Source organism: Mesorhizobium sp. M0292 (assembly GCF_040321695.1).
GTDB lineage: Bacteria > Pseudomonadota > Alphaproteobacteria > Rhizobiales > Rhizobiaceae > Mesorhizobium.
Window position 1 is genome coordinate 53,198 of record NZ_JAMYSB010000007.1, and the last position, 108,954, is coordinate 162,151.

General features: G+C 63.3%; 117 protein-coding genes, 1 tRNA gene and 1 pseudogene (2 of these 119 only partly in view). 61 read left to right on the top strand and 58 right to left on the bottom strand.

Going from position 1 to position 108,954, the window contains the following annotated elements; translation table 11 throughout:
* From NKI96_RS13300 to NKI96_RS13310, 3 genes are all read right to left on the bottom strand, one after another.
* Positions 1–290, bottom strand: partial view of a hypothetical protein gene (locus NKI96_RS13300; RefSeq protein ID WP_023701920.1) — the 5' portion only. The gene continues 82 nt to the left of window position 1, outside the view; the window shows 290 of its 372 coding nt (coding positions 1–290); it begins with the start codon at positions 288–290; its stop codon lies off the left edge, out of view.
* Between the two features lie 319 nt (positions 291–609).
* On the bottom strand, positions 610–957 hold the full coding sequence (locus tag NKI96_RS13305) for a hypothetical protein (protein WP_352804739.1): 348 nt from the start codon (positions 955–957) through the stop codon (positions 610–612).
* 385 nt (positions 958–1,342) lie between these two features.
* Positions 1,343–1,720 carry a hypothetical protein gene (locus NKI96_RS13310; RefSeq protein WP_352804742.1) on the bottom strand — a complete coding sequence of 126 codons (378 nt, stop codon included), beginning with the start codon at positions 1,718–1,720 and terminating at the stop codon, positions 1,343–1,345.
* A 499-nt stretch (positions 1,721–2,219) separates the two neighbouring features.
* On the opposite strand from NKI96_RS13310, the gene NKI96_RS13315 reads away from it, so the two are divergent.
* On the top strand, positions 2,220–2,429 hold the full coding sequence (locus tag NKI96_RS13315) for a YegP family protein (protein WP_352520685.1): 210 nt from the start codon (positions 2,220–2,222) through the stop codon (positions 2,427–2,429).
* Between the two features lie 855 nt (positions 2,430–3,284).
* Here the strand turns inward: NKI96_RS13315 and lepA are convergent.
* Positions 3,285–5,090 (bottom strand): translation elongation factor 4, encoded by a 1,806-nt coding sequence (lepA, locus tag NKI96_RS13320; protein WP_023824050.1) that lies wholly within the window; start codon positions 5,088–5,090, stop codon positions 3,285–3,287.
* 140 nt (positions 5,091–5,230) lie between these two features.
* Positions 5,231–5,542, bottom strand: coding sequence for an endonuclease domain-containing protein (locus NKI96_RS13325; RefSeq protein ID WP_023673260.1), 312 nt, complete (start codon positions 5,540–5,542; stop codon positions 5,231–5,233).
* A 253-nt stretch (positions 5,543–5,795) separates the two neighbouring features.
* Between NKI96_RS13325 and NKI96_RS13330 the strand changes: the two genes are divergently transcribed.
* The 3 genes from NKI96_RS13330 to msrA all read left to right on the top strand — a co-directional run bounded on the left by NKI96_RS13330 (position 5,796) and on the right by msrA (position 7,698).
* Positions 5,796–6,497: a DUF1223 domain-containing protein gene (locus NKI96_RS13330; RefSeq protein ID WP_488494587.1), complete on the top strand. Its 702-nt coding sequence runs from the start codon at positions 5,796–5,798 to the stop codon at positions 6,495–6,497.
* A gap of 79 nt (positions 6,498–6,576) precedes the next feature.
* Complete coding sequence (locus NKI96_RS13335; RefSeq protein WP_352710528.1) at positions 6,577–6,861, top strand: hypothetical protein; 285 nt, start codon at positions 6,577–6,579, stop codon at positions 6,859–6,861.
* A gap of 111 nt (positions 6,862–6,972) precedes the next feature.
* Entirely contained in the window at positions 6,973–7,698 is a 726-nt protein-coding gene (msrA, locus tag NKI96_RS13340; protein WP_352500157.1) for a peptide-methionine (S)-S-oxide reductase MsrA, read from the top strand.
* A gap of 166 nt (positions 7,699–7,864) precedes the next feature.
* On the opposite strand, the gene NKI96_RS13345 is transcribed toward msrA, so the two are convergent.
* Positions 7,865–8,869, bottom strand: coding sequence for a cytochrome d ubiquinol oxidase subunit II (locus NKI96_RS13345; RefSeq protein ID WP_352766301.1), 1,005 nt, complete (start codon positions 8,867–8,869; stop codon positions 7,865–7,867).
* A gap of 108 nt (positions 8,870–8,977) precedes the next feature.
* Complete coding sequence (locus tag NKI96_RS13350; protein ID WP_023687525.1) at positions 8,978–10,339, bottom strand: cytochrome ubiquinol oxidase subunit I; 1,362 nt, start codon at positions 10,337–10,339, stop codon at positions 8,978–8,980.
* Positions 10,340–10,609: 270 nt separating this feature from the next.
* Here NKI96_RS13350 and NKI96_RS13355 point away from each other — a divergent pair, with 270 nt between their 5' ends.
* Together NKI96_RS13355 and NKI96_RS13360 are read left to right on the top strand one after the other, a co-directional pair.
* A complete protein-coding gene (locus tag NKI96_RS13355) occupies positions 10,610–11,536 on the top strand; it encodes an ABC transporter ATP-binding protein (protein WP_023687524.1) in 927 nt (308 codons plus the stop codon).
* Positions 11,533–12,294 carry an ABC transporter permease gene (locus NKI96_RS13360; protein ID WP_023681263.1) on the top strand — a complete coding sequence of 254 codons (762 nt, stop codon included), beginning with the start codon at positions 11,533–11,535 and terminating at the stop codon, positions 12,292–12,294. The genes NKI96_RS13355 and NKI96_RS13360 overlap by 4 nt, the downstream gene beginning before the upstream one ends.
* 33 nt (positions 12,295–12,327) lie before the next feature.
* Here NKI96_RS13360 and NKI96_RS13365 read toward each other — a convergent pair whose 3' ends face one another.
* Positions 12,328–13,359, bottom strand: coding sequence for a phosphatidylglycerol lysyltransferase domain-containing protein (locus NKI96_RS13365; protein ID WP_023687523.1), 1,032 nt, complete (start codon positions 13,357–13,359; stop codon positions 12,328–12,330).
* A 133-nt stretch (positions 13,360–13,492) separates the two neighbouring features.
* On the opposite strand from NKI96_RS13365, the gene NKI96_RS13370 reads away from it, so the two are divergent.
* The 3 genes from NKI96_RS13370 (at position 13,493) to NKI96_RS13380 (ending at position 16,253) form a co-directional block, all read left to right on the top strand.
* Positions 13,493–14,695: a flavin-containing monooxygenase gene (locus tag NKI96_RS13370; RefSeq protein ID WP_352804748.1), complete on the top strand. Its 1,203-nt coding sequence runs from the start codon at positions 13,493–13,495 to the stop codon at positions 14,693–14,695.
* 395 nt (positions 14,696–15,090) lie between these two features.
* Positions 15,091–15,576 carry a MarR family winged helix-turn-helix transcriptional regulator gene (locus tag NKI96_RS13375; protein ID WP_352460021.1) on the top strand — a complete coding sequence of 162 codons (486 nt, stop codon included), beginning with the start codon at positions 15,091–15,093 and terminating at the stop codon, positions 15,574–15,576.
* Complete coding sequence (locus tag NKI96_RS13380) at positions 15,573–16,253, top strand: GNAT family N-acetyltransferase (protein ID WP_023681267.1); 681 nt, start codon at positions 15,573–15,575, stop codon at positions 16,251–16,253. The genes NKI96_RS13375 and NKI96_RS13380 overlap by 4 nt, the downstream gene beginning before the upstream one ends.
* Positions 16,254–16,371: 118 nt before the next feature.
* Here NKI96_RS13380 and NKI96_RS13385 read toward each other — a convergent pair whose 3' ends face one another.
* Entirely contained in the window at positions 16,372–16,596 is a 225-nt protein-coding gene (locus NKI96_RS13385) for a hypothetical protein (protein ID WP_023673272.1), read from the bottom strand.
* A gap of 230 nt (positions 16,597–16,826) precedes the next feature.
* Here NKI96_RS13385 and NKI96_RS13390 point away from each other — a divergent pair, with 230 nt between their 5' ends.
* Together NKI96_RS13390 and NKI96_RS13395 are read left to right on the top strand one after the other, a co-directional pair.
* Positions 16,827–17,168: a hypothetical protein gene (locus tag NKI96_RS13390; RefSeq protein WP_023681268.1), complete on the top strand. Its 342-nt coding sequence runs from the start codon at positions 16,827–16,829 to the stop codon at positions 17,166–17,168.
* 4 nt (positions 17,169–17,172) lie between these two features.
* Entirely contained in the window at positions 17,173–17,883 is a 711-nt protein-coding gene (locus NKI96_RS13395; RefSeq protein WP_023687516.1) for a phosphatase PAP2 family protein, read from the top strand.
* Between the two features lie 16 nt (positions 17,884–17,899).
* Here NKI96_RS13395 and NKI96_RS13400 read toward each other — a convergent pair whose 3' ends face one another.
* Complete coding sequence (locus tag NKI96_RS13400) at positions 17,900–18,091, bottom strand: hypothetical protein (RefSeq protein WP_023755330.1); 192 nt, start codon at positions 18,089–18,091, stop codon at positions 17,900–17,902.
* Positions 18,092–18,170: 79 nt separating this feature from the next.
* Here NKI96_RS13400 and NKI96_RS13405 point away from each other — a divergent pair, with 79 nt between their 5' ends.
* Together NKI96_RS13405 and NKI96_RS13410 are read left to right on the top strand one after the other, a co-directional pair.
* Positions 18,171–18,440: a helix-turn-helix domain-containing protein gene (locus NKI96_RS13405; protein ID WP_023673276.1), complete on the top strand. Its 270-nt coding sequence runs from the start codon at positions 18,171–18,173 to the stop codon at positions 18,438–18,440.
* A gap of 79 nt (positions 18,441–18,519) precedes the next feature.
* On the top strand, positions 18,520–20,241 hold the full coding sequence (locus tag NKI96_RS13410; protein ID WP_352804751.1) for a SulP family inorganic anion transporter: 1,722 nt from the start codon (positions 18,520–18,522) through the stop codon (positions 20,239–20,241).
* A gap of 18 nt (positions 20,242–20,259) precedes the next feature.
* On the opposite strand, the gene NKI96_RS13415 is transcribed toward NKI96_RS13410, so the two are convergent.
* Entirely contained in the window at positions 20,260–21,117 is an 858-nt protein-coding gene (locus tag NKI96_RS13415; RefSeq protein ID WP_352804753.1) for an SMP-30/gluconolactonase/LRE family protein, read from the bottom strand.
* Positions 21,118–21,232: 115 nt separating this feature from the next.
* Between NKI96_RS13415 and NKI96_RS13420 the strand changes: the two genes are divergently transcribed.
* Together NKI96_RS13420 and NKI96_RS13425 are read left to right on the top strand one after the other, a co-directional pair.
* The gene (locus NKI96_RS13420; RefSeq protein ID WP_352500151.1) at positions 21,233–22,033 is read left to right on the top strand and encodes a helix-turn-helix domain-containing protein; all 801 of its coding nucleotides are present in this window, start codon (positions 21,233–21,235) and stop codon (positions 22,031–22,033) included.
* A 116-nt stretch (positions 22,034–22,149) separates the two neighbouring features.
* A complete protein-coding gene (locus NKI96_RS13425; protein WP_023726772.1) occupies positions 22,150–23,526 on the top strand; it encodes an adenylate/guanylate cyclase domain-containing protein in 1,377 nt (458 codons plus the stop codon).
* A gap of 142 nt (positions 23,527–23,668) precedes the next feature.
* Here NKI96_RS13425 and NKI96_RS13430 read toward each other — a convergent pair whose 3' ends face one another.
* Positions 23,669–23,965, bottom strand: a complete 297-nt coding sequence (locus NKI96_RS13430) for a YciI family protein (RefSeq protein ID WP_352625182.1) — start codon at positions 23,963–23,965, stop codon at positions 23,669–23,671.
* Positions 23,966–24,029: 64 nt separating this feature from the next.
* Positions 24,030–24,857, bottom strand: a complete 828-nt coding sequence (locus tag NKI96_RS13435; protein WP_352804756.1) for an oxidoreductase — start codon at positions 24,855–24,857, stop codon at positions 24,030–24,032.
* Between the two features lie 123 nt (positions 24,858–24,980).
* Here NKI96_RS13435 and NKI96_RS13440 point away from each other — a divergent pair, with 123 nt between their 5' ends.
* Positions 24,981–25,571, top strand: a complete 591-nt coding sequence (locus NKI96_RS13440) for a TetR/AcrR family transcriptional regulator (protein WP_023673283.1) — start codon at positions 24,981–24,983, stop codon at positions 25,569–25,571.
* Between the two features lie 7 nt (positions 25,572–25,578).
* Here NKI96_RS13440 and NKI96_RS13445 read toward each other — a convergent pair whose 3' ends face one another.
* The 3 genes from NKI96_RS13445 to NKI96_RS13455 all read right to left on the bottom strand — a co-directional run bounded on the left by NKI96_RS13445 (position 25,579) and on the right by NKI96_RS13455 (position 27,943).
* The gene (locus tag NKI96_RS13445; protein ID WP_352804758.1) at positions 25,579–26,379 is read right to left on the bottom strand and encodes a C40 family peptidase; all 801 of its coding nucleotides are present in this window, start codon (positions 26,377–26,379) and stop codon (positions 25,579–25,581) included.
* Between the two features lie 41 nt (positions 26,380–26,420).
* On the bottom strand, positions 26,421–27,359 hold the full coding sequence (locus NKI96_RS13450; RefSeq protein WP_352804760.1) for a CHAD domain-containing protein: 939 nt from the start codon (positions 27,357–27,359) through the stop codon (positions 26,421–26,423).
* Positions 27,360–27,445: 86 nt separating this feature from the next.
* Positions 27,446–27,943 carry a CYTH domain-containing protein gene (locus NKI96_RS13455; protein WP_352710550.1) on the bottom strand — a complete coding sequence of 166 codons (498 nt, stop codon included), beginning with the start codon at positions 27,941–27,943 and terminating at the stop codon, positions 27,446–27,448.
* A 92-nt stretch (positions 27,944–28,035) separates the two neighbouring features.
* On the opposite strand from NKI96_RS13455, the gene NKI96_RS13460 reads away from it, so the two are divergent.
* Genes NKI96_RS13460 through NKI96_RS13475 form a run of 4 tightly spaced genes read left to right on the top strand, consistent with a single transcriptional unit; the run spans position 28,036 to position 31,740 of the window.
* A complete protein-coding gene (locus NKI96_RS13460) occupies positions 28,036–28,740 on the top strand; it encodes a CerR family C-terminal domain-containing protein (RefSeq protein WP_352804763.1) in 705 nt (234 codons plus the stop codon).
* Positions 28,737–29,690 carry an HlyD family secretion protein gene (locus NKI96_RS13465; RefSeq protein WP_352519083.1) on the top strand — a complete coding sequence of 318 codons (954 nt, stop codon included), beginning with the start codon at positions 28,737–28,739 and terminating at the stop codon, positions 29,688–29,690. The genes NKI96_RS13460 and NKI96_RS13465 overlap by 4 nt, the downstream gene beginning before the upstream one ends.
* Positions 29,687–30,607, top strand: coding sequence for an ABC transporter ATP-binding protein (locus NKI96_RS13470; RefSeq protein ID WP_023673289.1), 921 nt, complete (start codon positions 29,687–29,689; stop codon positions 30,605–30,607). The genes NKI96_RS13465 and NKI96_RS13470 overlap by 4 nt, the downstream gene beginning before the upstream one ends.
* Positions 30,604–31,740 carry an ABC transporter permease gene (locus NKI96_RS13475; protein WP_023681282.1) on the top strand — a complete coding sequence of 379 codons (1,137 nt, stop codon included), beginning with the start codon at positions 30,604–30,606 and terminating at the stop codon, positions 31,738–31,740. The genes NKI96_RS13470 and NKI96_RS13475 overlap by 4 nt, the downstream gene beginning before the upstream one ends.
* A 4-nt stretch (positions 31,741–31,744) precedes the next feature.
* Here the strand turns inward: NKI96_RS13475 and NKI96_RS13480 are convergent, their stop codons facing one another.
* From NKI96_RS13480 to NKI96_RS13490, 3 genes are read right to left on the bottom strand one after another with little or no spacing between them, the layout of a single operon-like run.
* Complete coding sequence (locus NKI96_RS13480) at positions 31,745–32,344, bottom strand: DNA-3-methyladenine glycosylase (protein WP_023726779.1); 600 nt, start codon at positions 32,342–32,344, stop codon at positions 31,745–31,747.
* A gap of 17 nt (positions 32,345–32,361) precedes the next feature.
* Positions 32,362–32,742: a nuclear transport factor 2 family protein gene (locus NKI96_RS13485; RefSeq protein ID WP_023741341.1), complete on the bottom strand. Its 381-nt coding sequence runs from the start codon at positions 32,740–32,742 to the stop codon at positions 32,362–32,364.
* A gap of 8 nt (positions 32,743–32,750) precedes the next feature.
* On the bottom strand, positions 32,751–33,728 hold the full coding sequence (locus NKI96_RS13490; protein ID WP_023673293.1) for a threonine ammonia-lyase: 978 nt from the start codon (positions 33,726–33,728) through the stop codon (positions 32,751–32,753).
* Positions 33,729–33,921: 193 nt separating this feature from the next.
* On the opposite strand from NKI96_RS13490, the gene NKI96_RS13495 reads away from it, so the two are divergent.
* Together NKI96_RS13495 and NKI96_RS13500 are read left to right on the top strand one after the other, a co-directional pair.
* Positions 33,922–35,943 carry a hydantoinase/oxoprolinase N-terminal domain-containing protein gene (locus NKI96_RS13495; protein ID WP_352804767.1) on the top strand — a complete coding sequence of 674 codons (2,022 nt, stop codon included), beginning with the start codon at positions 33,922–33,924 and terminating at the stop codon, positions 35,941–35,943.
* A 124-nt stretch (positions 35,944–36,067) separates the two neighbouring features.
* The gene (locus tag NKI96_RS13500) at positions 36,068–38,239 is read left to right on the top strand and encodes a malate synthase G (protein ID WP_023744874.1); all 2,172 of its coding nucleotides are present in this window, start codon (positions 36,068–36,070) and stop codon (positions 38,237–38,239) included.
* Positions 38,240–38,444: 205 nt separating this feature from the next.
* Here the strand turns inward: NKI96_RS13500 and NKI96_RS13505 are convergent, their stop codons facing one another.
* Together NKI96_RS13505 and NKI96_RS13510 are read right to left on the bottom strand one after the other, a co-directional pair.
* Entirely contained in the window at positions 38,445–39,977 is a 1,533-nt protein-coding gene (locus NKI96_RS13505) for a YifB family Mg chelatase-like AAA ATPase (RefSeq protein WP_352595211.1), read from the bottom strand.
* A gap of 250 nt (positions 39,978–40,227) precedes the next feature.
* Positions 40,228–41,292 (bottom strand): glycosyltransferase, encoded by a 1,065-nt coding sequence (locus NKI96_RS13510; protein WP_155921611.1) that lies wholly within the window; start codon positions 41,290–41,292, stop codon positions 40,228–40,230.
* A 184-nt stretch (positions 41,293–41,476) separates the two neighbouring features.
* Between NKI96_RS13510 and NKI96_RS13515 the strand changes: the two genes are divergently transcribed.
* The gene (locus NKI96_RS13515) at positions 41,477–42,550 is read left to right on the top strand and encodes a glycosyltransferase family 2 protein (RefSeq protein WP_023714454.1); all 1,074 of its coding nucleotides are present in this window, start codon (positions 41,477–41,479) and stop codon (positions 42,548–42,550) included.
* A 92-nt stretch (positions 42,551–42,642) separates the two neighbouring features.
* Here NKI96_RS13515 and gshB read toward each other — a convergent pair whose 3' ends face one another.
* The 3 genes from gshB to NKI96_RS13530 all read right to left on the bottom strand — a co-directional run bounded on the left by gshB (position 42,643) and on the right by NKI96_RS13530 (position 45,060).
* Positions 42,643–43,596, bottom strand: coding sequence for a glutathione synthase (gene gshB / locus NKI96_RS13520; RefSeq protein ID WP_352804770.1), 954 nt, complete (start codon positions 43,594–43,596; stop codon positions 42,643–42,645).
* 80 nt (positions 43,597–43,676) lie between these two features.
* On the bottom strand, positions 43,677–44,051 hold the full coding sequence (locus NKI96_RS13525; protein ID WP_023681308.1) for a GtrA family protein: 375 nt from the start codon (positions 44,049–44,051) through the stop codon (positions 43,677–43,679).
* Positions 44,052–44,055: 4 nt separating this feature from the next.
* On the bottom strand, positions 44,056–45,060 hold the full coding sequence (locus tag NKI96_RS13530) for a glycosyltransferase (RefSeq protein WP_023673183.1): 1,005 nt from the start codon (positions 45,058–45,060) through the stop codon (positions 44,056–44,058).
* A 124-nt stretch (positions 45,061–45,184) separates the two neighbouring features.
* Here NKI96_RS13530 and NKI96_RS13535 point away from each other — a divergent pair, with 124 nt between their 5' ends.
* From NKI96_RS13535 to NKI96_RS13570, 8 genes are all read left to right on the top strand, one after another.
* Complete coding sequence (locus NKI96_RS13535) at positions 45,185–46,984, top strand: GtrA family protein (RefSeq protein ID WP_352804772.1); 1,800 nt, start codon at positions 45,185–45,187, stop codon at positions 46,982–46,984.
* Positions 46,985–47,084: 100 nt separating this feature from the next.
* Positions 47,085–48,434, top strand: coding sequence for a putative bifunctional diguanylate cyclase/phosphodiesterase (locus NKI96_RS13540; RefSeq protein WP_023681311.1), 1,350 nt, complete (start codon positions 47,085–47,087; stop codon positions 48,432–48,434).
* Positions 48,435–48,603: 169 nt separating this feature from the next.
* Complete coding sequence (locus NKI96_RS13545; RefSeq protein WP_023741333.1) at positions 48,604–49,371, top strand: SDR family NAD(P)-dependent oxidoreductase; 768 nt, start codon at positions 48,604–48,606, stop codon at positions 49,369–49,371.
* A 5-nt stretch (positions 49,372–49,376) separates the two neighbouring features.
* Positions 49,377–50,321, top strand: coding sequence for a 2-dehydro-3-deoxygalactonokinase (locus tag NKI96_RS13550; RefSeq protein ID WP_031199008.1), 945 nt, complete (start codon positions 49,377–49,379; stop codon positions 50,319–50,321).
* A gap of 22 nt (positions 50,322–50,343) precedes the next feature.
* Positions 50,344–50,985 carry a 2-dehydro-3-deoxy-6-phosphogalactonate aldolase gene (locus tag NKI96_RS13555; protein WP_352804774.1) on the top strand — a complete coding sequence of 214 codons (642 nt, stop codon included), beginning with the start codon at positions 50,344–50,346 and terminating at the stop codon, positions 50,983–50,985.
* Positions 50,985–51,860, top strand: coding sequence for an SMP-30/gluconolactonase/LRE family protein (locus tag NKI96_RS13560; RefSeq protein WP_032886011.1), 876 nt, complete (start codon positions 50,985–50,987; stop codon positions 51,858–51,860). Before NKI96_RS13555 ends, NKI96_RS13560 begins: the two co-directional genes overlap by 1 nt.
* A 95-nt stretch (positions 51,861–51,955) precedes the next feature.
* Complete coding sequence (locus tag NKI96_RS13565) at positions 51,956–53,017, top strand: D-alanine--D-alanine ligase family protein (protein ID WP_352804776.1); 1,062 nt, start codon at positions 51,956–51,958, stop codon at positions 53,015–53,017.
* Positions 53,018–53,108: 91 nt separating this feature from the next.
* On the top strand, positions 53,109–54,362 hold the full coding sequence (locus NKI96_RS13570; protein ID WP_352804778.1) for a low temperature requirement protein A: 1,254 nt from the start codon (positions 53,109–53,111) through the stop codon (positions 54,360–54,362).
* An 18-nt stretch (positions 54,363–54,380) separates the two neighbouring features.
* Here NKI96_RS13570 and NKI96_RS13575 read toward each other — a convergent pair whose 3' ends face one another.
* The 4 genes from NKI96_RS13575 to NKI96_RS13590 all read right to left on the bottom strand — a co-directional run bounded on the left by NKI96_RS13575 (position 54,381) and on the right by NKI96_RS13590 (position 56,720).
* The gene (locus NKI96_RS13575; protein ID WP_023681317.1) at positions 54,381–54,668 is read right to left on the bottom strand and encodes a DUF1330 domain-containing protein; all 288 of its coding nucleotides are present in this window, start codon (positions 54,666–54,668) and stop codon (positions 54,381–54,383) included.
* 13 nt (positions 54,669–54,681) lie between these two features.
* Positions 54,682–55,395, bottom strand: coding sequence for an orotidine-5'-phosphate decarboxylase (gene pyrF, locus NKI96_RS13580; RefSeq protein ID WP_023696050.1), 714 nt, complete (start codon positions 55,393–55,395; stop codon positions 54,682–54,684).
* The gene (locus NKI96_RS13585) at positions 55,392–55,988 is read right to left on the bottom strand and encodes an NADPH-dependent FMN reductase (protein ID WP_023701964.1); all 597 of its coding nucleotides are present in this window, start codon (positions 55,986–55,988) and stop codon (positions 55,392–55,394) included. Before NKI96_RS13585 ends, pyrF begins: the two co-directional genes overlap by 4 nt.
* A gap of 120 nt (positions 55,989–56,108) precedes the next feature.
* Entirely contained in the window at positions 56,109–56,720 is a 612-nt protein-coding gene (locus NKI96_RS13590; protein WP_352804780.1) for a LysE family translocator, read from the bottom strand.
* A gap of 122 nt (positions 56,721–56,842) precedes the next feature.
* Here NKI96_RS13590 and NKI96_RS13595 point away from each other — a divergent pair, with 122 nt between their 5' ends.
* Positions 56,843–57,751: a LysR family transcriptional regulator gene (locus NKI96_RS13595; protein WP_352804783.1), complete on the top strand. Its 909-nt coding sequence runs from the start codon at positions 56,843–56,845 to the stop codon at positions 57,749–57,751.
* A 95-nt stretch (positions 57,752–57,846) separates the two neighbouring features.
* On the opposite strand, the gene pmtA is transcribed toward NKI96_RS13595, so the two are convergent.
* The 7 genes from pmtA to NKI96_RS13630 all read right to left on the bottom strand — a co-directional run bounded on the left by pmtA (position 57,847) and on the right by NKI96_RS13630 (position 65,856).
* Positions 57,847–58,452 (bottom strand): phospholipid N-methyltransferase PmtA, encoded by a 606-nt coding sequence (gene pmtA, locus NKI96_RS13600; protein ID WP_023725310.1) that lies wholly within the window; start codon positions 58,450–58,452, stop codon positions 57,847–57,849.
* Positions 58,453–58,569: 117 nt separating this feature from the next.
* Positions 58,570–59,700 (bottom strand): molecular chaperone DnaJ, encoded by a 1,131-nt coding sequence (dnaJ, locus tag NKI96_RS13605; protein WP_023681322.1) that lies wholly within the window; start codon positions 59,698–59,700, stop codon positions 58,570–58,572.
* Between the two features lie 219 nt (positions 59,701–59,919).
* Complete coding sequence (dnaK, locus tag NKI96_RS13610; protein WP_023673200.1) at positions 59,920–61,836, bottom strand: molecular chaperone DnaK; 1,917 nt, start codon at positions 61,834–61,836, stop codon at positions 59,920–59,922.
* Between the two features lie 371 nt (positions 61,837–62,207).
* The gene (locus NKI96_RS13615) at positions 62,208–63,206 is read right to left on the bottom strand and encodes an LLM class flavin-dependent oxidoreductase (RefSeq protein WP_023673201.1); all 999 of its coding nucleotides are present in this window, start codon (positions 63,204–63,206) and stop codon (positions 62,208–62,210) included.
* Positions 63,207–63,228: 22 nt separating this feature from the next.
* Positions 63,229–63,432: a hypothetical protein gene (locus NKI96_RS13620; protein WP_352804786.1), complete on the bottom strand. Its 204-nt coding sequence runs from the start codon at positions 63,430–63,432 to the stop codon at positions 63,229–63,231.
* Between the two features lie 82 nt (positions 63,433–63,514).
* Entirely contained in the window at positions 63,515–64,684 is a 1,170-nt protein-coding gene (locus tag NKI96_RS13625) for an AI-2E family transporter (protein ID WP_023673203.1), read from the bottom strand.
* A gap of 110 nt (positions 64,685–64,794) precedes the next feature.
* Positions 64,795–65,856 (bottom strand): LLM class flavin-dependent oxidoreductase, encoded by a 1,062-nt coding sequence (locus tag NKI96_RS13630; RefSeq protein ID WP_023673204.1) that lies wholly within the window; start codon positions 65,854–65,856, stop codon positions 64,795–64,797.
* A gap of 234 nt (positions 65,857–66,090) precedes the next feature.
* Between NKI96_RS13630 and NKI96_RS13635 the strand changes: the two genes are divergently transcribed.
* Entirely contained in the window at positions 66,091–66,519 is a 429-nt protein-coding gene (locus NKI96_RS13635) for a DUF6481 family protein (RefSeq protein WP_023673205.1), read from the top strand.
* 85 nt (positions 66,520–66,604) lie between these two features.
* On the opposite strand, the gene sugE is transcribed toward NKI96_RS13635, so the two are convergent.
* Complete coding sequence (sugE, locus tag NKI96_RS13640; RefSeq protein WP_023681326.1) at positions 66,605–66,919, bottom strand: quaternary ammonium compound efflux SMR transporter SugE; 315 nt, start codon at positions 66,917–66,919, stop codon at positions 66,605–66,607.
* 206 nt (positions 66,920–67,125) lie between these two features.
* Positions 67,126–67,251 (bottom strand): hypothetical protein, encoded by a 126-nt coding sequence (locus NKI96_RS13645; RefSeq protein WP_006200611.1) that lies wholly within the window; start codon positions 67,249–67,251, stop codon positions 67,126–67,128.
* A 213-nt stretch (positions 67,252–67,464) separates the two neighbouring features.
* Between NKI96_RS13645 and NKI96_RS13650 the strand changes: the two genes are divergently transcribed.
* The 4 genes from NKI96_RS13650 to NKI96_RS13665 all read left to right on the top strand — a co-directional run bounded on the left by NKI96_RS13650 (position 67,465) and on the right by NKI96_RS13665 (position 70,708).
* The gene (locus NKI96_RS13650) at positions 67,465–68,274 is read left to right on the top strand and encodes a transglutaminase-like domain-containing protein (RefSeq protein ID WP_023673208.1); all 810 of its coding nucleotides are present in this window, start codon (positions 67,465–67,467) and stop codon (positions 68,272–68,274) included.
* Positions 68,275–68,384: 110 nt separating this feature from the next.
* The gene (locus tag NKI96_RS13655; RefSeq protein ID WP_023703803.1) at positions 68,385–69,338 is read left to right on the top strand and encodes a cation diffusion facilitator family transporter; all 954 of its coding nucleotides are present in this window, start codon (positions 68,385–68,387) and stop codon (positions 69,336–69,338) included.
* Between the two features lie 77 nt (positions 69,339–69,415).
* Complete coding sequence (locus NKI96_RS13660) at positions 69,416–69,820, top strand: GFA family protein (protein WP_023728810.1); 405 nt, start codon at positions 69,416–69,418, stop codon at positions 69,818–69,820.
* An 81-nt stretch (positions 69,821–69,901) separates the two neighbouring features.
* A complete protein-coding gene (locus NKI96_RS13665) occupies positions 69,902–70,708 on the top strand; it encodes a class I SAM-dependent methyltransferase (protein ID WP_023692995.1) in 807 nt (268 codons plus the stop codon).
* 61 nt (positions 70,709–70,769) lie between these two features.
* Here NKI96_RS13665 and NKI96_RS13670 read toward each other — a convergent pair whose 3' ends face one another.
* The gene (locus tag NKI96_RS13670) at positions 70,770–72,023 is read right to left on the bottom strand and encodes a DNA recombination protein RmuC (protein ID WP_023821723.1); all 1,254 of its coding nucleotides are present in this window, start codon (positions 72,021–72,023) and stop codon (positions 70,770–70,772) included.
* A 103-nt stretch (positions 72,024–72,126) separates the two neighbouring features.
* On the opposite strand from NKI96_RS13670, the gene def reads away from it, so the two are divergent.
* The 4 genes from def to truA are packed head-to-tail and all read left to right on the top strand — an operon-like array spanning position 72,127 to position 74,883.
* Positions 72,127–72,657 (top strand): peptide deformylase, encoded by a 531-nt coding sequence (def, locus tag NKI96_RS13675; protein ID WP_352804790.1) that lies wholly within the window; start codon positions 72,127–72,129, stop codon positions 72,655–72,657.
* Positions 72,658–72,662: 5 nt separating this feature from the next.
* Entirely contained in the window at positions 72,663–73,613 is a 951-nt protein-coding gene (gene fmt, locus NKI96_RS13680) for a methionyl-tRNA formyltransferase (RefSeq protein ID WP_023696041.1), read from the top strand.
* Positions 73,610–74,116, top strand: coding sequence for a GNAT family N-acetyltransferase (locus NKI96_RS13685; protein WP_023728813.1), 507 nt, complete (start codon positions 73,610–73,612; stop codon positions 74,114–74,116). The genes fmt and NKI96_RS13685 overlap by 4 nt, the downstream gene beginning before the upstream one ends.
* Positions 74,117–74,127: 11 nt before the next feature.
* Complete coding sequence (truA, locus tag NKI96_RS13690) at positions 74,128–74,883, top strand: tRNA pseudouridine(38-40) synthase TruA (RefSeq protein WP_023696039.1); 756 nt, start codon at positions 74,128–74,130, stop codon at positions 74,881–74,883.
* On the opposite strand, the gene NKI96_RS13695 is transcribed toward truA, so the two are convergent.
* Together NKI96_RS13695 and dapE are read right to left on the bottom strand one after the other, a co-directional pair.
* Positions 74,880–75,485 (bottom strand): transporter, encoded by a 606-nt coding sequence (locus NKI96_RS13695; protein WP_352804793.1) that lies wholly within the window; start codon positions 75,483–75,485, stop codon positions 74,880–74,882. The two genes, truA and NKI96_RS13695, sit on opposite strands and share 4 nt — an antisense overlap.
* Positions 75,486–75,487: 2 nt before the next feature.
* On the bottom strand, positions 75,488–76,678 hold the full coding sequence (dapE, locus tag NKI96_RS13700; protein ID WP_023673218.1) for a succinyl-diaminopimelate desuccinylase: 1,191 nt from the start codon (positions 76,676–76,678) through the stop codon (positions 75,488–75,490).
* A gap of 115 nt (positions 76,679–76,793) precedes the next feature.
* Between dapE and NKI96_RS13705 the strand changes: the two genes are divergently transcribed.
* Positions 76,794–77,807 (top strand): 2-dehydropantoate 2-reductase, encoded by a 1,014-nt coding sequence (locus tag NKI96_RS13705; RefSeq protein WP_023703797.1) that lies wholly within the window; start codon positions 76,794–76,796, stop codon positions 77,805–77,807.
* A gap of 66 nt (positions 77,808–77,873) precedes the next feature.
* Here NKI96_RS13705 and NKI96_RS13710 read toward each other — a convergent pair whose 3' ends face one another.
* Genes NKI96_RS13710 through dapD form a run of 3 tightly spaced genes read right to left on the bottom strand, consistent with a single transcriptional unit; the run spans position 77,874 to position 79,921 of the window.
* Positions 77,874–78,644, bottom strand: coding sequence for a hypothetical protein (locus NKI96_RS13710; protein ID WP_023703796.1), 771 nt, complete (start codon positions 78,642–78,644; stop codon positions 77,874–77,876).
* Positions 78,645–78,665: 21 nt separating this feature from the next.
* On the bottom strand, positions 78,666–79,070 hold the full coding sequence (locus NKI96_RS13715; RefSeq protein WP_084013651.1) for a DUF805 domain-containing protein: 405 nt from the start codon (positions 79,068–79,070) through the stop codon (positions 78,666–78,668).
* Positions 79,067–79,921 carry a 2,3,4,5-tetrahydropyridine-2,6-dicarboxylate N-succinyltransferase gene (dapD, locus tag NKI96_RS13720; protein ID WP_023696035.1) on the bottom strand — a complete coding sequence of 285 codons (855 nt, stop codon included), beginning with the start codon at positions 79,919–79,921 and terminating at the stop codon, positions 79,067–79,069. The genes NKI96_RS13715 and dapD overlap by 4 nt, the downstream gene beginning before the upstream one ends.
* A gap of 148 nt (positions 79,922–80,069) precedes the next feature.
* Here dapD and NKI96_RS13725 point away from each other — a divergent pair, with 148 nt between their 5' ends.
* The gene (locus NKI96_RS13725; protein WP_023681343.1) at positions 80,070–80,915 is read left to right on the top strand and encodes an LOG family protein; all 846 of its coding nucleotides are present in this window, start codon (positions 80,070–80,072) and stop codon (positions 80,913–80,915) included.
* 80 nt (positions 80,916–80,995) lie between these two features.
* Here the strand turns inward: NKI96_RS13725 and NKI96_RS13730 are convergent, their stop codons facing one another.
* Positions 80,996–81,715: a pyrimidine 5'-nucleotidase gene (locus NKI96_RS13730; RefSeq protein ID WP_023687469.1), complete on the bottom strand. Its 720-nt coding sequence runs from the start codon at positions 81,713–81,715 to the stop codon at positions 80,996–80,998.
* A 175-nt stretch (positions 81,716–81,890) separates the two neighbouring features.
* Between NKI96_RS13730 and NKI96_RS13735 the strand changes: the two genes are divergently transcribed.
* The 3 genes from NKI96_RS13735 to NKI96_RS13745 all read left to right on the top strand — a co-directional run bounded on the left by NKI96_RS13735 (position 81,891) and on the right by NKI96_RS13745 (position 84,437).
* Positions 81,891–82,652 carry a GGDEF domain-containing protein gene (locus tag NKI96_RS13735; RefSeq protein ID WP_023681345.1) on the top strand — a complete coding sequence of 254 codons (762 nt, stop codon included), beginning with the start codon at positions 81,891–81,893 and terminating at the stop codon, positions 82,650–82,652.
* Positions 82,653–82,830: 178 nt separating this feature from the next.
* On the top strand, positions 82,831–83,001 hold the full coding sequence (locus NKI96_RS13740) for a hypothetical protein (protein ID WP_023819248.1): 171 nt from the start codon (positions 82,831–82,833) through the stop codon (positions 82,999–83,001).
* Complete coding sequence (locus NKI96_RS13745; protein WP_023819247.1) at positions 82,998–84,437, top strand: GMC oxidoreductase; 1,440 nt, start codon at positions 82,998–83,000, stop codon at positions 84,435–84,437. Before NKI96_RS13740 ends, NKI96_RS13745 begins: the two co-directional genes overlap by 4 nt.
* Positions 84,438–84,630: 193 nt before the next feature.
* On the opposite strand, the gene phhA is transcribed toward NKI96_RS13745, so the two are convergent.
* Entirely contained in the window at positions 84,631–85,467 is an 837-nt protein-coding gene (gene phhA / locus NKI96_RS13750; protein ID WP_023687466.1) for a phenylalanine 4-monooxygenase, read from the bottom strand.
* A 139-nt stretch (positions 85,468–85,606) separates the two neighbouring features.
* Between phhA and NKI96_RS13755 the strand changes: the two genes are divergently transcribed.
* From NKI96_RS13755 to NKI96_RS13765, 3 genes are all read left to right on the top strand, one after another.
* Positions 85,607–86,083 (top strand): Lrp/AsnC family transcriptional regulator, encoded by a 477-nt coding sequence (locus tag NKI96_RS13755; protein WP_023687465.1) that lies wholly within the window; start codon positions 85,607–85,609, stop codon positions 86,081–86,083.
* Between the two features lie 111 nt (positions 86,084–86,194).
* The gene (bchE, locus tag NKI96_RS13760) at positions 86,195–87,742 is read left to right on the top strand and encodes a magnesium-protoporphyrin IX monomethyl ester anaerobic oxidative cyclase (protein WP_023744897.1); all 1,548 of its coding nucleotides are present in this window, start codon (positions 86,195–86,197) and stop codon (positions 87,740–87,742) included.
* Between the two features lie 112 nt (positions 87,743–87,854).
* Positions 87,855–88,253, top strand: coding sequence for a RidA family protein (locus NKI96_RS13765; protein ID WP_023687463.1), 399 nt, complete (start codon positions 87,855–87,857; stop codon positions 88,251–88,253).
* Between the two features lie 41 nt (positions 88,254–88,294).
* Here the strand turns inward: NKI96_RS13765 and argB are convergent, their stop codons facing one another.
* Positions 88,295–89,188, bottom strand: coding sequence for an acetylglutamate kinase (gene argB / locus NKI96_RS13770; RefSeq protein WP_013528489.1), 894 nt, complete (start codon positions 89,186–89,188; stop codon positions 88,295–88,297).
* Positions 89,189–89,288: 100 nt separating this feature from the next.
* Positions 89,289–89,447: a hypothetical protein gene (locus tag NKI96_RS13775; protein WP_352804797.1), complete on the bottom strand. Its 159-nt coding sequence runs from the start codon at positions 89,445–89,447 to the stop codon at positions 89,289–89,291.
* A 411-nt stretch (positions 89,448–89,858) separates the two neighbouring features.
* Here NKI96_RS13775 and NKI96_RS13780 point away from each other — a divergent pair, with 411 nt between their 5' ends.
* From NKI96_RS13780 to NKI96_RS13800, 5 genes are all read left to right on the top strand, one after another.
* On the top strand, positions 89,859–90,398 hold the full coding sequence (locus tag NKI96_RS13780) for a sigma-70 family RNA polymerase sigma factor (RefSeq protein WP_023673234.1): 540 nt from the start codon (positions 89,859–89,861) through the stop codon (positions 90,396–90,398).
* Entirely contained in the window at positions 90,395–91,117 is a 723-nt protein-coding gene (locus tag NKI96_RS13785; protein WP_352595183.1) for an anti-sigma factor, read from the top strand. Before NKI96_RS13780 ends, NKI96_RS13785 begins: the two co-directional genes overlap by 4 nt.
* Positions 91,118–91,340: 223 nt before the next feature.
* Entirely contained in the window at positions 91,341–91,898 is a 558-nt protein-coding gene (locus NKI96_RS13790) for a fasciclin domain-containing protein (RefSeq protein WP_352804800.1), read from the top strand.
* A 211-nt stretch (positions 91,899–92,109) separates the two neighbouring features.
* Positions 92,110–92,604, top strand: a complete 495-nt coding sequence (msrB, locus tag NKI96_RS13795) for a peptide-methionine (R)-S-oxide reductase MsrB (RefSeq protein WP_031215510.1) — start codon at positions 92,110–92,112, stop codon at positions 92,602–92,604.
* Between the two features lie 153 nt (positions 92,605–92,757).
* The gene (locus tag NKI96_RS13800) at positions 92,758–94,305 is read left to right on the top strand and encodes an FAD-dependent monooxygenase (RefSeq protein ID WP_352804803.1); all 1,548 of its coding nucleotides are present in this window, start codon (positions 92,758–92,760) and stop codon (positions 94,303–94,305) included.
* A gap of 117 nt (positions 94,306–94,422) precedes the next feature.
* Here NKI96_RS13800 and NKI96_RS13805 read toward each other — a convergent pair whose 3' ends face one another.
* Positions 94,423–96,024 carry a DHA2 family efflux MFS transporter permease subunit gene (locus NKI96_RS13805; protein WP_023821735.1) on the bottom strand — a complete coding sequence of 534 codons (1,602 nt, stop codon included), beginning with the start codon at positions 96,022–96,024 and terminating at the stop codon, positions 94,423–94,425.
* A gap of 21 nt (positions 96,025–96,045) precedes the next feature.
* On the bottom strand, positions 96,046–97,227 hold the full coding sequence (locus tag NKI96_RS13810) for an HlyD family secretion protein (protein ID WP_352804807.1): 1,182 nt from the start codon (positions 97,225–97,227) through the stop codon (positions 96,046–96,048).
* Between the two features lie 146 nt (positions 97,228–97,373).
* On the opposite strand from NKI96_RS13810, the gene NKI96_RS13815 reads away from it, so the two are divergent.
* Positions 97,374–98,117: a TetR/AcrR family transcriptional regulator gene (locus NKI96_RS13815; protein WP_023673241.1), complete on the top strand. Its 744-nt coding sequence runs from the start codon at positions 97,374–97,376 to the stop codon at positions 98,115–98,117.
* Between the two features lie 66 nt (positions 98,118–98,183).
* Here the strand turns inward: NKI96_RS13815 and yihA are convergent, their stop codons facing one another.
* The 6 genes from yihA to rpmH form a co-directional block, all read right to left on the bottom strand.
* A complete protein-coding gene (gene yihA, locus NKI96_RS13820; RefSeq protein ID WP_023673242.1) occupies positions 98,184–98,843 on the bottom strand; it encodes a ribosome biogenesis GTP-binding protein YihA/YsxC in 660 nt (219 codons plus the stop codon).
* Complete coding sequence (locus NKI96_RS13825) at positions 98,840–99,478, bottom strand: CatB-related O-acetyltransferase (protein ID WP_023701989.1); 639 nt, start codon at positions 99,476–99,478, stop codon at positions 98,840–98,842. Before NKI96_RS13825 ends, yihA begins: the two co-directional genes overlap by 4 nt.
* A gap of 318 nt (positions 99,479–99,796) precedes the next feature.
* Complete coding sequence (locus tag NKI96_RS13830; RefSeq protein WP_023673244.1) at positions 99,797–100,363, bottom strand: fasciclin domain-containing protein; 567 nt, start codon at positions 100,361–100,363, stop codon at positions 99,797–99,799.
* Positions 100,364–100,708: 345 nt separating this feature from the next.
* Entirely contained in the window at positions 100,709–102,523 is a 1,815-nt protein-coding gene (gene yidC / locus NKI96_RS13835; RefSeq protein WP_352804810.1) for a membrane protein insertase YidC, read from the bottom strand.
* A 14-nt stretch (positions 102,524–102,537) separates the two neighbouring features.
* Positions 102,538–102,891: a ribonuclease P protein component gene (rnpA, locus tag NKI96_RS13840; RefSeq protein WP_023672264.1), complete on the bottom strand. Its 354-nt coding sequence runs from the start codon at positions 102,889–102,891 to the stop codon at positions 102,538–102,540.
* Positions 102,892–102,907: 16 nt separating this feature from the next.
* The gene (gene rpmH / locus NKI96_RS13845) at positions 102,908–103,042 is read right to left on the bottom strand and encodes a 50S ribosomal protein L34 (protein WP_008833937.1); all 135 of its coding nucleotides are present in this window, start codon (positions 103,040–103,042) and stop codon (positions 102,908–102,910) included.
* 344 nt (positions 103,043–103,386) lie between these two features.
* On the opposite strand from rpmH, the gene NKI96_RS13850 reads away from it, so the two are divergent.
* The 3 genes and pseudogenes from NKI96_RS13850 to NKI96_RS13860 form a co-directional block, all read left to right on the top strand.
* Positions 103,387–104,919 carry an ATP-binding protein gene (locus tag NKI96_RS13850; RefSeq protein WP_023672265.1) on the top strand — a complete coding sequence of 511 codons (1,533 nt, stop codon included), beginning with the start codon at positions 103,387–103,389 and terminating at the stop codon, positions 104,917–104,919.
* A 195-nt stretch (positions 104,920–105,114) separates the two neighbouring features.
* Positions 105,115–105,191 (top strand) — tRNA-Arg (locus tag NKI96_RS13855).
* 32 nt (positions 105,192–105,223) lie between these two features.
* Positions 105,224–105,376: pseudogene (locus tag NKI96_RS13860) on the top strand (LysR family transcriptional regulator); the annotation flags it as partial.
* A gap of 97 nt (positions 105,377–105,473) precedes the next feature.
* On the opposite strand, the gene NKI96_RS13865 reads toward NKI96_RS13860, so the two are convergent.
* The gene (locus tag NKI96_RS13865; RefSeq protein WP_023693051.1) at positions 105,474–106,016 is read right to left on the bottom strand and encodes an autotransporter; all 543 of its coding nucleotides are present in this window, start codon (positions 106,014–106,016) and stop codon (positions 105,474–105,476) included.
* A gap of 146 nt (positions 106,017–106,162) precedes the next feature.
* Here NKI96_RS13865 and NKI96_RS13870 point away from each other — a divergent pair, with 146 nt between their 5' ends.
* Positions 106,163–106,891 (top strand): GntR family transcriptional regulator, encoded by a 729-nt coding sequence (locus NKI96_RS13870; RefSeq protein WP_031198350.1) that lies wholly within the window; start codon positions 106,163–106,165, stop codon positions 106,889–106,891.
* Between the two features lie 30 nt (positions 106,892–106,921).
* Here NKI96_RS13870 and NKI96_RS13875 read toward each other — a convergent pair whose 3' ends face one another.
* Positions 106,922–107,812: a sigma-70 family RNA polymerase sigma factor gene (locus NKI96_RS13875; RefSeq protein WP_023693053.1), complete on the bottom strand. Its 891-nt coding sequence runs from the start codon at positions 107,810–107,812 to the stop codon at positions 106,922–106,924.
* 33 nt (positions 107,813–107,845) lie between these two features.
* On the bottom strand, positions 107,846–108,154 hold the full coding sequence (locus NKI96_RS13880; RefSeq protein WP_352443601.1) for a hypothetical protein: 309 nt from the start codon (positions 108,152–108,154) through the stop codon (positions 107,846–107,848).
* 147 nt (positions 108,155–108,301) lie between these two features.
* Between NKI96_RS13880 and NKI96_RS13885 the strand changes: the two genes are divergently transcribed.
* The gene (locus tag NKI96_RS13885; RefSeq protein ID WP_023672270.1) at positions 108,302–108,667 is read left to right on the top strand and encodes a VOC family protein; all 366 of its coding nucleotides are present in this window, start codon (positions 108,302–108,304) and stop codon (positions 108,665–108,667) included.
* A 53-nt stretch (positions 108,668–108,720) separates the two neighbouring features.
* Positions 108,721–108,954, top strand: partial view of an alpha/beta hydrolase gene (locus tag NKI96_RS13890; protein ID WP_352789021.1) — the beginning only. The gene runs 615 nt beyond the window's last position; only the first 234 of its 849 coding nucleotides appear in the window; it begins with the start codon at positions 108,721–108,723; the stop codon falls past the right edge of the window.

Here is a 108,954-nt window from a genome sequence, read left to right on the forward strand (position 1 = left end):
CCGACGCCCCAATAGGTCCCTTCGTCGCCGTCGACCCAGGCGCCGTAGCAGATGGACTCGCCTTCGTCGCACGAGACCGGGATCTGTTTGGTCTCGCCATCGTCGAGATAAAAATCCTTGTCGTTGCCCGGCCAGACATAGTCGCGGTCCTGGCTGTAGAGCTCGAGGCGCATGGCGTTGGGATGGCTGTTCTTGACGGCGAAGGTGATGTCGGCGGCGTGAGCCGCCGGCGCAAACAGCGCGGCAAGCGACAGCGCGACGACGATGCGGCGCAGACAAGTGAAGGACATGGTGTTTACCCCGAGGCAAATCGGCCCCCCGGCCGAGGGAATCAGCATCGCATGATGGCGGCGGAGATTGAAGGGCGGGGCGTGACTGATTTTGGGGGGATTGGGAGAGGTTGGCGGAGCTGCTGATCTCCCCCCTCGTGGGGGAGATGCCTGGCAAGGCAGAGGGGGGCGCTGTCCCGCCGACCTCTCATTCCTGCAGCCGTGTCATTTCAATTTTAGGCTTGCTGATCCATACGCTGGCGATCCTTCGCGCTCCCCTCTGTCCTGCCGGACATCTCCCCCACGAGGGGGGAGATCAGCAGCTTCGGCGCCCCGCCCCTCACTCAACCAGATCGATCGTCTCGGTCGTCTTCTCCACGCAGATGAAACAGCACGTATCGCACGGCCGGTCATTGTCCGGCCCGACCCCAGCCGAGATCGCATCATTGCCATTCACCCAGGCGCCGTAGCAGATATTCTCGCCCGGATTACACGAGATCGGCACCGATTTCTGCGAGCTCGGATCGATCAGAAACACCTGGTCGCCGCCCGGCCACGACATCTTGCGGTCACGGCTGAACAGCTCCACCGCCACCGCCTGGCTGCGCAAGTTCTTGACGAAGAACGCCATATCGGCTGCATGCGCCGGGGTGGCGATGAGGAGGACGGCAAGGGTGAGGCGGAGCATGGCGGCGGGTTTCCGAATCGGAGACGCACGCTCGCATGGTCGGGGAAGAAGCGCCATCTTCCCTTCTCCCCCTGTGGGAGAAGGTGGCCTCGCGAAGCGAGGTCGGATGAGGGGTGTTCCAGGGAACGCAAGCGTCTCACTCCGCTGGAACACCCCTCATCCGGCTCGGCGCTATCGCGCCGATCCACCTTCCCCCACAAGGGGGGAAGGAAAAGTCAGCGCCCCACCTTCACATGCGGAGCCAGCCGCCGGATCGCGTCAATCACCTCGGCGACTTCAGCAACGTCCAGATCCAGCCGGCAAACGTCAGCACCAGGAACGGATAGCCGGCGGCGGGCAGCGGCGCCGAGGTGGGCAGCAAGGGCGCGCCCCACCATGCCCACCGTCACGACAAACAGGATGGCGCGCCGGCGAGCCGCATCCACAGCGCAAAGGTGTTCTCCGCGCCGATCAGGACGAGTGCTGCCGCCCACAGCGAGATGCCGCCGACATAGGAGGGCACACTGGCCTCCAACCCCGCCGCATTGCCTGAAATGATCAAGGTCTCGCCGGCGAGGAAGGTGAGGAACCCGGCCGCAACGCAGTCATTGCCCAGCCGCTGGTATTTCATGGTCAGCAGCGCGGTGGCCACCACGAGCGCCACGCCATCGATCGTCCAGAGTGTTTCGCGGAGCGGAGCGCTGGCGACGAAAGTGCCGGCCATGCCGAAGGCACCGCCTATGGCGAGGCCGATGGCGGCGACGGTGTCGGAGGTGGTGCGCATGTGATGTCTCCCTGAGCCGGGCGGGGATACCGCAGGGTAGGGTGATCGCAAAACTTGGCGATGGTCGCCTTACAATAAAGCGTCAGTGATGTGGACCTATGTTGCAGTGCGATAGAATCAGACCTCTTCATGATGTTTGCTTTTTAGAAAACAAGAAGTATTGTTCGTCGGAGCGGGATCGCTTTGCGCTGAGTTATCCCCGCTGGGAGGAGTTGCGTAAGCGCTTGTACTTAGTGGGGAAATCCCGAAACCATTAGCTTCCGTTAATGGTTTATTAGTCATGCCTTGACTCTCGGCATAGCTTAACCGCATCTTGAAGCCGTCCAGAATCAAGAAACCGCCGCAAAGCTGGCGAGCCGCGACGGTTTCAGAGTTCTAATCCGCACAAGATTGGACGTCAGGCGCGGGGTATGGCGTATTTGGTACACTGATGTTGAATCAGAATAATCCGCCATGGTCAAGCCTGACGTTCGCTTACGCCAATCAAGGAGTGACTCCTATGGCGCAGCGTACTTACCCCTCGTACTGGTTGTACAAGGACAATCGTGGTGAATGGCGTTGGACATACGAAGCTGCGAACGGCGAGACTATCTCCGTAAGCAGCGAAGGCTACAAGCGCCGTGTCGATGCCGAGCGCGGTATCGACATCATGAAAGCGTCTACCAACAGCCTGGTCTGGTACCCGGCGAATCTCGAGAACGCCGCATGATGAATATGAAATGGCCCGCTGCCAGCGGGCCATTTCATTATTCGAGGGTCTGAGAAGGGCGCATCCAATGCCATCTTTTGGAATTTCTGCCTTCCTAAGAGTTGTCCATATGAACGATCGGCCGCAGCGAACTGAGCTGCGTCGAAGATCTACGCCAAGAGAGGGAGGCTATGATTTTCATAGTAGCCTTCGCCGGTCCTGCCGGCGCTTGATGGCTGGAGAGCCATTAGAAAGTTTGCTGGCGGCGACACTGGCAATTACAAAAGCGCCGGAGAGGCGATCTGCGCAACTTGGTCTCGAGCGGCTGAATGCCTGGAGAACTTTGAATCCAGGCGCAGTTTTGGAATTCGCTGCGGCTACGGTGCGAAGCCCTGAAGAAACGTTTTCAGTCAACTTCACGCCGAACTTTGGCCTCCGGGTTGGAGACCAGTCTGTCGCAATACATGTTTGGAATACCGCGACGCCACGACTGGAACCAAGATTGGTCCGAGCGATCCTATCTTCAATTCAGCCAGCCTATCAAGCAGCGGACAATGGGCCTGACGATATGGCTGTCTTGTGCCTGAGGACCATGCGCTTCATTCGCCTTGGCGACGCGTCGGACGTTATTGACCTGGGGCGACTGATTTTCACGAACGTAGACGGGATCTTCCGAGAGATCGCTGCCGCTTTGGGCGAACCTCCGCCTCCCCCCGAGGATCACCCCGCGCCGCCGCCCGGAGAATAATGCCACGGCGCAGCTTCAGCGCCGCGCTGGCGTGGAGCCCGCCGCCTCCGGCAGCTCCCCCGCTTTCGAAGCCTGTCATCGATCCACCGGATCGATGACTTGGCGCGCTCTGCGCGCCAACCGGCCTCTCAATCCCCCATCTTCAGCGCCTGGATAAACGCCTCCTGCGGAATATCCACCTTGCCGAACTGCCGCATCCGCTTCTTGCCTTCTTTCTGCTTGTCCAGCAGCTTGCGCTTGCGGGACACGTCGCCGCCGTAGCACTTGGCGGTCACGTCCTTGCGCAGCGCCGAGATGGTTTCGCGGGCGATGACCTTGCCGCCGATCGCGGCCTGGATCGGGATCTTGAACAGGTGGTTCGGGATCAGCTCTTTCAGCTTCTCGCACATCTGGCGGCCGCGCTTTTCCGCCGCGGTGCGGTGGACCAGCATGGACAGCGCGTCGACCGGCTCTTCATTGACCAGGATCGACATCTTCACCAGGTCGCCTTCCTTGTAGTCGGTCAGATGATAGTCGAAGGAGGCGTAGCCCTTGGAGATCGACTTCAGCCGGTCGTAGAAATCGAAGACGACTTCGTTGAGCGGCAAATCGTAGATCAGCATGGCGCGCTTGCCGACATAGGACAGGTCGGCCTGGATGCCGCGCCGGTCCTGGCAGAGTTTTAGAATACCGCCGAGATAGTCGTCGGGGGTGAGGATGGTGGCGCGGATCCATGGCTCCTCGATGGCTGAAATCTTCACCACGTCGGGCATGTCGGCGGGGTTGTGCAGCTCCTTCGTCGAGCCGTCGGTAAGCAGCAGCCGGTAGACGACGGACGGAGCCGTGGCGATCAGGTCGAGGTTGAACTCGCGCTCCAGCCGCTCCTGGATGATTTCGAGATGCAAAAGGCCGAGGAAGCCGCAGCGATAGCCGAAGCCGAGCGCGGCACTGGTTTCCATTTCATAGGAGAAGGAGGCGTCGTTGAGGCGCAGTTTGCCGACGGCGGCGCGCAGATCCTCGAAATCGGCGGCGTCGACGGGGAACAGGCCGCAGAACACCACTGGCTGCGCCGGCTTGAAGCCGGGCAGCGCATGCGCGGTCTGGCGCTTGTCCTCGGTGATGGTGTCGCCGACGCGGGTGTCGGCCACTTCCTTGATCGAGCCGGTGAAGAAGCCGAACTCGCCGGGGCCGAGCTCGTCGACATTGATGCGGGCGGGCGTGAACACGCCGGTGCGCTCGACCAGGTGTTTTGCGCCGGTGCCCATCATGCGGATGGTCGCGCCCTTCTTCAGCACGCCGTCGATGATGCGCACCAGGACGATGACGCCGAGATAGGCGTCGTACCAGGAGTCGACCAGCATGGCTTTGAGCGGTGCTGAGGCATCGCCCTCGCGCGGCGGCGGCAATTGGTGGACGATTGCCTCCAGCACGTCGGGAATGCCGAGGCCGGTCTTGGCCGAGATCAGCACGGCGTTGGAGGCGTCGATGCCGATGACCTCCTCGACCTGCTCGCGGATGCGCTCGGGCTCGGCGGCCGGCAGGTCGACCTTGTTCAGCACCACGACGATCTCGTGGTTGTTGTCGATGGCCTGGTAGACATTGGCCAGCGTCTGCGCCTCGACGCCCTGGGAGGCGTCGACGACCAGCAGCGAGCCCTCGCAGGCGGCCAGCGAGCGCGACACTTCATAGGCGAAGTCGACATGGCCGGGCGTGTCGATGAGGTTGAGGATATAGTCCTCGCCATTGTTGGCGCGGTATTTCAGCCGCACCGTCTGCGCCTTGATGGTGATGCCGCGCTCGCGCTCGATGTCCATCGAGTCCAGCACCTGCTCCTTCATGTCGCGCAGCTCCAGCCCGCCGGTGGACTGGATCAGCCGGTCGGCAAGCGTGGATTTGCCATGGTCGATATGGGCGACGATGGAGAAATTGCGGATGTGGTCGAGAGGCGTGCTCATGATGCGGCGGCTTTAGCAGGGGCGGGTTGCAGGGGCAAGCGGGGGGTGGTGCCCTTGCCTTCTCCCCTTGTGGGAGAAGGTGGATCGGCGCGCAGCGCCGAGACGGATGAGGGGTGTTCCAGCTTGACGCCGACGTTCTTTCACCGCCATGGCTGCAAACTGACATCCCTTACATAAGCGATTATCGTGGTGCAGACGCTGTCCATGTCTTTCAGGACATCGTCGTTCCAAAAGCGCAACACACGAAAGCCTCTCGCCTCCAGTTCCGTTCTACGGGCCTGGTCTGACTCTGAGTCCGCATGCTGACTCCCATCGATCTCGATGATGAGGAGTGATTCAAGACAAGCGAAATCGGCGACGTATTTTCCAACAGGAACTTGGCGCCGAAATTTGATCCGATCGAGCCTGCGGTCACGTAGTTCGTGCCACAGTTTGTCTTCCGCCTCCGTCATTCACGTCGGAGCGAACGGGCAAAGTTTCGTTTGGCAGGAGCGACGGGCTGATGTGGCATGACGTTAGATTAACCAACGTCTCACTCCGCTGGAACACCCCTCATCCGTCTCGGCGCTTCGCGCCGATCCACCTTCTCCCACAAGGGGAGAAGGCAACGACGCGTCGGCCCCCAATCACGAAGCGGTGAACCATGTAACGAAGCCTCGGGCAGCGGCGAAGTGTGGGATGAACCCGCCGCAACGGAGACCCCCGATGACTGGACTTAACCCAAAACGCAGCGCGATGCTGGCTGCCGCAGGCGCGGCGCTGATGATGCTTGGCGGCACCGCCTTTGCCCAGCCGCTCACCGTGGTCGAATTGTTCACGAGCCAGGGCTGTTCGTCCTGTCCGCCGGCCAATGCCAATCTGATCAAGGTCAAGGACCAGCCGGGCGTTCTGGCGCTGTCGTTCAACGTTACCTACTGGGACTATCTCGGCTGGAAGGACATTTTCGGCCGCGAGGAATTCACCCAGCGCCAGGTGCGCTATGAGCCGTCGCTCGGCCGCTCCGGCCCGTTCACGCCGCAGGTGGTGGTCAATGGCGGTGCCGATGCGGTGGGCGCGGCATCAGGCGAGATCGAGCAACTGATTTCCGCGAGCGGTCACACGAAGGGGCCGATGCTGTCGCTCGACGGCGGCAAGATCAGCATCGGCGCCGGTTCCGCGCCGGCCGGCCGCGCCGATGTCTGGCTGGTCCGCTACAACAAGGGCGTCATCGAAGTGCCGGTGGCGCGCGGCGAGAATACCGGGCGCACGCTGCCGCATGCCAATGTCGTGCACTCGCTGGAGAAACTCGGCAGCTGGAGCGGCGGCGCCACCACACTGCCGCTGCCGGCGGCAAGCGGCGGGCTGAGCACCGCGGTGCTGGTGCAGTCGCCGGGTGGTGGGCCGATCCTGGCTGCAGCCGCCGACTGATTCTTTTTCTACGCAACGCCGCTAGCGCGGCATAACCGGGCCCGCATCCGCGCGCCCTCTTCAAGGAGGAAATACCATCATGACCAAGATCCTGACCGCACTCGCCTTTGCGCTTTCGATGACCGCCTTCGCCGCTGGCGCCCGCGCCGAAGACGCGACCAACGCCATGAAGCCGGCGATGGCAACCGATGCGATGAAGCCCGCGACCGATGCCATGGCGCCGGCGACCGATGCCATGAAGCCAGCCGATCCGATGGCGACGAATGCGATGAAACCCGCCACCGACGCCATGAAGCCGGCCGATGCCATGAAGCCCGCAACGGATGCGATGAAGCCGGCGGACGCCATGGCGCCCGCGCAATAAGGCTTGATCCCATGGCCCGGCCGCACAGTGGCCGGGCCGGCGCACGGCAATTTGAGAAACCAGGCGGGACGTTCTGTCGTATAGTCTTCGCCACCATCAAGGAGATCAGACATGACCGGCATTGCAAGGACGAGAACGCCGATCTTCAAGAGCGCGCTTGCCGCGCTCATCGTCGCCGCCGCCGCGGCCGCCTTCTGGCAGAGCCCGGCGCGCTCGGCCGAGGACGCGGTGGTGATCCCGCCGCCGGCAGTGGACGAGAAGGCCGCCAGCGGCAGCGAGAAGGCTATCTTCGCCGGCGGCTGCTTCTGGGGCGTGCAGGGCGTGTTCCAGCACGTCAAGGGCGTGACCAAGGCCGTCTCCGGCTACACCGGCGGCGCCAAGGATGACGCCGTCTACGAAACGGTGGGCAGCGGCCGCACCGGCCACGCCGAATCGGTCGAGATCACCTACGATCCGTCCAAGGTGACCTACGGCCAGCTGCTGCAGGTCTATTTCTCGGTCGCCCACAACCCGACGCAGTTGAACTTCCAGGGCCCGGACTCGGGCACCCAGTACCGCTCGACCATCTTTGCCGAGAATGGCGAGCAGCAGAAGATCGCCCAGAGCTACATCGCCCAGCTCGACCAGGCGAAAGTGTTTGCCAAGCCCATCGTCACCACGCTGGAGACGGGCAAAACCTTCTATCCGGCCGAGGAATATCACCAGGACTTTCTGACGCTGAACCCGACCTACCCCTACATCGTCTACAACGACCTGCCCAAGGTGGCGAATTTGAAGGCGCTGTTCCCGGGGTTGTATAGCGAGAAGCCGGTGCTCGTGCTGGCGGGGAAGAGCTGAGCACCTAATCTCCCCCCTCGAGGGGGAGATGTCGCCGGAGGCGACAGAGGGGGTCGGTCCGACCGGACGCGACCTCCTGCGGCAGAAGAAGGTTAGCGCTCCACGCGCGGCGACCCCCTCTGGCCTGCCGGCCATCTCCCCCTCAAGGGGGGAGATCAGCTCCCCTTCAATCATACGTCAGATCCGTCGCCTTGCCCCCAAACACCCGATACGCATAGAACGAATAGAAGATGATCACCGGCAGCACGACCACCGTGCCGGCGAGGATGATGGCCAGGCTTTCCGTCGCCGACGCCGCCTGCCAGATGGTCAGCCTCTCGGGCACCACGAAGGGGTAGAACGACCAGGCAAGCCCGGCAAAGCCGAGCGCGAAGATGGCGGCGAGCGTCAGGAACGGCCGCAGCGCATGGCGGTCGTCGGGCTTGGGCAGGTGGAAGGTCTGCCGCCACAGCCACAGGAACAGCAGCGCCGACAGGATCGGCAGCGGCGACAGAAAGAGCATTTCGGGCCAGACGAACCATTTGGCGAAGATGCGCGGGCTGGCGAATGGGGTCGCCAGCGACACCGCCGCCATGCCGAGCGCGGTCAGCACCAGGGCTGTCCGCAGCCAGGCCACCGCCTTCCTCTGCAATTCGCCCTCGGTCTTGTAGATGACCCAGGCAGCGCCCATGGCTGCATAGGCCGCCGACAGGCAGAGCGCCACCAGCGCCCCGAAAGCGATGCCGCCAAAGCCGACATCGAGGCCAAGCACATAGACGCCGAGCATATAGCCTTGCGCCAGCGAGGCGATGACGGAACCGAGGAAGAAAATGCGGTTCCAGCGATGCTTCTTGCCGGCGGGCACCTTGGCGCGGAAATCGAAGGCGACGCCGCGCAGGATGAGGCCGACCAAAAGCACGAAGACCGGAATGTAGAGCGCGGTGAGGATGACGCCATGCGCCAGCGGGAAGGCGACCAGGAGCAGGCCGACGGCCAGCACCAGCCAGGTCTCGTTGGCATCCCAGAACGGGCCTATTGCCGCGATCATGGTGTCCTGCTCGGCATCTTCGGCGACCGAGAACAGGATGCCGATGCCGAGATCGAAACCGTCGAGAATGACGTAGATCAGGATGGCGAGGCCCATCAGGCCGGCGAAGATCAGGGGCAGCGCGGTTGGCCAGTCGAAGGTCATCGGTCTGTCATCCCTCTCATCAACGGTTCTGCCCTTCGCTATGGCTCCGGGCGTTCGTCATTCGGAAAGCCAAATCGTTGGCTTTTCGTCCGCTACGCGGACCATTCCTCACTCCGCTGCGGCCGGTTGCGACATCGCCGTCTTCATGACGCCCGGCAGCGGCGAGGTATCGCCGTCCTTGGCGGCCTTCAGCGCCAGGTGCACCAGCACGCCAAGATAGGCGATCAGCAGCAGCACATAGAGGATGAGATAGATGGCGAGCGTCAGCGCGACATGGCTGCCGGCGACCGGGCCGATAGCGTCGGCGGTTTTCAGCACGCCGGTGACCAGCCAGGGCTGGCGGCCGATTTCGGTGGTGTACCAGCCGGCCAGCGTCGCCAGCCAGCCCGACAGCGCCATCGGCACCATCAGCATGGCCAGCGGCCTCGGCAGGCTGTGGCGGCGCTTGAGGAAGAAGGTCGCCGACCACGAGACGATGAGCATCAAAATGCCGGTGCCGACCATGATGCGGAAGCCCCAGAACACCGGGAAGACCGGCGGATGCAGGCCGGGATAGTCGTTGAGCCCCGGCACGATGCCGCTGGTGGAGTGACGCAGCACCAGGCTGGCGCCGTCGGGAATGGCGATCTCGAATTTGTTTTCCTTCGCCGCCTCGTCGGGCAGCGCAAACAGCACCAGCGGCACGTTGGGGCCGGTGTTCCAGTTGGCCTCCATGGCCGCGATCTTCTGCGGCTGGTGCTCCAGCGTATTCAGCCCGTGCTGGTCGCCGGCGAAGATCTGGATCGGGATCAGGATGGCGGCGGTGAAGACGCCGGTGCGCAGCGCCTTCCACATCGATTCCGACCGGTCGCCGGTGAGGTAGCGCAGCGCCGACAGGCCGGCGATCAGGAACGACACCGTCAGGCCGGAGGCAAGCAGCATATGCGTCAGACGGTAGGGCATGGACGGGTTGAAGACGATCGCCCACCAGTCGACGGGATGCGCCTTGCCATCGATCATCTCGAAGCCGGCCGGCGTCTGCATCCAGGAGTTCAGCGCAATGATCCAGAAGGCCGACAGCGTGGTGCCGCCGGCGACCAATACCGTCGCCAGCGTGTGGACGCGGTTGGAGACGCGGCGGAACCCGAACAGCATGATGCCCAGGAAGGCCGCTTCGAGGAAGAAGGCGGTGAGGATCTCGTAGGCAAGCAGCGGCCCGGCGATGTTGCCGACCTTTTCCATATAGCCCGGCCAGTTGGTGCCGAACTGGAAGCTCATGGTGACGCCGGAGACCACGCCCATGGCGAAGGACAGTGCGAACACTTTCACCCAGGTGAAATAGGCGCGCATCCAGGCGGAATCATTGGTGGTGTTGTAGCGGAGCTTGAAGAACAGCAGCACCCAGCCAAGCGCAATCGTGATGGTCGGAAACAGGATGTGGAACGAGATATTCGCCCCGAACTGCATTCGCGACAGGATGAGCGGGTCCATGCGGGCTCCGGCTGCTGTTTGTTGGCGCAGAATAGGCGGCGGATGCGGTCCGGTCAAAGCGGCTTGGCGTCACGCGGGGCGCGTTGTCGCAGCAGATGGGATCAATCCGTCAGTGCCCCGATACCCCCATGACGAAACGGCAAGAGGGGAACGTTTGTCCACAATTGTCAGCAGCGGCATTGACTTCCCGCCGTGCGCACCGACATTCAGCGCAATAATAATCCCCGCCTCTTTCAAACAGTCGTTTTCGGCCTCATGTCTTCCACTAATTTGCCTTCCATCATTTCGATTTCCGGGGTCACCAAGACCTACGCCACCGGCTTCAAGGCGCTGAAGGAAATCAACCTCGACATCGAACGCGGCGAGATTTTCGCGCTGCTGGGGCCGAACGGCGCCGGCAAGACGACGCTCATCTCGATCGTCTGCGGCATCGTCAACCGTTCGTCGGGAACGGTGACCGTCGACGGCCATGATATCAACCGAGACTACCGCGCGGCGCGCAGCCTGATCGGGCTGGTGCCGCAGGAGCTGACCATCGATGCGTTCGAGAGCGTCTGGGCAACCGTCACCTACAGCCGCGGCCTGTTTGGCAAGGCGCCCAATCCGGGCTTCGTCGAAAAGGTGCTGCGCGACCTGTCGTTGTGGGACAAGAAGGACGCCAAGGCGATCACGCTGTCGGGCGGCATGAAGCGGCGGCTGATGATTGCAAAGGCGCTGTCGCATGAGCCGCGCATCCTGTTCCTCGACGAACCGACGGCCGGCGTCGACGTCGAACTGCGCCAGGACATGTGGGCGATGGTGCGACGGTTGCGCGACGATGGCGTCACCATCATCCTCACCACGCACTATATCGAAGAGGCCGAGGCGATGGCCGACCGTGTCGGCGTCATCAACCGCGGCGAGATCATCCTGGTCGAGGGCAAGGCCGAACTGATGCGCAAGCTCGGCCGCAAGCGCCTGATCGTGGAATTGCGCAACCCGCTCCCCGCCATTCCCGATGCATTCTCGCACTACGCGTTGGAGCTGTCGGGCGATGGCACACAGCTGACCTACACCTATGACAATCAGAGCGAACGCCCCGGCGTCGCATCGCTGCTGCGCGAACTCGAGACGGCCGGCATCCAGTTCCGCGACATGGATACGCAAAACAGCTCGCTCGAGGAGATCTTCGTCAATCTGTTGAGGCAAGAGCCATGAATTGGCGAGCAGTATGGGCGATCTACCGGGTCGAGATGGCGCGTGCGTTCCGCACCGTGCTGCAGAGCATCGTCTCGCCGGTGATCTCGACATCGCTTTATTTCGTCGTCTTCGGCTCGGCCATCGGCTCGCGCATCACCGAGATCGACGGCATCAGCTACGGCGCCTTCATCGTGCCCGGCCTGATCATGCTGTCGCTGTTGACGCAGTCGATCTCCAACGCTTCCTTTGCCATCTATTTCCCGAAATTCGTCGGCTCCATCTACGAGCTCTTGTCGGCGCCGGTGTCGTATCTGGAGATCGTCATCGCCTATGTCGGCGGCGCCGCGACCAAGTCGATCATCCTCGGCTTGATCATCCTGGCGACGGCCTCGCTGTTCGTGCCGCTCACCATCCAGCATCCGTTCTGGATGCTGGCCTTCCTTGTCTTGACGGCGGTGACCTTCAGCCTGTTCGGCTTCATCATCGGCATATGGGCGAAAAGCTTCGAGCAATTGCAGCTGGTGCCGCTGTTGATCATCACGCCGCTGACCTTCCTCGGCGGCAGCTTCTATTCGATCAACATGCTGCCCGAGACCTGGCGCACGGTGACGCTGTTCAACCCGGTCGTCTACCTGATCAGCGGTTTCCGCTGGAGCTTTTACGGCAAGTCCGATGTCTCGGTCGCCGTCAGCCTGGGCATGACGATGGTGTTCCTCGCCATCTGCATCGCCATCGTCGCCTGGATCTTCCGCACCGGCTACCGGCTGCGCAACTGACCCTGCCGCTCTAAAGCGCGTCGCGTTTTCTTGCTAGATCGCCTTGATGAGGCGCAGCAACCCCAGCATCTCGATCAGCCTGCCTTGGCGGAAGGCGATGTAGGTGGGTTCCTCGACGCCGTGGAAGCGGCGCTTGAACGCCGCCTGGCCCTTGAGGTTGAACTTGCTGCGGTTGACCCAGGGCGACTCATAGGCCCGCTCGAAGGCGTTGCGCCAGAAGCTCGATTCGGCAAAGCCGTTGGCTCCGACGTCGAGCATCGGCGACAGGCCGAGCGTGACGACAGAAATGCCCTCATTGCGAAACCGGTCGACGGCGAATTTGGTCAGCCCGATTTCGGCATGCGGCGAGGCATCGATGTGCTTGCGCTTGAACGAGGTGGTGTAGCCGATCACCTTGCCGCCACTGAACATCGGATCGAAATCGAGCAGGGCGACGAGCTCGCCTTCCGGGCTGTAGAGCACGAAACGGCGCATATCGATGCCGAGATGATCGGCAAAGGGCCTGTTGAGGAACGCCATCTCCCAGCGCTTGACGATGCGGTCTGCCCGCCAGTTCTGCGACAGGCGCTGGACCTCGTCGAGATAGACCGCTCCTTCGCCAAAGGAAAACCCCTTCTTCAAGAGCCAGCGTTCGGAATAGCGCACGGTTTCGTTGCGCTTGCCGGAAAAATCGTGAGCCGGCAGTTCCAGCCGCGTGTCGACGCCGAGACGGTTGACCTGGTAGCCGAGCCCGGACAGCACGCGCGCCGTCGGTTCGCCGATCTGCACGAACCACGGGCTGTCGGCGGCTTCGACAAAGCGCCTGATATAGTCGGACCGATCGGCCGGATGGGCCACCGGGTCACCTAGCGCGAAATGGTGCTTCATCTTGGTGCCGAAGGCGATGTAGCCGTCGGCGTCGCCGAAATAGGACAGTTTTTGCTGCACGGCGGTCGAATAGGCCAGCGAGAAGTCGCCGTGCTGGCGGACAAGCGCCAGCCGCTCGACATGCGAAAAATCCTGGCGCGGCACCTTGGCTGCGGCGCCCTCCAGCAGTCTGTCGAGAAAGATGCGCAAGGAGGGCATGGTCGAGCTTCCGCGTGCCGATGATAAACAGAGGCTTGCCCCCAAGGCCTCGAATCAGTCGCATTGACGCGACCTCATTATCGATCATATCGCCCCTGTGCCATATGGGACGTGCCATATAGGACGGGTCCCCATGGCGCACCTGAAAGGAAATCTCGACCGAATGGCGGCTACGACAAGCGAAACGATGCCAATCGTCCTGGGGCCGAAAGGACCCGACTATACGGTTATCGTCATCGGCGCCGGAGCGGCGGGGCTGGCGGCCGCTGACGCGCTTGGCCGGCGCGGCGTGCGGGTCGTCGTGCTTGAAAAGGAGCCGCGGATCGCCGAACCGTGGCGAGGGCGGCACGAGAAGCTGACCCTCAACACGCATCGCGCGCTATCGGCCCTGCCCGGCCTTGCCTATCCGCCACGCACCGCCGCCTTTCCGAACAAGGATGCCATCGTCGGCTATCTCCAGGACTTTGCCCGCACCCGCGGCATCGTCATCGAATTCGGCACCGCCGTCGAGCGGATCGAACGCAGAGGCAATGGCTGGCTCGTCCATACGGGCCGGGAAACGCTGAGCGCCCGCAATGTCATCGTCGCCACCGGCCGCGACCGCTTGCCATGGACGCCGGACTGGCAAGGCAAGGCGACTTTCACCGGCAAACTTGTCCACGCCGCCGATTTCGGCACAGCACAGGACTATGTGGGCAAAAGCGTGCTGGTGGTCGGAGCCGGAAATTCCGGCTTCGACGTGCTCAACCACCTCGCCCGCGCCGACACCAAGGCCATCTGCTTGTCAGCCAGGCAGGGTCCGTCGCTGATGCCGAAACGGATCGGCAAGGTCGCCGTGGCGCGCTTCGGCGGTTTCATGGCGATGCTGCCGACGTGGATTGCCGATGCCGCGATTGCCGCGACGCAGCGGCTGGTGTTCGGCGACCTCGCCCGCTTCGGCCTGCCGCCGGCGCCGAAAGGCGGCGCCAGCCGGCTCGGCGTCGAGCAGATCGCTATCGCCGTCGACGACGGCGCCGTCGCAGGAATGAAGGCCGGACGGATTTCGGTGGTGGCGCCGGTGGCGGCTTTCGAAGGCGCCGGCGTGCGGCTGAACGACGGCACGGTGCTCGAGCCGGATGTGGTGATCGCGGCAACCGGCTATCGCACCGGCCTGGAGGCCATGCTGGGCGATCTCGGCGTGCTCGACGCCAAGGGCGTGCCGAAGGCCAATGGCGGCACCCCGAGCGGCCAGCCCGGCCTGTGGTTCATCGGCATGCGGCCAAGCCTGACCAGCTATTTTCACAGCGCCGGCCTGCAGGCCGAAGCGATTGCCCGTCAGATCGCCAAGGGGTTGTAGACGAGCGCTTCTGGACGGAGAACCACCGCACTTCGGGCTGCTGCTGTGGCGCGGACTGGTGGTTCAACGCATCTGCAAGACGGGATCGAATATCCTGGCGATTGGGCGAAAACGCCATCCCGTCGTCATCCACGGGCGAAGCAAGGAGCGTAGCGACGCGGCGCAGACCCGAGGATCCATGCCGTGACTTCTGAGCTACGCTGCGTTGCAGGTTCTGCTCCGCTGCTTCCACGGCCAAGGCATGATCCCTGGGTCTCCGCGACGGAGCTTCGCTCCTGCTTCGCCCAAGGACGACGAAGTCGAGATGCTTGCGGCCAACCTCCAAAGCAGGCGCTTGAACTCGTTCATTGCATCATTATATAACATGTTATACTTATCCAGGAGACGGATCACCCATGGAAGACATCATTCGATCCCTCGGCTACCTCACCCTCGGCAGCAGGCTGAAGCGTATCGGCGAGCAGTTGCAGGCCGATACGCAGCGCATGCTCGATGGGCTGGAGGTGCCGGTGCAGTCCAGCCAGTATCCTCTGCTGGCCGCGCTCGACCGGCTCGGGCCGCTGCCTGTCGGCGAGCTGGCGCAGTCACTGGGGATCACCCAGCCGGGGGTGACGCGCAGCGTGGCGCTGCTGGCCGAGTTGGGGCTGGTCGAGGCCGCGCCATCGAACGACGACCAGCGCCGCAGGATGATCTCGCTGACCGCCAACGGCCAGCGCCTGGTCGACAAGGCGAAGCGGAACGTTTGGCCGCGCATCGAGAACGCCGTTGCCGACCTGTGCAAAGGCCTTGCAGGGCCGCTTCTCGAACAACTCTCGGCAATAGAGGACGGCCTGGCGGCGGCCCCGCTCGACCGTCGTGTGAAACAGGATGTCGCGCCATGAGCCATGTCCTCGATCGTCCGGTCTGGAGCGCGCTCGACACGCGGCATCGGATCTTTGCGTATGGCGACAGGCTCGCCAGGCGCTATCCCTCCTCGATCGTCCCCTTCGCGGCTTCCGGGGCAGACGACGCTGAGAGCCTGCAGGCGCTCGCAAGCCTCATTCCTGCAGGTGAGAGCGTGTTCATGCTCCAGGCGGACCCCATTGCCTTGCCGCCGGAACTGACCGCGACCGTGACCGCCTTCGGCGTTCAGATGGTTGCCGAGGCGCCATTGCCTTCCGTGTCGGACGAGCGTGTACAGCAGCTGACGCAGGACGACGCGGCCGAGATGCTTGCTTTGGCGTCACTGACCAAGCCCGGCCCGTTCACGCTCAAGGCGCTGAGCCTCGGCGAGTTCTGGGGCGTGAAGATCGACGGCCGGCTGGCGGCGATGGCCGGCGAGCGCATGAAGCAGCCCGGCTACAGCGAACTCAGCGGCGTCTGCTCGCATCCCGAATTTCGCGGCAGCGGCCTCGGCCGGCTGCTGTCGGTGTTCGTGGCCAACCGAATTTTTGCGCGCGGCGAAGTTCCCTACCTGCATGCCTATGCCAGCAATGCCAACGCGGTTGGATTGTACGAATCCATCGGCTTCAGGCTGCGGGCAGAGATGAATGTGGCCGTCGTGCAGCGCGCCGGCTAGAGCGTTTCACCGTTTCACGGAAACGGCGAACCGCTCCTAGGCCTTTATTTTTACGCAATTCCGGACGGAAAACCGCTTCACACTTTTCCTGGAATCGCTCCAGGCCGCCTTGCGGGCCTCAGGCTGATTTCGGCTCCAACCGGCGGAAACCCACGGTTTCCATAAGCATATCTTCCTCGACCATGCCGGCATTGTGCAGCGCAAGCAGGTTCAGCGCGATCTCCCGCGCCTCCGCCGAATCGGGATGCACGTCGCGCCTGCGGCAGGCTTCGTCGAACACGCGTTGCAGCCTGGCGATGTCGTCGGGTTTCAGCAGGCCACGGTCATAGACGGACTTTGGCATGGCACTCTCCTCCAGAAGAGGTAGGGCGCCATGTTTAAAAGTCCATTCTTTTCCAATGCTTGAGCGCAGCTGCCTGGGTTTGCACGAATCCGACCGAGCGTGGCAGTCAGACCGCGATCGCGCTGCCATTCATTCAGCACCTCGGCCGTGGCCTGTTCCGCCGCAGTCTGCTTGACGTGCCGCCACGCTTGCGAAACAAGAGCTGCCACAAAGGACAGCGAGGCACAAAAGTGAGTTTCTGGGGACTGGCGCAGCTCGTCATTTCGACGGTGATCTTCCTGCTGGCGGCCATCGCGGCCAAGCAATGGGGGCTGGCGCCAAGCCTTGGCAAGATCGTGCTGACACTGGCGCTCTATACGGCGGGCAATCTGATGATGCTGCGGCTGGTTCGTGAGTTCGGCATGTCGGTGTCGTTCAGTCTGTCGGCGGTGATCCAGCTGGTGGCGGTCAATGTGGTGGCGCTGGTGTTCTTCGGCGAACGCGTCAATGCCTTGCAGGCGACCGGCATCGTGCTGGCCATCGCGGCGGTGGTGCTGATCTCGCTCGGGCCTTACCTGCAGGGGCGACTGTAATCCGATGAAGACCCCGCGTGCGTTCACCAACTGGCTTGAATTTCCGGTGCTGCTGGCCGGGCTGGTGATAGCCGCCGGGCTGTGGGGCTTCGAGGAACTGATGGAGGTGGCGCGGGCCACCACGCCGCACGCTTTCGATACTGAGATCCTGCTCGCTTTCCGAAAAGTGGGTCAGCCGGATGTTCCCGTCGGCCCGGCATGGCTGGAAGGCGCGATGCGCGACATCACCAGCCTCGGCAGCTCCAGCGTGCTGGTGCTGATCGTAACGGCGGTGATCGTCTACCTCCTGCTGATCCGTAGGCCGAGGACGGCGCTGCTGATCTTTGTCGCGGTGGCCGGCGGGCAGCTGCTGTCGACCTTGCTCAAGGCCGGCATCGACCGGCCGCGCCCCGATCTTGTCTCGCACCTGGCCAACGAGACGTCGCTGTCGTTTCCCAGCGGCCACGCGATGCTGTCGGCGGTGACCTATCTCACGCTGGGCTCGCTCGCAGCGCGCTTCCTGCCGGGACGAACGACGAAAATCTATGTCCTCAGCCTGGCGGTGCTGGTAACGCTGCTGGTCGGAGTCAGCCGCGTCTATCTCGGCGTCCACTGGCCTTCCGACGTGCTGGCGGGATGGTGCGCCGGCTTCACCTGGGCGACGCTGTGCTGGCTGGCGGCGCGAATGCTGCAGCGGAACAAGGCGGTGGCCGATGGCAACGAGCCCGAAGACTGACGATCCGGAGCGACATTCAAATCAGCCGGTTGATCAGCCCGTGTCCGCAGCCTGCCAGCAGAAAAACCGCCGACAGCAAGGCTGCCGACGTCGTCAAGGTCCTGAAAATATTCAACTGATATTTCCCCGCCAGTAAGAGCCAAGGCGGTAGCGTAGCATGCTCATCCCGTATCCCGCCATCCGGCTTTGTGGAGAGATCATGTTTCATGCATGCTTTATGATGGTTGAAACATCACTATGATTGTATTACACGTCGTCTCCGCAGACTCAGACGGGGGTTCCGACCGATGATCACTGCCGCCCAGATGCGCGCCGCGAGGGCGCTGGCCGGCATCGATCAGAAGACGCTCGCCGAGCGTGCCGGCGTTTCGCTTCCGACAATCCAGCGCATGGAAGCGAGTGACGGCGTGGTCAGGGGTGTGGTCGATACGCTGATGAAGGTTATCCAGGCTCTCGACGAGGCCGGGGTGGAGCTCATCGGCGAGAACCAGACCAGCGAGCGCGGCGGCCGGGGCGTGCGCCTCAAGCCGGTCGCGCCGCCGAACCCGCAAGGCTGAGCCGGCATATAGTCGCGACGGCGACCGCCGACAGTCCTGCCGACGATCCCGCCGCCTTCACGCAAGCGGAAGGCAGTCCATGGATCAGATCCGGCGGGCAGTGCATCAACCGGCCCAGAAGTCGGCAAAGCCGACATTTTCAGAGCTGTTCACGCCCAAGCTGGTGACGGTCTGGCGCGAAGGTTACCGCCTGCCGCAGTTCAAGGCCGACTTCATGGCCGGGCTGACCGTCGCTATTGTCGCGTTGCCGCTGTCGATGGCGATTGCGATTGCTTCGGGCGTGACGCCGGAGCGCGGCCTGTTCACGGCCATTGTCGGCGGCTTCATCGTCTCGGCGCTCGGCGGCAGCCGCTTCCAGATCGGCGGCCCGGCCGGCGCCTTCATCGTGCTGGTGGCGGCGACGGTGCAGCGCGAAGGCGTCGACGGACTGCTGCTGGCGACGATGATGGCCGGCATCTTCCTGCTCGCCATCGGCTATCTCCGGCTCGGAACCTATATCAAATTCATCCCTTACCCGGTGACGGTCGGCTTCACCGCCGGCATCGCAGTCATCATCTTCTCCGGCCAGATCGTCGAACTGTTCGGGCTGAGGCTTGCCGGGCCGGAGCCCGGGCCGCTGCTGCCGAAGCTGATGGCGATCGGCCACGCGGCCGGCACGCTCAATATCTCGGCAACGCTGGTGGCGGCGCTGACCATCGCCACCATCGTCGGGGTGAAGCGCTGGCGGCCCGGCTGGCCGGGCATGCTGATCGCCGTCGGACTGGCCTCCCTTGTCGTGGCGCTGCTTTCGCTGCCGGCGGAAACGATCGGCACCCGCTATGGCGGCATTCCGGGCAGCCTGCCGTTGCCGGCACTGCCGGCACTCAACCTCGACAAGGCGCTTGCGGTGCTGCCGGATGCGGTGGCTTTTGCGCTGCTCGGCGCCATCGAATCGCTGCTCTCGGCCGTGGTCGCCGATGGCATGACCGGGCGGCGTCACCGTTCCAATTGCGAACTGGTGGCGCAAGGCTTTGCCAACATCGCGTCTGCCCTGTTCGGCGGCATCTGCACCACCGGCACCATCGCCCGCACCGCCACCAATGTGCGGGCCGGCGCGCATGGGCCGGTTTCCGGCATGCTGCATTCGCTTTTTCTGCTGGTCTTCATGCTGGTGGCCGCACCGCTGGCCAGCTACATCCCGCTTGCCGCCCTTGCCGGGGTGCTGGCGGTTGTCTGCTGGAACATGTTCGAGAAGCAGGCCTTCGCCACGTTGCTGCGCGCTTCGCGCGGCGACGCCCTGGTGCTGATGGCAACCTTCCTGATCGTCGTCTTCCGCGATCTCACCGAAGGCATCGTCGTCGGCTTCGCGCTAGGCTCGATCCTGTTCATCGACCGTATGGCCAAGTCGATCGCCGTGGAGGCGGATTTGCCGCTGGTGCAGGACGATGTCGCCGACAGCAGCGGCCGCGCCTACGATGCAAGCGAGGCAAGCGACGCCGACACCGTCGTCTATCGCATCTCCGGCGCCTTCTTCTTCGGCGCCGCCTCTACTGTCGGCACGGTGCTCGACCGCATCGCCGACCAGCGCAAGAACTTCATCCTCGATTGTTCGGCGGTGCCCTTCTTCGATTCCACCGCGGCCAATGTCATCGAGGGCGCGGCGCACAAGGCGAAACGCGCAGGGGTGCGTTTCATCATCGCCGGTGCCTCGCCGCAGACACGGCGCATGCTGATCAACCACGGCGTCAAGCGCCCGCTGGTGACCTTTGCCGCTTCGATCAAGGATGCGCGGGCGCAACTCAAAGCCGCGCCCGTTGGCTGAGCCGGCAAGTGTGCGCCGTCAGTCCAGGCTCAGCACCGCGATCTCGCCCTCGTTCATCAGCGGCACGAAAATCCGCGTGCCGTCTGTGCCGATATCGGCGCTGCCCGGCTTGAACTGCTCTACAGCCTCCGGCGCCTCGCCGACTTTGTACCGATAGAGCGTGCCGGTCATGAAGGCGGTGGCGTAGATGCTGTCGCCGGTGGCGACGACGCCATCGAGGTCGGCAAAGTTTTGTGCGCCAGGCAGCGGCGTCACGGCTTTCGTCGCGAGATCGACCGACAGCAGGCCCCCGGGCGCGGCAGTGCTGAAGTCCGGTTTGATGCCCTTGCCCCAGGACGCCACGATCAGCCGATCGCGATCGGCAAAGATGCCGTTGGGCGCGGCGAGCTTCGCATCCTTCACGAACAGTTCCGGCTTGTCGCCGTCAATGCGGTAGATCGCATCGGCCAGCATGTCGGTGACATAAACCTTGCCCGAACTGTCCGATGTCACGTCGTTGAGGAAAACGGCGCCGGGCACATCGATGGTCGAGATGAGCTTGCCGCTGGCGAGATCGACGATGCGCACCTTGGTGATATCGGCGACGTAGAGCTTGCCGCCGGAGATCGCCGAGCCTTTTGGTGCATCCATGCCGTCGGTCCAGTGCTGGCTAATGATCTTGCCGTCCAGCGACAGCACCGAGAGATAGCCGTTGCCGTCGGCCTCCCCAGGATTGCCGACGATGTTGGAGACGATGATGCGACTGTTGGCGGCGTCGAACAGCGCCGATTCCGGTTGCTCGAAGCCCGAGGCGCGCCAGAGTTCGGCGGCCTCGGCCGCAGGCACGAGCGCGATAGCGAAGGCGGCGAGACAAATAGAGGGGATGAGGGTTTTCATGGCCAGGTCTCCTGTGATGGATGGCGGAGAGCTGGGATTTTCGATACTTTTCCGGAAGGACGATTCGAGCTAGTATCGGAAACCGATACGAAATGGCGCAAAAGAGGTGCATTCCATGAACGGCCTGATCTTCGAGGCGCTGAAGCGGACGCTGAAGGCCAAGGGCGTCACCTATCGTGAGCTTGCCGGGCGGATGGGCGTTTCCGAGCCGACGGTCAAGCGCATCTTCCACGAGCGCAACTGCAAGCTCGACCGTCTCGTCGGGATCTGCGCTGCCGCCGGCGTCGAGCTGGAAAACGTGCTGGGGTCGATGAATCGGGGGCCGGGACCGGTCAACCGCATCGCGCCAGAGGTCGAGCGCAAGCTTGCCGGACGGCCGGCGCTGCTGTTCATCTTCGTCATGCTATCGGAGAAATTCACGCCCGAGGGCGTCATGCGCTCGCAGGGCTTGAGCGAAGCGTCGATGTTCCTCTATCTGCGCGATCTCGAAGCGCTCGGCCTCATTGCGCTGGGCAGCGGGTTGTCGGCACGGCTGCTGGTCGACACACCGATCCAGTGGAATTTCGAAGGGCCGCTCAGGCCGCTGTTCGAGATGACAAACAAGAATTTCATCGGCTGGGCGATCACCCATCTGGAGCGGGAAGCGACCTTCGTCTCATTCTCCAGGCGGATGCGGCCGGAGACGGCGGAGATGGTGAAGCGCGAGGCGGAGGAACTGGCCGAGCGCGCCAAACTGCTCGCCCATCACGACCAGAACACGACGCCGGAAGACGGGCTGACCGGCTACAAATGGACGTTTGCTTTTGGCGCAACCCCGTTTCCGGCGATCATGCCGATCGGCCCGCACCCCAGGGATGCCGGTGCGTCCGACCGGCCCACCGCTCCGGCAAAGGGACGCCGCCCGTTGCCGGCTTGACGCGCCAGCCGCGTTTCAAAAACGAAACCATGATAGAGTTCGCGCGCTGATTTGCCAGACTGTACGGGGCGGGTTTGCCGAATGCGTGACCGTCCCCGCAAAATCGAAGTGATCCTATGCCGACCGCGCCAACACTTGAACTTCGCCGCTATTCGCGCCTGAAAAATTTGCGGGAGCGCGCAGAACGCCAGGGTGCTGCATTGCAGTTCTGGGCGCGCACGGCATCGCTCGCCGTGATCTCCTGCTTCTTTTCATTGATCAGCCGCTGGGATGCCTCGCTGCTCTTCGTGCTGGCGGGCCTCGCGCTGTTCCAACTCGTCGGCCTGATCCAGTTTCGCTTTGCGCGCCGTCGCAACGCGCCATGGTGGATCGGTTACCTCGTCGGTACGCTGGACATCATTCTGTTGACCGTTCTGCTGGTAACGCCCAACCCGTTTTCCCTCGAGGTCGCGCCGGCCGCGATGCAACTGCGCGAGGGCAGCTTCAAATTCCTGCTGATTTTCGTATGCCTTGGCGCGCTGACCCTTTCGACACGATTGGCGCTCTATCTCGGCGCGCTCGCGGCCTTGACGTGGACGATCGGGGTGGGATGGGTGGTTTTTCATGCGGGAACCGTCATTCCGGCAACGAACCTCTATTCGCTGCCGATGACAGAGCGACTGAATCTCTATCTCAACCCCAATTTCGTCGATACGTTCGCGCAGGCGACCAATGTGTTGGTTGTGCTGATTATCGGCGCGATCATGGCGCTGGTCGTCTCCCGTTCCCGGCATCTGTCGGAAGACTATGTCAAGGCAGAGCGCGCCCGCGCCAATCTCGCCCGGCATTTTTCGCCCAATGTCGTCGACCAGCTCGCCTCGGATGACGAGCCCTTCGGTCCGGTCCGCCGGCAGGATATCGCGGTGCTGTTCGCCGACATCGTCGGCTTCACACACTATTCCGAGGATCATCCGGCCGAAGCAGTGTTCGAACTACTGCGTCAGTTCCACCGTCGCATGGAGCAGGTCGTTTTCGACCACCATGGCACCGTCGACAACTATATCGGCGATTGCATCATGGCGACCTTCGGGGTTCCGCAAGCCAGCCATGACGACGCAACCCGGGCCATCCGGTGCGCTGAAGCGATGATCGCCGCTATCGAAGACTGGAATGTCCAGCGGGTGTCCAGAGGATATCCGCCGCTGGACGTTCGGATCGGTGCACAATATGGCGCCGTCGTCCTCGGCGCGGTCGGCAGCGAGCGCAACCTGTCCTTCGCGGTGGTGGGCGACACCGTCAACGTCGCCAGCCGTTTGCAGGCGCTCTGCCGTGAGCTTCAGGCGAATATTTGCTTTGGGTCACGACTGATCGAGGCCGCGAAGGCGGAATCGCCAACGACACGGTTGAATGCGCGCGATCATGGGCCGGTGAGCATCCGCGGCCGGGACGAACCGGTCCATATCTGGGTCGAACACAGAGCCGAAAACCAGGGCGCAATTGCGGTTTCGGCGTGATGCAGGCCGCCATGTGAGACGCCTGCACCTCGGCAGGATGGACGCCAGAAACCTCGACAGGATCGCGCCCGCCAGCGTGCGCAAAGCTGGCCCGTTCGAGAGCGACTTTCGCTGCCGCATCGATGCGGTTTGGTCGAAATGGTTAGCCGTGCGTTTTCAAATGCAGCATCGGATGGTGTTCGTAGTGCCCGGCGCCATTCTTCACGATCGGGTCCTCCGAGGTGATCGCCTCTATGTCCAGATCATCGGCAATCCGATAGAGCGACACCCCATAACCGCCAGCCGGGTCCATCACGGGGCCGTGCGCGACGATAAGCCTCTTTTCAAGCAGGTCATCCAGGAATGCTCCGTGCTGCTTCATCCACTCTTCCTCATCGGTGGTCATCGTTGCCAGAAAGTCGGAACGCGTCGGAATATATTTGCACAAATAGGACTTCATTCGTCGCTCCTCGGCGAAAGGAGGCTCGCCTGCCGGACTGGCCTGGCGATGCCGTGATTTTAGATCAATCGGCCACGCCCATCTGCTTGCGGAAGCTCTTGTCGAACATGTTTTCGGGCACGAAGCGCCGCATGAAGCGAAGACGGCCTGCCGTTTTGCCAGGCGTATAGCGCATGCTCGGCGTCTTTTCGGTGGCTGCCTGTACCACTTTGTCGGCCACGGCTTCCACCGGATCGCCGCTCGCGATTCTGTTGCGCCAGGTCGAATTCATGGCTGAGCGCCCCTGTTCGTAGACGCCGGAAATCCGGTCAGGCTGTTCGGCGTTCTCTTCCAGTCCGGTGCGGGTGAAGGCGGGCTCGACAAGGGAAACCCTGATGCCGAACGTTCGAAGTTCGTGATCGAGCGACTCGGAATATCCTTCGACTGCGTGTTTGGTGGCGGTGTAGAGGGCGGTGAATGGCCCCGGCAGGAAACCGGACACCGAACTGATGTTGATGATCCGGCCCTCGCCCTGTCTGCGCATGATGGGCAGCACTTCATTGGTCATGCGAACGATGCCGAAGACATTTATGTCGAACAGGCTTTGGGCTTGAGCGACCGATGATTCCTCGGCGCCGCCGATCAGGCTGCGGCCCGCATTGTTTACCAGTACGTCGATCCGGCCGGCGAGGGCGACAACTTGCTTGATGGCGTCTCTGGCGGACCCATCATCGGTGACGTCGCAAGGGACCATGTGAATGCCCTGACGCACTTCGTTGGGCGCAGCTCGGCGGCTGGTGCCGAACACGCGATACCCCGCCCGGATGAGCGCAAGTCCGGCCGCATGCCCGATGCCACCCGAAGCGCCGGTGATCAGCGCGATCTTCTCGGCGCGCGACTGAACTTGTGTCATCTCAACTTTCCTGCCTAATGATTATGATCGTAATCATTAGGTGATAATGACCGCCATAATCATTGTCAAGCGCCTCCGCCATGTCTTATATGTCGATCATCATCAATAGGAGAGGATGCGGTCGTGAAGGTGAGCAAGGAGATGGTCGAGTTAAATCGAGAGCGGGTCATCGATACCGCCGCAAAGCTCTTCCGCGAACAAGGGATCGACGGGATCGGCATTGCCGATCTGATGAGCGCGGCCGGGCTTACCCACGGAGGCTTCTACCGACAATTCAAGTCGAAGGACGACCTCATCGTTCAGGCCATGCAGCGGGCCTTCAGTGACATGAGCGCCGATCTATCCGCCCGGCTCGCTTCGACCGATACTCCGTTTGAGACGCTCGTGCGCCACTACATCTCGGACCATCATCGCGACAATCCGGGGCACGGATGCAGCCTCACCGCACTGGCGGCCGATGCCGCCCGGCACGACGATCCAGCGCTTCGATCGTTCTTCGGAAGCATCGTCAGCAATTATGTCGCGTTGATCATTTCACTCCTGCCGGGAAGCGACCCGGCCGCGAAGCGGAGTGCCGCGATCGCATTCCTAGCGGAAATGGTCGGATCGGTGATCCTCTCCCGCGTCGTGCCCGATCCGACGCTTTCCGCTGAGATCATCGACACTGTCTCGAATGATCTCATAGGGCGCCACTCGCCATCGGCGCCGGTTTGAATGGTTGCTATTCGGCGGCCTTCGCCTCAGCGGCCCTATCTTCCCAGGTCACCGCCCGGTAGTCGAAACCATATTCCAGCGTCGGTTTGACGATGCGGAAGAAGGGCGACAGGTCGAAGTCGCGCGGCGTGTAGAGCGAGTGGTGGCGGATGTGCAGGATTTCGCGGCGCGAATAGTTCGACTGCGCCGAGGCGCGGCCGGGCGCGCGGGTGATCTCGGGCAGGATCGGGTAGCGGATCTCGCCATAGGCTTCGGCGATCAGCGTCGAGCAAATGGCGCGCGTCGGATCGCCGGAACCGAAAGCCAGCATGCGGCGGCGCCAGCGCACCGGCACCGGTGGCGTCGGCAGGAAAAAGCGCAGCATGTCGAAGATGTTCTTGAGATCGTATTTCAGGCCGAGCTTGCCGATCATGAAGGCGACGACATGGTCGCGGTCTTCCGGCGCCAGCCCGCTCGCCCGGCAGATACGGGTGTTGTAGGTGCGGTAGCGCGACAGCGGCACGGCGACACAGCCTTCGCCGAGCGTGACTTCGATCAGCCGACGCCGTTCCGATCCGTCCTCCGGTTCGGACAACGCATCGCCGATATAGAAGGCCGCATGCGACCAGGTCGACTGTGTCAGGTATTTAATGGCCGCGGAGATCTTCTGGTTGCCTTCGATGAGCAGGATGTCGCCGGGTTCGAGCGTGCGCCGCAACGTCTCGGCGTCGGACGGCGTGTAGGGCTCATAGCCCGAGGATTCGTCCTGCAGCCGGCCGGCAAGCCAGCGGCCAAGTCGGTCGAGAAGCGTGTCGCGCGGCGCGGTCATGGCAAAGTGTGACTAGCACGAGGTGACGTCCTCGGCCATGATCAACCGACCGGGACCTCTTTCGACAATACCGGGCCGGCGAGGTCGTCGCGCGCATTGCGCGCGAGTTTCTTTGTCGAGCGCTTGGGGCTGTCGCCGAACAGCTCGGCCGCTCCGGCGAGGCAGCTCTTCTTCAGGCTTTTTTCCGAGCGCTTCAAAAGCTTGCCAAGAAGCCTTGTATCCTGCGCATCGCCGAGCGGCTCACCGTCGGCCTCGAGCAACACGCGCATGACGAAGACGTCGTGCAGTTCGCCGAGCCTTTCGCCCAGTTCGTCGACCGCCTTGCGCCGCACCTTGATCGGCGTCGGCCACAGCCGGCCGAGCAGCGACAAATGCATCGAGTGGGTCTTGGCAGCCTTGCGCAGATCGTGGAAATCCTCTGCTTCGCCGCGCGATCCCGCCCGGTCCAGCGCCTTCCTGGCACGGCGCAAGGTCTTGCGAGCGCCTTCCGCAAGCACATCGGCTGCATGCTCAGGCAGATCGGGGAGCAGCAGCCGCTCTATCCTGATGAGGCCTTCCTCGCAGGCGGCGGTGGCCGCGCCTATGGCGGCGTCGAGGCCGGCGCCGGCATGCGTTTCATGCTGGCGGGCAATCAGCCGGTCGCGCACGCTGTCGAGGCCGCCGCCGGCAACCTGCTCGGGAAAGGCGGCTGCCAGCCGGTCGACGGTCTCGACCAGCGCGGTCGCCTCGCGCGGCCCGGCAAGCAGCGCCGCCACCTGACGGTAGCATTGGTTCTCAGTCCGACAGAATGTTTCATTTCCGGAACGGACCAGCCGCAGCAAGGCGCGCGCGCTCTTCAGCCGCTTGCGGCATTTGTGCAATGCCTGCTCCGGCTGGTCGCGCGCGACGGCCAGATGGGCAAGCGCCTTGCCGATCTCCTCGCCAAGGATACGCCTGACCTCGCCGGTCAGCGGCAGGCGCGGATCGATGCGAAAGCTCATGCGGCGATCTCCGGAATCCCCCTAGAGCATGATGCCGAAAAGTGTGAAGCGGTTTTCGGACGACATCATGGTCCATCTCTTTTGATTTAGAGCCGGATTCCGATTTTAGGTCGACCCGACCTAAAATCATCCGGCTCTAGGGCGAGCGACGCGTTGTAAAATCTCTGCTCGCCGGTCACTTCGCGGCCGAGCCAATCAGGCAGCATTTCGTCAGGTACATCCTCCGGCGTCTCCAGTTCGGCCACCACAAGGCCGGCTAGAATCCCGCCGAAAACATCGACTTCGTAGAGATAGCCGCGATGCCTAACATGGTGGCGTGTCTTCTCGATGACATGTCCGACGGCGAAGGCCAGCATCTCCTCTGCGTCCGCCAGTGGAATTTCATATTCGTATTCGTCACGCTCGCGGATCTTGCTGCCGAATTTGAGCGTCAGCTTCGCCGAACTGCCGTCGCTGATGCGCACGCGCACGGTGCGGTCAGGTGCTGCGGCAAGGTAGAACTGGCGAATGCGTATATTCGCCTCGGCCATTTCTAGCCATTCGGCGGTGGAGACCAGGAACTTGCGTTCGACTTCCTTGCCCATGGCCGCGCACTAAAGCGTCTGCGGCCCGACATGGCAAGCGGCCGTAGATAATCAATTTGACTTTAATCAATCGATTGATTAAACACGCCGACATGATCAAATCCGCGCCCGACAAAATGCCCCGCCAGGAGACATCGCCCGCCGAGCAGACGCGCGCCGCACTGGTGCTGGCCGCGCTCAAACTGTTCGGGCGGCAGGGCTTCGACGGCACCTCGACGCGCGAGATCGCGGCGGAGGCGAAGGCCAACATCGGCTCCATCGCCTATCATTTCGGCGGCAAGGAAGGGCTCCGCGGGGCCGCCGCCGACCACATCGTCGAGACTATCCAGGCGGTTGCCGGCCAGGCGCTCGGCGGCATGCAGCTGCAAGGTCAAGCCAGTTCAGAGACGGCGCGGGCGCAGCTCACGACCGCATTGGAGCGGATGGTAGGATTTATCGTCGCCCGGCCGGAGGCGGGCGATATCGTACAATTCGTACTTAGAGAGTTGTCGCATCCGACCGCCGCACTCGACCGCATCTATGACGGGGTGTTCGAACCGACGCATCGCCGCCTCTGCCAGATCTGGGAACAGGCGACGGGCGAGCCGGCCGAAAGCGAGGCCACCAAGCTCGTGGTCTTCACGCTGATCGGCCAGGTCATCTATTTCCGCATCGGTCGCGAAGCAGTGATGCGTCGTATGGGCTGGCGCGAGATCGGCAACACCGAGGCCGCCAAGGTGGTGGCGGCGGTGACAGGCAATCTTGGCGCCATACTGGCGGCCCGCAATCCGGTCGCCCGCAAGGAGGGCAAGCGATGAGTTTTCTCTGTTCCCTGCCGCTCGCGGCCCAGCTGTTCGGCGCCTGCGCGCCGGCAGCGCCGCTTGCCGTCGGCTATGTCGAGGGCGACTATGTCTTGCTGGCGCCGATCGAAGTGGCGCAGGTCGAGACCGTCGCGGTCAAGCGCGGCGACCGTGTTGTATCAGGCACGCAGGTGGTGACGCTGGAAAGCGCCGACGCAAAAATCGCCGTGGCCCAGGCTGAAGCGGCCCTCGCCCAGGCGCAGGCGCAGCTGGCCGACCTGCAGATCGGCAAGCGGCCGGAAGAGATCGCGGTGCTGAAGGCCGAGGTCGACATGGCCAAGGCCCAGGCCACGGATGCCAAGCGCAAATACGACCGCGCCGCCGACCTGTTCAAGCGCGGTGCCGGCACGCAGGCCGACTACGACACCGCCGCCGCGACGCTGGAGACCGCCAATGCGCAGGTCGGCCAGGCGCAGGCCAACCTCGCCGTCGGCGGTCTGCCTGCGCGTCCCGAAACGATCAAGGCGGCAGACAATCAGGTCAAACAGGCACAGTCGGCGTTGGAACAGGCTGAGTGGCGGCTATCGAAGCGCGTGCTGGCGGCACCCTCGCCCGGCCGCATCAATGACGTCATCCGCAATCCCGGCGACACCGCTGGTCCGACCGCGCCTGTCATTTCGATGTTGCCGGACGGTGCGGTGAAGCTCAGCGTCTATGTCCCGGAAAGTGCGTTCTCGTCGATCAAAGTCGGCACGCTGCTTGTCGTCCATTGCGACGGCTGCGGGCCGGAGGTGAAGGCGCGCGTCAGCTATGTCTCGCCCGACCCGGAATTCACCCCGCCGGTGATCTACTCGCTCGAGAACCGGCAGAAGCTGGTCTACCTCGTCGAGGCGCGGCCTGAGGGCAAGGCGCAAGCGCTGCAGCCCGGACAGATCGTCGATGTCGAGCTGGCGGCCTCCGCAAAATGAACGCCATCGACGTTCATGGCCTGGTCAAGCGTTTCGGCGACAAGACTGTCGTCGACCATGTGACGATGACGGTGGCCGAGGGCGAGATCGTCGGCTTTCTCGGGCCCAACGGGTCCGGCAAGACGACGACCATCCGCATCATGTGCGGCCTGCTGACGCCCGACGAGGGCGAAGGTACGGTGCTGGGTTTCAACATCCGCACCGAGTCGCTCCGCATCAAGCGCGAAGTCGGTTACATGACGCAGAAATTCTCGTTCTACGAGGATTTGACGATCGGCGAGAATCTCGAATTCGTGGCGCGGCTCTACCGACTGAAGCCGGTCGAGGAGCATGTGTCGAAAACGCTGGAAGAGCTTGGCCTGACGAGCCGCCGCAACCAGCTCGCCGGCACGCTGTCGGGCGGCTGGAAGCAGCGGCTGGCACTGGCCGCCTGCATCATGCACAAGCCGAAGCTGCTGCTGCTCGACGAGCCGACCGCCGGCGTCGATCCGAAGGCGCGGCGCGAATTCTGGGACGAGATCCACCGGCTGGCGAGCGGCGGTCTGACCGTGCTGGTGTCCACCCACTACATGGACGAGGCCGAGCGCTGCCACCGCATCAGCTACATCTCCTACGGCAAGATGCTGGCCACCGGCACGGTGGACGAGGTGGTGACGAATGCCGGTCTGACCACCTTCGTACTGCAGGGACCGCGCCTCGACCAGGTCGCCGATGCACTCAGGGACCGGCCCGGCGTCGACCAGGTGGCGCCGTTCGGCGCGACGCTGCATGTCGTCGGCTCCGACAAGGCAAAGCTCGAAAAGGCGCTCGCCGATGTCGAGAAGGAGCACAAGGGCGTCAGCGTAAAACCCGGCGAGACCAGCCTCGAGGACGTCTTCATCCAGTTCATGTCCGGCTCGAAGGACAATATGGCATGAACAGCGTCTTCTCCTTCGCCAGGCTCGGTGCGCTGCTGATCAAGGAATTCATCCAGATGCGGCGCGACCGCATCACCTTCGCCATGATGCTGGGCGTGCCGCTTTTGCAGCTGGTGCTGTTCGGCTACGCCATCAACAACGATCCCAAAAGCCTGCCTGCCGCACTGGTGGCGACCAGCAACGACCCCTACACCCGCGCCATTGTCGCGGCCCTGCAGACGACCGGCTACTACCGCTTCGACCATGTTGCGCAAAGTGCCGAGGCTGCCGAATTCCTGATGGCGCGCGGCGATGTCGCCTTCGTCGTCACCATCCCGGCCGATTTCGGCCGCCGGGTGGAGCGCGGCGACAATCCGCAGATACTCATCGAGGCCGACGCCACCGACCCGGCCGCCGCCAGCGGCGCCATCTCGACGCTAAGCAAAGTGGCCAGCCAGGCGCTGCTTCGGGCGCAAGGCATGCAGGAGGCGGCGAGTGAGGCCGCCAGGGGCCAGCTCGATGTGGTGGTGCACCAGCGCTACAATCCGGAAGGCATCTCGCAATACAACATCGTGCCCGGCCTGCTCGGCGTCATCCTGCAGATGACCCTGGTGATGATGACCTCGATCGCGCTGACCCGCGAGACCGAGCGCGGCACGATGGAAAACCTGCTCGCCATGCCGTCCAGCCCGTTCGAGATCATGCTGGGCAAGGTGCTGCCCTATCTTGTGGTCGGTGGCGTCCAGGTGGTGGTGGTGCTGGCGGCGTCCAAGCTTCTGTTCGCCATTCCTTTCACCGGCTCGATGTCGCTGCTGCTTACCGCCGTGCTGGTGTTCGTGCTGGCGCTGGTGCTGCTTGGCTACACCATCTCGACCATCGCCCGCACGCAGATGCAGGCGCTGCAGCTGACCTTCTTCTTCTTCCTGCCGTCGATCCTGCTGTCCGGCTTCATGTTCCCCTATCGCGGCATGCCGGGCTGGGCGCAGACCTTCGGCGAGATTTTTCCGCTGACGCATTTTCTGCGCATCACCCGCGCGGTGATGCTGAAGGGCGCTGAACTGCCGGCGGTTGCGGGCGAGATCGCCTGGCTGGTCGGGTTCGTGGCCCTGTTTGCCGGCGTCGCATTGGTGCGGTTCAGGCGCACGCTCGACTGAGCGTTCAGGAATTGAGCGATCGTGGACCGCTGACGAACGGACTGCCCCTCACATAGAACCGCAGCGGGCGGTCCGCATCCTTCGTGATGCCGATGCGGATGCCTTGGCCGATGTCGCCGGGCTCGTGCTCGTCGGCTGCCAGCCATAGCGGTCCTTGGCGGCAAAGATCGAGGCCGTCCAGCGAACGGTCGATCCGCAATGCCTGTGCGAGCCGTCCCGGCCCGCGCGCCACGTCGCGCAGGCGTTCGACGCCCCGGTTCTGCCGCATGATGGCAATGCCTTCGAGCGGTTCGAGCGCCCGGATCAGCACACCGGTGCCGGTCCCTGGCCCCTCGCTCGAAACATTGAGCATCCAGGAGACGCCATAGGCGAGATAGACATAGGCGTGCCCGGCCTCAAGAAACATCGAACGGTTGCGCGGCGTCATCCCGCGATAGCCGTGACCGGCGGCGTCGCCGGTGACATAGGCCTCGGTCTCGACGATACGGCCGCCGACGATGCCTTCCGGCAATTCCCGCACCACGAGCTTGCCGATGAGATAGCGGGCGAGATCGGCCGTATCATCAGGCAGTTCGGCACGATCGAGCGGATGGTGGCTGGTCATGCTACCGCCGCCGTGTTTCAAGGTATCCGTTCGACCCATTGCGCGCGCGACTGCCCCGGCTCGAACGGATCGCCGAAATACTGGGTCTCGCGAACCACCTTGCCATCGACGAACTCCATGATGCTCACCGTATAGGACGGAATCCCGTCATAGGTCAGGACATACTCGGTGATCCAGAGGTCGCCTGACCCGGTGATCCGCCGCACGGCAAAGCGCTTCCGGTTGGGCTGGGCGGCGCGCGACGGCTGGATGTTGTGCCGTCCGCTGATGCGCTCGCCTGACTGCGGATAGTCAAGCACCGCGTCGTCGCGATAAATCTGATGCTCCGTCTCGAAATCATTGGCATCGGAGGCAGCCCAATGGCGATCGAGAGCCGCCCTTATCTCAGCGTCTGCCATATCGGTTCTCAGGCCGCGGCCATGATCTCGGCGTAGGTGGTGAAATCGACATTGCCGCCTGACAGCACGACGGCGACGCATTTGCCCGACAGTTCGATCTCGCCTGACGAGAGCGCCGCCAGCGCCACGCAGCCGCCGGGTTCGACCACCAGCTTGAGATGGGCCATGGCGTCGCGCACCGCCTGTGCGGCCGCCTTGTCGGAGACGGCGATGGCGCCGGCGAGGTTCTTGCGGTTGATCTCGAAGGTGATCGCGCCGGGCTCTGCGGTGAGGATCGCATCGCAGATCGAACTGTGGCCGGGCTCGTTGGAAACCCTTTTTCCTTCGATCAGCGAGCGGCGGGTGTCGTCGAAATGCTCGGGCTCGACGGCCCAGACTGCCGTGGCCGGCGAGGCATCCTTGACGGCGATCGAAATGCCGCTCGTCAGGCCGCCGCCGCCACAGGGAATGACGACCGCGTCGAGGCTGACGCCGAGCGCTTTTGCCTGGCGCATCAGTTCGAGACCGATCGTGCCCTGGCCGGCGATGATGGCCGGATCGTCGAAAGGAGGCACCAGCACCATGCCCTTGTCCATGTAGGGTCGCACCACCGTCATGCGGTCGTCGCGAAAGCGGTCGAACGGCACCACTTCGGCGCCCATCTTGCGGACATTGGCGATCTTCATCGCCGGCGCGTCGGCCGGCATGGCAATGACCGCCTTGACGCCGAACATGGCAGCCGCCGCGGCGACGCCCTGAGCATGGTTGCCGGAGGAGAAGGCGACGACGCCGCGGCTGCGCTCTTCTTCGCTCAGCGAAGACAGTTTGTTGTAGGCGCCGCGGAACTTGAACGAGCCGGTGCGCTGCAGCGTCTCCGGCTTGAACAGGATGCGGCCGCCGAAGCGCTTGTTGAGTTCCAGCGATTCGATCAAGGTCGTTTCGGCGATCAGGCCGGAGAGCCGCGCGGCGGCGGCATGGATGTCGGCGATGCCGGGAAGCGTGGTCATGGCGAAGTCCTGAAAGCGATGAGTTCGGAGCATGGTGCACGCAAAGGCAGGCCACGCACCAATGAAAAAATGTGACCGTTACAAAGTTTGGCGGGCATGAGCGGCGACGAGGTCAAACTGGCCCACCTCTCCCGCCTTTATCCGCCGGGCCGTATCGGCTAAGGGCGGGGAGCAGAATTCCGGACCGCCAGAAATGACCGCCAAGCCAAAACCCCTGTTCCTCGGTATTGACACCGGTGGCACCTATACCGATGCCGTGCTGTGGTCGGAACAAGGCGGGCCAAAAGGCAATGTGCTGGCCAAGGCCAAGGCGCTGACGACGCGGCACGATCTTGCCGTCGGCATTTCCGGCGCGGTCGATGCGGTGCTGGAAAAATCGGCCACTGATCCGGCCGCCATCAAACTCGTGTCGATGTCGACGACGCTCGCCACCAATGCGCTGGTCGAGGGCCAGGGTGGGCGTGTGGCGCTCATCATGATCGGCTTTACCGGGGCCGACCTTGCGCGCGACGGGCTGAAGACCGCGCTCGGCACCGATCCGGTGGTGTTTTGTCCGGGCGGCCATGACGTGCACGGCAATGCGGCCAAGCTCGATCTGTCGGATCTGGAAGCGGCGATCCCTGAACTCGGCGCCTCGGTGTCGGGCTTTGCCGTCTGCGCCTATTTCGCCACCCGCAACCCGGCGCATGAACTCGCCGCGCGCGACTTCATCCGCGAAAAGACCGGCCTGCCGGTCACCGCCAGCCACGAATTGTCGGCCAAGCTCGGCGGCCCGCGCCGCGCGCTCACCACCTTGCTCAACGCCAGGCTGATCTCGATGATCGACCGGCTGGTGGCGGCAACCGAAGGATTTTTGGAAGCCCGCAACATCGCAGCGCCCCTGATGGTGGTGCGCGGCGATGGCGCGCTGGTTTCGGCGGCGTTTGCCCGCCAGCGGCCGATCGAGACCATCCTCTCCGGCCCGGCCGCCAGCCTGGTCGGCGCCCGCCACATGACGGGCCTGGACAACGCCATGGTGTCCGACATTGGCGGCACCACCACCGATGTCGCCGTGCTCGACGGCGGCCGTCCTCGGCTCGATCCCGAAGGCGCCACTGTCGGCGGCTTCCGCACCATGGTCGAGGCGGTCGCCATGCGCACCTTCGGCCTCGGCGGCGATTCCGAAGTGGCGCTGGAAGATGGCGCGCTCAACCCGAAAATCCTGCTCGGGCCGCGCCGCCTGGTGCCAATGGCGCTGGCCGGCATGATGCATGGTGTTTCCGTGACATCGGAGCTCGAGCGCCAGCTCAGGGCGCCCAACCCCGGCCGCATGGACGGCCGCTTTGCGTTGCGCACCGGCGTGCCGGACAGGCTCGCCGCCGGCCTGACCGCGCCCGAGGCGAAACTGTATGAACTGATTGGTGCCGTGCCGCTCGCCATCGACAGGCTGCTCACCTCGAACGCCCAGAACGCCACGCTGAACCGGCTGGTCTCGCGCGGTCTTGTGCATATCTCGGGCTTCACCCCCTCGGACGCCGCCCATGTGCTCGGCAAGCAGGCCAACTGGGACCCGCTTGCGGCCCGGCTCGCCGCCGAACTGTTTGCCCGCAAGCGTGATGGGCGAGGCCAGTACATCGCGCCGTCTCCGGAGGTGATTTCCGAACGCGTGCTACTGACGCTCACGCGCTGGTCGGCCGAATACATTCTGGAGACAGCCTTTGCCGAGGATGGGCTGGATGGCGCCGCCACCGTCGCGCATGCGCTGGTGCAGCGCGCCGTCGATTCCCATCCCGGCATCGCAAGGCTCAGCGTCGCGCTCGATCGTCCGGTCATTGGCCTCGGCGCCTCGGCGCCGCTGCACTATGCCGGCTTGGCCGAGCTGGTCGGTAATGAGTGCGTGGTGCCGGAGGATACCGATGTCGCCAACGCGCTCGGCGCCGTCGTCGGCCAGGTCCGCGTCTCCGCCGAAGCCCGCGTCAGCCAGCCTAAGGAAGGTTTGTTTCGTTTGGCGTCGGGGCAAACGGTGCGCGACTTCACGGACGAGGCCGAGGCGATCGCGGCAGCGGAGGCTGATGTGCGGGCGATCGTAGCCGCGCGCGCGAAGGATGCCGGCACGGATAATGCCGAGATCGACGTTTCGACCGAGTTCAAGGTGTCTACGGTTGAGGCCCAACGGATGTTTATCGAAGCGCATGTGGTGGCGGTTGCATCGGGTCGGCCGAGGATTGCGGTTTAGGGTAATCTCCCCCACGAGGGGGGAGATCCGCAGCTTCAAAATCCCCGGCTTCACCCTAAGCTGAATTGACCCTTCACCCCTGACATGCCAAAGGCCGCAAAGCCTTTCATCTGGAGAAGCCCTGATGACCGATCGCGTCGAGATCGCCGGATTGCGGATTGCCCGCGAACTGCATGACTTTGTCGGCGAAGCGCTGCCGGGTACCGGTATTGCCGCGGACGTTTTCTGGAACGGCTTTTCGGCCATCGTGCATGATCTGGCGCCGAAGAACCGAGCGCTGTTGGCCAAACGCGACGCCATGCAGGAACAGATCGACGCCTGGCACCGCGCCAATGGCGCGCCCATCGATATGGAGGCCTACAAAAGCTTCTTGCGTGAGATCGGCTATCTCGTGCCCGAAGGGCCGGCCTTCTCCGTGTCGACCGACAATGTCGACCCCGAGATCGCCAGCGTTGCCGGGCCGCAGCTGGTGGTGCCGGTGATGAATGCGCGTTATGCGATCAACGCCGCCAATGCTCGCTGGGGCTCGCTCTACGATGCGCTCTACGGCACCGACGCCATTGCCGAGACCGGTGGCGCCGAGAAGGGCAAAAGCTTCAACCCCGTGCGCGGTGCCAAGGTGGTTGCCTGGGCGAAGAGTTTTCTAGACGAGTCCGTGCCGCTCACCTCGGGCAAATGGGCCGGCGTGAACGGGCTGACGGTTTCGGGTGGCACCTTGCGGCTCGGCGCCGGCGCCGGCGGCACCACGCTGGCCAACCCGAAACAATTTGCCGGCTATCGCGGCGACGGCGCCAACCCGGAAGCCATCCTGCTGGTACAGAACGGCCTGCACATCGAGATCCTCATCGACCGCACCAACCAGATCGGCCGCACCGACCCGGCCGGCATTGCCGACGTGATCCTGGAATCGGCGCTGACCACCATCCAGGACTGCGAGGATTCGGTCGCGGCGGTGGATGCCGAGGACAAGGTCATCGTCTACCGCAACTGGCTCGGCCTGATGAAGGGCGATCTGGCGGAGGAAATCAGCAAGGGCGGCAAAACCTTCACGCGCAAGCTCAATCCGGACCGCGCCTGGACCGCGCCCAGTGGTGGCGCGCTGAGCTTGCCCGGCCGCTCGCTGATGCTGGTGAGAAACGTCGGGCACCTGATGACCAATCCGGCCATCCTCGACCGCGATGGCAACGAGGTGCCGGAAGGCATCATGGATGCGGCGCTGACGGCGCTGATCGCGCTGCACGATGTCGGCGCCAACGGGCGTCGGATGAATTCCCGCGCGGGCTCGATGTATGTGGTGAAGCCGAAGATGCATGGGCCGGAGGAAGTCGCCTTCGCAGTCGAGATTTTCGACCGCGTCGAAGCGCTGCTCGGTATGGCGGCAAACACCATCAAGATGGGCATCATGGACGAGGAGCGGCGCACCACCGTCAACCTCAAGGAGGCGATCCGCGCCGCGAAGGAACGCGTCGTGTTCATCAACACCGGCTTCCTCGACCGCACAGGCGACGAGATCCACACCTCGATGGAAGCCGGGCCGATGATCCGCAAGGACGACATGAAGCAGGCCGCCTGGATTTCCGCCTATGAGGCGTGGAATGTCGACACCGGGCTGGAATGCGGTCTGGCCGGCCACGCCCAGATCGGCAAGGGCATGTGGGCGATGCCGGATCTGATGGCGGCGATGCTGGAACAGAAGATCGCGCATCCCAAGGCCGGCGCCAACACCGCCTGGGTGCCGTCGCCGACGGCGGCGACGTTGCACGCCACGCACTATCACAAGGTCGATGTCCATGCCGTCCAGGCGGCGCTCAAGAGCCGGCCGAAGGCGAAGCTCGATGATATATTGTCGGTGCCGGTGGCGGTGCGGCCGAACTGGACCCCCGACGAGATCCAGCGCGAACTCGACAACAATGCGCAAGGTATTCTTGGCTATGTCGTGCGCTGGATCGACCAGGGCGTCGGCTGCTCGAAAGTGCCCGACATCAACGATGTCGGCCTGATGGAAGACCGCGCCACGCTGCGCATCTCCTCGCAGCACATCGCCAACTGGCTGCACCACAAGGTGTGCTCGCAGATCCAGGTGATGGATTCGCTGCGGCGCATGGCAGCGATCGTCGACCTCCAAAATGTCGGCGACCCGCTCTACCGCCCGATGGCCACCGATTTCGACAATTCCATCGCCTTCCACGCCGCCTGCGACCTGGTGTTTAGAGGCCGCGAACAGCCGAATGGCTATACGGAACCGGTGCTGCACGCACGGCGGCTGGAGCTGAAGGCGAAAGAGCGGGCGAATTAGCGCCTGCATTTCCCTCCCCCTTGAGGGGAGGGTGGCCCGAAGGGCCGGGTGGGGTCCTGCGTGAAGTGCGGCGACTCCCTTCGGACGACACTACAAGCAATGTCATTGCAGAGGCCCTTTCTCGGCTCGGCTCCAAAAAGATCGACCATTCTTCGGCGACCCCCACCCTGCCGCTTCGGGGCCACCTTCCCCTCAAGGAGGAGCGTTACGCCGCCTGCGCCACCCGCTCCGACATCATGCGGTAGGAAATCGCCTCGGCCAGGTGAATGCGGCCGACGGTTTCTCTCGCTTCGAGATCGGCCAGCGTGCGCGCCACTTTCAGCACCCGATGATAGGCGCGCGCGGAAAAGCCGAGCTTTTCGCTGGCGTCCTTCAACAGAGACAGGCCGGCGGCATCCGGCATCGCGATGTCCTCGATAACAGAAGGCGAGCAATGCGCGTTGGTGGTCGCGCTGGTCACGCCGAGCCGCTCGAACCGTTCGCGCTGGATGGTGCGGGCGCGCGCGACGCGCTGCGCAACGGCGGCACTTTTCTCCGCCCGATCCGGCCGGATCAGATCGGCGGCCGAAACCGCAGGCACCTCGATCCTGAGATCGATGCGGTCGAGCAGCGGGCCGGAAATGCGCGCCTGGTAGTCGGTGCGGCAGCGCTCACCGCGCAGGCAGCGATAGCCGGGCTCGCCGGCCATGCCGCAACGGCACGGGTTCATCGCCGCCACCAGCTGGATGCGCGCTGGATAGGTGACGCGGTGGTTGGCGCGCGCGATCATGCAGTCGCCGGTCTCCAGTGGCTGGCGCAGCGCATCCAAGGTCTGCGGCGTGAATTCGGGAAACTCGTCGAGGAACAGCACGCCGTTATGGGCAAGCGATACTTCGCCCGGCCGCGCCCTGATGCCGCCGCCGACCATTGCCGCCATCGAAGCCGAATGGTGCGGGGCGCGGAACGGCCGCCGGTCGGTGAGCTTGCCTTCGCCGAGCTCGCCGGCCACCGAGGCGATCATCGAGACTTCAAGAAGTTCCTTGGGCGCCAGTGGCGGCAGAATTGAAGGCAGCCTCTGCGCCAGCATCGATTTTCCCGAGCCGGGAGGCCCGACCATCAACAGATTGTGGCCGCCGGCCGCCGCCACTTCCAGCGCCCGCTTGGCGCTTTCCTGGCCCTTGATGTCTGAAAGGTCGGGCAGGTCGCGGGCCGAGACATGGATGCCGGGCTCGGGCCGCGACAGCACCTGCGTGCCGCGAAAATGATTGGCGATGGCAATCAGGCTGCGCGGCGCCAATATGTCGAAATCCTTGCCCGCCCAGGCCGCTTCCGGCCCGCAGCCGAACGGGCAGATCAGGCCCTTTCCCTCGGCATTGGCGCCGATCGCCGCCGGCAGCGCGCCGGCGACCGTGGCAATGGTGCCGTCGAGCGACAATTCTCCGAGCACGACATAGGAGGCCAGCATGTCGCCCGGAATGGCGCCGAGTGCAGCCATCAGGCCGAGCGCGATCGGCAGGTCGTAATGGCTCCCTTCCTTAGGAAGATCGGCAGGCGCCAGGTTGACCGTCACCTTCTTCGACGGCATCGACAGCCCCGACGCATGCAGTGCCGCCTGCACGCGCTCGCGGCTTTCGGCCACCGCCTTGTCGGCCAGCCCGACGATCTGCATGCCGACCTTGCCCGGCGCGATCATCACCTGGACATCGACCGGTACGGCCTCGATGCCCTGGAAAGCAACCGTGCGAACCCGCGCCACCATCTTGCTCTGCCCCCGGATATCGGCTCGCCTCGGCCTTGTGGTTCAGACCGCGAGCGACGTCAGGACAAGACAACCATAGATTTCAGGCCAAGGCAAGAACATTACAGGAACATGCATTCGTGGTGGCTGCAGCGCGCTGTGCCGGTTGCAAAAAAGGAAGATGGTCAAGCAAAATGGAACGGCTGCTCCGCCTCCTCGACCGCGTTTAACAAGGGCGACTAGGCCCTTCGGCGATCTGAGGGTGTTGCTTCTAAGCGGTGATGAAGGCATCGACCGAACCTGAAAGCGATCGATCGATCGCGACCTGCGGTGGAAGCCACTCCATGACAGGATATCTGAAAGGCCAAGGCAGGGCGATCCGGCGCGAAGAGCCGCTCTCCAGAAAAATCTCGTTTACAAGGTCTATGAACCGCCCGCGGTCTCGTTCGATTCGTTTCAAAGTTTGCGAACGAATGTAATCCCGGGGAATTCGTCGCTCCTTCAGCGCTAAGACAGCCTCCGCGATGGATCGAGGATCGGGTGGAACTGTGAGCGAATAGTCGTCATCCAGATAAAGGTCTCGGCCGCCATGGTTCGGCGTCGTGACCACTGGAAGGCCCGCGAGAAGATATTCCGTGCTGGCGAACATTGGTCCTTCCAGGTGAGAGAGACAGATTCCCACGGCTGCACGATTTAGATGCGTGTTCACCTGAGCCGGTGCCAATCGGACAGGCTTGCCGGTGCCGTCAAACTCGTTGATAAAGACGTGATGCGGCGCGAGCTCCCTATGCCGATTTATTCGCGCTCTTTCCGACTCCGTCGTGGAGGATCCGCTTGAATCTCGATAGAAGACAAATGCGCAACGCTGGATGCCAAGCGACAAGTCATGGCGCTTCCACGGAGCCAGCTGCGCATTGTAGATTGCATCAAATTCTACAGGGACGTCATCGAGAGGCCTGAATATGTGTTCGGAGGTTGTTGACGTCTTGTTGTGCAGGACGGCGGCCTCGCCGGACTGATTCAACAGATCAGCCTCGGCCTGAGTGTTGGATAGGAAGATTAGCGAGTGACGGGGGTTCTTGAGTCTATGCAGAACGGCATAGGTCCGGATGGTTTTGACGCTAGCACTGTTTTCGATGGACCAGGTTGGCGAGATGAGAAACCAGGCGCGGTGGCCGCGTGGAAGGAAAGGCATATGACTTGCTAATCCGAGCGGCGTACCGGACATTCCCGAATAGGATATGAACGGATCGTCCGACAGCAAACTGGCCTGAAGAGCAGGTTGCGACTTCGCGGAAGGGTGCCCTTTTCTGAGGTTGTGGCCATGACGCAGCATGGCTCTGACAATCTCGAATTTGGTAGGAGGGCGATACCCGTGCTGTAGGGTCAACATGCGGCAATTGCGATCTTGAGTGCGGAGAAAAACTCGCTTCGATAGAGAGAAATTTGGCAAAGAAACACCGCCATTTGATCGACGGAATATCTCAGGCGATCAAATCTGGTGTACGGAGAAGCGCCTCTTGAAAGAAAACATCGTCCCAAGCGGAGCTGGTTCTCACATCGCGCTACCAACCGTATCCGTTTGCGTAGGCTGTTTCAATCAAGAGGCATTCATCGACACTGCGATCCGATCCGTAGCGGCGCAGACATACACTGCGTTCGAATGCGTGGTGGTCGATGATTTTTCGACCGACGGTTCCCGCCGAAGGATTGAAGAGTGTCTGTCCCAGCTTGGCGACAGTCGTTTCCGCTTTCTGCCCCGACTGCAAAATGGCGGGCAGTTGACAGCAATGATGACCGGGCTTGACGCGACAGCCGGGCCCCTGATCTCCTTTCTTGACGGTGACGATGCTTGGCATCCTGACTTCATAGAATGCCATGTGAGAGCGCATCTCAGCCAAACCCGTATCGCGGCAATGTCGAGCTCCGATGAGGTGGTGATAGATACGGCCGGCAACCTGCTTGCGGGCGGTCATCCCGTATTCCACCTGAACGACCCGCGATCGATGCCGAAAATGAGCGGCTACCTGCATGTCGACACCGAAGCTGACCCGACATTATTATTTATTGATCGGGGTACCGTGGGTTGGTTTTGGTCAACCACATCGGGGATGATGTTTCGTCGAGCTCCGCTTGAAATCATGCGTCCATCCGATCCGGACGAAATAAGGATATGTGCCGATGGTTATATGGCTCGTGCCGCCCATATGATCGGCGGAACCGTGAGGATTGGGCGGGCTCTTGGCAGTTATCGGCTTCACGGCGGCAATGGCTGGGCGGACGGGCGCATCCTGGGTACCGGAGTTGGCCTCGGCAGGATGTCGCCTGATACTGAAATAGCGATACGGCGGGCACTGGCCAATCGTTGGTGCGAAGTGGCGCCGGGACTGGCGCATTTAATCTCCCGCCACTCAATGCGCAGGACCTTGGTCGACCTGATCGGACTGTCTGCGGCTTTTGCATTGCTGGAAAAGAACTCCGATGCGGGTTTTCTGCTGAAAGACTGGGCAACACCACAGCGAAAATTGCAGACCAGACTTATCGGTCTCCTTCCTCCGAAACTGAGGCCTCGGCGCTTCCGGGACATAGTTTGATTTGATGAGCCGCTTGCTCGGCAGTCTTACCCGATAAAGAGCATCTTTCGATGCTTCTCTGGACCCACCAAAGTCCTCCGTAGCAACGCACACTACGCGGCCAAATTCCGCCGCTTCGCCTCTACCGCGTCCCAGAACAGGCTGGCGATATCCGCGCCACCAAAGCGTTGCACTTCGCGCACGCCGGTTGGCGAGGTCACGTTGATCTCGGTCATGTAGTCGCCGATCACGTCGATGCCGACCAGGATGAAGCCGCGCTCTTTCAGCGACGGGCCGATGCGGGCGCAAATCTCGCGTTCGCGCTCCGTCAGCTCGGTCTTTTCGGCGCGGCCGCCGACATGCATGTTGGAGCGCGAGTCGTGGTCGGCCGGCACGCGGTTGATGGCGCCGACCGCTTCGCCGTCGATCAGGATGATGCGCTTGTCGCCCTTGCGCACGTCCTTGAGATAACGCTGAACGATATAGGGCTCGCGTGACAGCTGGGCGAACATTTCGAGCAGCGAGGCGAGGTTGCGGTCATCCTCCTTGAGATGGAAGATGCCGGCGCCGCCATTTCCGTAGAGCGGCTTGACGATGATGTCGCCGAACTCCTTGCGGAAGGCGGCGACCTCCTGGGGATCCTTGGTGATCAGCGTTTCCGGCATCAGATCGGGGAATTCGGTGACGAAGATCTTTTCCGGGCTGTTGCGCACCCAGGCCGGGTCGTTGACGACCAATGTCTTCGGGTGAATGCGCTCCAGAATATGCGTGGTGGTGATGTAATTCATGTCGAAGGGCGGATCCTGGCGCAGCAGGATCACATCCATCTCCGACAGGTCGGTGCGCACCTTGTCGCCCAGCGTATAATGATTGCCCTTCTCGTCGCGGAGCTTCATCTCTTCGATGCGGGCAAACACCTTGCCGCCCAGCATCGACAGCCGGTCGGGCGTGTAGTGGAACAATTGGTGGCCGCGCCGCTGCGCCTCCAGCGACAGCGCAAAGGACGTGTCGCCGGCGATCGAGACGGTGGAGACATGGTCCATCTGGACGGCGATCTTCAGGGGCATCTTCTGGTCTCCAGCGGGCTCTGTCGCCGATATACGGAACTTGGCGGCTTCTGCCAATCGCGCTTGCTTGGCCCAGACCTTTACCGGTCGAAGACCAGCCGGGAGTAACCGAGGAAGGACAGCGCCATGGCGACCAGCGAGGCGACGGCAAGTGCCGCCAGCGGCGGCATTGCCGGCAGCGCGAACAGGATGGCGCAGTAGACGAGATAGTTGACAATGCTGGTGGCGATACCGACGCCGCCATAGCGCGCGCCCTCCTGCGCCACGCCGCGGCTCGACGGCGAAAAGGTCAGGTGCCGGTTGATCTGCCAGGTGACGCACAGCGCAAAGCCGATCGACAGGACACGGGCGACGAAGGGACCGAGCGGCGTCACCGCCAAGAGCAGCCAGAGCACCGCGGCATCGGCGACGAAACCAACGCCGCCGGCCAGGACGAAGCGGGCGAGCCGGCTCACGGCCTCAGGCGGCCCGGGGCGTCTTGCCCGGTTCGGCCTTCGCTGTTTCGCTCGTGCGTTCGCGCCGTTCGACCCGGCCCGACGGGACGGAGAGATAGAAAATGCGCTTCTGCTCGGCGCGTCCGCGCGATACCGAATCGAGGATCAGTCCGGTCACCATCGCAAGCATCGACAAGAGCAGCAAGCCGACCGACAGCACCCAGGTCGGCATGCGCGGCACGAGGCCGGTCTGGGCGAATTCGATCAGCACCGGCGTCATCAGGGTAAGGCTCGATGCCAGGAAGAAAATGGCGAAGGCGCCGAAGAAGCGCAGCGGCTGCGTCTCCTTCATCAGCATGGCGAACATCCACAGGATCCTGGCGCCGTCGCGATAGGTCGACAGCTTCGACGACGATCCCTCAGGCCGGCGGCCATAATCGAGCGCGATCTCGCTCACCGGCAGTTTCAGCTGCGAGGCATGCACCGACATTTCGGTCTCGATCTCGAAGCCGCCGGAAACGGCGGGAAAGCTCTTGACGAAGCGCCTCGAGAAGACGCGGTAGCCGGAGAAGATGTCGGTGAAGTCGGCGCCGAACAGCCGCTTGTAGAGGCTATTGAAGATGCGGTTGCCGAAGGCATGGCCGGAACGGCCGGCATCGTCGGTGACGCCGCGCCTGGTGCCTACCACCATGTCGCAGCGCTCGGTCTGCAGGATGTTGATCAGCAGCGAGGCATCTTCCGGCGCATAGGTGCCGTCGCCATCGGCCATCAGATAGATGTCCGCATCGATGTCGGCGAACATGCGCCGCACGACATTGCCCTTGCCCTGGCGCGGCTCGCGGACGACGATGGCGCCCGCTGCGCGGGCCTTTAATGCCGTCAGGTCGCGCGAATTGTTGTCATAGACATAGATGTCGGCCGATGGCAGCGTCTCGCGAAAGCGCCGCACCACCTCGGCGATGGTCAGTTCCTCATTGTAGCAAGGCAGGAGCACGGCAATGGCCGGCTCATGGCGGACTTCGTGCGGCATTTCCGTCTCCCGACGCCCGGCGGAGCCTCCGGCCGCGCTCATATGCGGCCTCGCTCAGGCGACTTTACTATTTATTGAAGCTGTTAAGGCTAGGTTTAAGGCCGCAGTCTTTCCGACGAAGGTCATGATGATGAACGCAGCCAAGGCGGGTGCTTCCTCCTGGAAGTCCGATATGACGCTGGCGCTGCTTGCCATGCTGGTGGTGCTGGCGGTCAATGCCGCCACGGGCTTTCGCGAATTGAGCAATGCCGGCGGCGACAATGACAGCCTGCTGCGGCTGGTCGAGGTTCGCGACATGCTGGCCGGCCAGGGCTGGTTCGACCTGCATCAGTACAGGATGGGGCCGGAAGGCGGTTTCGTCATGCACTGGTCGCGGCTGGTCGACGCACCGCTCGCCGTCATCATCCTCGCCGCCTCGGCGCTGACCGGCAGCATGGCCATGGCCGAAGCGATCGCACAGGTGCTGTGGCCGTCGCTGCTGTTTTGCCTGGCGGTGTTTTTTTTAGCCCGTGCGGCACGCAGCTTCGCCGGCGTCGGCGCCGTGCTGCCCGCTATCGTCATCGGCGCGGCGGCGCTGCATTTCATCGGCATTTTCTTGCCGGGTGCGCTCGATCATCACAATGTCCAGCTGACGCTGACCATGGCCAGCCTCAGCCTGCTGCTCGAGGCGCCGGCGCGTCGCTGGGCGGCGCTGATTTCCGGGCTGTGTGCGGCCCTGACGCTGGCCGTCGGCATGGAAACCGCGCCCTATGTCGCCACCATCGGCGCCTGCATCGCCTTGCTGTTCGTCGTCGATCCCGGCGGCGAACGCCGGATCGCCAGGGATTTCGTTCTCGGCTTTGCCGGCGTTTCAGCCCTCGTCTTCGTCACCACCATCCCGCCATCGGCCATGGGCCAGCCGCAGTGCGATGCCTTCTCGGCTGTGCAGTTCGTGGTGGCGGCAATCGCCGGACTGGGGCTTGCCGCCGTGACGTCGCTCACGGTGTCCAATGGCACGGCCAGCCGCCGCCTGATCTCGCTTAGCCTGCTCGCGCTTGTGCTGGGCGCCGTCGTCGTGGCGCTGTTTCCGCAATGCCTTGCGGCTCCCTACGCAAACCTCGATCCGCGCCTCAAGGAATTGTGGCTCGATCACATTGACGAGGCGCAGTCGCTGTTCAGTATTGCCGCCAGCGAGCCGGCGTCGCTGGCGGCGCGCTATGTCACGCCGCTGGTGGCGATCGCGCTGATGGCGCTTCGCCTGCGCGGACCATGGCGCCGCCAGGACAGCCTCGTCGGCGCCTTGCTGGTCGGCGCCTTCATCGTCAGCGCCTGGCAGGTCCGCGGCTCGACATTCTCGATCGCCTTTGCCGTCATCCCGCTGTCGGCCTGGATCGCAAGCTGGCGCGAACGGGCGAGGATCAGCCCTGCGCGCAGCGTATCGCTGCGCATGGCGGCGGTCTGGGTGGTGTCGGTGAATGCCGTCTGGGCCGGTGCTGCCGCCGCGACGTCGAGCGTATTCGAGGCCAACAAGGTCTCGGTCGAGGCACAGGACACCGACAGCGATCCGTCCTGCGAGCGCAAGGCCTCCTTCGCGGCGTTGGCCCGGCTGCCGCACACCACGGTGCTTGCCATCTCCAATCTCGGTTCGCCCATCCTGGCCTATTCCGGGCACCGCGTCTTTGCCGGCCCCTATCATCGCAACATCGCCGGCGACCTGCTTGCGCTCGATGCCTTCCTCGGATCGGCGGACCAGGCGAGGATGATCGCGGCGGCTCATCACGTCGGCCTGGTGGCGCTCTGCCGCGGCAGCGCCGAAAGCAAGATGCTTGCCGCCAAGGCGCCGCAAGGCTTCCTGGCCGGGCTTATGCAGGGAAGCGTCCCCGATTGGCTCGAACCGGTGGCCGAAACGCGCGGAGACCCGGTCGAACTCTACCGCGTCCGCTAAAGCATCATTCGCCAGCGAAAAATCGATTTCGCGATACGCTTCCTAAACGCTTTGCTGCCAGTCTCAGCCTAAATTTCGGGCGTCACAAACAGGGATACCGATGCAAACGACGTTTGGCACCGGGCAGGCAAGCAGGGAAAACTCGGATCTGGCGTTCACCGATGCGCTGACCGGGCTTGGCAACCATCGCCGCTTCTTCGACAAGGTCGATCGCCTGATCAGCGACCGTGCGGACGATCCCGCGCCGTTCACGGTCGGCATTCTCGACCTCGACGGCTTCAAGCCGATCAACGATCTGTTCGGCCACAAGGCCGGCGACGACATATTGATCCAGGTGGCGATGCGGCTGCGCGCCTCGATGGACAGCCACTCTACGGTCTGCCGCATCGGCGCCGACGAATTCGCCTTCCTCTACCCGATGGTGTTCTCGGAGGAGGCGGCGGCCGAGAAGTCGCGCATGATGATCGAAATCCTGTCGGCGCCCTACGATGTCGGCGAACGCACCGCCAGGCTTTCGGCCTCGGTTGGCTGCTCGCTGTTTTATTCCGGCGACGAAACCACGGAAATCCTCGTCAACAAGGCCGAAACGGCGCTCTACCACGCCAAGCGTTCGGGCCGTGGCCGCGTCGTCGTCTACACCCGCGAAATGGAAGAGGCGGCCAAGCGCGTCACCCGCATCGAACAGGCGCTGCGCCGTGCCGTCTCGGCCGGTGAGGTCGAACCGCATTTCCAGCCCATCGTCGATTTGACCACCCGCCGCACCATCGGCTTCGAGACGCTGGCGCGCTGGACCGATCGCGACCTCGGCGTGGTGCCGCCGACCGTGTTCATCCCGATCGCCGAAGAGCGCGGCATCATCGGCCCGCTATCGCAGCTGGTGCTGCGCAAGGCGACCGAAGCGGCGCGCAGCTGGCCGAAGGACCTGTTCCTGTCCTTCAACCTGTCGCCCTCGCAGCTCGTCGACCAGAACACTGGCCTGCACATATTGTCGATCCTCGACCGCACCGGCTTCGATCCGCGACGGCTGGAGATCGAGATCACCGAAACCGGCCTGATGAACGATCCGGCCTCGGCCGAGAAGATCGTCGAGGACCTGCGTCGCGTCGGCATCCGCGTCTCGCTCGACGATTTCGGCACCGGCCAGTCCTCGCTCGGCCGCTTGCGCGAATTCCATTTCGACAAGCTCAAGATCGACCGCGCCTTCGTCTCCTCGATCCTCGACGACCGACCGTCGGAACACATCATCCGCGCCATTCTGGCCATGTGTGAAGGGCTCGGCATGGATGTCGTCGCCGAAGGCATCGAGGAGGAGGCGCAGGCCGACCGCCTCGTCCAGTTCGGCTGCGCCGGCGGCCAGGGCTATCTCTTCGGCAAACCGGTCGACGCCGACGCCACGCTCGGCTACCTCCGCGATTCCTATCGCGGCGCCCTCTACGCCAAGGCAGTCTGACCGGCGGTCTGGCCTGCGTCGAGCAAGTCAGCGGCGCGAGCCAAGATCGACTGTGGCCGCCATCTTGCGGCCTTTTGTCTGACATAAGCCAATCAAATCGCCGTTTTCGCCCTTGCTCCCCGGACTTGGCTGGATAGGATGCGCGCCGACCGGACCGGGAGATGAAGATATGATGCCATCGGCCGATTTTGCCGACCTCAGGGGAGCCTCGGTGCTGATCACCGGCGGCGGTTCCGGAATTGGTGCGGCACTGACCGAGGGCTTCGTTCGCCAAGGCGCCCATGTCGCCTTCATCGACATCGCCGATGGCCCAAGCACGCTGCTTGCCGACCGCGTCGAAAAAGAACTTGGCCGGCGACCGCTCTACCTCAAGACCGATTTGCGCGACGTCGAGGCGTTGCGCGCTTCGGCCGCCAAAGCGGCTGAGGCGCATGGCGACGTCACCGTGCTGGTCAACAATGCCGCATGGGACGAACGCCACGACGTCGCCGACGTTACCGTCGAGTTCTGGGACAACAATCTCGCCGTCAATCTGCGCCCGCATTTCTTCACCGCACAGGCGGTGGCGCCGGGCATGAAGCGGGCCGGCGGCGGGTCGATCATCAACTTCACCTCGACCTCCTATCTGATCAACCATCCTGATATGCCGGCCTACACCGCCGCCAAGGCCGGCATTCTGGGCCTCACCAAGGGGCTGGCCGGCAAGCTTGGCGTCGACGGCATTCGCGTCAACGCCGTTGCGCCGGGCTGGGTGATCACCGACCGGCAAAGGGAACTCTGGGTCACCGAGGAGAGGCTCGCCGCCCATGTCGCCAAGCAATGCATCAAGCAGGTCATGCAGCCCGACGACATCGTCGGCACGGTGCTGTTCCTGGCCTCCGACGCCTCGCGTATGCTGACGGCGCAGATGTTGATCGTCGACGGGGGTTTCCTGTGAGCCCGGTGAATCAAAATCCGGCAAAAGGCACGCCAGCAGTCGCCGCCGTCGACTGGGGCACGACCCGCATGCGGGTCTGGCTGGTCGACGAGGCGGGCGGGGTGCTTGCCGAGCGTCGCGGCGATGATGGGTTGATCACCGCGCAGCAAAAAGGCTTTTCGACCATCCTCGAGGGCCATCTGGCGGCGCTCGGCGCACCTGACACACTGCCGGTCATCATCTGCGGCATGGCCGGCTCGCGCCAGGGTTGGCTGGAAGCGCCTTACGTCACCGTGCCGGCGCCGCTCAGTGCCATCCTCGCGGGGGCCGCCCGCATTCCCGGCCAGAGCCGCGACATCCGCATCGTGCCTGGCCTGGCGCAGCGCCTGGAAGATGCGCCGGACGTAATGCGCGGCGAGGAAACCCAGCTTGCCGGCGCCGGTTTGCCGGCAAAAGGTCGCCATCTCGTCTGCATGCCCGGCACCCATTCGAAGTGGGTTCTGGTTGAAGACGGCGCGGTCGACGGCTTCTGCACCTGGCCGACCGGCGAGCTGTTTTCGGTGCTGGCCACTCACTCGATCCTGCGCCATTCGCTGGGCGAGAGCCCGAAGCCGGTCATTCCGGACAATCCGTTCTTCCAGGAATGGTGCCGCAAGGCTTTGGCCGAGGGCGGCGATGTCACCTCGCGGCTGTTCTCGATCCGCGCCGCCGGCCTGCTGCAGAACCTCAAGGCCGACGATGCCGCCGCTTGCCTGTCCGGCCTGCTGATCGGCGGCGAGATCGCCTCGGCGGGCCGCCGCTATGGCGAAAGCACCACCGCAATCGTGCTGGTTGCGTCCGGCTCGCTAGCAGCCCTCTACCGCCAGGCGCTAGACCTTGCAGGGCTTGCCGTCAGGACGGTCGACGCCGACGAGGCGGTGCGTGCCGGCCTTATCGAGGCAGCGCGGGAAAATGGCATGATCGCCAAATGACTCACCAGAGTGGAGTGACAGCGTGACCCAGACCGCCCCCTTCCCGAAGCTCAAGCGTGGTCTTGTCGCCATTCTGCGCGGCCTCAAACCCAGCGAGGCGGTTGCCATCGGCCAGGCGCTGTTTGACGCCGGCATCGAAGCCATCGAGGTGCCGCTCAATTCGCCGGAGCCGTTTTCATCGATCGCCAGCATTGTCACCGCTTTGCCCAAGACAACGCTGGTCGGCGCCGGCACGGTGCTGACTTCAGCCGATGTCGACACCTTGGCCAAGGCCGGCGGGCGGCTGCTGGTCAGCCCCAACATCGATGCCGACGTCATGGCCCGCGCCATGCACCATGGCATGGTGACGATGCCAGGCGTGTTCACCCCCACCGAAGCTTTTCAGGCGATTAGGCTTGGGGCTTCGGCGCTCAAATTCTTCCCGGCAAGCGTGCTCGGGCCTAGCGGCATTTCGGCCATGCGGGCCGTGCTGCCGGCCGATACCGTGGTCGGCGCCGTCGGCGGCGTTTTCGACAAAGACTTTGCCGGCTACAAAGCCGCTGGGGTGACTGCTTTTGGTCTTGGCTCCAGCCTGTTCAAACCCGGCATCAGCGTCGACGAGGTGGCCTCGCGCGCGCAGGCGGCGGTGACGGCCTGGGATGCGGCCTTCGGCGGAGCGGCATGATGGACAAGGTTTCGGTTTTTTCGGACCATGTCTGTGAACTCGGCGAGGGGCCGAGCTACGATCCCGCCACCGACACGCTGTTCTGGTTCGACATCGTCAACGGGCTTTTGCTGGAGCAGGGTGTCACGTCCAGCGCGCGGAAGGTCCATGAGCTCGGCCAGATGGCCAGCGCCATCGCCATTATCGACGACAATCGCCAGCTCATCGCCACCGAGACCGGCCTGCATGTCCGCGACGTCTCGACCGGCAAGCTGACGCTGCATACGCCTATCGAGGCCGACAATGCGCTGACCCGCTCCAACGATTCGCGCGTCCATCCGTGCGGCGCCTTCTGGGTCGGCACGATGGGCAAGGGTGAGGAGAAGGGCGCCGGCGCCATCTACTGGTTCTTCAAGGGCGAATTGCGCACGCTTTACACCGGCATCACAGTATCGAATTCGATCTGTTTTTCCGAAGACGGCTCGATTGCCTATTACACCGATACCTCGACCGGCCTCTTGATGCGGGTCGCCTGCGATCCGGCGACTGGCCTGCCGGTCGGCGAGTCCAAAGTGTTCGTCGACCATCGCTCGTCCAAGGGCTTTGTCGACGGCTCGGTCGTTGATCGCGACGGCGTGCTGTGGAACGCCGTCTGGGGCGGCAAGGCGGTCAAGGCCTATTCGCCAGATGGCACATTGTTGCGCGAAATTGCCGTGCCGGCGGGGCAGTCCTCGTGCCCGGCCTTTGTCGGGGCCAAGGCCGGTCGGCTGGCGGTGACCTCGGCCTGGAAAGGCAAGGACGACAAGCAGCGCAAGCTCGACCCACAGGCCGGCATGACCTTCCTGCTCGACATCCCCGTCAACGGCCGCTTCGAGCCGCGCGTGGTCATCGCCTGAGCGCTGTCGCGCAGGCGTCCGGCTCGGTCGGTTTCGCGCAAGTCTGAAGCAGGGGCCATGCCATGGTGGGACAACACCACCGAAGGTCCTGATCCATGCCGCGCCCGACCCTGATCCTCGTCCATGAGCCGGAAAAGGCCTGTCTCGACCGGCTGGTCGCCGACGGCTTTCCCGCCGAGCGCGCCCTGGAAATCTCGTCCTATCTGGCGCAATCGACCGATCTCGCGCCCGAATTCGATGAAATCACCGCCGCTTGCGGGCGGCGCGGCCTCGCCTTCATGCCGGTTGCACTCGACGATGCGTCAAGCGCGCTGGCGAAGGCCGATCCCGCAACCACGCTTGTCTGGACGCTGACCGACGGCATTGCCTATTTCCGCGGTGCTGCAGCGCCCGCACTTGCCAGGCTGAATGGGCTTAGAACCATCGGAGCCGACGATGCGCTGTTCGCGCTTTGCCAGGACAAGTTCCGCTCCGGCGCCGTGCTTTGCGCGCTCGGCCTGCCGGCGCCGCAGGCAGGCCTGGCCCGCGACGGCCGCTGGCTGACCGCCCCGCCAGCTTCGGAAGCCGGCTGGTTCGTCAAGCCGAACCGGCTCGGCTCCAAGGTAGGCATCTGGCCGGATTCACGCTGCAACGACCTGGCCCATGCGCTGGAGCTTAGCCGGCGGGTCTATGCCGCTTATCGCGACGATGTCGTCGTCCAGCCCTATGTCGGCGGTCGCAATGTCCGCGCCAGCTTCCTTGGGCTGCAAACGGATGCCGGGGCGGAAGCGCTCGGCATTGCGTTCGTCGACTCCGGCGGCGATTTCCAGACCATGGCGGACTCGATGGCGCTCTACGGCGACACCGGCGAGGCCGCCAAGGCGGCTGGACTATACAGCGAGCCGGTGCTGGAGGCGGTTGCCGACACCCAGCCGGCAGCCGCGGCAACCATCCGCCGCATCGCCGAGCGGCTGGTCAGCGGACTTGGCCTGCGCGACGTGTTTTCCATCGATTTCAGGGTCGAGGCCACCGATCATGCCCACCTCATCGAGTTCGAAGTCTGTCCCGGCCTGCCCTGCTTCGATTTCCGCGCCTATTGCCGGCTGCAATGGAGCATGACGCTGGCCGATGCGGTTGCCGAGACGGCGGCGAACCGACTGAACCGACAGGCGATCTGAAAGGCCGCGGGGACCGGCACGACCTACCGCGCCTTGACGGCTTTTGCTCCACCTTTAGTGTCGCGGGACAGTCCTCAGGCAAGGCCGCGCGATGAGCACACCAGCAAGCTCCCTCCATCATCACATAAGGCGCATGGCCGGGCGCGATCCGCATGAGGCGCATCGCGTCGCCACGCCGCTCGAGCTGCTGTTCGATCTGACCTTCGTCACCGCCTTCAGCCTTGCCTCGTCGCAACTGGCGCATGCCTTGGCCGAGGGCCACTACGCGGCGGCGCTGATCGGCTTCGGCTTTGCCAGCTTCGCGATCTGCTGGGCGTGGATCAATTTCTCCTGGTTTTCCTCCGCCTATGACACCGACGATTGGATCTTCCGCCTCGTCACCATGGTGCAGATGATCGGCGTGCTGGTGCTGGCCATCGGCCTGCCGCGCATGTTCGCCTCGATCGAGCATGGCGAACACCTCAACAATTCGGTCATGGTGCTGGGCTACGTCATCATGCGCGTCGCCATGATCTTCCAATGGCTGCGCGCGGCGCGGCAGGACCTTGGGCGGCGGCGTGCCTGTCTCACCTATGCCATCGCCATCGCGATCGCCCAGATCGGCTGGGTGGTGCAGATCCTCGTCGATTTCTCGCTGGCGACGAGCCTGGCTTTCGGCGCGGTCCTGCTTCTCATCGAGCTTGCCGGACCGGTCATCGCCGAACGCCGGGATGGCGGCACGCCCTGGCACGCGCATCACGTCGCCGAGCGCTACAGCCTGTTCGCCATCATCGCGCTGGGCGAAGGGGTGGTCGGCACGCTGGCGACGCTGTCGGCCGCGGTCGAGGAGCAGGGCTGGAACCTCGATGCCGCCTTGATCGGCATTGCCGGAATGGGTCTCACCTTCGGCATGTGGTGGGTCTACTACATGCTGCCCTCGGGGACGGTGCTGCACCAGCACCGCAATCGCTCTTTTGTCTGGGGCTATGGCCAGATGCTGATCGTGGCGGCCATCGTCGCCACCGGCGCCGGGCTGCATGTCGCGGCCTATTTCATCGAGCACAAGACCCATAACGGCCCGGTAGCGACCCTGCTGTCAGTCGCCATTCCGCTAGGCGTGTTCCTGGGGGCGATCTATGCGCTGTATTATTATCTCGTCCAGCGCTTCGATCCCCTCCACGTCTGGCTGCTGGCGGGAACGGCTGCGGTCGTCGCACTTGCCATCATCGCCGCCCTTGCCGGCGTCGACATGGCGGTCTGCCTCATCTTACTGACGCTAGCGCCGGCCGTCACCGTTGTCGGCTATGAGCTGTCGGGGCACCGCCATCAACTGGAGGTGCTGGCGCAGGAGGAAGCGCCGCACTGAGCAGAGCAGCTTCGCGCGTCAGATACCCTCGACCAGCACGATCTCGCCATCGGCCACTTTCTGACGGATGGCGACGGCGCGTTGGTATTCCGGCGAGTGGTAGCAGTCATGCGCCGCGCTGAGCGATTCGAACTCGATAATGACATTGCGGGCGCGGCCAGGCCCCTCGGCCTTTTCATGCTCACCGCCACGGGCAAGGAACTTCACGTCGAAACGGTCGAAAGCGAGCTTGGCGGCAGCGACATAGTCCTTGTAGCCTTCGGCGTCGCGCACATCGACGCGGGCTATCCAGTATCCCTTGGGCATTTTCTTCTCCTCGTTACGCGGCGCGCATCTCTTCCAGTATGGCTTCCGCCGCCGCGCGCCTGTCGCTTGCCGCCACGATTGGCCGGCCCACAACAAGATGGCTGGAGCCGTTGCGGATCGCCTGGCCGGGCGTCACCACGCGTTTCTGGTCACCATGGTCGCTGCCCTTGGGCCGTATCCCCGGCGTCACCACCGCCAGGTCGGGTCCGACGATGCGGCGCACCGCTTCCGCCTCCTCGGCCGAGCAGACGACGCCGCCCATGCCGGCATGCAGCGCCTGTTCGGCGCGCCTCAGCACCAGCGTGTGCGGGTCATATTCATAGCCGGCGTCGATCACGTCCTGCTCGTCCATCGAGGTCAGCACGCTGACCGCCAGCAGGCACAGGTCGCTGCCCCTGGCGGCCTCCACCGCGGCCCGCATCGCCTTGGGATAGGCGTGGATGGTCAGCATGGTCATGCCCATGCGCACGATGTTCTCGACACCCTTGGCCACCGTGTGGTCGATGTCGAGCAGCTTCATGTCGAGGAAGATTTTCGTGCCGCCGCTGGCCAACTCCCTGGCGAAGTCGAGCCCGCCGGCGAAGGCCAGCTGATAGCCGATCTTGTAGAAGGAGACGACGCCGTCGAGTTCGCGCACCGCCTGTTCGGCCTCTTTCACCGTCGGCACGTCGAGGCCGACGATCAGCCTGTCTCTCATGGTATGGGCCTGCATGGCTGTGGAAATCATGCCCCGGTCCGAGTCGATAGCATGCGCGAGGTTTCGATCAGCGTGCGGCATAGGTGCTCCATCGATTTGGTCAGTCTATCATCCCTGAAATTGCCGTCGCCGTCGAAGGCACTGCCGCCATCGGATACCGAGCATTCCGGCGTCACCATCTCCAGCTGGCAGCGCACCAGCACGGCGCGCAGATGGTTGATGCAGCGGATCCCGGCGAAATGTCCGTTCGAAGACGAGCACAGGCCGGCGACCTTGCCGACAAATGGCCTCACCGGCCAGCCGCCATCGAGGCGCACCCGGCTTACCCAGTCGATCGTGTTCTTGAGCAGTGGCGGGATCGAGCCATTATATTCCGGCGTCGCGATCAGCAGCCCGTCATGGGCGGCGATCAGCCGGCCGAGCTTCACGGCGTTGTCGGGAACGCCTTTTTCCTTTTCGAGGTCCTCGTCGATGATCGGCAGCGGATAGTCGGCCAGCGAAATGCGCGTCACCTCGGCGCCTTGCATGGCCAGCTCCTTCTGCGCCACATCGGCGGTCCTGCCGCTGAAGGCGCCGCTGCGCACCGAGCCGGCGAAGACGAGGATTTTCGCGATCACAGCCATTGGCCACTCTTGTTCCCGGACAGGTACAGCCAGAGGCTGCGCAAATCAACGCACTGGCTCAAAAAACGGAAACGATCGGGGGGCAGGCGCGCGAAGGTGTGCCGAGCAGCTGGGCTATTGCTAGTGGGTGACCGCAATTCTTGCACTCAGCGCGATGAGTGCAACTCCGAGCAAGGCATCTATCGGCCTGCGGACGCTGCCATATACCGACCGAACCCTTCTTGTGGAGAACATTAGCGCGACAAGCCCAAACCACGCCATCGCGACCAGCCCGATTATGGCCAGCGACACTGCCTGGACCCAGATCGGAGCCTGCATCGGCAATACCGATATGAACAGGCTCGCGAAGAACGCGGCCGTCTTCGGATTTGTAATTCCGACAACGAATCCGCTTCGCCAAGGAGCCGTGGTCTCTGCGCCACCGACGGCCAGCGGTGGCCGCGCCTGCCAAGCCGACAAAAGGATCTTGCTGCCCAGGTAACCGAGATACACGGCACCGGCGATCCGGACGGCAAGGTGAGCCCATGCAATCTGCGTCAGTACGAGGCCCAGGCCACACATCGCGAGAGCCGCCCACACCATGATCGCTGTGGCAATGCCAAGCGCCACATGGAACCCCGCGCGACGGCTGATCAGCGCATGGGAAGTCACGGCTACAAAATCGGGTCCCGGGCTCATGGCGCCGAGCAGGAACACTGAAGCAAGTGTCAGGAATTGCGGAAGGTAGCTCATGCGAAGCTCCAATTTCAGGCTCGTCGTACCGCACGCCTGCATGCCGGAGAGGCCAGGAAAGCCGCTCGCCGATTTCGAGGGTCGTTTCCCTCACCTTCACAAAACCTACAGCGCTCTTTAATATGAGCGAAATGAAAGATATTTCGGCAGCCATGAACAAAGCTAATATCAACATCACGATGGTGCGCGTCCTGACATCGCTCAGCGAGACGCGCAGCTTCACCAAAACCGCCGAGCGGCTCTGTCTTTCTCAATCGGCCATAAGCCATGCAATGAAGGCGCTGGAGGAGATCGTTGGCGCGCCCCTCGTCATACGTGATCGGCGCGGTGTCGCTTTCACCGCAACCGGCGAGGCGGCTTTGGACGCGGCGCGCGCCGCTTTGCATGCTTTAGGCCGTCTTGTCGGCCTACGGGAACACTCCATCAAAGGCAGAGTACGGCTCGCGCTGGTCAGCAGCGCCTCGGTAAAGATTGCTCCATATGCGTTGAACATTACTTCCGTCCGGCACCCGGAGCTTGCTGTCGAACTGCTCTTGGGCACGGATACCGAGGTGGCGGAGTGGGTCGATCGCGGTGCCGCCGATATTGGACTGTCCTACATCGCCGGCATTTGCCAAGCCGAGGAACTTGTCGACGACGAACTCTTTGTGGCGTCATCGCAAAAGAACTCAGTCCAAGGCGGGTCATTTCCGATCCGCGCTCTCGACGGCCAGCCATTCATTATGTCGAGCGGCGGCTGCGGACCAATGCTTGCCGAATTGTTCCAGGATTTTGGCGTTGCGCCAGTTGTCATCCTGTCGGCGAGCGATATGGCGGCGCTGCTTGCTCTGGTTGGGGCCGGGCGCGGTTTGTCGATTGCGCCAGGCCTGGCGTTTCCGGCCGATTGGCAGCGAACCGTCGCGAGGCGTCCTCTTGAGCCGCGTGCGCGTCGGCCTCTGCTGCTTCTGTTCTCCAGCAGCGCCGAAGCAACGGCCGTGCGGGCCATGTGCGCGGCGATCAGAGAGGTCGCCACGAGTTTGCGAGGCGGATAACAGTCAAGGATGTGGATCGACCCTCAATCGAGCTTCCTTCGGGAGACGTCGATCCTTTACAAGGCGCCAGAGACTTCTCCCGCCCCCAATACCAGCTAATGCGCTTCGCGCCGGTAGATCCACAGCTGCGTCGGCGGGATGTTGCGGAAGATGAAGTCGAAATGCTTGACCGTGTAATTGCCGCGGCCGGGCGGGATCGGCGACAACGGCCCATAGGTCAGCTGCACGATCGGCCGTCCAACCGGGATGCGGTCTAGCAGGCTTTCAATATAGGCGATCCGCTGTGCGACCGGAAAATTGAGCAGCGGCACGCCGGAGACGACGGAATCGAAAATCATCCCGCTCTTCTCCCCAAGCGTGGCGTTGAGATTGAAGGCATCACCCTCGATGACGTTGACGCCGGGATAGAGCTGGCGCAGATGGCGCACGAAATCGGTGGAATATTCGACCGCGTAGAGGTTTTCGGGCTTAACGCCCTGGGCGAGGATTGCACGCGTGATGACGCCTGTGCCGGGGCCGACTTCAAGCACCGGCAGGCCAGACTTCGGATTGACGATGGAAGCCATCTTGCGGGCGGTGACGGAGCTTGTCGGCACGATCGAACCGACCGACTTCGGCTTGTCGATCCAGCCTTTGAAGAATTTGAGTTCGTCGTCGAACTTTTCCGCCAGCGCCTTCCGCAATCCCGGACCACGTGCCATGCAAGTTCTCCTCAACACTCCCCGAACGCTACTTAGCAGCTAACAGGTCCAAGGCAAGGCGCGATCTGGCATAAGATGTTGATGACGTTCGGGAAGCGTGGCGGCCTTGGTTTGGGTTCAGTGCTCGCCGAAGGATTCGAAAAAGTCCTTCATGCGGGCGAAAAAGCCGCTCGACTGGGGCGAATTGTCCTTCGACGACAGCTGCTCGAACTCTTCCAGCAGCTCGCGCTGGCGGCGCGACAGGTTTTGCGGCGTTTCGACCGCGGTCTGGATATAGAGGTCGCCGACATTGGGCTGACGCAGCACCGGCATGCCCTTGCCCTTGAGGCGGAACTGGCGGCCGTTCTGCGTGCCTTCGGTCACTTTCACCTTGGTCTGACTGCCGTCCAGCGTCGTCACCTCGAACGAGCCGCCAAGGGCGGCCGTCGTCATCGATATCGGCACCTTGCAGTAGAGATCGGCGCCGTCGCGCTGGAAGAATTCATGCGGCTTCACGGCCAGGAAAATATAGAGGTCGCCCGATGGGCCGCCGCGCAGGCCCGCCTCGCCCTCATTGGCAAGCCGGATGCGGGTGCCGTCCTCGATGCCGGCCGGGATATTGACCGACAGCGAGCGTTCCTCGGTGACGCGGCCCTGGCCGGCGCATTTCGGGCACGGGTCCTTGATCGTCTGGCCGCGGCCTTGGCATTGCGGGCAGGTACGCTCGATCGAGAAGAAGCCTTGCGTCGCTCGTACCTTGCCGTGGCCATGGCACATCGAGCAGGTCACCGGCTGGGTGCCGGGCTTGGCGCCTGTCCCGGAGCATTCCGTGCATGAGATCGAGGCCGGCACGCGGATTTGCGCGGTCTTGCCGGCAAACGCTTCTTCCAGCGTGATTTCCATATTGTAGCGCAAATCGGCGCCGCGTTCGCGGCCGCCCGACGAGCGGCGCTGGCGCCCGCCCATCATGTCGCCGAAAATATCTTCGAAAATGTCGGCGAAGCCGCCGGCGCCAAAACCTTGCGCGCCGCCATTCATGCCGCCCTGCTCGAAGGCGGCGTGACCGAAACGGTCATAGGCCGCGCGCTTCTGCGGGTCCTTCAGCGTTTCGTAGGCTTCGTTGATTTCCTTGAACTTGTGCTCGCAGGAGTGATCGCCGGGATTGCGGTCGGGATGGAACTGCATGGCCAGCTTGCGGAAAGCGCTCTTGAGCTCCTTCTCGTCGGCGCCCTTTTGCACGCCCAGCGTCTCGTAGAAATCAGCTTTCATCTTTTCCCGCAGTCCGGATGCTCAACGTCTTGATGCATGTTGCGTCGTTTGCCGGCACGTTGTCTCGATTTAGGAGCGGTGATGCCCGGATGCTAGGGCCGGCGCGCTTGTGCCTGTGTTTTTCAGTGACTTTTTCGGCGAGGCCCGCACTTTTTCAGCGAGGGTTGCAAAAAAGCCCGGCTTTGCGCCGGGCTTTCCGCTTTATTTGCCGTCAACCGGTCAGGCCGACTTCTTCTTCTCGTCGTTTTCGTCGATTTCCTCGAAATCGGCGTCGACCACGTCGCTATCCTTGGCCGCGTCCGCCTTGGCGTCGGCTTCCGCCGCTTCCTTCTGCGAAGCTTCGTACATGGCCTGGCCGAGCTTCATGGATGCTTCGGCAAGCGTCTGCGACTTGGCCTCGATGTCGGCGGCATCGTCGCCTTCGGCAGCAGCCTTCAGCGCCGTGATAGCCTCCGATATCGCCGTGCGCTCGGTTTCCGAAACCTTGTCGCCATATTCCTTCAGCGACTTCTCGGAGGAGTGCACCAGCGCCTCGGCCTGGTTGCGGGCCTCGACCAAAGCACGCCGCTGCTTGTCGGTCTCGGCATTGGCTTCGGCGTCCTTGACCATCTTCTCGATGTCGGCGTCCGAAAGGCCACCAGAGGCCTGGATGCGGATCTGGTGCTCCTTGCCGGTGCCCTTGTCCTTGGCCGAAACGTTGACGATGCCGTTGGCGTCGATGTCGAAAGTGACCTCGATCTGCGGCACGCCGCGCGGCGCCGGCGGAATGCCGACCAGGTCGAACTGGCCGAGCGCCTTGTTGTCGGCAGCCATTTCACGCTCGCCCTGGAAGACGCGGATGGTCACGGCCGACTGACTGTCTTCAGCGGTCGAGAACACCTGGCTCTTCTTGGTCGGGATGGTCGTGTTGCGTTCGATCAGGCGGGTGAACACGCCACCCAGCGTCTCGATGCCGAGCGACAGCGGCGTCACGTCGAGCAGCAGCACGTCCTTCACGTCGCCCTGCAGCACGCCGGCCTGGATGGCGGCGCCCAAAGCGACGACTTCATCCGGGTTGACGCCCTTGTGCGGCTCCTTGCCGAAGAACTGCTTCACGATCTCCTGGATCTTGGGCATGCGGGTCATGCCGCCGACCAGGACCACTTCGTCGATCTCGCCAGCCTTCAGCCCGGCATCCTTGAGCGCCGCCTTGCAGGGCTCGATGGTGCGCTGGACGAGATCGTCGACCAGCTGCTCGAACTTGGCACGGGTCAGCTTCAGCGTCAGGTGCTTGGGGCCGGTCGCGTCGGCGGTGATGAAGGGCAGGTTGATTTCCGTCTGCGTCGTCGACGACAGCTCGATCTTGGCCTTTTCAGCCGCCTCCTTGAGGCGCTGCAGCGCAAGCTTGTCGTTCTTCAGGTCGATGCCCTGTTCCTTCTTGAACTCGGCCGCCAGGTATTCGACGAGACGCATGTCGAAATCCTCGCCGCCGAGGAAGGTGTCGCCATTGGTCGACTTCACTTCGAACACGCCGTCGCCGATTTCGAGCACCGAAATGTCGAACGTGCCGCCGCCAAGGTCATAGACGGCAATGGTCTTGCCATCCTTCTTGTCGAGGCCGTAGGCAAGTGCTGCAGCCGTCGGCTCGTTGATGATGCGCAGCACCTCAAGGCCGGCGATCTTGCCGGCGTCCTTGGTGGCCTGGCGCTGGGCGTCATTGAAATAGGCCGGAACGGTGATGACCGCCTTCTCGACCTTCTCGCCGAGATAGGCCTCCGCCGTTTCCTTCATCTTCTGCAGGATCATGGCCGAGATCTGGCTGGGCGACTGCTTCTTGCCGCCGGCCTCGACCCAGGCATCGCCATTGTCGCCCTTGACGATCTTGTAGGGGACAAGCTTCTTGTCCTTCTCCGTCACCGGGTCGTCATAGCGGCGGCCGATCAGGCGCTTGACCGCAAAGATGGTGTTTTCAGGATTGGTGACCGCCTGGCGCTTGGCCGGCTGGCCGACGAGACGTTCGCCGTCGCCCGAGATGGCGACGATGGAAGGCGTCGTGCGCGCGCCTTCCGCATTTTCAATGACCTTGGGCTCCTTGCCATCCATGATGGCGATGCAGGAGTTGGTGGTGCCGAGATCGATACCGATTACTTTTGCCATTTTTCTAGTCTCTCCGCTAAGCAGGCTCTCAGGACCCGTAAGGCGTTCCGACGAAAGCCCCTGTTCACAAGAAATTCCGCTCCGGCAACCGGCATTCCGGCACTGGGCGGCTTGGCGCGTATATAAGAACAGGCGGCATCGGGCGCAAGCATTCTGCGCATGGCATCCACCGCGCCGCGCTTGGCGCCTTTGAACAGCCGCCCAGCGGCCCGGATGTGCTCCAACCGCGCTCAAAACCCCAGGATCTGCGCGATCCCCCGGCGAAGCGCCCAGTCAGGGCTTCGAAACCACAAGAAAACGTCACCTATGCGTGAGAGAGGCGGCTCCTGGCTGAGGAAGGCGCCTGCCCACAGCAGACACAGGCAAAAGCGTCACGCGGCCTGCGACAGCGATTTATGCGCCTCGGCCAGGATTTCGAACGAGCGCACGCGTGCCGCATGGTCGAAGATCTGCGCGGTCACCATCAGCTCGTCTGCGCCGGTGCGGCGCACGAACGCGTCTATGCCTTGCCGGACGGTTTCGGGAGAGCCGACGACGGCGCAGGACAGCGCCTGCGAAATCATGGTTTTTGCCATCGGCTCGAGCGTCTGGTCATAGCCCTCGACCGGCGGCGGCAGGCGGCCGGCCCGCCCGGTGCGCAGATTGACGAAGGCCTGCTGGAGCGAGGTGAACAGCAGTTTTGCCTCTCCATCGGTCGGTGCGGCGAAAACGTTGAGGCCGAGCATGACATAGGGCTTGTCCAGCTGTTCCGAAGGCTGGAAGCGCGAACGGTAGATCTCCAGCGCATGGTCCAGTTCGGCCGGCGCGAAATGCGAGGCGAAGGCATAGGGCAGGCCGAGCATGGCGGCGAGCTGCGCGCCATAGAGGCTGGAACCGAGGATCCAGACCGGCACCTTCTGGCCTTCGCCGGGCACGGCGTGGATACGCTGGCCTTCCGCGGCCGGCTGGAAATAGCCCATCAGCTCGACGACATCCTGGGGGAAATTGTCTGACGCCTCGAGATTGCGGCGCAGCGCGCGCGCTGTTCCCATATCGGTGCCGGGCGCGCGGCCGAGGCCGAGGTCGATGCGGCCGGGGTGCAGTGCCGCCAGCGTGCCGAACTGCTCGGCAATCACCAGCGGCGCATGGTTGGGCAGCATGATGCCACCGGCGCCGACGCGGATGGTCTTGGTGCCGCCGGCGACATGGGCGATGACGACGGCGGTCGCCGCGCTGGCGATGCCCGGCATGTTGTGGTGCTCGGCCAGCCAGTAGCGCCTGTAGCCGAGCCGCTCGGCATGGCGGGCCAGGTCGAGCGAATTTGCCAGCGATTGCGAGGCGTCGCTGCCTTCGACGATCGGCGACAGGTCGAGAACGGAAAGTGCGGTCATGGGCCTCAAGCCTTTACGATGTTCAACTGCCTGACCCTGGTTTCGAAGGCGCGGTCGGGAATGACGATGTCGAGCTGGTGCCAAGCAACGGGTCCATATTCTCGAACGGGATCGCCTGCGGACGCTGGCGATGCGGCGCGCTCAGCGTGCCGAGCGGAGCATCGATCGGGCCGCGATAGCCGATGCGGTCGAAATAGGAATCGAGGTCGAAGGAGGAATCTTTCATCGCAGGGTCCGGCTTGACCGGCTCGATATAGGCACTCCGCCTGAAGACAACAAATGCGCGATGACGGGCAGGCGCGGCAAGCTTATGCCGCTGCCTTTCCGTTCTCTTCGGCCGCTTCTTCCTCCACCACGGCCGTCTGCTGTGCGGCGAGAAAATTGCCGACATGGCTGAGGCCATCGAAATGATCGCAGAACACTTTGACGACGACCAACAGCGGCACCGCCATCAGCGCGCCGACAAAGCCCCAAAGCCAGGACCAGAAGGCGATGGCGATGAAGATCGCCACGGCGTTGATCTCGAGGCGTCGGCCGACAACCATCGGCGTAACGAACTGGCCTTCGACGATGTCGCACAAAAGCACGAAGCCCGGCGCCAAAAGGGCGTAGGTGATCGAGTCGAAGCTGATCATCGCAATGACGCTGACCAGCACGATGGTGATCAGCGCGCCGACATAGGGCAGGAAGTTGAGCAGCGCCGCCATCGTTCCCCAGACGAGCGGGTTGGGCATGCCGAGCGCCCACAGGCCAAGGCCGATAACCGCGCCGAGACCGGCATTGATGACGGTGACGGTGAGCAGATAATGCGAGATTTCGCGCTCGACGTCATAGACGACGCGCAAGGCCCGCTTCTTCTCACTGAGGCTGGCGAAGGACTGGATGATCTTCTCATAGAACATCGTGCCTGACGCCAGCAGGAACAGCGACAGCACGAAGATGATGGTCAGGCTTGTCCCCGCCGACAGGACGTTGCTGGCGGCGGCCGACAGGACGCCGGACTGTGCCATCGCCACCTTCTGGATGCCCGGCTCCTGCGAGGTCTCCGTCATCTGTTCGATCTGATGCGAGATCTGCATGATCCTCTCGAGCGGACGCCGTAATTGCGCCAGCCGTTCGGTAAGTTGTTGGCCGATCGACGAGGTGTTGTTGAGAAGGTCGATGACCGGGCCGCTGAGCAGATAGCCGGCAACGCCGAAGACGCAGATCGACAGCACGACCAACATTGTCGCCGAAACCACTTCCGGAATGCCGCGCTTGCGCAGGAAGCGCACGATTGGTGTCAGCGTCAGCGTCAGCAGGAAGGCGAGGATGACCGGCATGAAGAAAGCACGCGCGAAATACAGCGCGTAGATGGCCATGAACAGGAAGATCCCGATGAGCAGCGAACGCATCAGATGCGTGTCGGCACGCGCCACAACTCTCGCCTCTTCGGTTTCGGCAAGGCCAGCACCCAAAGCGGCGGGTTCGGCTTTCATGATTTTCCCTCAGCGGCGCACCGCAATTGGTGCATTCCCCTGACGGAAACGCCTCTGCAAGCCCAAGGTTCCGTTAGCCGGCAAGGCCCTCAATCCGGGCCGCCCGTCGCTCAGGCGGCTGGCGCTGCGACGGCGACGCCGGGCTTGGCGGTCTCCTTGCGCACGATCGGCGCCACCTTGGTGCCGTACAGTTCGATCGCCTTCATGATCTTGGCGTGCGGCATGGCGCCGATCGCCATCTGCAGCAGGAAGCGGTCATTGTTGAAGATCTTGTGCTGGGCGACGATCTTTTCCGCCACCTGCTCCGGATTACCGACGAACAGCGCGCCGTTCGGACCACGCGACTGATCGAAATGCGCCCGCGAGGTCGGGCCCCAGCCGCGCTCGCGGCCGATGCGGTTCATCACTTCGGCCTGCGGGCCGTAGAAATCGTCGGCCGCCTGTTCAGTGGTCCCGGCGATGAAGCCGTGCACATTGATGCTGGTGGCAAGGCCCGAGGGGTCGGTACCGGCCCGCCTGGCGGCATCGCGATAAATGTCGAACAGCGGTGCAAACCGCGCCGGCTCACCGCCGATGATGGCCAGCGCCAGCGGCAGGCCGAGCACGCCCGCGCGCGCCGCAGATTGCGGCGTTCCACCTATTGCGATCCAGATCGGCAATTTGTCCTGCAGCGGCCGCGGATAGACGCCGCGGTCGTTGATGGGCGCGCGCAGATTGCCGGACCAGGTGACATTTACATTATCGCGGATGGCCAGCAGCAAATCGAGCTTTTCGGCGAACAGCTCGTCATAGTCCTCGAGATTGTAGCCGAACAGCGGGAAGGATTCGATGAACGAGCCGCGCCCGGCCATGATCTCGGCCCGGCCGTCCGACAAAAGGTCGAGCGTTGCGAACTGCTGGAAGACGCGCACCGGATCGTCGGAGGACAGCACGGTGACCGCGCTGGTCAGCTTGATGCGCTTGGTGCGTTCGGCGGCAGCGGCCAGCGCCACCACCGGCGCGGACGCGGCATAGTCGGGGCGGTGATGTTCGCCCAGACCAAAGACGTCGAGGCCGACCTGGTCGGCCAGCTCGACCTCCTCGATCAGATTGCGCAGTCGCTGATGCGGGCCGATCGCGCCGGGGCCGGGCTCCGGGCTGACGTCGGCGAAAGTGTAGAGACCGAGTTCCATGGCATGTCATCCAAATGTTCTGATTTGCCGCTAGAGGTAGCGGCGAGCCGCCCCGGCCGCCAGAGGGGCGGATGGTGAACAGTGCATGTCGGTTTCGGCCGGCTTTGTTTCAGGGAAAACGCGTCTCCCGGCTGCAACAGCATAAACTTTCATGGCTGGCATACCGTTTTGGCGCTTGAACTCTCGGTTTTCGCGCGTATGTAAGCGTCGCGAATTGACTTCAGGGAAGTGGACTTGGCTATCTACAGGGAAAAAGACATTTTCGAGCGGCGCAATGCCGCGAACGAGGCAAAGAAGGCGCTTCTGGAGCGCTTCAAGTCAAAGCCGGCGGCTGATGATCCTGCGGTTCTGGCCAAACAAGCCGAACGCAAGGCGATTCTTGAGGCTCGCGAGATACGCGAGGCCGAAAAGGCCAGGCTGAAGCAGGAAAAGCTGGCACGCGAGGCGGTCGAGAAGGCCGAGCGCGAGGCAGCAGCCGAAGCGGCGCGTATTGCGGCCGAAGAGGCAGCGCAGGCTGAAGCGAAGATCAAGGAAGCCGAAGAAAACGAGCGCATTGCCCGTTTGCTGGCCGACGAAGCCGAACGCAAGGCCAAGCGCGACGCACGCTATGCGGCCCGCAAGCAGCGTACCGGCAGGACGCCTCCGGGCTTCTCCGCCCGCTAACGCTTCGATCGAAACGATCGGACATCAGGGTCGCCTTCCAGCGGCCCTGAATGTGTTTGTGCGTCGATTTCCTTGGTTGCTTTGCTCAGGCGGCGAGCTTCAGCCCCATAATGCCGCAGACGATGAGCGCAATGCAGGCGAGCCGGATGGCCGTCGCCGGCTCGCCCAGCAGCCAGATGCCAAGCAGCGCCGTGCCGACCGTGCCGATGCCGGTCCACACCGCATAGGCCGTCCCGACAGGCAGCGTCTTCAGCGCCAGGCCGAGCAACCCGAGGCTGATGATCATCGAGGCGACAGTGAGCACCGTCGGCAGCGGCTTCGAGAAGCCGTCAGTGTATTTGAGGCCGATCGCCCAGCCGATTTCGAACAGACCAGCGAAGAACAGAAAAATCCACGACATCGGGATGCACTCCTTCCATGAGGATGGCGGGGCGTCCCGGCCGGACTTTTGAGAAAGGCGCGAGGTCGTCCTCGCCGCTTCGGTATAAGCGGCTGCGCCGGTGCGATCAACAAAAACACCGGCCGCATCGTTCATGCCGCCGGTGTCAAAATCTGCGCCGAAACGGTTGTCCGGATTTCAACCGTCCAAGATCTTCCGAGGCGGGCTTACTTTTCCTTGAGCCTCATCGCCTTGACGGGCGGCGCCTTGAGTGCCGGAGCCGCTGCGGGCTTCTTGGCGTCTTTTTTCGGCTTCCGAGCTTCCTTGCCCGCCTTCATCGCACCTTTAGCCATGATTCGCTCCTCCAGTTGCTGGGAGGCCAAGTGAAACAAGAGAAACGCCGGACTGCAAGGGGGCGGGCGTCTGTCGCCGGCGCCGTCGGGCCGCTTTCAACCGGTTTCTAATTTGCTCGTAAACCATTCCGGTCCGTGCCATGGTTGCCTTCGCACTGCAGCATCGGCCATGCCTTCGCCCGGCGATGATCAGGCAGTGCGGTCAGGACGACAATGCGAATCCGCATCGGCAGCGAGATGAGTTTCGATTTTCCGCAGGAAACGCCGCTCATCGCGATGCTCAACGTCCACTACTCCAGGGCCTCCGATCTCGAGCGCCCGGATTTCCTGACCTCCAGCCCGCCGGTGCCGATCCAGAGCTACCGCGACAGTTTCGGCAATTGGTGCAACCGTTTCGTCGCCCCGCCCGGGCGCTTCACCTTCGGCACCGATTCGGTAATCCGCGACCCCGGTACCTTCGAGATGGGCGACCTGATGGCCTGGCAGCATGAGGTTCGCGACCTGCCGTCGGACACATTGCTGTTCCTGTTGCCCAGCCGCTTTTGCGAGAGCGATCTGCTGGCCAGCGAAGCCTGGCGGCTGTTCGGGCATACGCCGCTCGGTATTGCCCGCGTCCAGGCGGTCTGTGATTTCGTCCACAACCACATCGTCTTCAGCTACGGCAATGCGCGGCCGACGCGCACCGCGGCCGAAGCCTATCGCGAGCAAAGCGGCGTCTGCCGTGACTTTGCCCACCTCGCCGTCACCTTCTGCCGTGCGCTAAACATCCCGACCCGCTACTGCACCGGCTACATCAGCGACATCGGCCTGCCCAAACCTTGGGCGAGCATGGATTTCGCAGCCTGGATGGAGGTCTATCTCGGTGGCCGCTGGCATGTCTTTGACCCGCGCAACAATTCGCCACGCATCGGCCGCATCCTGATCGCGTCGGGTCGCGACGCCGCCGACGTGCCGCTGACCCACATCTTCGGACCGGGCACGCTGGCTGGTTTCAAGGTGTGGACGGACGAGATCATCGAATAGGGGCGTCTTTCCGCAAGCTGGCCTACAAGACCCTGAACGACCGGACGATTCGTGCGTTGTGATGCCTGTGGAGCTCAGGGGCGTTACATCAGGTTCCTTGGAGGGACAGCATGGCAGCACATGGCGGGTCGAAGACGGTCATCTACGCGGCGCTCGCCGGTAATCTCGCTATTGCTGTGACCAAATTCGTCGCCGCCTTCTTCACCGGCAGCTCGGCGATGCTGTCGGAAGGCGTGCACTCGCTGGTGGATACCGGCAATGGCGGGCTGCTGCTCTACGGCATGCACCGCGCCGCCCGTCCGCCGGACCGCACGCATCCGCTCGGCCATGGCCGCGAGCTGTATTTCTGGAGCTTCATTGTCGCCCTGCTCGTCTTTGCGCTCGGCGCTGGCGTGTCCTTCTATGAAGGCGTCGTCCACATCATGGCGCCTGAGCCGGTCGCCAATCCCAAAATCAACTACATCGTGCTGGGCCTCTCAATGCTGTTCGAGGGCAGCTCCTGGTACGTGGCGCTGAAGGAGTTCCGCCAGCAGAAGGGCAAGCAAGGCTGGCTGCAGGCCGTGCAATCGAGCAAGGATCCGAGCGTCTACACGATCCTGTTCGAGGACAGCGCCGCCCTGCTCGGTCTGTTCGTCGCCTTCGCCGGCATATTGGCGGCCGAACTCCTCGACATGCCCGAACTCGACGGCGTCGCCTCGATCGGCATCGCGATGATCCTCGGCGCCACCGCCATCTTTCTGGCGCGCGAAAGCAAGGGATTGCTCATCGGTGAGCCGGCCTCGCCGGAAGTGCAGGCCAAGGTGCTGACCATCGCCCAGCAGGATCCGGCAGTGCAGCGGGCCAACGGCGTTCTCACCGTCCATCTCGGCCCTCGACAGATCGTCGCTGGGCTGAGCATCGAATTCGAGGACCATCTGACGGCGCCTGAGATCGAAGCCTGTGTCGAGCGCATCGAGGCGCTCTTGAAAAAAGAAATGCCGGAGATCACCAGGCTGTTCGTCAAGCCGCAGACGACCGGAACTTGGGAGCACCGGCGCAAGCAGGTCGAGGCGGCGTCGGACTAGTTCTGGACCAGCAGTCCACCGTTGGCCCCATCGCCTGGTCCCGCTAAGATCACTCGACGGAATTCGGAGAATCAACCATGAAAATCGATGGTGGGTGTCATTGCGGCGCCATAACTTATGAAGCAGAGGTCGACCCGGAAAAGACCTCTATCTGTCATTGCACCGACTGCCAGCAACTGACCGGCACCGCCTTTCGTGTCACCGTTCCCGCGCCTGAGGATCATTACAGGATCACCAAGGGCACGCCGAAGGTCTATATCAAGACGGGATCGAGCGGCGCCAAGCGTGCCCAGGCGTTCTGCGGCGACTGCGGTTCGCATCTTTACGCAACGTCGGTTGGCGACGGGCCGAAGGTCTATGGGATCAGGGCGGGGACCGCGCGGCAACGCGAGGATCTCGTTCCGACCCAACAGAAATGGCACCGATCGGCCCTGCACTGGCTTCCGGAATTCGAGGGCGTAAGCATCGTAGAGGCGCAGTAGCACCTGCCTCCCGGTTAAACGCGGCCCAAACCAGCCAATAATGTGCTAGGCTAGCCATCAAACGGATGGCGGGGGATAGCAATGTCGGAAACGGACAAAGTGTTTGCCGGCTCGATTCCGGAAAACTACGACCGCTACATGGTGCCGCTGATCTTCGAGCCGTTCGCCGCGGATTTGGCACGACGGGCAGCGTCCTTGTCGCCCGGCGCCGTCCTGGAAGTCGCCGCCGGCACCGGCGTTGTCACCCGCGCATTGGCTCCAAAACTGTCTCCCGGCGTAAGCTATGTCGTGACCGACCTCAACCAGCCTATGCTCGACTACGCGGCCTCGCGACAAGCTCCCGACAGTCGTATACAATGGCGTCAGGCGGATGCTCTGGCGCTGCCGTTCGAAGATGCGGCTTTCGATCTCGTTTGCTGTCAGTTCGGCGCGATGTTCTTTCCCGACCGAGCCGCCGGCTATCGCGAAGCAAAGCGGGTCCTGAAGACCGGCGGCCATTTCCTGTTCAACGTATGGGATCGCATCGAAGAGAATGTATTCGCCAATGATGTGACGAATGCTCTTGCGGAGATTTTTCCGAACGATCCGCCCCGCTTTCTCGCCCGCACGCCGCACGGCTACAATGACATTGCATTGATCCGCGGCGAGTTGGAAGCCGCAGGTTTCTCCCGTGTGGTGATCGACACGAGGGCCGAACAAAGCCGTGCCTCCTCGCCGCGCCTTCCGGCGGTTGCCTATTGCCAGGGAACTCCGCTTCGCAACGAAATCGAGGCTAGAGGAAAACTGGAAGCCGCAACCGATCACGCCGCGTCCGTGATTGCAGCCAGACACGGCAGCGGCGAGGTTGCGGCCAAGATCCAGGCGCACGTGATCGTGGCTACGGTCTAATGCATGGCGCCCAGAAGTGTGCCGCGGTTCTGGGACAACGACATGCATCAAAACAAAGACTTTAATCGTCGCCTTCGACGACACGTAGCCTGAGCTGCCCCGTCTTGGAATCCGCCACCCGCACCCCGGCTTCGGCCTTGGCGGGTCCGCCACCGCGCACTTCGGCTTCGCTTTCGCCAAACTCCAGCGCTTCGATCTTTTGGCCGCGCTTGGTCACCTTCGAGGTCGACACCAGTATCTCGTCGATATCCTTGGCCGACTGGCCAAAATGCGTCTGCAGCCGGCGCACGCGTTCGTCGACACGCGCGACGTCCTCCATCAGCCGGATCACCTCGCCCTGGATCAGATGCGCCTGTTCGCGCATGCGGGCGTCCTTGAGGATGGCCTGGATGACCTGGATCGACAGCATCAAAAGCGACGGTGAGACGATGATGACACGCGCCCGGTGCGCCTTCTGGACCACGGCGTCGAAATTCTCGTGGATTTCGGCGAACACCGATTCCGACGGCACGAACATGAAGGCGGTGTCCTGCGTCTCGCCCTGGATCAGGTATTTTTCCGAGATATCGCGGACGTGAATTTCGATGTCGCGGCGGAAAGCCTGGGCCGCGATCTTCTGTTGTTCGGCGCCATCGGCGGCGCGGATGGCGTTCCAGGCTTCCAGCGGAAACTTGGCGTCGATGGCAAGCTGCGGCGCACCGTTCGGCATCCTGACCAGGCAGTCGGGACGGCTGCCGTTTGACAGCGTTGCCTGGAACTCGTAGGCGCCCATCGGAAGGCCGTCGGCGACGATCGCCTCCATGCGCGACTGGCCGAAGGCGCCGCGCGTCTGCTTGTTGGACAGGATCGCCTGCAATTGCACGACCTGGCCGGCCAGCGACTGAATGTTGCCTTGCGCGGTGTCGATGACCGCCAGCCGTTCCTGCAGTTTGGCGAGGCTCTCATGCGTCGATTTGGTCTGTTCGGTCATGGTTTGGCCGAGTCGGCCGGTCATGGCGTCGAGGCGCTGGCCGATCGACTGGTTGAGTTCGGCCTGCCTTGCGCCGAACACGTCGGCGATGGCGCCCATGCGGCCCTGCATCTCGGCCTGGCTTTGCAAAATGCCGGCCATCCGCGCCCCGGCGTCGCGGGCGTGGTCGGCGGCTTCCGCCGCGGCGATGGTGCGCGCCTTGGCCGATCGCCACAGCGCCACGACAAGCGCCAGGAACAGGCCGAGAAACACCAGCGCGCCGATGGCCAGTGCATGGCCGAGCGTGATCGTCGTCACGCCAAGCCGGGCAACGGGTTCGGAAAGGATGGTGCTCAGGTCGTTCATCCCGCCAGCATAGCCGATTCGCAGACCTGGCACAGATCAAAACGTGAACGAGACCGATTCGCACCGGTTGACGCTTCTCCTGCGACGTTTTAGGTGAGGCGCCATGTCGATCAAGCCGCTCATCATCCTTCCCGATCCTATCCTGCGCCAGGTTTCCAAACCGGTCGAACGCGTCGACGCGCCTTTGCGCAAACTGACCGACGACATGCTGGCGACGATGTATGATGCGCCGGGCATCGGCTTGGCCGCAATCCAGATTGGCGAGCCGCTGCGCATGCTGGTCATCGACCTCGCCAAGGAAGACGAGCCGCCGGCGCCGCATGTCTTCATCAATCCCGAAATCCTCGAAAGCGCCGACGCTCGCTCCGTCTACGAGGAAGGCTGCCTGTCGATCCCGGACTATTACGCCGAGGTCGAGCGTCCCGCCTCGGTGCGCGTGAAATATCTCGACCGCGACGGCAAGCTGCAGGAGATCGAGGCCGATGGCCTGATGGCGACCTGCCTGCAGCACGAGATCGACCATCTCAACGGTGTGCTGTTCATCGACCACATCTCGAAGCTGAAGCGCGACATGGTGGTCAAGAAGTTCAAGAAGCTCGCCAAGGACAAGGCGCCGGGCAAGCTGGTGGGATAGGGAAGATGCCGCTTCGCGTCATCTTCATGGGCACGCCGGAGTTTTCGGTGCCGGTGCTGCGCGCGATTGCCGAGGCCGGGCACGAGATAGCAGCCGTCTACACCCAGCCGCCGCGCGCCGCGGGCCGCCGCGGGCTGGAGCTGACACCGTCGCCGGTGCAGCGCGAGGCTGAGCGGCTGGGCATCGAAGTGCGCACGCCGCTGTCGCTGAAGGGCGAGGCCGAGCAAGCTGCTTTCTATGCGTTGCGTGCCGATGTCGCGGTCGTCGTCGCGTATGGTTTGCTGTTGCCGAAGGGTATTTTGGAGGCTCCGCGCCTCGGCTGCCTCAACGGCCACGCCTCGCTTTTGCCGCGTTGGCGTGGTGCAGCTCCCATCCAGCGCGCCATTATGGCCGGCGACGTCGAAACCGGCATGATGGTGATGCGCATGGAAGAGGGCCTGGACACCGGTCCGGTGGCACTGGTTGAAAAATGCGCCATAGAGCCCGACATGACCGCCGGCGATCTGCACGACCGCTTGATGAATATTGCTGCCACGCTGATGGTGGAAGCGCTGTCCCGATTGGAGACAAATACCCTGGCATCGACTTTGCAGGCGGCTGACAGGGTGACCTACGCCAGGAAAATCGATAAGTCGGAGACACGTGTGGACTGGACGCGCCCGGCTGCGGAGGTCCACAATCACATTCGCGGGCTGTCGCCATTCCCGGGCGCCTGGTGCGAGGCCGACATCGGCGGCCGCACGGAACGGCTGAAACTGCTTCGCTCGACGCTTTCTGAAGGTACGCTTTCTGAAAGCATGGGCGAGTCGGGAGGAATTCTCGATGACCGGCTGACGGTCGCCTGCGGGTCGGGCGCGGTCAGGCTGGTCGAAGTTCAACGGGCGGGCGGAAAGCCTGCTGCCGCGCAGGAGTTTCTGCGCGGGGCCAAGATCGAAAAAGGAATGAAGTTCTCATGAGCATGATGTCGATACGCGGCGCGACGCCGCGGGACCGCGAGGCTATACGCCTGGTCGAGGAACACGCATTCGGCCAGCAGGCGGAGGCCGGGCTGGTCGACGCTCTGGTCACCGGCGGCGACGCCGTTGTCGAACTGGTGGCGGAAGAAGACGGCCAGGTGGTCGGCCACATCCTGTTTTCCAGGCTGTTCGTTCAGAACGGCGGCAAGCAGTTTGCAGCCGTGGCGCTGGCGCCGTTGGCGGTGGAACCTTCGTTCCACGGCTCGGGCATTGGCGGTGCGCTGATCCGCGAGGCGCATATCCGCCTCAGGGATGCCGGCGAGACGCTCGCCGTTGTGTTGGGCGATCCGGCCTATTACGGCCGCTTCGGCTACAATCATGCGCGGGCCGAAAAGTTCGAGAGCGAATATCAGGGCGAAGCGCTGCAGGCGCTGGCCTGGGGTGACGCACCCGAAAAAGGCAAACTGGTCTACGCCCAGGCCTTTACCGCACTCGCCGCCTGAACGAAGGGTGTATGCCGCGTTTTCGTCTCGATATCGAATATGACGGCAGCCTCTTCGCCGGCTGGCAACACCAGGCGGATCAGCCTTCGGTGCAGCAGGCGATAGAGCAGGCGATCGAGAAATTCTGCGGTGAGGCGGTGCGGATACGCGCCGCCGGCCGCACCGACGCCGGGGTGCATGCGACCGCCCAGGTGGCGCATGTCGACCTCGCCAAGGCATGGCCAAACGACAAGGTGCGCGACGCCGTCAACGCGCACCTGCAGGCGGCGGGCGCGCGCATCGCCATCCTGCAGGCGACGGTTGTCCCCAATGAGTTCGACGCCCGTTTCTCGGCCCGCGGACGGCACTATCTCTACCGCATCCTCAACCGGCGCGCGCCTGCAGCGATGGAAAAGGGCAAGGTCTGGTGGGTGCCGAAGCGGCTCGATGCGGACGCCATGCACGAAGCGGCGAAAGTCCTGCTCGGCCGACATGACTTTACCACCTTCCGCTCGACGCAATGCCAGGCCAACAGTCCGGTGCGGACGCTGGAGCTGCTCGATGTAAGCCGCCAGGGCGACCTGATCGAAGTCAGGGCCTCGGCGCGCTCTTTCCTGCACAACCAGGTGCGCTCCATGGTCGGTTCGCTGAAACGCGTCGGCGACGGCGGCTGGACCGCCGCCGACCTCAAGGCCGCGCTCGCTGCACAAGACCGCGCCGCCTGCGGCCAGGTGGCGCCGCCCGACGGGCTTTTTCTCGTCGGTGTAGACTATCCGGAAAAGTTCTAGGCCGGAGCGGCGGTCGGCACAGTGATGCCGAGCAGCGCCACCAGGCCGAACAACACGGCCAGAGACACCACCAACATGCCTGCGAACACGGCGCTGCCGACAGCCGCGCCCTTGCCGATCGCGGCGTTGGTCATCCGCCAGGAGAGTACCAGCGAAAGCACCACCAGAACCAGCCACACCAATTCGGCAACCGGGTTGCCGGACGGCAGGAAAAGCCTGATCAGCGCTGAAGGCAGCAGCATCCAGGCGGTGATCGCCGACGCCCAGTTGCTGGCGACGACATAGTGGACGAAGCGGTCGCCGATGCCGGCGCGCGATGCGACCAGGGCAAGCACAAACAGGGGCAGCAGCCACGAGCCGAGGTCGACGGTCGCCAGGCGAATCAACATGCCCAGCCGGCCGGCGAACGCATTGGGATCGCCGATCTCGTTGGCCGTGCCGACCCAGCCGACGATCATCGCCGGCGCGGCGACGACGATGGCGAAGAAGGAATTCCAGAAGCCGTCCGCCGAAAGGTCGAGCAGCCGCAAGCCGTCGGCCTTTCCGAGCATCAGCCGCCAGGCGCCGTTAAGCGATGAAGAGGTCTCGTCAACCGAAAGCATGATCAGCCCTGCTCGAACCAGTCATCGATGAAGCGCTGGTAGATTTGGGTCAGCGTCTCGAGGTCGGCCAGTGCGACGCGCTCGTCGACCATGTGCATGGTCTTGCCGACGAGGCCGAACTCGACCACCGGGCAATAGTCCTTGATGAAACGCGCATCCGAGGTTCCGCCCGAGGTGGACAGCGCCGGCTCCTTGCCGACTGTCGCCTTGATCGACCCGCGCAGCGTCTCGATCAGCTTGTCGTCGCGCGTCAGGAAGACATGGCTCGGCCGGTCGCGCCAGATCAGCTCGTAGTCGACCGGCGTCTTGCCGGTCCGGTATTTCTTGCGCTTCGCCGCCTGGTCGAGGCGGTTATGGATCTCGGCCTGCACCGTCTCGGCAGTCCATGTGTCGTTGAAGCGGATGTTGAAGGTGGCTGTCGCCTTGGCCGGAATAACATTGGTCGCCGGGTTGCCGACATCGATCGAGGTCACTTCCAGATTGGTCGGCTGAAAATCCTTCGTGCCCTTGTCGAAGACGGGCGACAGCAAGGCGTCGACCAGGCTGATCAGGCCGCGCACCGGATTGTCGGCGAGCAATGGATAGGCGACATGGCCCTGGCGGCCGTTGACCGTGACACTGCCCGACATCGAGCCACGCCGGCCGATCTTGATCATGTCGCCGAGCGTGTCCGGATTGGTCGGCTCGCCAACGATCGCGGCGTCCCATCTCTCGCCCCTGGCCGCCGCCCAGTCGAGCAGTTTTGTCGTCCCGTTGATCGCCGGCCCCTCCTCGTCGCCGGTAATCAGCAGCGAGACCGAGCCTTTCGGACCACCCTTTTTCTCGACATGGCGCGCCACGGCGGCGATGAAACAGGCGATGCCGCCCTTCATGTCGACGGCGCCGCGGCCATACATCTCGCCCTTGGCGATCTCGGCGGCGAAGGGCGGATGCGTCCACGACGCCTCGTCGCCCGCCGGCACCACGTCGGTATGGCCGGCAAACATCAGATGCGGCCCATTGCCGGAGCGACGCGCGTAGAGGTTCTCGATGTCGGGGGTGCCGTCTTCGGAAAACACCGGGCGTTCGACGGAAAAGCCGAGCGGCTTCAGCATGCCTTCCAGGGCAGCCAGCGCGCCGCCCTCGGCGGGCGTTACGGAGGCGCAGCGTATGAGGGTCGCGAGGTTGGCGGCGGGATCGGTCGGCAGTTTCATGGGCAAAGCGATAGTCGAAAGCGAAAGGCCTGTCACGGCCAGAGATGATGACCGGTCCTGCCGCCGACATTATGGTTTTCCTGTCGTATAGTGCAGGCCAACACGAGATAATCGCATGGCCAACGCCGAAAAGACCATCGTCATTGCCGGCGCCGGCAGCATAGGCTGCTATGTCGGCGGCTGCCTGGCGCTGGCCGGACGCAAGGTGGTGTTTTTGGCGCGGCCAAGCATCGCGACGGTCTTGCTGGACGGCGGCCTGCGCATCACCGATCTCGATAATCGCGACCGATCCATCCGGCCGGAGTCCGTCACCACCGATCCCGCCGCTGCCCTGGCCAGTGCCGACGTGGTGCTGGTGACGGTCAAGAACGGCGCTACCGAGGAGATGGCGTCGCTTGTTGCCGGACATGCGCGCGGCGAAGTCGTGGTGGTCAGCCTCCAGAACGGCGTCGGCAATGCCGACCGGTTACGCGCCGGGCTCGGTGGACGGACTGTGCTCGCCGGCATGGTGCCGTTCAATGTCGTCCAGTCGGCCATAGGCAATTTGCCGCTTCACGTGCATCGCGCCAGCAACGGCAAGGTCATGATCGAAGATGGCGTGACCGGCCTTGCCGGCCTTCTCGATGTCGAAGGGCTTGGCGTGGAAACCCATCCCGACATGAAAGCCGTTCAGTGGGGCAAGCTGCTGATCAACCTCAACAACGCGCTTGTCGCCTTGTCCGGCCTGCCGCTGGCGAGCGAACTTGCCGACCGCCGCTGGCGGCGGATCCTGGCCGGTCAGATCGACGAGGCCTTGGCGGCGATGAAGGCGTTACATATCGCGCCGGCGCGGATCGGCGGCTTGCGTCCCGGCCTGCTGCCGAAGCTGCTCCGGCTGCCGGACTGGCTGTTCCGGCTGGTCGCCCGCCGCATGCTCGCCATCGACCCGCAGGCGCGCTCGTCGATGTGGGACGACCTCCAGCGCGGTCGGCCGACCGAGATCGGTGACCTGCAGGGGGCCGTCCTGAGCCTCGCCGAAAAGGCCGGCACGCCGGCGCCTCTGCTGAAGCGGGTCACCGCGCTGGTGCGGCAGGCCGAGCGGGAAACGCGCGGCTCACCCGGGCTGACGCCGGAAGCCGTCACTGGATAGTCTACTTGCCGCGAGCCTCGGGCCTTGGCCCGCATAGCCCGAAAACAGGCGCGTGGGCCCGCCGCGTCACAGCTTTGGTGCGCGCCTCGGAGCCGGCGCTTTGCTCGCCGGGCCTGGCGCCGGCACGGGCTGCGCCGCCGGGTGGTTCTCGATCAGCGTGATCTTCTGCCAGATCTTGCGCGACAGGTTGGACGCCAGGTTCTCGACGTCGTTGACGCCGTCGATGACCACATCGTCATTGACGGACTGCGCAAACAGCGCCGCGATCTTGCCGGTGATCGACAGCATTTCCGAGCAATAGTCGAGGTAGCGCGCCAGGTCGGCGGCATTGGTGATGCGAGCCGGCGAATGCGCGGTCGGCCTGAAATTGGCGGACAATGCTGCCGGATCCTTGGTCAGCTGGTGCATGTCGATGACATGGATCAGCGATCTCAACCCATGCAGCTGGCGAAACACCCGCTTGCGCTTGATGCGCTCCTCGGTGCGGATCAGCGCCAGCAGGCCGAGCACGGCAAGGATCATCATGTTGATCGTGGCTTCGATGCCTTGCACCGACTGCACCGCATCGTCGGCCTGCGAGATATGGATGAGCGGCAGGATGGTGCCGACGAATAGGAAGGTCAGCGCGCCGGCGGCAACAGCGGCGACGATGGCGCCGCGCAGCCACCAGATCGGCGCTTCCAGCGCCTGCGCCGCCTTGGCCAGGTCGCGCGACAGCGACACCAGTTCGGCGGCGACGCCGCGCAGGCCGGCATCGGGAAAACGCTCGGCGACGCGCTCTTCCAGCCGCTCGGCGGTGTCGATGATCAGTTTCGGATCAAGCGTGCGGTAGCGCATGGCGAGATATCCGGTCGGCGCTCATGGTTCAGCCGGCGCGTTGCTGCGTTTGCCGTAGCGGTTCGGACCGGGGTCACCCCGGAAACACGCTAGAACGATGAGAAGAATGGGGCCGATGACAAGAGAGATCAACGCGTAATAAGTCGGCTTGCCGAAATCATGAAACCGCTTTGCGGTTACCGCAAAGCTCGACCATGTCGAGATGAGCAAAACGACCCAGAACACAAGTGCCCAGTTCTGGCTGGTTGCGGTGCCGGGTTCCAGTCTCGACAACTGGTAGAGCGGGAAAAACTGTGCAAGCACCAGCAGCAGCCCGGCGAGCACGTAGGCACTTGGGCTGACGCGCCCTGAGAGGCTGAAGAAAAGCCAGGGAAGTGGTGGTGTGTTGGGCAATCTGGAGCGCTCTGGTTGCTCGGACAGGATCAATCACGCAGCAGTTCGTTGATCGAGGTTTTCGACCGGGTCTTGGCATCGACGCGCTTGACGATGACGGCGCAGTAGAGGCCAGGGCCCGGCTCGTTGTTCGGAAAGGCCTTGCCCGGCATCGAGCCGGCGACGACGACCGAATTCGGCGGCACCTCGCCATAAAACACTTCGCCGGTGGCGCGGTCGACGATCTTGGTCGACTGGCCGATGAACACACCCATTCCGAGCACCGAGCCTTCGCGCACGATGCAGCCCTCGACCACTTCGGAGCGCGCGCCGATGAAGCAATTGTCCTCGATGATGGTCGGGCCGGCCTGCATCGGCTCCAGCACCCCGCCGATGCCTACGCCGCCCGAGAGGTGCACATTCTTGCCGATCTGGGCGCAGGAGCCGACCGAGGCCCAGGTGTCGACCATGGTGCCGCTATCGACATAGGCGCCGACATTGACGAAGGACGGCATCAGCACCGCGCCCGGCGCGACATAGGCCGAGCGGCGCACGATCGAAGACGGCACGGCGCGGAAGCCTGCCTTCTCGAAATCGACCGCGCTCCAGCCGTCGAACTTCGACGCCACCTTGTCCCACCAGACCGCCTGGCCGGGGCCGCCCTTGATGATCTCCATCGGATAGAGCCGGAACGAGAGCAGCACCGCCTTCTTCAGCCATTGGTTGACATGCCATTTGCCATCGGGCTGGCGCTCGGCAACGCGCACGGTGCCACGGTCGAGCAGGTCGAGTGAGGACTGGATGGCGTCGCGCGTTTCGCCGCGGGTCGCGGTCGAAATCGTGTCGCGCTCCTCGAAGGCCTTCTCGATCGTCTTTTCGAGGCTGGCCAGATCAGGCTTCGACATGAATTCGCTCCGTTACCACGCTGTTAAGGCCGTCGGCCTTAACCTTGTTTTGAAAGTCGCGCGGACCCTATGTTAAGGCGTATTGGGGGTCAATCGCGCGTGCGCCATGGGACGGCGCAAGTGAACTGTTGGGACGGGTAGAAAGCATATGACTCCTATGGAAAAGGCGGGATGGACGCCGCTGCCGCATTCGGACGAGGATCTCGAGCGCTCGAAAAGCGTTCCCGACACGCCGCAGACGCGCGCCGAAACCTACCGGCTGGCCTGGAACGATCCCGACTTCATGACGCGCCGGGAATTGCGCGCTGTGCGCTTGCAGCTTGAGCTCTTGAAGCCCGAAATGATCCTGGCCGAGCGCGGCATCCGCTCGACGGTGATCCTGTTCGGCGGCGCGCGTATTCCCGAGCCCGGCGGCGAGGCCTGGGCCGCCAAGAACGAGACGCAGAAGAAAAACCTCGAGGAAAACAGCAAATATTACGAGGAGGCGCGCAAATTCGCCCGCCTCTGCTCACAGCAATCGGCCACGTCCTACTACCGCGAATTCGTCGTCGTCACCGGCGGCGGTCCAGGCGTCATGGAGGCGGGAAATCGCGGCGCCGACGATGTCGGCGCGCCGTCGATCGGCCTCAACATCGTCCTGCCGCACGAGCAGGCGCCGAACGCCTATGTGACCCCGGAGCTGTGCTTCAACTTCCACTATTTCGCCATCCGCAAGATGCATTTCGTCATGCGCGCCAAGGCCGTCGCGGTGTTTCCGGGCGGCTTCGGCACCATGGACGAATTCTTCGAGACGCTGACGCTGATCCAGACCGGCCGCATGGAGCGCGTGCCGGTGATCCTGTTCGGCAAGGCGTTCTGGCAGCGCGCGATCGACCTCGATTTCCTGGCCGAACAAGGCACCATCACGCCCGGCGACCAGGATATCATCGACTTTGTCGACACCGCCGACGAGGCCTGGGGGATCATCAGCCGCTTCTACAAGTTGGGGGAGTAGGGGAACCGGGAATTGAAGAACTGAAGAATTGAGGAAAAGGAGGTCCGGATCGGTCTCCCTTTCACCAGTTCTTCAATTCTTCAGCTCCTCAATTCCTCTACCCCCTCCACTATCCCCGTCAGAAACGTCGCGAGATCGTCGGTGACGAAATCGACGTCGTCCTCATTGGCCGGATCGCGTTCCCAGATCTCGGCAAAGGTCGGCTCGAAATTGCGCGGCACCACCAGCACCGTGGTCATGCCCAGTGATTTCGGCACCTCGAGGTTGCGGGCGAGATCCTCGAACATCACCGCATTGTGTCCGGTGACGGCGTGCAGTTCGGCAAACTTCTCATAGGTCTGCCGCGACGGCTTCGGCGTCAGCCCGGCGGCGACGATATCGAAAATGTCGTCGAAATGGTCGAGTATGCCGAGCTGGCGCGCGGTGCGCTCGGCGTGCCTGCGGTCGCCATTGGTGAAGATGAACTTGCGGCCGGGCAGCTGGCGGATGGCGGTGCCCAGCACCGGATCCGGCACCAGCCACGAATAGTCGATGTCGTGCACCTTTTCGAGAAAATCGTCGGGGTCGATGCCGTGGCGCGTCATCAGCCCGTTCAGCGTCGTGCCATATTCGAGATAGAGTTCCTTCTGCAGCTTGCGCGCTTCCTCGCGCGGCAGCGTGAGCAGTTCTCCGACATAGGCCGTCATCTTGACGTCGATCTGCGAAAACAGATTCGAATGGTGCGGATAAAGCGTGTTGTCGAGGTCGAACACCCAGTCGGTGACATGGGCGAAGCGGGCGGGATCGGGCAGCGTGGTCATGGCGTCCTTATGGCATGAAATATCTGCCGTTCGAACCCCTTTCTGATGTAGAGCTTATCCACAACCTATGTGCATCTAGAGTTGTAAAAATGGGCTCACCATTCAAATTTTAGCCATCACGGAAAGGTGGCCTTCAGGGCTTGCTGGCACAGAGACGGTTCAGTGGGAGCCAGCGATGAGTCGCATAGTCTTAAAGTCCGCCGCGGTCGCATTCGGCTCGGTAGCCATCTCGCTTTTGCTGACGCTGATCATCGTTCCCGCCATGGGTTTTCCGGTCGACCGCACTGTCTGGCTGACATCGACGGTGTGCCCGCTGGCGCTCGCCTGGATCGCCTGCGCCAGCACCTTCTGGCAGAGCGACCGACTGAAAAACGCGCATCGCGATCTCGCCCGCGCGCATGCCCAGCTCGCCGCCGCGCATCGGCGCCTGTCGGCGAAGGCGAGCCGCGACGACATGACCGGCATGCTCAACCGCGAGAGCTTCTTTGCCGCGTTGGACGGCTCGCGGCGCAAATCCGATCGCGGCGCGCTGCTGATCATCGACGCCGACCATTTCAAGGCGATCAACGACAGTTTCGGCCATCTGACCGGCGATGACGCACTGGTGTTGATCGCCAGCGCCATCGAGCGCGGCGTCCGCAGCGGCGACGTGCTCGGCCGCATTGGCGGTGAGGAGTTCGGCGCCTTCCTGGTCGGCGCTACGGAAGCCGAAGCCCGGCGCGTGGCCGAGCGCATCCGCCGTGAAGTCGAGCTGGTCCGCTTTCGTCCGGTCGACGAGCGCACGGTGCCGTTGACCGTCTCGATCGGCGGCATCACCTGTGCGCAAGATGCCGATGTCTCGGACCTGATGCGCGCCGCCGACCGCCGGCTCTACGAGGCCAAGCACCGCGGCCGCAATTTGTCGATCCTCGACCGGGACATTTCCGAAGCTGCGTGAGGTGTTGGTGGTGGGGCTGTTAACGGTTCGCCAACATTGTTTCCACGCAACTGCGCCGTTTACCGGGTTGTAACTCGTTTACAGGCAAGGCTTGGCACGGGAATGGCATGTCTGGCCGGTACGTGTGCCGTTCAGGGAACGCCATGCGTGGATCGAAGCCCCCATCCAGAGACGTGTCATGAGTTTGTTCATCAGGAAAATGTCGCGCCGCACCATCGTGCAGGCGCTGATTGCGATGCCGGCGCTACAGCTTTTTCGCAAGCTGCCTGACAGCGACCGCCCCCCGGCCGATCCCGACGAGATCGTCGTGGTCAATGGCTGGATCCTGAAGCGGAGCGACCTGGCATGATCTTCGACTGCTATGAGGCGTTTCGAGCCTCGGATTTCAAGCCCAAGGTCTGCATTCTCGGCTCCGGGCCGGCCGGCACCACCATTGCCAGAAAGCTCGGCGCCGCCGGCATTCCGGTCGTGGTGCTGGAGGCCGGCGCACGCGAATTCAGCGACGAGTCGCAGGATTTCTACCGCGGCTTCACGGTCGGCGATCAATATTTCGATCTCGACATCACCCGGCTGCGCTTCATGGGCGGGTCGTCGAACCACTGGGCCGGCTGGTGCCGCGTGCTCGACAAGCAGGACTTTGAGCCCAAGGCATGGGCGCCGGACACCGGCTGGCCAATCGCCCGGACCGACATCGAGCCCTATCTGTCCGAGGTGCACGACATACTCGAGCTTCCCGACTTCAAGCCCGATGTGCCGATTTCAGACGACATACGCTGGGTGCAGCTGATCAAGAGCCCGGCCGTGCGCTTTGGCGAGAAATTCTCCGACGAGCTCGACAAGAGCAAGAACATAGCGCTCGTGCTCAACACCTATGCCACCGAACTTGCCGGGGACGGCAAGCGAGTGACCGGCGCCAGGCTGTGGTCGAACGGCAAGGATGCCGGCGCCTTCAGCGCCGATTGTTTCATCGTCTGCGCCGGCGGGCTGGAGAATTCGCGGCTGCTTCTATGGTCGAACCAGCGCTCGAATGGCGGCGTGGTGCCGAACGCCACGGCACTTGGCCGCTACTGGATGGAGCACCCGACCTTCGAGGGCGGCAATGCCATCCTGGCCGATTACAGGGAGTTCGAGGTTGATGCCGTCAACGAGGCGTTCTTCTCGCCGACGCTCGCCGCCATGGAGCGGCTGCAGATCATGAATTTCGGCATACGCCTGATCGAGACGCCCTATGCCGGCGTCAAGAGCCTGATTGCCGACCTCGCCTGCACCGCGCCCGAGGCCGCCGAATGGGTCGCCTACCAGCTCAGCCAGAACCTGCGCTGCGCCGCCCAGCTCTACGTCGCCTGGGAACAGGCGCCGCTGGCCTCGAACCATATCGAATTGTCGAAGACCGATGTCGACCGTGCCGGCGTGCCGCGCATCGAGCTGCACTGGAAGAAGTCGCCGTTGGAGCGCCGCACCATCCTCGAGGGGCTCAAGCTGTTCGGAACGACGCTGATCGAGAAGGACCTCGGCCGCGTCCGCATCATGGACTGGCTGACCAATGGCGAGGACTACCCGACGGATGAGGAACTGGCCGGCCACCACCACATGGGCGGCACGCGCATGGGCACCGATATCACCAAGAGCGTGGTCGACGCCAACTGCAAGGTGCACGGCATGGACAATCTCTATGTCGGCGGCTCGTCGGTGTTCTGCACGTCGGGCGAATGCAACCCGACGACGACAATCACCGCACTTGCCTGCCGGCTAGGCGACCATCTGACCAAAGTAATCACGGTGTGACGAAGTCATCCACGGTGTGACGAAGTCATTACCGTCTGATGTCAAAAAAGCGAACGGCGCGACAGGATTGCTGCCGGCGCTACCCATGCCTTGGTGTCGAAACCCTCGGAAATCAGCGCCAACGAGATCTCCCTCCCCCTTGTGGGGAGGATTAAGGGTGGGGATAGGTGCCGCGCAAACCCTTCAGGATTTGCTAAACCGTCGCTGGATCCAGGGTCGGCTGCCCCTTGCGGCGGGCAACGATCGCCTTGAAATCGGCGGTCCGGAACGCATCGCGCAGCACGTCGAAGGACGGCAGCACGAAATAAGCGCGCTGGAACTTGTCGATCTCGTAACCGGTGCGCATTACCGTTTCGAGGTCGAAGGGCACGTGGTGCGCGTCCGGGCTCGCGACGGCGAACTGCAATTCGGTGAACGACGACATCAGCCCGGCGCCGAAAGCTTTCAGCTTCTGGCCCTCCTCCTGTATCAGCCCGTATTCGGCGGTGTACCAGTAGAGCCGGGTGATCATCTCGTCACCGCCCAGCGCAATCACGCTCTCGGCCTTTTCGCCATACATCTGCATGAAGTCGGCAAACACCGGCTGTGTCAGGATGGGCACATGGCCGAAGAAGTCGTGGAACATGTCGGGTTCGACGATGTAGTCGAGCTCGTCCTTGGTGCGCAGCCAGTTGGTCACCGGAAAGCGCCGGTTGGCGAGATGGTCGAAGAAGGGCGCGGCCGGGATGAGGCCAGGCACGGCGACGATTTCCCAGCCGGTCAGCTTGCGCAGCCTGTCTGAGACCGCGCCGAAATCCGGGATCTTGTCGAGCAGGCCGAGTGCGGCGACGCCATCGAGATAGGAATGGTGCGCCAGCTTCTGCGTCAGCTTGGTCTGCCGGTCGCACAGCGTGCGCCACACCGCCTGTTCGTCGGCGCTGTAATCATAGCCCTGCGCCACGGTGAAATCGGAACGGCACACTGAATAGTCGCCACGCAGGCCTTGCGCCGCGCAATCACGGGCATATTCGGCAACGCTCATCGTCGTCATGGTTCTTCTCCCCTGATCGTGACACTTGAATCTGTCCGCAGAGTCTAGCGGCGGCCGGCGAGGCAATTCAGCTTTGATGATGGCTTGGGTCCATGATTTGAGGTAAAAATCACCAAGCAGAAGCTGAAAGAGAGTGAAAATGCCTCAGTTCGACGATTTCGAGATCAAGATGCTGGATGTGCTTCAGCGCGATGGACGCAAGCCCGTGTCCGAACTGGCGCAGGAGATCGGCCTGTCGACGACGCCTTGCGCCCGCCGCTTCGAGGCGCTGCAGGAGGCCGGCATCATCAAGGGCTTTGCCGCCGTGCTCAACCGCCGCGCCGTCGGCCTGATGGTCGAGGTGTTCATCCAGGTGCGGCTCACCAGCCACAGCGACGGTTCGCCCGAAACCTTCATCGCCGCCGTGCAACGCATGGACGAAGTGTCGTCATGCTGGACGATGACCGGCGACCACGATTTCCTGCTGCACGTCATGGTGCCGTCGGTCGACGAACTCAACGCCTTCGTCATGCACCGCCTGATGCGCCTTGCCGGCGTGCGCGACGTTCACACCCAGCTGGTGCTGCAGAACATCAAGGGCCCGGGCCACGTGCCGCTCGCCCACCTCAGGCGGTAGGACACGCACCGCCATTTCTGCGGAAAAGCTGCACGCAAACTGCTGAACGGAGCCCAACTGCGAAACTGAAACGCCGGCTACGCCATGCGGACCGTCGCTCAAAGGTCCGTCATGAACATCGTGCTGATCAATCCGCCGCACACAGCCATCGGCAGCCGCGTGCCCGATGACCATCTGCCACCGCTCGGCCTGCTGGCACTGGGCGGCCCGCTTATCGACGCCGGCCATAAAGTCCGGCTGGTCGATGCCGAATTCGGGCCGATGCCGTTGGAAACTCTGGTGCGCGATGCGCTCAGCGGCCAGCCCGATTGCATCCTGATCGGCCACTCCGGCTCGACCTCGGCGCATCCCACCGCGCTCGCGATCGCCCGCATGGTCAAGGCGCTCGAGCCGGCGACGCTGGTGATCTATGGCGGCGTGTTCCCGACCTATCACTGGCGCGACATATTGGCGGCGAGCGATGTCTTCGACTTCATCGTGCGCGGCGAGGGCGAGGCAACCATCCTTGCCCTGGTCGTGGCACTGGACAATCGCCGGCCGCTGGGCGATGTCGCGGGTATCGCCTATCGCGACGATCTCGGCCGCCCCTTCGCGACGCGGCCGGCCGGGACCACTGCCAATCTGGACGAGTACCGCGTCAGCTGGGAGCTGATCGATCACCGCCGCTACAGCTATTGGGGCGGCAAGCGCGCCGTGGTCATGCAGTTTTCGCGGGGCTGCCCGCATCTGTGCAACTATTGCGGCCAGCGCGGTTTCTGGACCCGCTGGCGGCACCGCGACCCCAAAAAATTTGCGCAGGAGATTGCCTGGCTGCACCGCCAGCACGGCGTCGAACTGATCAACCTCGCCGACGAAAACCCGACCGTATCGAAGAAGGTTTGGCGCGCCTTTCTCGATGCGCTGATCGCCGAGAACGTGCCGGTGCTGATCGTCGGCTCGACCCGGGCCGACGACATCGTGCGCGATGCCGACATCCTGCACCTCTATCGCAAGGCCGGCGTCATCCGCTGGCTGCTCGGCATGGAAAACACCGACCAGCAGACGCTTCAACTGATCCGCAAGGGCGGCAGCACCTCATCCGACCGCGAGGCGATCCGGCTGCTCCGCCAGCATGGCATACTGTCCATGGCGACCTGGGTGGCGGGGTTCGAGGATGAGACCTTTCGCGATCTGTGGCGCGGCTTTCGCCAGCTGCTTGCCTACGACCCCGACCAGATCCAGGCGCTCTATGTCACGCCGCACCGCTGGACGCCGTTCTTCCGCATCGCCAAGGACCGCAAGGTGATCCAGACGGATGCCCGGCTGTGGGACTACAAGCACCAGGTGCTGCAGATGACCCGGCTGAAACCGTGGATGCTGTTCTTCTCGGTCAAGCTGATCGAGGTCGCGGTGCAGTCGCGGCCGAAGGCGCTGGCGCGCATTCTCTTCCACCCCGATCCCGAACAGCGCCATTCGATGCGCTGGTACACCCAAATGGGCCGCCGCGTGTGGTTCCGCGAGGTCTGGGGTTTCCTGGCCCGCGACCGCCGCCTCAAGGATGGTCCGACGCTGGCTGAGTTCTGGGGCGCTCCGCAGGATGCCGATGAGGAATCCATGCTCGTCATGCGCCCGTCGCGCAAGCCGGCCGAAGCGGCTGTCGCGATCTCGGCCGGCACCTGACCGGCTCGCTGCCATTCATAGATACGTACCGTATGCGTATTGACATACGCAGCGTATGTACCCACCTCATGCATACGGGACGTATGTGAGTGCCCCGGACAATGGAGTGAAAATGACCAAACGTGACGCGATCTTTCCTGCCGGCAGGCAGGCTCTCTACGAGATCAATCGCTATTCTGCTGCAATCCGATCGGGCGATCTTTTGTTTGTCTCGGGCCAGGTCGGCAGCCGCGAGGACGGGTCGCCCGAACCTGTCTTCGAAAAGCAGGTCCAGCTTGCCTTCGACAATCTCGCGGCAGTGCTGAAAGCAGCGGGCGCCACGTTCGACGATATAGTCGACGTGACCACCTTCCACACCGATCCGGCAACGCAATGGCCCGTGATCGATGCCGTTCGGCTGAAGGTGTTCGGTGAACCGCCCTACACCAATTGGACGGCGGTCGGCGTCAACTGGTTAGCCGGCTTCGACTTCGAGATAAAGGTCATCGCGCGCCTGCCCCAGCCTGCCTAAGGGCTGCCAGCCGACCAACTGGCCGCCAAGCCAGTTGCCGATCAGGGCACGATTAGCGTGCCGGCGCCGTGTTCGGTGAACAGTTCCAGAAGCACCGCATGCGGCGTCTTGCCGTTGAGGATGACGACGCCTTCGACGCCGCGCTCGATCGCCTCGATGCAGGTCTCGACTTTGGGGATCATGCCGCCCGACACCGTGCCGTCCTTGATCAGCGCCTTGGCTTCGGCCACCGTCAGCTCGTCGATCAGCTTCTTGTTCTTGTCGAGCACGCCGGGCACGTCGGTCAGGAACAAAAGGCGCGTCGCCTGGCAGGCGCCGGCGATGGCGCCGGCGAAGGTGTCGGCATTGATGTTGTAGGTATGGCCATCGCGGCCGGGCGCCACCGGCGCCAGCACCGGGATCATTTCGGAGCGCGCCAGCAGGTCGAGCAGGGTGCGGTCGACTTCGACCGGTTCGCCGACGAAACCGAGATCGAGCACACGCTCGATGTTGGAATCCGGGTCGATCATGGTCTTGCGCGCCTTTTCGGCGAACACCATGTTGCCGTCCTTGCCGCACAGGCCGATCGCCCATTCGCCCTCGGCGTTGATCAGCGCGACGATCTCCTTGTTGATCGAACCGGCCAGCACCATCTCGACGATTTCGACCGTCTTCTGATCCGTGACGCGCAGTCCGCCTTCGAACTTGGATTCGATGCCCATCTTGGCCAGCATGGCGCCGATCTGCGGCCCGCCGCCATGGACGACGATCGGGTTGACGCCGGACTGCTTCAGCAGCGCGATGTCACGGGCGAAAGCCTTGCCGAGCTCGATATCGCCCATGGCATGACCGCCATATTTCACCACCACCGTCTTGTGCTCGTAGCGCTGCATATAGGGCAGGGCCCGCGAGAGCAGGGCGGCCTGCATTTCGGCGGTGGCGGTGATCTCCGTCATCGGCATGGTTCCCTGGATGTGGGTAAGGACGGCGGCGTCTTAGCGGGAATTGGCCCAGGCCGCAAACAGCTTTGCTATCACGATGATGAAATCTGCCGGATCAGGCCGGCACCTTGAGCGGCGCCCGCCGCGTCAGCCACCCGGAAATCTTCTCCATGTGCGCGGCGAGCGACAAAACCGTCTGCTCGTCGCCGGGGCGGCCGACGCCCTGGATGTCGAGCGGCAGGCCATTCTGGATCGCCGGCCAGTGGTGAACCACAGGCTCTTGTCCATCAATCGCCCAAACAGGGATCTGATCTCCAAGGCACGGGTCAGATGCAATTTTTCGAGCAGGTTTCGATGAGCTCGTCGGCCCCCTTCGGGTCCATGGCGCGCAGGCAAGCGGCGGATGCGCAATGATCGGGTTGCCTCGGCGCGCGCGATCGCAGCATCGACAACGTCCGGCGGCGAGATCTCGCCTCTGTGCAACAGCTCTGCCAAGCCGGTCGCATCGTTCTCCCACAGCATCCGTTCGGCCGACATTGCTGTTCCCCTATCTGCGGGAGGCTAACGACAGCCGATTTCCTTGGCAACCGACCGGCGATTACTGGCGATCGGGCGCGGACATCGATTGCGTGGACAACAACATTTCTGCCTTTGCAAATAAATTGTGATCGCTTAGCTTGTCCGTATGACGCCGCAGGATATCTCCACCCTGATTGTCCGGACCTCGATGAAGGATCGGACTGCGTTCGATCTGCTTTACCGGCAAACCAGTGCGAAACTTTTCGGCGTGTGCCTTCGTGTATTGAAGGATCGCGGAGATGCGGAAGAAGCGCTGCAAGAGGTCTTCGTCAAAGTGTGGACGAAGGCGGATCGTTTCGCTGTTTCTGATCTCAGCCCAATCTCCTGGCTGGTGGCCATAGCACGCAATCATGCGATTGATCGCATCCGGTCGCGACGCAAGCCTGCTGCCGATATCGATGCCGCGCTCGACGTGGCTGACCCCGGTCCCGGGCCAGAGGCTATGGTTGTTGCGGGCGGTGAATCCGAGCGCATCTATCAGTGCCTTGAAGAGTTGGAACAAGACCGGGCGCAAGCCGTTCGGGGTGCGTATTTGAACGGCGAAAGTTACGCCGAGCTCGCGGAACGTCACAAGGTTCCGCTCAACACGATGCGGACATGGCTGCGCCGCAGCCTGTTGAAACTTAGAGAATGTCTGGAAAGATGACCCTGGCAGAAGAAAATGGACCGGAACGTGGAGGCGACGACCTGCTCGCAGCCGAATACGTTCTCGGCGTGCTGCCGGCGGATGAGCGCCAGATAGCCTCCGGACGCATCGACGCGGAGACCGGCTTTGCCCGTCTCGTCGATTCCTGGGAAGTGAACCTCTCGCCGATCGCTGCCGCTTATGCTGAGGTAGAGCCGCCGGCCACGGTCAAGCCGACTATCGATCGCCGGCTGTTCTCCTCCACCGCGGCGTCGATGACGGCGCCGAGCGGCAGTCTCTGGTCCAGCCTTGCCTTCTGGCGCGGCCTCACCGCAGCGGCTCTCGCGGCCTTGGTGCTCTATGTCGCCGTGCCTTACGTCAGGTCGCCGGTCGTCGTGCCACAGGAGCGCCTCGTCGCCTCGCTGGCCGCCGAAGGCAGCGATGTCAAATACCTCGTCGTCTACGACGCATCCCGCCGCGATGTCGGCCTGTCGCTGGTTTCGGGCGAACGCGCCGCCGGCAAGGACTTCGAACTGTGGATGATCGAAGGCAAGAATGCGCCGGTCTCGATGGGCGTCATTCCCGCCGGCCAGGTCACGCACATTCCGGTTACCCCGGCAGTGCAGCAGAAGCTGGCGCAAGGCGCCGTGCTCGCCGTCAGCGTCGAGCCGACGGGCGGTTCGACGACCGGACAGCCGACCGGACCGGTCGTTGCCGCGGGCGACCTGAAGGGCATCTGATAGATCGTAAAACCATGACGTGATAATGAAGGCAGCGGAAGTAGATCTTCCGCTGTTTTCGTTTTGGATACGCTGCTGGAGATTAGAGATTCGATCTCCGGAGATAATTCGCCGACAAAATAAAGGATAAATTTTTCCCGGCGCGCGGAAACTCAGGCAGTTCTATTCCGTATCTCCTCATGTTCCCGAAAGAGGAACAATAACCCCGAGGAGTTCGAACACTATGCGTAGAATCGCCACCCTTTTGCTCGCCGGTACCATTGCCGTCTCCGCCCTCGCAACAATCGCCTATGCCGAGAATCCGATGGTTGGCGGCGCCGCCATGTACGCCAACAAGAACATCGTCGAGAACGCCGTCAATTCGAAGGATCACACGACACTGGTCGCCGCCGCCAAGGCTGCCGGCCTGGTCGAGACACTGCAGGGCGCCGGCCCGTTCACCGTGTTCGCGCCGACCAATGAGGCGTTCGCCGCGCTTCCGGCTGGCACGGTCGAGTCGCTGCTCAAGCCCGAGAACAAGGACAAGCTCACCAAGATCCTGACCTGCCATGTCATCGGCGCCAAGGCGATGGGCGCCGATGTCGCCTCGATGGCCAAGGCCGATGGCGGCACCCACAAGGTCAAGACGGTCGGCGGCTGCGAGCTGTCGCTCAAGGCCGATGGCGGCAAGGTCACCGTAGCCGACGAGAACGGCAATGTCGCCAATGTCACGATCGCCGATGTCGAGCAGTCGAACGGCGTCATCCACGTCATCGACAAGGTCCTGCTGCCGAAGATGTAACAAAGCCCCTGCCGCCGACGAACAGGCGGTAAGCTCCTGCAGATTGCGCGGCCCCGCCCCCGTGGGCCGAGCAAACGACCGAGCGCTCCATCCCGTCCGCAACAAGCGCGGAGCCGGTGTGGAGCGTTCGTTTGCAGGACAACCGTCACCGGCTTTTGATTTTCCAGTGGCGGCCAAATTTGGCAAAACAACCCGCAGGAGGATTTCTGTCATGAACCGTCGAGATTTGCTTTTGAGCGGCGCCGCCATCGCTGCCGTGGCCGGCGCGGCGGCAACGTTGCGCATGGGCGGGCCCGCTAAGGCTGCCGAAACCTTCGAGGTCACCAAGACCGACGCCGAATGGCACGCCATCCTGTCCGACGAAGCCTTCAACGTGCTGCGCAAGGAAGGCACCGAGTATCCCGGCACCAGCCCGCTGCTGAACGAGCATCGCAAGGGCATTTTCGCCTGCGCCGGTTGCGACCTGCCGGTCTACCCCTCAGACACCAAGTTCGAGTCCGGCACCGGCTGGCCGAGCTTCTGGCAGGAGATTGCCAACGCCGTCGGCAAGACCGAGGACCGTTCGCTGGGCATGACCCGCACCGAGGTCCATTGCCGCCGCTGCGGCGGTCATCTCGGCCATGTCTTCGATGACGGTCCCGCACCCACCGGCCTGCGCCATTGCATCAACGGCGTTGCGCTCAGCTTCAAGCCGGCCACTGCCTGACCGTTCGGCGTCTTTTAGCGGGGTGGGGGATTTGGAGCCGGTGTGACGACCGCCTCGTATCTCCTGAAATGGGGCGAAAACAGTCAACTTCAAGAATTGGCAGACGGCTTTTTATGCGTAGATTCCGCAGCCCTAACGAGAGGGCCAGAACCTATGCAACCAACCAAAGCACGGGCTCGCGACGGCGAGCCCAAATCGACCGCCAAATCGACCGACGGTGTTGATGCGGACCGGCCGCGAATATCCCATTCCGTGGTGATCGCCGGCGGCGGCCCGACCGGGTTGATGCTGGCCGGCGAGCTTTCCCTGGCCGGCATCGATGTGGCCATCGTCGAGCGGCGCGAGAACCAGGACCTCGCCGGCGCGCGCTCGGGCGGCCTGCATTCGCGCACCATCGAGATCTTCGACCAGTGCGGCATTGCCGATCGGTTCCTGTCGCAAGGCCAGACCGCACAGGTCGCAGGCTTCGCCGGCGTTTCGCTTGATATCAGCGACTTCCCCACCCGCCACAATTACGGGCTGGCGCTGTGGCAAAAGCACATAGAGCGCATCCTTGCCTGCTGGGTCGATGAACTTGGCGTCACGGTCTACCGTGGCCGCGAGGTGACAGGCTTCGTGCAGGATGCAGGCGGCGTCGATGTCGCGCTGACAGATGGCGGGTCGCTTCGTGCCGATTATCTTGTCGGCTGCGACGGCGGCAGAAGCCTCGTGCGCAAGGCGGGGGGCATCGAGTTCCCCGGTTCCGAGCCGACAACCAGCAATTTGATCGCCGAGATCGAGGTAACAGAAGAGCCGCAATGGGGTATCCACCGCGATGCCATCGGAATTCACGGCCTCAGCAGACTGGAAGACGGTACGGTACGGGTGCTGGTGACCGAGCGCGAGGTCGGGGCTGGCGGCGAGCCAACTTTGCGCGATCTCAGCGAGGCGCTCATTGCCGTCTACGGCACCGATTATGGCGTCCACAATCCAACATCGCTGGCCCGCTTCACCGACATGACCCGGCAGGCAGCCGCATACCGCAAGCGGCGGGTGCTGCTGGCAGGCGACGCCGCGCACGTGCATCCACCGGACGGTGGACAGGGGCTGCAGACCGGCGTGCAGGATGCGGTCAATCTGGGCTGGAAACTTGCCCAGGTGGTCAGGAAAACTGCGCCCGAAAGCCTGCTCGACAGCTACCAGGCAGAGCGCCACCCGATTGCCGCGCGTGTGATGAAAAACACCATGGCGTCGGTCGTGCTCCGTCGCGAAGACGAGCGCACCAAGGCGCTGCGCGATACAGTGTCGGAACTTCTCGGCATGGAAGAACCGCGCAAGTGTTTTGCCGGCATGTTGTCCGGCCTGGACATCCACTACGATCTTGGCGAGGGGCATCCGCTGCTGGGGCGTCGCATGCCGGATCTCGACCTCGTCACCTCTGCCGGTCCGCTGCCGGTTTTCGCCCTGCTGCATGACGCTCGGCCGCTGCTGCTTAATCTTGGTGAGCCCGGCGCTTTTGGTATCGGCCAGTGGGTGGAGCGGATTCAGCTGGTCGACGCCAGCTACGATGGCGCATGGGAGCTTCCGGTGCTGGGGGCAGTCGAAGCCCCACGCGCAGTGCTGGTCCGGCCTGACGGTTATGTGGCCTGGGTCGGCGGCCCTGAAGCAGCCGGGCTAACCGACTCGCTGACCAAATGGTTTGGGCCGCCTGCCGCAGCATAGCGCGCCGGGTGTTCGACCAAGGAGCTTGACAACGATCGATGCTTAAGCGTGACCCCGGAAATCGGGGGTGATTTCCGGGGTCACACATGAGGGCGCCAGGCGGGGGATCCGGCGCGCTCAATGGCCTCCGCCACCGCTGCCCGCGGGCGGCGCCGGCTTGGCGATGACCAGGGTGAAGACCGCCATGGTCGCGAACAGCACGGTCAGCATGGTGAACACATCCATGAACGACAGCAGCGACGCCTGCTGCTGGACCATGCCCGACAGTTTGGAGATCGCCGCCTTGGTGGCGTCGAGGCCGGGAGTCTGGTGGAAGTCGAGCGTCATGTTCTGCAGCTTGGCCTGCGCCGCCGCACTGCCCCATTCCACATGCTCGGCCAGCCTGGCGTAGTGGAAGGCGCTGCGATCGATCAGCACGGTGTTGATGACGGCAAGGCCGACCGCACCGCCGAGGTTGCGGGTCAGGTTGAACAGGCCCGACGCGTTCTTCAGCCGGTCCGGCGGCAAGGTGCCGAGCGCAATGTTGTTGATCGGCACCATGCACAGCATCATCGAGCTGCCGCGCAGGATCTGCGGGATCAGCAATTCCCAGAAATCCCAGTCGGCGGTCAGATGCGTCATCCACCATGTGCCGGCAGCGAAACCGAACAGCCCGATCATCATCATGATGCGCAAATCCATCTTGCTCGACAGGATGCCGGAAATCGGCGCAGTGACGAACATCGCCAGGCCGCTGACGAACAGGGCTTCGCCGATCATCAAGGAATCGTAGCCGCGGATGCGTCCGAGGAACACCGGGTAGAGATAGGTCAGACCGTACAGGCCGATGCCGATGACGAAGGAGAACAGCGAACCGAAGGCGAAATTGACGTTGGTGAAGGCCCTGAGATCGACGATAGGCTCCTCGGCGGTAAAGGCACGCCAGAAGAACAGCGCCGCACCGACAACCATGATGATGGCGCAGATGAACACGGCCTGTTCCTGCAGCCAGTCATGGTTCGGACCTTCCTCGAGCACATATTCCATGCAGCCGAGAAACGCCGCCATGCCGGCAAGGCCCCACCAGTCGAACTTGCTGAAAAGGCCGAGATTGGGCTTGTCAAAATCGATCAGGGTCCAGGTCGTAACCGTCACCAGAATGCCTGGAATGACATTGATGAGGAACAGCCAGTGCCACGACATGGCATGGCTGATATAGCCGCCGACGGTCGGGCCGATGGTCGGCGCCAGCGTCGCCACTAGGCCGATCATCGGCGACACCATGGCGCGGCGCGACGGCGGGAAGATGGTGAAGGCGGCGGCGAAAACGCTCGGGATCATGCCGCCGCCGATAAAGCCCTGGATGGCTCGGTAGACGATCATCTGGTCGATGTTGGTGGCGGTCGCGGCCAGCGCGCTGGCCGCCGTGAAGCCGGCCGCGGCGCCTGCAAACAGCACGCGCGTCGACAGCATCCGGCTGAGGAAGCCCGACAGCGGGATCATCACCACTTCGGCGATCAGATAGGCGGTCTGCACCCATGGGATTTCATCGGAACTGGCGCTGAGGCCGGCCTGGATCTCGGCCAGCGAGGCTGAGACGATCTGGATGTCGAGGATCGCCATGAACATGCCGAACACCATCGCCAGGAAGGCGATGAGGCGGCGCGTCGAGATGGTCGTCGGCACCGCCGGCATGGCAGGCGCCGGCGCCGCTCCTGCTGTTATGGTTGCGGTTGCCATGGTATTGCTCCCGGCTTTCGCTCAGTTCGCCGCGGCCGGAGCCGTGCGGCTGTCGACGGCGACGACGACGCTCAGGCCGGCGCGCAGCCTGCCTGCCTTCAGCACATCGGCCGGCACGTCGATGCGAACCGGGATGCGCTGCACCACCTTGGTGAAGTTGCCGGTGGCATTTTCCGGCGGCAGCAGCGAGAACACCGCACCCGAAGCCGGCGCCAGCGACGACACCGTGCCTTCGAAATCATGGCCGTCCGTGGCGTCGACCGAGACCCGCACCTTCTCGCCGGGCACCAGCTTGGCCAGCTGCGTCTCCTTGAAGTTGGCAACGATGTAGAGCTTGTCCAGCGGCACCACGACGGCGAGCTTCTGGCCGGGGCTGACGAGGTCGCCCTGCTCGACCGAGCGGTTGCCGACGACGCCGTCATAAGGCGCCTTGAGCACGGTGAAGGACAGATCGCGCGCGGCCTTGTCGCGGTTCAGCCGCAGCGAAGCCAGCGTGCTGGCCGATTCGGCGCGCTGCGCTTCGAACACGCCGATATTGGCCTGTGCGGCTGCAATCTGCGCGTCGGCGCCGACGAGGGCTGCATTGGCCTGGTCGAGAGCGGTCTGGGCATCGTCCAGTTGCGCCTGTGTGCCGACATGCGTCTTGACCAGTTGCGCGGCGCGCTGCTGGGCGCGAGCGGCGTTGTCGGCTGCCGCCTGGTCGGCGACCTTCTGCGCCTGCGCCTGTTGCAGCGAAGCTTGCGCCGCCTTCGTCTGCGCGTCGATACGGTCGAGCGTCTTGGCCAGCGTGGCGATCTGCGCCTCCGCCTGGGCAACGGCTATTCTGTAGTCGCCGTCGTCGATCGTCAGCAGCGGATCGCCGGCCTTGACCTGCTGGTTCTCCGAGACCTTGACTTGATCGACATAGCCGGAAATCTTCGGCGAGACGAACGACATGTCGGCCTGGACATAGGCGTCGTCGGTCGAGATCAGGAACCGGCCGTCCGTCCAGTAATTATAGCCATACCAGGCGCCGGCGCTGAGCAGAGCGAGGCCGATGATCGGCAGCATGAACGAGCGAGCCTCCCGCTTCTTCTTGGCCGGCACCTCGGCCAAAACTTCGGCGGCAGGCTTGATGGGCGCTTCCGGCGCTTCGATAGCCGGCGAGACCTTGGCGTTGGGAAAGGGGCGGACTTCGGCGGTGGTTGGCGTGTTCGAGGACATGATATCTCGCTACCGTAGCTACATAAGGAAAATGTGTTATACTGAACCGTTCGGTTCGATGCGAACGTTGACATAGCGCTAAAGCAGGCCCATATCAAGAGCAATCGAACCGCTCGGTTCGAATTATTTCGCGAGGTGTGACTTTAATGGCCGACACGTTACCCGACGTCGAAAATGATCGGTGCGATGTGCTGGATAGTGCGCGTCGCGGCCGCCCGGCGGCGGGCCAGGATCCGGTCAAGCGCAGCCAGATCATTGAGGGCGCGCGGCGCGTGTTCATCGACAAGGGCTTCGAAGCGGCGTCGATGAACGACATTACCCGCGAGGCCGGCGTCTCCAAGGGCACGATCTATGTCTACTTCGCCAACAAGGAAGAGCTGTTCGAGGCGCTGATCGAGGAAGAGCGCGGCACCATCTTCAAGAACATGTACGACATGCTCGACCGCGCCGACGATCTGCGCCAGACGCTGGTGAAATTCGGCAAGGTGCTGTCGATGAAGATCACCTCGGCCAAGGTCATCCAGGCGCAACGCACCGTGATCGGCGCCTCCGACAGGATACCGGACATGGGCGCGCGGTTTTACGAACGTGGCCCCAAACGCGGCCACGACAAGGTGGTCAAGTTCCTCAATGCAGCCATCGAACGCGGCCTGCTCAAGATCGATGATGTCGATCTTGCCGCCTATCAATTCACCGAACTGTGCCTCGCCGGCCTGTTTCGCCAGTGCATCTTCGCCTACCGCACCACGGCGCCGAGCCAGGATGAAATCGACCACATCGTGCGGTCGGGCGTCAGCCTGTTCCTGAAGTCCTACGGCACCGAAAAGCTTGCCGAGGAAGAAAGCCATCAGATGATCGCGCTCGAGGCGAAGTCCAAGGCAAAGGCCTAGTTAGCCAAAGGTCTTTTTTCGCAACTCCGGACGGAAAACCGCTTCACACTTTTCCCGGAGTTGCTTTTAACCGCCATTGGCCGCCAGCACGATAGCCGCGCGCAGTTCGTCCAGACCCTCGCCCTTTTCCGACGACGTGGCGAGCACGAACGGAAACGCCGCCGGCCGCTTCTTGATCTTCAGTAATGTCTCTTCGATCAGCTGCGGCACGCCGGCGGCCTTGATCTTGTCGGTCTTGGTCAGCACGATCTGGTAGGACACCGCCGCCTTGTCGAGCAGCGACAGCACTTCGTCGTCCTTGGCTTTGATGCCATGGCGGGAATCGATCAGCACATAGACCCGCTTCAGCGTCACGCGGCCCTTGAGATAGTCGAAGACCAGCTTGGTCCAATCGTCCACCTTTTCCTTCGGCGCGCTGGCATAGCCGTAGCCCGGCATGTCGACCAGCGCCATTGGCGGCAGGTCGGTGCCTTCGCCGGAAAACCCGCCCGGCACGAAATAGTTGAGCTCCTGCGTGCGCCCCGGCGTGTTGGAGGTGCGCGCCAGCCCGTTATGGCCGACGAGCGCATTGATCAGCGACGACTTGCCGACATTGGAGCGGCCGGCAAAGGCGATCTCAGGCGGCCCCTCCGGCGGCAGGAACTTCATCGCCGGCACGCCGCGGATGAAGATCCACCCCTTGGTGAACAGGTCGGTGCCGATGACGGTGTTGCCCAGCGCGTTCAAATTGCTGCCTCCAGCCTGGAAATATCGGCGCCCCGGATGGCGTTGAGGTTGCGGCCGATCTTGTCCACCGGCCAATTCCACCACGCCACAGCCAGCAACCGCCGCACCGTCCTGTCGTCGAAACGCATCTTCACCACCTTTGCTGCATTGCCGGCGACGATCGCATAGGCCGGCACGTCATGCGTCACCACCGATTTCGCCGCCACGATGGCGCCATTGCCGACCGACACGCCGGGCATGATCACCGCATCCATGCCGATCCATACATCATTGCCGACCACCGTGTCGCCGCGCAGTTCCTGTGACCACGTCTTCGGGTCGAAGCCTTGCTCCCAGCCATGACCGAAAATGTTGAACGGATAGGTGGAAAAGCCGGACATGGCATGGTTGGCGCCGTTCATGATGAAGCGCGCGCCCTCCGCGATGGCGCAGAACTTGCCGATGATCAGCTTGTCGCCGATGAAGGGATAATGATGCAGCACGCATCGCTCGGCGAATTTGTCCGGTCCGTCAGGATCGTCATAGTAGGTGAACTCGCCGATCTCGATATTCGGCGCGGTGACCAGGGGCTTGAGGAAGCCGACGCGGGTGTGCATCGGGATCGGGTGTTTGATGTCTGGGTTGGGTCCGTCCATGGCGAGATCCGTCGAGAGTGGCGCAAATTAAAGCCGCCATTCTAGATGGCGTGATCCGCCCTATAGCACCAATCGCCCGATGAGCGAGCCCTGCTGGGCTTCGATGTTCACTTGGTGCCGCGGCAGATCACGATCAGGTCGACCGCAGCGCAGTCGCCTAAGGCGCCCTGAAACGAAAAACGGGGCCCTGCGAAGGACAAGCAGGACCCCGGTGGTGTCGAAGACGGCTTCAAAAGAATGGCACCTCGCCGTGAGGTGGGGAAGGCAGACCGAGAAAGCCCGTCGCAGCCCGCCGTCATTCGCCGTTGCCTAAAACCGTTACTTCGGCAACAGCACCTTGTTGACGACGTGGATGACGCCGTTCGACTGGTTGACGTCGGCGACCGTTACCTTGGCGGCGCCGCCGGATTCGTCGACGATATAAAGCGCGCCTTTTTTTACCTCGGCGATCAGCGTGTCGCCGCTGACGGTCTTCATTTCATACTTGCCACCCATCGCCTTGGCCTTGGTCATCATATCCTTGGCGGAGATCTTGCCGGCCACGACATGGGCGGTCAGGATCTTGGTCAGCTTGTCCTTATTTTCGGGCTTCACCAGCGTGGCGACGGTGCCGGCCGGCAGTTTCTTAAAGGCGGAATCGGTCGGCGCAAACACCGTGAAGGGTCCCGCGCTTTCCAGCGTGTCGACCAGGCCGGCGGCCTTGACGGCGGCAACCAGCGTCTTGTGGATCGGCGAGTTGAGGGCGTTCTCGACGATGTTCTTCGAGGTCAGCATCGCAGCGCCGCCAACGGCGGGATTGGCGAGCGTATAGGCCGTCGTAGCTGCGAGGCCCGATAGAGCCAGGCCGGCGGAAAAGCAGAATGCCTTGAGGATGGACTTTGCCATTGGAGAACCCTTCTGGTGCGACAATTGTTGATTCGATTGTCGGGAAGAGTTACGCGGCGATTGCGGGAAAGTTTCGGTGCAGAGTAAAAAACGATAATGATAACAAATACTTAAAGGCGAATGCCCATTCCACGCGCCGCATCCCCGCGATGGACATGACGGGGTCACGGATCAAAAACAGCGGTCTTCGGATTAGAGCTGATCGGTGTTGATCGGCCTTGGCGGTACAAGCAGCAGCCACGCCGGTTGCACGCCGCAAGTTTCGCGCCTCACGGGAACGTGATGCGCGCCTCGTCCAAAAAAACCCCGGACGAGCCGGGGCTTTGATTGCCGGAATAGCGCCTTCTATTCAGCCGGCGAGGGTTTCTTTCGGAACAATGCCGTCAGATTGTCCCACAATTCGATCTTGGCGCCCTGGCGCTTCATGATCACGCCCTGCTGCAGGATCGACAGCGTGTTGTTCCAGGCCCAGTAGATGACGAGGCCGGCCGGGAAGCTGCCCATCATGAAGGTGAAGATCACCGGCATCCAGGTGAAGATCTGCGCCTGCGTCGGATCCGGCGGCGTCGGGTTCATGCGCATCTGCAGGAACATGGTGATGCCCATGACCACCGCCCAGGCGCCCATATGCGGCAGGAATGCCGGTGGCGCGAAGGGCAGCAGGCCGAACAGGTTGAAGACCGAGGTCGGATCGGGCGCGGCCAAATCCTGGATCCAGCCGAAGAACGGCGCGTGCCGCATCTCGATGGTGATGTAGAGCACCTTGTAGAGCGAGAAGAACACCGGGATCTGCAGCGCCACCGGCCAGCAGCCGGCGAGCGGATTGATCTTCTCGGTCTTGTACAGCTCCATCATCGCCTGTTGCTGCTTCATCTTGTCGTCCGCGTATTTCTCGCGGATCTCGAGCATCTTGGGCTGCACCTTCTTCATGTTCGCCATCGACGCATAGGATTTGTTGGCGAGCGGGAAGAAGAGGGTTTTGACGACGACCGTGGTGGCAAGGATGGCCAGGCCGAAATTGCCGAAGAATTTGTACAGCGTGTCGATCAGGTAGAACATCGGCTTGGTGATCCAGATGAACCACCCCCAATCGATCAGCCGGTCGAACAGCCTGATCTGCCGGTCCTGGGCGTAGGCGTTGATCTTGTTGACTTCCTTGGCGCCGGCGAAGATCTCGGTCTCCACCGTCGCCGACTGGCCGGCGGCAATGGTGATCGGGTCGGTGAGGAAGTCCGACTGGTAGCGCGGGCGGCCATTGTCGTAATAGGCATAGTGCGGCTGGAAGGGCTGCTTCTCGGTCGGCACCAGGGTGACCGCCCAGTATTTGTCGGTGATGCCAAGCCAGCCATCGGTCGATTTGCTCGGCGCATACAGCTTGTTCTTCTCGATGTCGGCGTATTTGTGCTCCTGCAGGCCTTCCGTGCCGGTGACGCCGATCAGGCCTTCATGCAGCACATAGGAGCTGGCAATGGCTGGCTTGTCGAAACGGATGACGCGGCCGTAATTGGACAGCGTGACCGGGGCCGAGCCTGAATTCTGCACCGCATCGGAAACGGTGAACATGTAGTCGCCGTCGACGGAGATCGTGCGCTTGAAGGTCAGGCCCTTGTCGTTGGTGAAGGTCAGCGTCACTGGCGTCGCCGGCGTCAGAGTCGCATTGCCGTCGACGCTCCAGACCGTTTCCGGGCCCGGCACCGTGCCGGTCGTGTCGCTGCCGACAAAGCCGATCTCGGCATAATAGCCGGTGGGCAGCGCCTGCGGATTGAGCAGCTGGATCTGCGGCGATGTCTTGTCGACCGTCTCGGTATAGTGCTTGAGCTTGAGGTCGTCGAGGCGGGCGCCGGTGAGGTTGATCGAGCCCGACAGGCTCGGCGTGTCGATGTTGACGCGGGCCGTCTTGGCCACTTCCTGCGCGCGGCCTTCCGGCGTCGTAACATAGGTGCCGGGCGCGTTTGGAATGGCGCCGGGCGCTGCGGGCGCCGGCGTGCCGCCGGGGTTGGCGGCCTCGGCCGCCTTCTTCTGCTCCGCCGCCCGCTGCTCTTCGATGCGGGCCGCCTCGCGCTGCTGTTCGCTGCGCGGCAGCACATAGAAATATTGCCACAGCCCGAGGATCAGCACCGACAAGACGATGGTGATGTAGAAGTTCCGGTTGTTTTCCATCGAAAGCCCTTGGCCTATCGTGTTCCGCTGAGACGGCGGGAGAGTTCGGCCTTCAACTGGCCGAACGGAATGGTGAGCACGTCTTCACGCCCGACGATGACATAGTCATTGCCGGGCGCCATGTCACTTGCGGCATGGGTGCGCACGGCTTCTTTCAGCCGCCGCCTGACGCGGTTGCGGACAACCGCATTGCCGACCTTCTTGGTGACGGTGAAGCCGACGCGCGGCGGCAGGCCGTCATTGCGGTCGAGAACTTCGACGAGAAAAAGCCGCCCGCGCCGCTTTTCACCGCGGCGGACGGCCAGGAATTCCGCACGTTTCAGAAGCCGCTTGGGGTTTGGTCCCACTGGCTTGCCGGTTGCGGGCAACGATCTCGTCTTCCGTTCAGGCGCTGAGCCGCTTGCGGCCGCGGTTGCGGCGAGCTGCGACGACGCCGCGACCACCCTTGGTGGCCATGCGAGCACGGAAACCGTGCCGGCGTTTGCGGACGAGTTTGGACGGTTGGTAGGTACGCTTCATTTGTTTTAATACCGCGGGGTGCGGCCCTTCTTGATTCTGTCACTGTGTAACAGGAGCTTTGCCGGGCCGGCATTGGCGCGATCGAAACCGCGCCGGGACGAATGGCCCGAGCGTGAGCGGCTTATAGAAAGAAGGGTTTTGGGAGTCAATCCAGCGCGAACGCCAGTTCGTCGCAGCGCGAACTGCCAGTTCGTCACGGCGCGACACCCCGTTCGTCGCGGCGCGAACACCCAGTTCGAGGCTATTTTTATTGCTGGCGCCATCGTCCAACGAAGGATGAAATTGGCAAAAAAGCCGCAATCACCTAATCTCAACCGATCAAGCGTTTGTGAAGACAGGCCTTAATGAGCGAAGTTGCATCAGCGGATGAAGGGAGCGGCCCGGCGACAGCCGATGCCAGCCCGGCGACCGTTCGCCCGGTTGCGAGCCGTTCGGTGCCCAATCGTTCAGTGCCCTTGGCGCGCGGCCTGTCGACCAAGCTGCTCTTGCTCACCATTGTCTTCGTGCTCCTGGCCGAAGTCCTCATTTTCCTGCCCTGGATCGCCAGCTACCGCCTGGCCTGGCTGAAGGAGAGGCTAAGCACCGCTGCCGCGGTGTCGATCGTGCTGGTGCAGGGTGAGCCCAATTCGCTCTCCCGCGCCGCCCAGAACGACGTGCTGATGGCAATCGGCGCCAAGGCGATCGCGGTGCGCGACGGCGGCGTATCGCGCCTGCTGGTGGTGGCCGAGATGCCGCCGCAGGTCGACGAGCACATCGACATCGCCAATGTCGGCATGATCAAGGGCATGACCGGGGCGCTGGATACGCTGTTCTTCGGCGGCAAGCGCATGCTGCGGGTGTTCGGCCCGGTCGGCGACAGCGACAAGGAATTCGAGCTGATCATGCCCGACTATTCCCTCCGCAACGCCATGCTGCGCTATTCGCGCAACGTCGCCTTCGTCTCGCTGCTGATCTCGCTGTTCACCGCAATGCTGGTCTATGCCGCGATCGACCTGATCATGATCGGCCCGATCCGCACCATGACGCGCTCGATGCTGTCCTTCTCCGAGGCGCCCGACGATCCAGGGCGCATCATCCACCCGGCCGCCCGTGCCGACGAGATCGGCGTTGCCGAGCGCGAACTGTCGCAGATGCAGGAACGGCTGCAAAAGATGCTGTCGGAGCAGAAGCATCTTGCCGATCTTGGCCTCGCCGTCTCCAAGATCAACCATGACATGCGCAACATCCTGGCCTCGGCGCAGCTGATGTCGGACCGCCTGCGCCTGGTCAAGGACCCGACGGTGCAGGCCTTCGCGCCAAAGCTGTTGCGCGCGCTCGACCGCGCCGTCTCCTATTCCGAAGGTGTGCTCCACTATGGTCGCACGCAGGAGCCGGCGCCCTCACGCCGCCGCTTGCGGCTGCGCCAGCTGGTCGACGACGTCCACGGCCTGCTCGACATCGAGGACGGCATCGAATTCGTCAATGCCGTCGAGCTCGCCTTCGAGGTCGATGCCGATTCCGACCAGCTGTTTCGCGTGCTCACCAATCTCTGTCGCAACGCGGTCCAGGCGATGGCGGCCGACGCCGAGAGCGCGCTGGTGCGCCGGCTCGCCGTATCGGCCGAGCGCATAGGCAGCGTAAGCCGCATCATTGTCACCGACACCGGTCCCGGCCTGCCGGCGAAGGCTCGAGAAAACCTGTTCGCGGCGTTTCGCGGCTCGGCCCGCAGCGGCGGCACCGGCCTTGGCCTGGCCATCGCGCACGAACTGATCCGCGCCCATGGCGGCACGGTGGAGCTGGTCGAATCGATCGGCGGCCGCACCACCTTCGCCGTCACCATCCCCGACCAGCCGGTCCGCCTCGACCAGGCCCGCAACGGCCTGCGCCGCCCTGCCTGAGCTGTATTTGATATTCAGCCGAAGCCGGACTGAGCTGAATCTCAGCACCCCTTGATCGGCACCGTCGAAAGCAGCTGCGACAAAACTTTTGCCGGATTGGCTTGCTTTTCGGAAATTCAGTCGCTAGGGAACACGTCTTGTCGCGGCCGGTCGTCAGGATCGGTTAGCGGGGCTATGTAAAGCATGGCCTGTTGCGCGCCCGTAGCTCAGCTGGATAGAGCACCAGACTACGAATCTGGGGGTCAGGAGTTCGAATCTCTTCGGGCGCGCCATTCCCGCCGAAACTGTGATTTCCTGCGATCCGCTAGCCGGTCCTGGGCTCGCATATGAAGAGCATGTTGCTGAGCACCGCCTCATCCGAGTGCTGGAGAACTGGACGCCGCCTATTCCGGGCTTCTTCATTTATTACCCCAGTCGTCAGCCTGACTGCGCTATAAACTCGCTGCGATGTTCTTGAAATGGCCGGTACGCGGGGACTGCTATCTGGGCGCGGCGACGCAGAACGCTCGCTCGCGCCGCCGCTCAGCAGGCTCACTTTTCTTCCGCTTTCCCGGTCAGGGCCCAATCGGCCTCGCCCCAGCCAGATACCGCTCATTGTCGAACGGCTCGGCGTGGGTGCTGTCCGGGCTCCACATGTGGCGGTGGGTCTCCGTCAGATTGCCGAGATAGACATGCAGTGCGCCCGAGCGGGCGCTGCCGGTGTTGGCCACCGCGTGCACAGTATCAGGGGTCATGTGCACCACCGCGGGCGCCGCGATGTCGTGGCGCTCCGGCGCATCGATCTCGCTGCCGTCGACGGGATAGATGAAGTTGGTCTCGCTGCCCTTGTAGATGCCGATCAGCGCATCCATCAGATGGTTGTGCGGCGGGTACTGCAGGCCGGGCGACAGCGTGATGTGGTAGATGGTCAAGTCAGGGCTGGCATGCAGCAGCACCTCATCGTCGTCTTCCTCATGCGCGAGCACGCCTGATGCATGGAAGCGATCGGTGTGTTCGCGCAGCACCGCCTTGACCCGTTCGAAGGCATGAGCACCTTTGGCTGCGTTGACGATACCGGAGGTTACGGCGTAGAGAGGCGAGTTGGCGGCAAGAGACATTTGTCGTCATCTCCATTGGGAAGCTCAACCAATACAACTGAGATGCTCAGGCTAGCGAATGCCGGCAGACCCGTCAACCGGATGGTCGAACGGGCAAGCAGACTACGCGGGCAGACCACGCGGGCAGACCACACGGGCAGGCAGATATGGCTCCTCCGAAATCAGTGTCACCGTCCGCCGTCAAGGCGCCGTCGACCGCCGACATATTGCGCAGCGAGGAAGCTTATGAGCAGCTGAAGAGCGACATCGTCGCCTGCGTCCTGCAACCCGGCGAAAGCCTGACCGAAAAGCAGATCGGCGACCGCTACCAGATCAGAAAGGCGACGATCCGCTCGGCTTTGGCCCGCCTGACGCAGGAAGGGCTGATCAAGAGCGAGCCGCGCCGCGGCTATGTCATCGCACCGCTTAGCCTGCGCGACGTCAACGAGATCTTCGACGTCCGCAGCCTGATCGAACCGGAAGTGTTCCGGGTGGCCGCGGCAAACCTCACCGAACGCGGGCTCGACGACATCAGGCTGGCGGCGCAGAAGGTGCTGAAGCCGGAGACGCTGCGCAGCCATGTCGCCTTTCTGGCGGCCGACCGCGCCTTTCGCCTGGCCCTGGCCGAACTCTCCGGCAATCTGCGCCTAGTTCGCCTGCTCGACCAAACGCTCGACCAGTCGGAGCGTGTCCTCCATCTCGGCTTCAAATCGCGCGACTTCACGCAAGCGATCATCGGCCAGCAGAAGGAGTTGGTGCTTGCCTGCGAGCTGGCCGAGGTCTCGGCCATCGCAAAGCTTGCCCGCTCGCAGTGCCTGTCGCTCAAGAAGCAGGTGCTCGAGACCTTGCTCGCCGGCTCCAAGCTGCAGGACGCCAATTTGCAAAGCTTCGCCTGAGGCGCGAAGCCTGCGCTCTCTGGCCGATGCTTACCCGTCGATGAAGCGGATGTCCGCATCGGCAAGGCAATAGGGCGCGTAGCGGAAATCGCGGATATGGCTGACCTTTCCATCCTGCCAGTCGACCAGCATGAAGCCGCGCACGGCGTCATCTCCCGCTTGCGGGTTGCGGATCAGGATGGCCGGCCTGCCGTCGACGAAGCCGAGCGACAGCGCCCAATCCTGGACACGGTCGTAATTGCCGAAATAGTTGGAAACCTGCGCTTTGCCGCGCATGCGGGTGCGGTTGACGACTTCAAGCTGGATATCCTCGGCGATCAACGCGCGCACGGCGTCGAAGTCGCGCGCGTTGAACAGGTCGACATAGCGGCGCAGGCGCCGCTCGTCACCGGCGTCGAGTTTTAGGGCAGGCGCCTGCTCGTCCTGTGACGCCAGCATGCGCAGCTGCGACCGCCCGCGATGTAGCGCTGCCTTGGTCGCGGCCAGCGTCGCGCCGGACACTTCGCAGGTTTCGTGCAGGCTGAGGCCAAGCACGTCGACAAGGATCACGGCGCTGCGCTGCACTGTTGCCAGCTGCATGAAGCTTCGCAGGCTGGCGGCGGTGGCGAGCCTCGCATCGGCGCTTGCGGAAGGGTCTTCGATCGTCGTCATATCGGTCTCGCTCATGCGCGCCTGCTCCCGCTGGCGCCGGCGCAGATGATCTTGCGCGGCATTGTGGGCTATGCGGAACAGCCATTGCTCCGGACGCTCGACGGCGGCGTCGCCGTCGATGGCCTGCAGTGCCTTGATCAGTGTCTCCTGGACGATGTCCTCGCCATCGATCACCGAGCCGGCCATGCGGGCGCAGTAGCGGTGCAGCTTCGGTCGCAAGGAGCCGAGCATCGCCTCCAGGGCAACGCGGTCGAGTTTCGCTGTGTTCATCCTGTCCGTTCCCAAAAATGCCGGTCTTTGCATTCAAGCAGGCACGACCTCGCCGGCCAGCATACGATAATTGCCGACGATCTTTGCCGGCGATCTGGCAAGCGGCGTCGAGCGGCGTCCGGCATGATCGGCGCTGAAGGCCTTGAAGGCTGTGAGCCCGGTCAGGCCGTCGCCATCCTGGCTGACAAGATGGATGAACTCGCCATTCTCCAGTTCCAGGACGAGGTAGCGCACAGATTGCGGCTTCGTGTCGTCGAGTGCGTCGAACACCTGTGCAACCAGCATACGGTTCTCGGCGATGCTTTCGTCCTTCACGCCGTAGCGGATGAGATTGCAGCCCATTGTCGTCTCCTGTTTTTCAACTCTGCACAGAGAAGACGTTTCGCGGCCTCGAAAAGATTCGTCGCCCGGCGAATCTTTTCGATCGTCCGGATCGTCTTTCCCGTCGACGGCTGCGCGGCAGCCGTCCAGGAGCAGGAGAGACCCATCATGCACATCCAGTTTGCCGAATTGCCGGTGTTCGACCAGGACCGCGCCAAGGCCTTCTACACCGGACATCTTGCTTGCCAGGTGGCGGAGGACCAGCTGATGGGCGACAGCGGCTGGCGCTGGATCGAGCTGACATTTCCCGGCGCCGTCACCAATTTGCATTTCGTCAAACGCCCCGATGACACGCCGGGCACTGAGCCCGTGCTGGTGCTCGTTGATGGCGATGTCGAGGCAACGGTCGCGGGCCTGAAGGCGCGCGGCGTCGAAATCATCACCGAGCCGCAGGAAGCGCCTTGGCAGCCGGGCCGCACGGTCGCCGAATTCCGCGACAGCGAGGGCAACCGCATGGTTGTCGCCAGCAAATGATCGGACCCGGCGCAAAGCCGAACTTTGACATGAGAACAACAGGAGAGATGGACATGACCCCCCAAACGTCGACGCTGAAAGTACCGGGCGCCAGCCTCTATTATGAGATGCGCGGTTCCGGCCCCGTACTGTTGATAATCCCCGGCGGACCGCAGGACGCCGGCGTCTTCGCCGATGTCGCGGGCCACCTCGCCGACCGCTACACGGTGGTCGCCTATGATCCGCGCGGCAATTCGCGCAGCACCTTCGACGGAGAGCCGCAAGAGCAGGACCTCGATGTCCATGGC

What these genes read in the sequence shown, in the direction of transcription:
- NKI96_RS13305 (WP_352804739.1), bottom strand. Translation starts at nt 957, where the DNA reads ATGCTCCGCCTCACCCTTGCCGTCCTCCTCATCGCCACCCCGGCGCAT.
- NKI96_RS13310 (WP_352804742.1), bottom strand. Translation starts at nt 1,720, where the DNA reads ATGCGCACCACCTCCGACACCGTCGCCGCCATCGGCCTCGCCATAGGC.
- NKI96_RS13315 (WP_352520685.1), top strand. Translation starts at nt 2,220, where the DNA reads ATGGCGCAGCGTACTTACCCCTCGTACTGGTTGTACAAGGACAATCGT.
- lepA (WP_023824050.1), bottom strand. Translation starts at nt 5,090, where the DNA reads ATGAGCACGCCTCTCGACCACATCCGCAATTTCTCCATCGTCGCCCAT.
- NKI96_RS13325 (WP_023673260.1), bottom strand. Translation starts at nt 5,542, where the DNA reads ATGACGGAGGCGGAAGACAAACTGTGGCACGAACTACGTGACCGCAGG.
- NKI96_RS13330 (WP_488494587.1), top strand. Translation starts at nt 5,796, where the DNA reads ATGACTGGACTTAACCCAAAACGCAGCGCGATGCTGGCTGCCGCAGGC.
- NKI96_RS13335 (WP_352710528.1), top strand. Translation starts at nt 6,577, where the DNA reads ATGACCAAGATCCTGACCGCACTCGCCTTTGCGCTTTCGATGACCGCC.
- msrA (WP_352500157.1), top strand. Translation starts at nt 6,973, where the DNA reads ATGACCGGCATTGCAAGGACGAGAACGCCGATCTTCAAGAGCGCGCTT.
- NKI96_RS13345 (WP_352766301.1), bottom strand. Translation starts at nt 8,869, where the DNA reads ATGACCTTCGACTGGCCAACCGCGCTGCCCCTGATCTTCGCCGGCCTG.
- NKI96_RS13350 (WP_023687525.1), bottom strand. Translation starts at nt 10,339, where the DNA reads ATGGACCCGCTCATCCTGTCGCGAATGCAGTTCGGGGCGAATATCTCG.
- NKI96_RS13360 (WP_023681263.1), top strand. Translation starts at nt 11,533, where the DNA reads ATGAATTGGCGAGCAGTATGGGCGATCTACCGGGTCGAGATGGCGCGT.
- NKI96_RS13365 (WP_023687523.1), bottom strand. Translation starts at nt 13,359, where the DNA reads ATGCCCTCCTTGCGCATCTTTCTCGACAGACTGCTGGAGGGCGCCGCA.
- NKI96_RS13370 (WP_352804748.1), top strand. Translation starts at nt 13,493, where the DNA reads ATGGCGCACCTGAAAGGAAATCTCGACCGAATGGCGGCTACGACAAGC.
- NKI96_RS13375 (WP_352460021.1), top strand. Translation starts at nt 15,091, where the DNA reads ATGGAAGACATCATTCGATCCCTCGGCTACCTCACCCTCGGCAGCAGG.
- NKI96_RS13380 (WP_023681267.1), top strand. Translation starts at nt 15,573, where the DNA reads ATGAGCCATGTCCTCGATCGTCCGGTCTGGAGCGCGCTCGACACGCGG.
- NKI96_RS13385 (WP_023673272.1), bottom strand. Translation starts at nt 16,596, where the DNA reads ATGCCAAAGTCCGTCTATGACCGTGGCCTGCTGAAACCCGACGACATC.
- NKI96_RS13395 (WP_023687516.1), top strand. Translation starts at nt 17,173, where the DNA reads ATGAAGACCCCGCGTGCGTTCACCAACTGGCTTGAATTTCCGGTGCTG.
- NKI96_RS13400 (WP_023755330.1), bottom strand. Translation starts at nt 18,091, where the DNA reads ATGAAACATGATCTCTCCACAAAGCCGGATGGCGGGATACGGGATGAG.
- NKI96_RS13405 (WP_023673276.1), top strand. Translation starts at nt 18,171, where the DNA reads ATGATCACTGCCGCCCAGATGCGCGCCGCGAGGGCGCTGGCCGGCATC.
- NKI96_RS13410 (WP_352804751.1), top strand. Translation starts at nt 18,520, where the DNA reads ATGGATCAGATCCGGCGGGCAGTGCATCAACCGGCCCAGAAGTCGGCA.
- NKI96_RS13415 (WP_352804753.1), bottom strand. Translation starts at nt 21,117, where the DNA reads ATGAAAACCCTCATCCCCTCTATTTGTCTCGCCGCCTTCGCTATCGCG.
- NKI96_RS13420 (WP_352500151.1), top strand. Translation starts at nt 21,233, where the DNA reads ATGAACGGCCTGATCTTCGAGGCGCTGAAGCGGACGCTGAAGGCCAAG.
- NKI96_RS13425 (WP_023726772.1), top strand. Translation starts at nt 22,150, where the DNA reads ATGCCGACCGCGCCAACACTTGAACTTCGCCGCTATTCGCGCCTGAAA.
- NKI96_RS13430 (WP_352625182.1), bottom strand. Translation starts at nt 23,965, where the DNA reads ATGAAGTCCTATTTGTGCAAATATATTCCGACGCGTTCCGACTTTCTG.
- NKI96_RS13435 (WP_352804756.1), bottom strand. Translation starts at nt 24,857, where the DNA reads ATGACACAAGTTCAGTCGCGCGCCGAGAAGATCGCGCTGATCACCGGC.
- NKI96_RS13445 (WP_352804758.1), bottom strand. Translation starts at nt 26,379, where the DNA reads ATGACCGCGCCGCGCGACACGCTTCTCGACCGACTTGGCCGCTGGCTT.
- NKI96_RS13450 (WP_352804760.1), bottom strand. Translation starts at nt 27,359, where the DNA reads ATGAGCTTTCGCATCGATCCGCGCCTGCCGCTGACCGGCGAGGTCAGG.
- NKI96_RS13455 (WP_352710550.1), bottom strand. Translation starts at nt 27,943, where the DNA reads ATGGGCAAGGAAGTCGAACGCAAGTTCCTGGTCTCCACCGCCGAATGG.
- NKI96_RS13460 (WP_352804763.1), top strand. Translation starts at nt 28,036, where the DNA reads ATGATCAAATCCGCGCCCGACAAAATGCCCCGCCAGGAGACATCGCCC.
- NKI96_RS13465 (WP_352519083.1), top strand. Translation starts at nt 28,737, where the DNA reads ATGAGTTTTCTCTGTTCCCTGCCGCTCGCGGCCCAGCTGTTCGGCGCC.
- NKI96_RS13470 (WP_023673289.1), top strand. Translation starts at nt 29,687, where the DNA reads ATGAACGCCATCGACGTTCATGGCCTGGTCAAGCGTTTCGGCGACAAG.
- NKI96_RS13475 (WP_023681282.1), top strand. Translation starts at nt 30,604, where the DNA reads ATGAACAGCGTCTTCTCCTTCGCCAGGCTCGGTGCGCTGCTGATCAAG.
- NKI96_RS13480 (WP_023726779.1), bottom strand. Translation starts at nt 32,344, where the DNA reads ATGACCAGCCACCATCCGCTCGATCGTGCCGAACTGCCTGATGATACG.
- NKI96_RS13485 (WP_023741341.1), bottom strand. Translation starts at nt 32,742, where the DNA reads ATGGCAGACGCTGAGATAAGGGCGGCTCTCGATCGCCATTGGGCTGCC.
- NKI96_RS13490 (WP_023673293.1), bottom strand. Translation starts at nt 33,728, where the DNA reads ATGACCACGCTTCCCGGCATCGCCGACATCCATGCCGCCGCCGCGCGG.
- NKI96_RS13495 (WP_352804767.1), top strand. Translation starts at nt 33,922, where the DNA reads ATGACCGCCAAGCCAAAACCCCTGTTCCTCGGTATTGACACCGGTGGC.
- NKI96_RS13500 (WP_023744874.1), top strand. Translation starts at nt 36,068, where the DNA reads ATGACCGATCGCGTCGAGATCGCCGGATTGCGGATTGCCCGCGAACTG.
- NKI96_RS13505 (WP_352595211.1), bottom strand. Translation starts at nt 39,977, where the DNA reads ATGGTGGCGCGGGTTCGCACGGTTGCTTTCCAGGGCATCGAGGCCGTA.
- NKI96_RS13510 (WP_155921611.1), bottom strand. Translation starts at nt 41,292, where the DNA reads ATGCTGCGTCATGGCCACAACCTCAGAAAAGGGCACCCTTCCGCGAAG.
- gshB (WP_352804770.1), bottom strand. Translation starts at nt 43,596, where the DNA reads ATGCCCCTGAAGATCGCCGTCCAGATGGACCATGTCTCCACCGTCTCG.
- NKI96_RS13530 (WP_023673183.1), bottom strand. Translation starts at nt 45,060, where the DNA reads ATGCCGCACGAAGTCCGCCATGAGCCGGCCATTGCCGTGCTCCTGCCT.
- NKI96_RS13535 (WP_352804772.1), top strand. Translation starts at nt 45,185, where the DNA reads ATGATGATGAACGCAGCCAAGGCGGGTGCTTCCTCCTGGAAGTCCGAT.
- NKI96_RS13540 (WP_023681311.1), top strand. Translation starts at nt 47,085, where the DNA reads ATGCAAACGACGTTTGGCACCGGGCAGGCAAGCAGGGAAAACTCGGAT.
- NKI96_RS13545 (WP_023741333.1), top strand. Translation starts at nt 48,604, where the DNA reads ATGATGCCATCGGCCGATTTTGCCGACCTCAGGGGAGCCTCGGTGCTG.
- NKI96_RS13560 (WP_032886011.1), top strand. Translation starts at nt 50,985, where the DNA reads ATGGACAAGGTTTCGGTTTTTTCGGACCATGTCTGTGAACTCGGCGAG.
- NKI96_RS13565 (WP_352804776.1), top strand. Translation starts at nt 51,956, where the DNA reads ATGCCGCGCCCGACCCTGATCCTCGTCCATGAGCCGGAAAAGGCCTGT.
- NKI96_RS13570 (WP_352804778.1), top strand. Translation starts at nt 53,109, where the DNA reads ATGAGCACACCAGCAAGCTCCCTCCATCATCACATAAGGCGCATGGCC.
- NKI96_RS13575 (WP_023681317.1), bottom strand. Translation starts at nt 54,668, where the DNA reads ATGCCCAAGGGATACTGGATAGCCCGCGTCGATGTGCGCGACGCCGAA.
- pyrF (WP_023696050.1), bottom strand. Translation starts at nt 55,395, where the DNA reads ATGATTTCCACAGCCATGCAGGCCCATACCATGAGAGACAGGCTGATC.
- NKI96_RS13585 (WP_023701964.1), bottom strand. Translation starts at nt 55,988, where the DNA reads ATGGCTGTGATCGCGAAAATCCTCGTCTTCGCCGGCTCGGTGCGCAGC.
- NKI96_RS13590 (WP_352804780.1), bottom strand. Translation starts at nt 56,720, where the DNA reads ATGAGCTACCTTCCGCAATTCCTGACACTTGCTTCAGTGTTCCTGCTC.
- NKI96_RS13595 (WP_352804783.1), top strand. Translation starts at nt 56,843, where the DNA reads ATGAGCGAAATGAAAGATATTTCGGCAGCCATGAACAAAGCTAATATC.
- pmtA (WP_023725310.1), bottom strand. Translation starts at nt 58,452, where the DNA reads ATGGCACGTGGTCCGGGATTGCGGAAGGCGCTGGCGGAAAAGTTCGAC.
- dnaJ (WP_023681322.1), bottom strand. Translation starts at nt 59,700, where the DNA reads ATGAAAGCTGATTTCTACGAGACGCTGGGCGTGCAAAAGGGCGCCGAC.
- dnaK (WP_023673200.1), bottom strand. Translation starts at nt 61,836, where the DNA reads ATGGCAAAAGTAATCGGTATCGATCTCGGCACCACCAACTCCTGCATC.
- NKI96_RS13615 (WP_023673201.1), bottom strand. Translation starts at nt 63,206, where the DNA reads ATGACCGCACTTTCCGTTCTCGACCTGTCGCCGATCGTCGAAGGCAGC.
- NKI96_RS13620 (WP_352804786.1), bottom strand. Translation starts at nt 63,432, where the DNA reads ATGAAAGATTCCTCCTTCGACCTCGATTCCTATTTCGACCGCATCGGC.
- NKI96_RS13625 (WP_023673203.1), bottom strand. Translation starts at nt 64,684, where the DNA reads ATGAAAGCCGAACCCGCCGCTTTGGGTGCTGGCCTTGCCGAAACCGAA.
- NKI96_RS13630 (WP_023673204.1), bottom strand. Translation starts at nt 65,856, where the DNA reads ATGGAACTCGGTCTCTACACTTTCGCCGACGTCAGCCCGGAGCCCGGC.
- sugE (WP_023681326.1), bottom strand. Translation starts at nt 66,919, where the DNA reads ATGTCGTGGATTTTTCTGTTCTTCGCTGGTCTGTTCGAAATCGGCTGG.
- NKI96_RS13645 (WP_006200611.1), bottom strand. Translation starts at nt 67,251, where the DNA reads ATGGCTAAAGGTGCGATGAAGGCGGGCAAGGAAGCTCGGAAGCCGAAA.
- NKI96_RS13650 (WP_023673208.1), top strand. Translation starts at nt 67,465, where the DNA reads ATGCGAATCCGCATCGGCAGCGAGATGAGTTTCGATTTTCCGCAGGAA.
- NKI96_RS13655 (WP_023703803.1), top strand. Translation starts at nt 68,385, where the DNA reads ATGGCAGCACATGGCGGGTCGAAGACGGTCATCTACGCGGCGCTCGCC.
- NKI96_RS13660 (WP_023728810.1), top strand. Translation starts at nt 69,416, where the DNA reads ATGAAAATCGATGGTGGGTGTCATTGCGGCGCCATAACTTATGAAGCA.
- NKI96_RS13665 (WP_023692995.1), top strand. Translation starts at nt 69,902, where the DNA reads ATGTCGGAAACGGACAAAGTGTTTGCCGGCTCGATTCCGGAAAACTAC.
- NKI96_RS13670 (WP_023821723.1), bottom strand. Translation starts at nt 72,023, where the DNA reads ATGAACGACCTGAGCACCATCCTTTCCGAACCCGTTGCCCGGCTTGGC.
- def (WP_352804790.1), top strand. Translation starts at nt 72,127, where the DNA reads ATGTCGATCAAGCCGCTCATCATCCTTCCCGATCCTATCCTGCGCCAG.
- fmt (WP_023696041.1), top strand. Translation starts at nt 72,663, where the DNA reads ATGCCGCTTCGCGTCATCTTCATGGGCACGCCGGAGTTTTCGGTGCCG.
- NKI96_RS13685 (WP_023728813.1), top strand. Translation starts at nt 73,610, where the DNA reads ATGAGCATGATGTCGATACGCGGCGCGACGCCGCGGGACCGCGAGGCT.
- truA (WP_023696039.1), top strand. Translation starts at nt 74,128, where the DNA reads ATGCCGCGTTTTCGTCTCGATATCGAATATGACGGCAGCCTCTTCGCC.
- NKI96_RS13695 (WP_352804793.1), bottom strand. Translation starts at nt 75,485, where the DNA reads ATGCTTTCGGTTGACGAGACCTCTTCATCGCTTAACGGCGCCTGGCGG.
- dapE (WP_023673218.1), bottom strand. Translation starts at nt 76,678, where the DNA reads ATGAAACTGCCGACCGATCCCGCCGCCAACCTCGCGACCCTCATACGC.
- NKI96_RS13705 (WP_023703797.1), top strand. Translation starts at nt 76,794, where the DNA reads ATGGCCAACGCCGAAAAGACCATCGTCATTGCCGGCGCCGGCAGCATA.
- NKI96_RS13710 (WP_023703796.1), bottom strand. Translation starts at nt 78,644, where the DNA reads ATGCGCTACCGCACGCTTGATCCGAAACTGATCATCGACACCGCCGAG.
- dapD (WP_023696035.1), bottom strand. Translation starts at nt 79,921, where the DNA reads ATGTCGAAGCCTGATCTGGCCAGCCTCGAAAAGACGATCGAGAAGGCC.
- NKI96_RS13725 (WP_023681343.1), top strand. Translation starts at nt 80,070, where the DNA reads ATGACTCCTATGGAAAAGGCGGGATGGACGCCGCTGCCGCATTCGGAC.
- NKI96_RS13730 (WP_023687469.1), bottom strand. Translation starts at nt 81,715, where the DNA reads ATGACCACGCTGCCCGATCCCGCCCGCTTCGCCCATGTCACCGACTGG.
- NKI96_RS13735 (WP_023681345.1), top strand. Translation starts at nt 81,891, where the DNA reads ATGAGTCGCATAGTCTTAAAGTCCGCCGCGGTCGCATTCGGCTCGGTA.
- NKI96_RS13740 (WP_023819248.1), top strand. Translation starts at nt 82,831, where the DNA reads ATGAGTTTGTTCATCAGGAAAATGTCGCGCCGCACCATCGTGCAGGCG.
- NKI96_RS13745 (WP_023819247.1), top strand. Translation starts at nt 82,998, where the DNA reads ATGATCTTCGACTGCTATGAGGCGTTTCGAGCCTCGGATTTCAAGCCC.
- phhA (WP_023687466.1), bottom strand. Translation starts at nt 85,467, where the DNA reads ATGACGACGATGAGCGTTGCCGAATATGCCCGTGATTGCGCGGCGCAA.
- NKI96_RS13755 (WP_023687465.1), top strand. Translation starts at nt 85,607, where the DNA reads ATGCCTCAGTTCGACGATTTCGAGATCAAGATGCTGGATGTGCTTCAG.
- bchE (WP_023744897.1), top strand. Translation starts at nt 86,195, where the DNA reads ATGAACATCGTGCTGATCAATCCGCCGCACACAGCCATCGGCAGCCGC.
- NKI96_RS13765 (WP_023687463.1), top strand. Translation starts at nt 87,855, where the DNA reads ATGACCAAACGTGACGCGATCTTTCCTGCCGGCAGGCAGGCTCTCTAC.
- argB (WP_013528489.1), bottom strand. Translation starts at nt 89,188, where the DNA reads ATGACGGAGATCACCGCCACCGCCGAAATGCAGGCCGCCCTGCTCTCG.
- NKI96_RS13780 (WP_023673234.1), top strand. Translation starts at nt 89,859, where the DNA reads ATGACGCCGCAGGATATCTCCACCCTGATTGTCCGGACCTCGATGAAG.
- NKI96_RS13785 (WP_352595183.1), top strand. Translation starts at nt 90,395, where the DNA reads ATGACCCTGGCAGAAGAAAATGGACCGGAACGTGGAGGCGACGACCTG.
- NKI96_RS13790 (WP_352804800.1), top strand. Translation starts at nt 91,341, where the DNA reads ATGCGTAGAATCGCCACCCTTTTGCTCGCCGGTACCATTGCCGTCTCC.
- msrB (WP_031215510.1), top strand. Translation starts at nt 92,110, where the DNA reads ATGAACCGTCGAGATTTGCTTTTGAGCGGCGCCGCCATCGCTGCCGTG.
- NKI96_RS13800 (WP_352804803.1), top strand. Translation starts at nt 92,758, where the DNA reads ATGCAACCAACCAAAGCACGGGCTCGCGACGGCGAGCCCAAATCGACC.
- NKI96_RS13805 (WP_023821735.1), bottom strand. Translation starts at nt 96,024, where the DNA reads ATGGCAACCGCAACCATAACAGCAGGAGCGGCGCCGGCGCCTGCCATG.
- NKI96_RS13810 (WP_352804807.1), bottom strand. Translation starts at nt 97,227, where the DNA reads ATGTCCTCGAACACGCCAACCACCGCCGAAGTCCGCCCCTTTCCCAAC.
- NKI96_RS13815 (WP_023673241.1), top strand. Translation starts at nt 97,374, where the DNA reads ATGGCCGACACGTTACCCGACGTCGAAAATGATCGGTGCGATGTGCTG.
- NKI96_RS13825 (WP_023701989.1), bottom strand. Translation starts at nt 99,478, where the DNA reads ATGGACGGACCCAACCCAGACATCAAACACCCGATCCCGATGCACACC.
- NKI96_RS13830 (WP_023673244.1), bottom strand. Translation starts at nt 100,363, where the DNA reads ATGGCAAAGTCCATCCTCAAGGCATTCTGCTTTTCCGCCGGCCTGGCT.
- yidC (WP_352804810.1), bottom strand. Translation starts at nt 102,523, where the DNA reads ATGGAAAACAACCGGAACTTCTACATCACCATCGTCTTGTCGGTGCTG.
- rpmH (WP_008833937.1), bottom strand. Translation starts at nt 103,042, where the DNA reads ATGAAGCGTACCTACCAACCGTCCAAACTCGTCCGCAAACGCCGGCAC.
- NKI96_RS13850 (WP_023672265.1), top strand. Translation starts at nt 103,387, where the DNA reads ATGAGCGAAGTTGCATCAGCGGATGAAGGGAGCGGCCCGGCGACAGCC.
- NKI96_RS13865 (WP_023693051.1), bottom strand. Translation starts at nt 106,016, where the DNA reads ATGTCTCTTGCCGCCAACTCGCCTCTCTACGCCGTAACCTCCGGTATC.
- NKI96_RS13870 (WP_031198350.1), top strand. Translation starts at nt 106,163, where the DNA reads ATGGCTCCTCCGAAATCAGTGTCACCGTCCGCCGTCAAGGCGCCGTCG.
- NKI96_RS13875 (WP_023693053.1), bottom strand. Translation starts at nt 107,812, where the DNA reads ATGAACACAGCGAAACTCGACCGCGTTGCCCTGGAGGCGATGCTCGGC.
- NKI96_RS13880 (WP_352443601.1), bottom strand. Translation starts at nt 108,154, where the DNA reads ATGGGCTGCAATCTCATCCGCTACGGCGTGAAGGACGAAAGCATCGCC.
- NKI96_RS13885 (WP_023672270.1), top strand. Translation starts at nt 108,302, where the DNA reads ATGCACATCCAGTTTGCCGAATTGCCGGTGTTCGACCAGGACCGCGCC.